Here is a 111,529-nt window from a genome sequence, read left to right as displayed (position 1 = left end):
GTTGCACATGGATACCTTGTCCGACAGAAGCTTGGCGACATCCGGCTTGGCCATCTGGTCCATCTGCCAGGCGGTCTTGAAGATCAGGGTCCGGATCATTTCGCAATCCGTATGCAGCTCCACCAGCGGGAACTGGATGGCCTGATTGGCTGCAAGCGGCTTGCCGAAGGGTTTGCGCTCCTTGGCATACCGAACGCTTTCGTTCACGCAATACTGCGCCGCGCCCACGCTGGAGGCTGCCTGCCGGATGCGGTTCTCATGCACGAAATGCTGTGCCAGTTGAAGCCCGTGGTCGATGCCGCCCAAATTTTCATCCGCCGGCACCCACACGTCTTTGAACGCAATCCGCGGATGGTCCGTCGGCATGTTGAAGGTCCACAGATATTCCTCGATCTCGACGCCCGGCGCGTCCATCGGGACGATGAAGCACGTAATGCCCACCGCCGACCCGTCATCGCCAGAGGTGCGGGCGAACACGAAGTCATGGGTCGCCACATGAACGCCCGTGTTCCACATCTTCATGCCATTGATGAGATAGCCGTCCACGCCGTCACGGGTCTCCGGCGTCGCACGTGTCTCCATCCAGGTTGCATCCGACCCATGGTCCGGCTCGGTGAGGCCGAATGCCACCCGGACGGATCCATCCAGCGTGCCGCCGAGGTATTTTTCCTTCTGCGCTTCAGTGCCGAAGTCCCGGAACATCAGCGCCGTCGGGAAATTGCCGACGATGGAGCTTTCATTCTGAAGGTCGTTGTGCAGACCCAGGCCCTTGGCTGCCAGGTGCTCGCGGATCACCGCCATGCCGAGATTGGTGCCATCCTGACCGCCATATTCCTTCGGCAGCGCATAGCGCAGGTGACCCGCCGCGTCAGCGCGCCGGCGCATTTCCCCCAGAAGCTCTTCCCACTCCTCGCGCGGCAGGCCCTGATTGTCCCAATCTGTCCGCGCATGCTCGCGGCGATGATCGAAGAACCGCTCATTGTCGTCCTGCGCCTGCAGCGGCTTGATTTCCTTGTCGATGAAGTCGTCAAGCACGGCCAGATAGTCGGTGATCTCCCTGGGGATGGTGAAATCCATTATGCGTCTCCCTGATGCCGAAGGGTCTGTGCCTTCGGCGTTTGCTGTTGTCGGTTTCACAGCAAGTCTAGACTCGGGTCTTGCGAAAGGTCACCCGCCCAAATGCCTTCACGGCCCGCGAAAACCCGTTAACGCAGGGTCACCGGTGCATGCGCACAAGGTGCAGGCCCTGGCGTCCCACGCACCCGGGAGCCGCAACATCTAGCGGTGAACGAACCGGGAATAGGCGCATGTCAGTGATTCGGACGCCCTTCGTTCACGGGTTGGTCCGTTTCGTAAATCGACTGCCCGATCTCCCTTGGAAAACAACGCAGAATTCACCTTGCCAATCAGGTGGGCGAGACCCAAGGTGCGCGCCGTCATGGCCCGCCGTTCCCAGCCCACGCGTATGATGAGTTCGACCGCCAGCCCGCGCATGGACGCGGATGCCCGCGTCTGGGCCCTGCTCGGCCCGACCAATACCGGCAAGACCCACCTGGCAATTGAGCGCATGCTGGGGCACGAAACCGGCATGATCGGCCTGCCGCTGCGGCTGCTCGCCCGGGAGGTCTATGACCGGGTGAAAGACCGTGTGGGCACGATGAACGTCGCGCTGATCACCGGCGAAGAGAAGATCATCCCGGATAATCCGCGCTACTGGGTGACGACGGTCGAAAGCATGCCTGTCGGCGTGCCGGTGGATTTCCTAGCGGTCGATGAGATCCAGCTCTGCGCAGACCCTGAGCGCGGGCATGTCTTTACCCAGCGCCTCATGCATGCCCGCGGCGAACTGGAGACGATGTTCCTGGGCGCCGACACGATCCGCGGCCGCATCAAGGACCTGGTGAAAGGATGCCGCTTTGAGCAACGGCCCCGCTTCTCCGAACTCACCTATGCCGGGTCGAAGAAGATCTCCCGCCTGCCTCGCCGCTCCGCCGTCGTCGCCTTTTCCTCCGACCAGGTCTACGCCATCGCAGAACTCATCCGCCGCAATCGCGGCGGGGCGGCTGTCGTCATGGGTGCCCTGTCGCCGCGCACGCGCAATGCCCAGGTGGCGCTCTATCAGTCGGGCGATGTTGATTTCATCGTCGCAACCGACGCCATCGGCATGGGCCTCAACATGGATGTGGACCATGTGGCCTTTGCGAGTCTGGAAAAATTCGACGGCCGCCACCACCGCGCCCTGACCTCAGCTGAAATCGCCCAGATTGCAGGCCGTGCCGGCCGCTACATGAATGACGGCACCTTCGGCGTCACCGGCCAGGCCCCGGCGCTGGACGAGGAGCAGATCGAGGACATCGAAGAGCACCGCTTCGATCCTGTTCGGATGCTGATGTGGCGCAACAGCAACCTCGATTTCGCGTCGCTCTCGCACTTGTTTGACAGCCTGGACATGCCGCCCCCCGCCAAGGGTCTGATGCGTGCGCGCCACGCGACAGACGCAGCCGCTTTGGCGCTGATGGCACGCGATCCGCGGGTCAAACCGCTGGCAACCGGGCGGGATGCCGTCGAACGCCTGTGGGAGGTCGCCCAGGTCCCGGATTTCCGCAAGGTGATGATCGACGAACATGCGAGCCTTCTGGCCAACATCTATGATCATTTGATGCGCAATGATGGCGCCAGCCCAGGACGCATCCCGGAAGACTGGTTTTCCAGCCAGACAAAACGCACCGACAGGACCGACGGGGATATTGACACGCTCGCGTCGCGTCTGGCGCATATACGCACCTGGACATATGTGGCCAACCGCGCGGACTGGCTGGAAGATCCTGTCTATTGGCAGGGCGTCACGCGCGCGATAGAGGATAGGCTGTCGGACGCATTGCACGAGCGGTTAACGCAGCAATTCATCGACCGGCGGACGAGTGTGCTGCTGAAAAGACTGCAGCAGAGAGAGGATTTGATGGCGTCAGTAAGCGCAGAAGGCGAAGTGATGGTGGAAGGCGAGTTTGTCGGCCGCCTGGCAGGGCTGGTGTTCGTGCCCGACCCGCGCGCCGAAGGCGTTGACGGCAAGGCCCTGCGCGCTGCCGCCGACAAGGTCGTGACTGGCGAGATCGAAGCCCGCGCCCGCCGCATTGCCGCAGCCGAAGACACAGCCTTCGAGTTGACCGAGCATGGCCGCATCATGTGGGAAAGCGCCGCAATCGGCCGCCTTATCGCGGGGGGCGATCGCCTCTCGCCGAAGGTGGAACTGACATGCGGCGAAGAATTGCAGGCTGCCGACCGCCTGGCCGCGACCCAGCGGCTGGAGAAGTTCGTCGAAGCCCATATCGCCAAGGTACTAGAGCCGCTGATCAAGCTGCGTGATGCCGACGACGTGACGGGCCTAGCCCGCGGCGTGGCCTTCCGCCTGGTGGAAGCGCTGGGCGCCATCCGTCGGGACGAGGCCGCCGATGACATCACAGCCCTCGCTCAGCCGGACCGCGCCATGCTGCGCAAATACGGCGTGCGCTTCGGGGCATTCTCGATTTTCCTGCCGGCATTGCTGAAGCCCGCGCCCGCGCATCTGATCCTGCTGCTGCACGCTGTCTTCGGATCCGGCAACGCCACCATCGACCTGCCGACACCGCCTGCGCCGGGTCTCACCTCGGCCCCGACAGAAGACAATGTGCCGGACTTCTTCTATCCGGCACTTGGCTTCCGCGTGTGCGGGCCTCGGGCTGTACGCCTGGACATGCTGGAACGTCTGGCCGACGCCATCCGGCCCAAGATTGCTGCACGCGCCGAACTGGGCCATGGCTACGGCGGCGCCGGCTTCGTGGCGGACGCCGACCTGATGTCGCTCGTGGGTTGCTCCGGCGAGGCCTTTGATGGCCTGCTTGCCTCGCTCGGCTTCAAGCCGCAGACGATCCGTGTAAAGAAAATGCCGGAAGCAAAGCCCGTGGAAGACGCGGCTCCGGCAGCAGATGCTCCCGCCGAAGCTGCCCCGGACGCCAGCGGAGAGGCAACCCCGCAGCCGGCGTCCGACCCAGGGGAAGCAAACCCACAGGAAGCAACCCCACAGGAAGCTACCGGGGCGCCCGCAGCCGAGGAAACCGCAACTACAGAGACAGATCCGACGGCCAAGCCAACTACGGCAGAAAACGCTGTTTCTGAAACCGAAATTGCCGCAACGGACGCTGCCGAAGACGCATCAGAGACCGCCGCCGCTGATGACGCCAACGCCGATGATGATGGCATGGAGGAGATTGTCCTCTGGCGCCCGGTGCGCAAGAACCGCGGCCCCCAGGGCCCGAGGAGCCGGGCCGCGGATGGCGAACCCAACGCGCGGACCGGTGGGGGCGGCAAACCCGGCGGCCCGACCCGCGGCAAAGGCCCGCGCAAGGGCGGCAAGAAAGGCGGCCCAAATGCCGGCGGCAAGGGAGGCAACAAGGGTCCCCGCCAGATGTCTGCCCGGCCGCCTCGCTCGGACAAGCCCGTGGATCCGGACAGCCCGTTTGCTGTTCTCAGCCAGCTCAAGAACAAGAGCTGACCACCCTTGGCCGCGCAAAAGCGCTCTCTGCCCCTTCCCGAAGCCGTGCCTGAGGCCGGTGGCGAGAAGCAACGCATTGACCGCTGGATGTGGTGTGCGCGCTTCTTCAAGACCCGGTCCCTGGCCGCGAAATTCGTTGCAACAGGCAAGGCACGGGTGAACGGCACCCGCGTGGCAAAAGCGGCCTTTCTGGTGAAAGCGGGGGACATGATCACCTTCCCTCTGGGGGACCGTATTCGCGTTGTGGAAGTAACCGGCTTCGTGGAGAAACGCGGGTCGGCGACCATCGCGGCGACCCTCTATGCGGATCACAGCCCGCCACCGTCACCTAAAGAAGGTAAGGCGTCCGCGGCCCACAATCCGCGCCCTGATGCCGCACCCGATAGCCGCGACCGTGCCCGACTCCGGCGCTTGAAATCACAAGGCTGACGTCTGATATCCGCGCCAAGGACCGCAGGGTGAGGCAGGCAGCACATTGCCCAAAACCCATACGGGAACTGTGAAAACCTGCCTTCTCCACAAGGGGTTGCGAGGCGGGCCAACCTGTTCGTATAAGCGCACGCAATTCTCGACCCGGGCTGTCGCGGGCGGTTTGAGGGGGATCCGCCCTCGTCCGCGTCGGCCAACTGGAGCTCCGCCGAATGACCTATATCGTCAACGACCTCTGCATTAAGTGCAAATACACCGATTGCGTGGAGGTGTGCCCGGTCGACTGCTTCTATGAGGGCGAGAACATGCTGGTCATCCACCCGGATGAATGCATCGATTGTGGCGTTTGCGAGCCGGAATGCCCGGCAGAAGCCATCAAGCCCGATACCGAAAGCGGGCTCGAGAAGTGGCTCGAGGTGAATGCCAAATATGCGGAGGTCTGGCCGAACATCACGGTCAAGAAGGACGCGATGCCCAATGCCGACGCCCTGGCGACCGAAGAAGGCAAGTTCGAGAAGTATTTCTCCGAAGCCCCCGGCGACGGTGATTGAGCTGCCCCGGATTCCCTCGGAGCGGGCTTCTGTTAACCATCTTTGTGATGGCCAGAGGCCCCAAAACGGCGTCCTGACAGCGATTTAAGCGGCTTCCGCAGGCGGAAGGTCCCCGCACTGACTTTATTTTTCCCCGTTTTTAAGGTAGGGTGTGGGACTGCCGTGGGGAAAATAACCCTGCGCGTGCGCCGGATATGCCCTCAGGCTGCCGGCTCACGGCTTAAGGCGTATCACTGTCTTCGACGCGGAATTGCCGTTTAGCAGGCGTTTCTCCGGGCCAAACCTGCTCCGCCGGGAAATCGTCGACCTGCCAGACCCCGCGTATGTGAAGCCGGTGCCCGTCCTGTTCGCACCTGACCCTGGCCCGCTGGGTCCAGACCTCGTCTGGCCCGGCAGGGGACCTTGTTGCGGCAACCTGACGTGCTCCGGACGTCGCCTGAGCCATTTGTATTGACCCCGCGACGGGGCCCGCCGGCATTACAATGCCGGTACGGCGCCGCCGCGCAGTGTGGAACGAAGCATGGCCGCTAAGAAGAAGACTGCATCCAAGAAATCGGAATTCAAGGCGAATGATTTCATCGTCTACCCCGCCCATGGCGTTGGCAAGATCACCGGCATTGAGAAGCAGGAAGTGGCCGGTCACGCGCTGGAGCTGTTCGTGATCAGCTTCGAGAAGGAAAAGATGACCCTTCGCGTGCCCATCACCAAGGTGGAATCTGTCGGCATGCGCCGCCTTGCCGCCGACGATGTGGTGGCGCAGGCGCTCAAGACCCTCAAGGGACGCGCGCGCGTGAAGCGCACCATGTGGAGCCGCCGTGCGCAGGAATACGAAGCCAAGATCAATTCCGGCGACCTGATTGCCATTGCTGAAGTGGTGCGCGACCTGTATCGCTCCGACAAGCAGCCGGAACAGTCCTATTCGGAGCGTCAGCTCTATGAACAGGCACTGGAACGCATGGCCCGTGAAGTCGCCGCCGTCGAAAAATCCACCGACGACGAAGCGATCACCAAGATCGAAGGCGTCCTTGCCAAGGCACCGAGCCGCAACAAGGCGGAGAAGGAAGACGAGGAGAAGGCTGCGTAACAGCGCCCTCCCCGTCCCAAGGAAAGACCCCGGCCTCCTCTGGAGCGCCGGGGTTTTTCTTGCCCGAACGACAAGGCTCACCAAGACACCCGGGCCTGATCCTGCAATCCGCTCGCACCTGCATTTTTCGTCTGAGTTCCTATGCAAATCCGCAACTCATTTGGCTGATTTGCGCCAAAGCAAGATTGATCCGCAACACGCCCCATCTCCGTATATGCCGCAGAGACAGTGCTATGGCCGGTGCCGGATGCCGTCCCGAAAGGGCACCCCACCTCGCCATGGCCCAAACAGTCAACGAGTGCACAGGGGCATAGACCAATGGCCACATCCGCCGTTTCGTCACAGGGGTCCGACCGCAGGTTCATCCGCACGGCTATGAAAGCGCCGCTGCTGGAGGCTGACCACGAGTTAAATCTCGCGCGGGCCTGGCACGAGCACCAGGACGAAGACGCCCTGCATGAGCTGACATCCGCCTACATGCGCCTTGTCATCGCCATGGCCGCAAAATTCCGCGTCTACGGCCTGCCCATGGGTGACCTCGTGCAGGAAGGCAATGTCGGCCTGATGCAGGCCGCACAGCGCTTCGACCCGGAACGAGGCGTGCGGTTCTCCACCTATGCCTCCTGGTGGATCCGCTCCTCGATTCAGGACTACATCCTGCGCAACTGGTCGATCGTGCGCACCGGCACGACCGCTGCCCAGAAGTCCCTTTTCTTCAACCTCCGCCGCCTGCGCGCCCTTATCAACGACGGCGGTCGCGCCAGCATGACCCCCGAGGGCCGCGACTTCATCGCGGACAAGCTACGCGTTCCGCTACGGGACGTGGAAGCCATGGAATCCCGCCTGTCAGCGTCGGACCGTTCGCTCAACGCAACGGTGCCGGGTGCGGAGGGCGGCGAAGGCGCCTCCATGGAATGGCAGGATATGCTCGCGGATGACCGTCCGGACCCGGAGGATCAGACTCGCGAAGCCCATGACGCCGAAGTGCGCCGCCGCTGGCTGGCGCGCGCGCTTGAGACATTGAATGAGCGTGAGCTCTTCATCATCAAGCGCCGTCGCCTGAGTGAGGACGGTCAAACCCTGGAGGCCCTGGGTGAGCAGCTGGGCATATCGAAGGAGCGCGTGCGCCAGGTCGAGCACCAGGCACTCAACAAGCTGCGCGCAGCCCTGCTGAAAGAAACAGACGACATGGAAAGCATGCTGGAAGACGATTAGTCCCGCTTGGGAACGTAGTTCTACTCCACCACCAGCTTCACTGTCTGGCCCGGCAAAACGCCTTCAGTGCCGCTGAGACCGTTGAGCACGCGGAACCGTTCCTCCGCGGCGGTATCGAAGGCCATTAGCGAAGCCAGGCTTCCAACCGTATCGCCCCTGCGGACTTTACGTGTTTCGACGAGGAATGGTTTGGCGGAGGCCGCCTCACTTGCTGACAACCGGCTGAAGCTCAACACCATCTCCCGGATCGCGGCTTCCATGCGTGCGGTTTCGCGCGGCGGCGTGGCGATGAGAAAGCGATAGACGCCCTCCCCATCCCCGGCGTCATAGGCAACCAGCCGCACATCCTTTCCCTTCACACGCGTCACCCCGGTGGCCGCAGGGATGCCGTTGATGGTGAGGGATTCCACGCCCTTCAATTGCGCGTCCCGTGCCCACACGCGGGTCAGGTAAACAGCCATGGTGGCCGCCCCACGCCGTGCACCGCCATCGAACTTAAGTTGCGCACCAGACGAATGCCGCGCGGACACAGCCTTCGATGAGTTCGTCATCTGAAAGCCCTCCGGCACCTCAAAGGCAAAGCGCAATTCCGGGTGGATGAACCGACGGCCGCGTACGTAACCTTCCTTTGGGTCGTCGCCATAGAGCATGCCGTCGATGGCAGCAAAATGCGCCTCTTCGCCTGTACGCCGCGAGGCGGGCGGAATGCCTGTTCCCTGTGCCTGAGCCCGCGTATCCCGCACTCGCTGACCGGTCGCCGGATGCGAAGCAAGCCAGTCCACCCGGTTGGGGTCATACCGCGCGCCCTGCAATCTGGCGTGAAGCGCGCTCTGATCGCCCAGCGACTGAAGAAATGACGGCGCCGAGTAGGGGTCATAGCCCGCACGCACGAGCATATCGAGCCCCACCTTGTCGGCCTCGTTCTCCTGGTCACGGGAATAATCCGCCAGGTAGCCGGATGCACCGATATTGAAGATCTGGTTCACCAGATCGCTGCCTACTGCAAGACCGAGCACGGCACCAAGGATTGTGGCGCCAATTGCCTGGTTCTGCCGCCCGCGTCCATGCCGCTCCGTGACATGCGCAATTTCGTGGCCGATGACGCTCGCAAGTTCAGCTTCGGAATTTGCCAGCGAAACGAGGCCCCGGGTGACATAGACATAACCGCCGGGCAGCGCGAACGCATTGACCACCGGACTATTGAGCACCGTGACCCGGAATTCCTCGTTAGGCATGTTGGATGCAGCCGCCATCCGCGCTGTGATCCGCGCCACGTAAGGGCCGACCTGCGGGTGATCATAGACGCCGCCATACTGCGCAACGATCTGCTCATGCGCGTTGGCACCCTGTTGCTTCTCGCGCTGCGACAGCTGCGCCTGGGCCGCCGGCGGCATGAGTCCCAAGACCAGGAGGGCAATCAGCCCTGCCACCATCGGCGCGAACCGTTTGGCTAGTGGCAGGGAGAAGACAGCGGCAATCATTCAAGCACCTCGATCTGCTCGGGATGCGTGACATCAATGCTGGGACCGTTGAAATTCCGCAGCCAGCCGCGCACCCGCACAATGCGGCCTCCATAGGCCACAGGGTCAATACCCGCCTCGCGAAACCGTTTCATGTCACGGGGGGCGATGGTTGCGGTGAAATCATCCCGGTAATTCGTGCCGAAATTGAGGTAGGCCCGCCCACGCACCAGCGTTGCCTCCCGTACCCGCCCCTGAACAAGCTCATAGGACCCCTCCCGGTTCCCCAGTTGCCCTTCATCTTCAGCGGCTAGGATGCGGTAGGCGGCAAGCGCCCACATGCCCTGTCCCGAGTCACGCGCTTCGGCTTCCGCCGCCAGGAGTTCATCAAGACAGGCCCTGTTGTCTGGAAAACTGTAGACACGGGCCAGCCCCAGCCGGAGCATTTCCTGCTGGAACCAAAGATGTCCGCCATCGGGCTGCAGCACATAGGTCTGGGCCAGCCGCCTTCCATGCCGGTCCATATCCGCGCCGCCCGACCAGAGGACCACGCGTTGACCATCAAGCAGCTGCACCGCCGCATCCCGTGCCTCATCTGCCAAAGGCCATTTCTCGAAGCCGCGGCGGCCAAGCGGTAGCTTGGGAGCCTGAAGCCCGACCATCCGCACTTCGCTGCGATCATCGAGCACCACCGTGTCTCCATCGACGACCTCAATCACCTCGAAGATGCGGCCGGCATCAGGAGGGGGAACAGCACAGCTTGTGGAATGGGCCTGCTCACACCCGGCAAGCACAACCAGCACACCCGCCAGAAGCACTGCAAAGCCGAGGCTGCCACTACGCTTGTGGCACATGGGCAACATTTTTGTTCCTTTCCCCAACCAGGCACAGGCCCTGACAAGCTCGTTATTTGCGCTCAGACCACGCTTGCCACTACTATTGCGCCGGGTTTGACATGGATTCCGCCCAATTGAGCGGCGGCACCAGGGGAATATCAAGTGAAACATCTTCTTACCGGGCTGGCCGTCGCGGCTGCCGCAGCATTCTCGTTCGTGGCTGGCGCCACCACTTCCGCGCAGGCCGAAGAACTGGCCGCCTCGCAGCCGGCTCATCTTTATGTCGGCGCGGGCTTCTTCGATGTCGGTGACAGCTCTGAGGAAGCCTCCGCTGTTTTCGATATCGGCTACATCCCTGACTACAACATCATCTGGGAAATCCGTCCGCTGGTCGGCGCCTTCGTCAACACGGACGGCGCGGTCTACGGTCATGTCGGCTTTTCGCGCTCCATCTTCCTCACCGACAATTTCCTGACCCGCCTGCAGGTGGGCTTCGGTGCCTATGGCGAGGGCAATTCCAAGGATCTGGGCCAGGTCTTCGAATTCCGCGAGCAGATCGAGTTCGGCTGGCAGTTCGACGACGGCAGCATGATCTCCGCCTATTTCTGGCACCTGTCCAATGCCGGCATTTCGGAAGACAATCCGGGCGTGAACGCCGCCGGCCTCCACTATTCGATGGCCTTCTAAGACGCCATTACGGCCCAACCCCACCGGGCCAGAAACGCCAAACAAAACCCGCGGGATGTGCCCAGCGCACGCCCCGCGGGTTTTTCTTTGCCTGCGATCTGATCAGAGGGCTATCACTGGTCATCACAATTGATGAGCACACGGATGATTTCTGCCCTAAACTCCGCTGCGGACTTTCGGAAATTCCTAGGAGGAAGGTCTGATGACGCAGGCGGGGGGCCTGGACAATCTGGGAGCGGTCACGTCACCGGCTGAAGGGCTGCCGGTGACCGGTATCTGGATCGCACAGCCCGACACGCGCTCCGATGCGCGCATTGTCCTCTACATCTATGGCGGCACCTTCGCGCTCAATCGCGGCCCCATGCAGGAGATCATCTCCGGTCGGATCGCCACCCACGCCCGTGCCCGCGTGCTGCTGTTCGACTACGCGCTGGCACCTGAGCAGCCGTTTCCCCTCGCGGTGGAAGACGTCGCCGCTACCTATGTGGCACTCCTGGAACAGGGTCACGATCCGGCAAAGATCGTTTTCATGGGCGACACCTCAGGCGCCGGCATTGCCCTTGCAGCCCTTCTCTCCCTGCGGGACCAGGGGCGGCCCATGCCTGCAGGCTTCGTTGCGCTCACACCGCTGGTCGACCTTACGTTTTCCGGCGGGTCCTATGTCAGCAACATTCGCTCAAACGGCTCCACATCGGATGTGGAACTGATCATGACGCTGGCGTTCGACTACCTGCAGGGGGCTGATCCGCGTCATCCGCTGGCGTCACCCGTCCTTGCTGACCTGTCCGGCATGCCGGAAATGGAAATCCATGCCGACGTCAACGACGTTCTCTATGACGACGCGATGATGCTGGCCGAAAAACTGCGCGGGGCCGGCAGTAAGGTAAATCTGTATGAGTGGGATGGGCTGGCGGATACTTGGCAGCGCCTCGCCCCCCTGTCGCAACAAAGCACGGCATGCCTCGCACGCATCGGCCAGTTCATCCGCCGCCAGACCGGAAAACAAGCCCAGGTCGAACGGGCAACCGCGGACAAGCTGATTACGGACTACCAGGGACTGATCAAGGAATTCGTCCAGCCTCACACCCGGGAGCGGGTGGACGAGATCTTCGAATGGTCACGCGCCCACGGCCCGGAATGGGTCTGGCCATTCATCCAGCGCCGACTGAAGCACGGGGCCCTGGTGACGCAGGATCAGGTGGAGCGCGACTGGCTGACCATGCTCTTCACGGAAGCCTCCGACGCCATGCTGCTGATAAGTTCGAGCCGGCACATTCTGATGGCAAACCGCCGCGCCCGCGCCATGGCCGAAGCCACTTCGCCAATCCTGTTCCGGAACGGCCGTCTGGCCGCCAACGGCGAGGAGAATGAAACCGCGCTATCCGGTGCGCTGGACGACCTGTTCAGCCCGAAGCCTACGAACAATCATCGCGCCATCCGCCTCGCCATGCCCGGCAGCGACACGCCGCGCCTCATGCGCGGTGAGCGCCTCAACCGGGAGAGCGAAGGGCGCGGTGTGCCACCTGTCGTGCTGCTACGGATACTGCCTTCCGCCGAAGACATCTCGATTGACGAGAATGCCCTCATCACGTGGCACGGACTGACCGTAAAGGAAGCAGCCCTTGCCGCAGCCTTTGCCGGAGGCACAGCACTCGCCGACTATGCCGAAGCGAATGGCATCGCCATCACCACCGTGCGCACCCAGTTTGCAGCCATCAAGGCCAAGCTCGGCGCGGGCGACCAGGCGGCTGTGGTGCGCATGGTCCTTCAGGCGGCAGCCCAGGCAGCCTTTCCCTGACGGCACGGCGGCAGCAAGGCCCCCTTTCCAGGTGCTCTCATTTAGGGCAGCCCGCAAGGATGATTTGAAAAACAATGCCTGCTAAAAGACCGCCCATGGCCCCGTAGCTCAGCAGGATAGAGCAACGGATTCCTAATCCGTAGGTCACAGGTTCGAATCCTGTCGGGGTCACCATTCCCGTCTAGTCATTGGTCAAGGCGTCACCGCCAAAGAGCTCCGTTGCCTCTACCGTTAGGTGCGCCCGGAACACCTGCTGCGGCACGGTGAAGGAGAATGTGCCCATGGCGTAGGGGCCCAGCTCATACGGCGCGAAGTGAAAAGCGAGGCCACCGGCCTTGCCGGACTCGGTGGAGGGGACGAGCGTGACCACCGATGCCATGTCGGAGGGCGCAGGTTGAGCGAGTGTTTTTTGCGCGTCCACGTGCCAGCCTTGTCCGCTGACCGTCACGGACTCGCCGGTCCGGGCCTCCCATTCACGCTCCCAGGCGTCATAGAGAAAGGTGGACAGGAGCGGCCAGATCTCCGCGTCAGCAGAGGCACCATTCCGGAAGAAAGACGCCACGTCCACTTCACGGCCCATCCTGCCTGCCTGCGGTTTCTCCCAGATGACACTGGAGAAACCGCTATTGCCATGAGCGCCGCCGGTGAAGAGCCAGCGGGTCCCCAGCGCACTCAGATAGGTCTTGGTCTCATGGGTGACGCGCCAGTCCTCATTGCTCATATAGGTTCGGAAAAACTCCGGTGCATCCGCGGCATCCTGCACCGCACTCGCTTCCAATGCCTTGGCGCCCTCGACGCTGCCGGACACAAGACGTGCACCCAGCACGGGTTCTTCAAGCAGTCGCGTATCGATCGAGACAGATGTCTCGGCGGTCTCGGAGCTGGTTTCCCTCAGGAACTGATCCGCCGCCGGAGGTGTTTTCTCAGCAGACGGCGTTTCAGCGTGCGCCACGTGAAGATGCGCACCTGCCGACACAGCCAACACTACGAATACTCCGGCCATTGCCTTACCGGCAATCGGAAGGAAGGAAACTCTGCCCATGATTTCTGCGCCTTTCGCCATTACCTACTCTGCGGTAGCTTGACAGGCCCGGTCCCGCGGCGCGGCTGGCCTGCGCTTCCCCCATCCTATGCCATGAGAGGCAAGACCCGTGATCCCATTTTCGAAGATCCTGGCCGGCATGGCCGCAGGCGCTGTCATGGCCGTGACCGGCACCGCCCTTGCGCAGATCAATAGCCCGTCTGAGCAACCTCCGGCCGTCAAGGATTGCCCCGAGACCGGGCTGTCGGTCACCAGCCGGGTCAGCGGGGATATTCCTCTCGGCGGACCTATCTCTCTGGGCACGCGCCATGAGCTGGACCGCGACATCGACATGGAAGCCAACATCACCGAGCGGCTCGCCGTCCTCGGTTACGAGGTCGATGACAATGCCTTCTGGCAACTGACCTACGAGACGGATTCGTCGCGACCGGATGATGACCCTCGCTTTACCATCCAGTCGCAGGTTCAAGGCGGCAAGGAACCCGAGGCAATCGGCCGTTATCGCTTCGACCGCACGCCGGATGGGTGCGGCCCGCTATCCACCTATTCGGTGACCTTCGAGATACTGGACCCAGGCGCACGGGTGGTGTGGCGCGGCTTTGCAACCAACGTGACGAGTACCAAGTCTCCCGTGGTCGAAAAGGACCGCATGGTGGAGCGGCTGGTGAATGCCCTGCGCAGTGACCTGCGTGAGGTGCATAACCTTTCCGGCCGCTAGGCATACGGGCCGGGCTGATGGGGGTTGCGCTCTACGCATTCACCTGCGGGCACCTGACAATGCCCACGAAATCCTTCCTCGCCGGAGAGGAGGGCACCCTCACTGTGCCGGTGCCCGCCTATCTCATTGTCCACGAGAAAGGATCGGTCTTGTTTGACACGGGGATGAACCCTGCTGCCGCCCACGACCATGGCCGTTACACGGACCAGATACACAAGTCCAACCAGCTGCACGTGACACCTGATGAGTTGCTGGACGCCCGTTTCATGCAGGCGGGGTTTGATTTGTCGCGGGTGACGCATCTGGTGAACTCGCATCTCCATTACGACCATGCCGGCGGCAACAGCCTGGCCCCGGATGTGCCGGTGATTGTGCAATCACGTGAGCTGGACCACGCCCGGCGGGCGGGCTTGCCATTTGGATACGTGGCGGAAGACTTCGAGACCGGCCAGAGTTTCACCACCGTTGATGGAGAGCATGACTTGTTCGGTGACGGCTCGGTCGTCTGCATACCAACATTCGGTCACACGCCCGGCCATCAGTCCCTGAAGGTAAAGACCGGCAATGGGACATTCGTTCTGGCGGGAGACGCCTGTTATCTGCGCCGGACGCTGGACAAGCTGCACCTGCCTCGATTCCGCGCCGATGAGGATGCGATGATTGCCTCGCTGATGGCCTTGCGGGAATTGCAGACGCGCGGTGCCCGGATCATGTACGGCCATGATCCCGAGTTCTGGCAGGATATCCCCCAGGCTCCGGCCCGGCTGGGTTGACCGCACCGCTTCCGCTACCGGTCACCGTGTCTGACCGGCCCCGCCACAGAAAAAATACTGAGCGCCACCAGGGAGCCGCAGGCGATCGCCAGATAGGCTGCGCCATAGCCTCCGGCAAAATCGTAGACAAGCCCCACTAGAGAAGGGCCCGCCGCAACACCGAATGTGCCGCATAGCTGGCTCAGGGCGAAGATGCGGCCATAATCACGCAGGCCGAATGCCTCCCCCAGCAGCAGCGGTTGCAGCATCAGGATGTTGCCGACCGTGATGCCGAACAGAACGGATGCACCCAGCAGCGCAACCGGTCCTTCCGCCTGAGAGAATGCGGCAAGCCCCAAGGCCTGCAACCCCATGAAGGACAGGGTGAAAGTGCGGATGGGCAACCGGGAGAGCGCAAAGCCGCCGATAAGACGCCCCACGATGCTTGATGCGGCAAGCACGGAGACCGCCAGGGCAGCCATCGCGGCGTCTTCCCGCTCACTGACAAGCCGGAACTGATGCGACAGCGCACCGACTTGCGCCATCATCGCAAAGACATAGGCGACGGTAACGCCGATGAAGAAACGTGACCGCACAGCCTCCGCATAGGGCACACCATCAGGCGGTCCCTCTTCTTCGCCGTCCGCAAGCGGGGGGTCGCCATCAATGCGCAAGCCCATGGACTGCGGGCTAGGCCGCAGCACCAGCAGAGCTGCAGGCACCACGCCAATGAAGAGAATGAGCGCCAGCCAGTACCCGGCAGTCGCAAGACCCTGCGTCTGAATGATCCAGGCCGACAGAGGCGAGACGACAATACCGCCGATCGACAAGCCGGTTGAGGCTATGGAGAGCGCCACAGCGCGGCGGCGGGCAAACCAGCGGGCAACCAGCGTGGTGCCCGGCACGAGCGCGCAACCTGAATAGAGCACCCCGAACACTGCATAAAAGAGATAGAGCTGCCAGACCTCGGTGATCGCACCGACGAACAGGAAGACAAGTGCCCCAAGAAGCCCGCTCAGCGCCATGACATAGCGGATGTTGAAGCGCTCGATCAGCCGCCCGAACACCATGCCGCCGAAACCCGACGCGAGGAAATAGAGCGACGTGGCGCCGGAGACTTCCGCCACGTCAAACCGCGTTTCGGTGAATGCGCCAAGCAGAACCGACAGGTTGTAGAACCCGACACCGGACGTCGTCGTCATGGTGACGAAAATGGCCGCCACCACCCACCAGCCGTAATAGGTCTCGCGCAGCTGCGTTGCGAGACGGGCAAGGACGGGCTGGGTCTGGGTCATGGAACTATGTCGCGGTGGGTCCGCGCTCTTTTTTCAACTGGCGTTGCCGGGCCAGGCGGCGCGCCCGGCGATGCGCCAGTGCGGCGGCAAATCCCAACGCACTGGCCGGCGCAATATACACGGCCCCGAACGCAGCCCAATCCGCCCTGTCGAGCACCGTGAGCGCCACCAGCGTGGACAGCCCCACATTGCGGGTGCCGGTCTCGATGGCGACGGTGAAGGCCTGGGCCTGCGGCAGCACGAGGCTGGAAAAGAAATAACCCGCCCCGGCACTCAACAGGAACATCGCCGCGGCAAGCGGCAGTGATGCTTCAATGCCGGTGCTGAACGGCTCCCAATCCTGAACGGCGAGCAGGACAACAATGCCATAGAGCAAAATCTGCGCAGCCTGCTGCACCCGGTCAATATTGCGCTGGACCCAGGCTGGATGCGTGGCACGCGCCCACATCCCGATCGCCACAGGCAGCAATACCACCAGGAACAGCTGCCCCAGGGTCGGCCCAAGCGGCACGGAAACCGGCCCCCCCATATCAGCGGCGACATCAGCGACCGACAGAGCAAAGGACAGGAGCAGCGGTAGCGTTGCAACAGCGGCCAGGCTGGACATGGTGGTCAGCGAGATGGACAGCGCAAGGTCGCCACGCCCCAGCAATGTCAGCACATTGGAAAACCCCCCGCTCGGGCAGGCCGCAACGATGGCGAGCCCCACGGCCGTTGCCGCAGGCAGCGGCACAAGCCACAACACGAGGATCGCAATCGCCGGAAAGGTAATCAGCTGGATGACGCTACCGGCAACAAAGCCCTTCGGCGCCGCTGCCAGGTCGCGAAAATCCTTCCGCGTCAGCTCCATGCCGACCGTCACCATGACCGCGAACAGGGCCGCAGGCAGCACAAGCTCCTGCACAATGTCGAACGAACCGGTCACGGGATGAACCGCTGCCTTTCAAATTGGATCCGGACAGGGAGGGCCCTTGGGGGATCTGGAGACCGGAGACGGGGCCAGACAGGACGCCTCGCCACTTCTTCTGCCTCGCGCGGATGGCGCAATGAGGGCAGGACAACCGGAGGCCGGACATTATCGGCCACCGCCCGGTCAGGGAAGCCCTCGACCAACATTCGCCCCTCGCCAGTGAATGGCAGGTAAATGGGGACGGTGCGGGCCCGGTCAGCCCCTGTCGCCGGTCACTCTTCAACACAACAGAGTCACGGGCTTGTCACTTGCCTGCGACATTGCCCATCCACAAGTCTGTCAGCACAGCCCTGACTGCTTCGCCCCCGTGCATGTCCGTCCACCCGCCGAGAGTATGGCGGTGTCACGGCGCCCTGGCACCGGTGCGGCCGGCAATAGAAGTGAGTTCGAAGGCACATGCTCGAGTGTTCGCGCGGATTGCAGATCGCAACGGATGTTCCGCAGGCGGTGGCTGCAATCGATGGCTTCACCCATGCCCTTATCGCCCATACGGATACAGCGCTTGTAGTTCTGGATGCACCGGAAGCTGATCCTGAATGTGTCGAAGCCAACGCCGCCGCAGCGGCCCTCATGATGTTCGGAGAAACCCGCCATTCAGCCAGCGAGGCACGCCCCTTCATCGACGAAGCCTTCACCCATATCGGCAAGGCCACGCCCCGCGAGGACATGTTCGCCCGCGCCGTCGGTGCCTGGGTGTCCGGCGATATTCCCCTGGCCCTGCGCTACCATGCAGCGATCCTTGAGCAGTGGCCTGCGGATATCCTCAACATCAAGATTGCCCAGCATCACTGCTTCAATCGAGGCGATGCAACCGGCATCCGCTGGTTTGGCGAAACAGGCCACAGGCATGATCCGGACTGCGCCTATCTTGAGGGCATGTACGCATTTGGTCTCGAACAGACAGGTGATCTTGATGGAGCAGAGCGTGCCGCGCGCGCGGCATGTGAGCGCTTGCCACGCAACCCGTGGGCGCACCACGCGCTCGCCCATGTCCTCTTCACCCGCCAGCAACACCTCCAGGCACTCGCTTTCCTACATCGCGAAAGCCATCACTGGGATGATTGCTCAAGCTTCATGTACACCCACAATTGGTGGCACACAGCACTCGCGGCGCTCGGAACAGGCTGCGCGGAGGACGCGCTGGAGCTCTACGACGCCCATGTCTGGACGCGCGACATCAACCAGATCCAGCCGCAGGTAAATGCCGCGAGCCTGCTTGCACGGCTCGAACTGCAAGGCGTGGATGTCGGTACGCGATGGGAGCCTGTCGCGCGCAAGGCCCGGACACACATCCATGACCATGTGAATGGATATCTCGATCTGCATTTCCTGATGGCACTCGCAGGCGCCGGCCAGGACGCGCGGGCGCTTTCCATGCTGGCAAGCCTCGAAGACCATGCTGCCCGCCGCCTCAATGAGGGCGACCTCACCTGGCAATATGTAATCCTGCCGGCCGCAAGAGGCATCCTGGCCCATCGCCACGGTGACATGCAGACCGCGGCCATCAACCTGGAAACCGCCCTCCCCGGCCTGCATCTTGCCGGCGGCAGCCATGCCCAGCGCGCCCTGTTCGCTGACATGTTGACCCATGCGCGCGAGCACGCCCGCACCCAGGCGGCCTGACCCCGACCACTCACAGGCGTCCTGACGCAACGTCAACAAGGACATGGGAAGTCCGCTCGGAATGAGCTGTGACCTGCCCTTGAGGACGGCCACGCAAGGGCGCAAACTCCCGGCAATCAGCCCCTGCGCGATTGGGAGCACCCGCCAGATGCCTTCAACCTTCCATGACCCAACCGGTGAACGCCGCCTGCACCACCGCGCCATTGGTGACGTGCTGCCGCACATCGACCTCGGTTTCGGTCCTGTGGAGATTCTTGATTGGTCACTGGGTGGCGCACGCATCAAGGGCACGGCGCTCACCCTGGGCATCGGCGATTTTGTCACCGGTACAATCACGGTGGATGACGCGTCGGGCCCACTCATCGCCGATATCGTGCGGGTGATGCCGCCCTACTACGACCCTCGTCAGTCTCCTGACGAAATAAGCCTGCGCTGGCTCGAACTGCCACCCGACGTGCTCGACCGCATGATCGCCGCCAGGCGCTGACCCGATTTCAAGAACCAAGCAACAAGACAATTGGAGGACACGCCATGACGGCATACACGACGCTCGACATCCGCAAGGAAGGCGGAGTGGATTGGGTCACACTGAACCGGCCGGAAGCCCTCAACTCACTTGACCCGGTGATGATCGACGAGCTGCTGGATTACTTCGCGTCGCTCTACATGAACAACGAAGTGCGCGTGGTAGTGCTGAAAGGCGCGGGCCGCGCTTTCTGTGCCGGGCTGGATTTGAAGGATACGTCCAACCGGTCCGATACCTCGGCCATCCAGACAGGACCGGCAGCAGGCCTCATTTCCCAGCGGCGCATTTCCGAAATCGTGATGCGCATGCGGAAATGCCAGCAGCCGATCATTTCCTTGGTGCACGGGCCAGCCTGCGGCGGCGGCTTCGCCCTTGCTCTGGCCTCCGACATCCGCATCGCAGGCGAAAGCGCACGCATGAACGCGGCGTTCATCCGCATTGGCCTGTCAGCCTGCGACATCGGTGTATCCTACTTCCTGCCGCGGCTTGTTGGCGTGTCGGTGGCAAGTGAGCTGATGCTCACAGGCCGTTTCATCAAGGCTGACCGGGCGTTGGCAACCGGCCTCGTCTCCGAAGTTGTGCCGGACGACAAGCTGGAAGAGGCCGTCCGCCCCTACCTGGACGAGATGCTGACGACAGCACCCCTGGGCCTGAGGCTGACCAAGGAATGCCTCAACATGGCTGTAGATGCCGGCAGTCTTGAAGCCGCCATCGCCATGGAAGATCGCAACCAGATTCTCTGCGCCCAGACAGATGACTTTGCCGAGGGCGTGAAGGCCTTCGTTGAGAAACGGGCACCCCAGTATCAGGATCGTTAACTGCCTGAACCCGCTGCGGAATTCAGCGCAAAACGCGTAAAACGCTTCCGCATTTTTGCAATGCAAAACGGCTCGACATTGGCGTGCCGCCCGGTACACTGCGCGCCAAATTCTACAGTTTTGTCAGTAAGCAAGGGATGGTTTCAATGCCGACCTACAAAGCGCCTGTCGAAGACTTCATGTTCCTGTTCCACGATCTTCTGAAGATCCAGGACCGTGATGACCTGCCGGGCTTCACCGATCTCACCGAAGACATGACCCGCGCCATCCTCGAAGGCGGCGCCAAGTTCTGCGAAGAGGTGCTTCAGCCCCTCAACCAGTCTGGCGACGAAGAGGGTGCCGTGTTCGAAAACGGCGTCGTGCGCGTGCCGAAGGGCTTCAAGGAAGCATACGACGCCTATTGCGAGAACGGCTGGAACCGGCTGGGTGCCCCGGAAGAACTCGGCGGCGCCAACATGCCGGCGGTTGTCAACTTCGCCTTCGCTGAAATGGGCAACGCCGCCAACCAGGCCTTTGCCATGTATCCGGGCCTCACCAGCGCTGCCTACAGCGCCCTGGCGGCAACCGGCGACGACTGGATGAAAGAGCATGTCGTGCCGAAGATGGTATCCGGCGAATGGTGCGGCACCATGTGCCTGACCGAGCCCCATTGCGGCACGGATCTGAAGCTGATGAAAACCAAGGCCGTCGAACAGGAAGACGGCACCTACAAGCTGAGCGGCACCAAGATCTTCATTTCCGGCGGCGACCACGACATGACGGACAACATCGTCCACATGGTCATTGCCAAGATCCCCGACGAGGATGGCAAGCTCGCCAACGACCTCTCGACCGTGAACTTCTTCATGGTTCCGAAGGTGATGGTCGACAAGGAAACCGGCGAACTCGGCGCCCGCAACGGCGTCTCCGTCGGCTCCATCGAGAAGAAGATGGGGATCAAGGCGCAGGCCACCTGCGTGCTCAACTTCGATGAGGCCACTGCCTACCGCCTCGGCCCGAAGCCGCAGCCGAAGTCAGCCGATGCCGGCGACAAGCCGAAGTCCAAGTCCCAGGGCATGGCCGGCATGTTCGGCATGATGAACGCCGCCCGCATGGGCGTTGGCATCCAGGGTATCGCCATCGGCGATGTGGCCTACCAGAATGGTGCCATCTACGCCAATGAGCGCACCGCCGGCCGCGCGCTCTCCGGTGCCAAGAACCCGGAAGACAGTGCTGATCCCATCATCGTGCACCCGGATGTGCGCCGCATGCTGCTGGCCTCCCGCTCCTTCGTGGAAGGCGCCCGCGCGCTGGCCATGTGGGTGTCGGTGATGTTCACCGAGGCGCGCGCCGCCAAGGACGAGAAGCAGCGCGAATTCGCAGCCGACATGGGCCAGCTGATGACGCCAATCATCAAGGGCTACTTCACCGACAAGGGCTTTGAGGCAGCCAACCAGTCCATGCAGGTGTTCGGTGGCCACGGCTACGTGAAGGACCACGGCATGGAGCAGTTCGTCCGTGATGCCCGCATCAACCAGGTCTATGAAGGCGCCAATGGCGTGCAGGCTCTCGACCTTGTCGGCCGCAAGATGACCGCCAAGGGCGGGCGCGCACCGATGGCGTTCTTCGCCCATGTGCAGGCCTTCATCGATGCCAACAAGGACGACGCCAACCTCAAGCCGCAGCTTGATGCGCTTCAGGCCGGTCTCAAGGACCTGCAGGATGCCGCCATCTGGCTGGCCGAGAACGCCCCGAAGGACTTCGAGAACGCCGGTGCGGCCTCTTATGACGTGATGACCATGTTCGGCATCGTGGCACTGGGCTTCATGTGGGCGCAGATGGCCAAGACGGCGCAGGCCAAGCTGGATGCCGGCGAAGGTGATCCGGAGTTCCTCAAGCGCAAGCTGGTGCTGGCCCGTTACTGGGCCGAGCGCGAGCTGCCCATGACGGCATCGCTCAAGGTCCGCGCCTCGGCCGGGGCCTCCACCCTGATGGAGCTGGATGCTGCCAACTTCTAAGGCATCGCGCTTTTCAAATACGTAGCGTCGGCGGCGGCAAAGGGGACTCCTCTTTGCCGCCGCTTTGCGTTATGGCCTTGGATGAACCGATCAATTCGATCTCACATCGCGAGGACATCAACGCAATGAAGAACCTCTTCGATATCTCCGGCAAGGTTGCCGTCATCACCGGCGGCAGCCGCGGCATTGGCGAGATGATCGCCCAGGGCTTCGTGGAAAACGGCGCCAAGGTCTACATCACCGCCCGTAAGGCCGAAGCGTGCAACGCCACCGCCGACCGCCTGTCGGAACTCGGCACCTGCATTTCCCTGCCCTACGACCTGTCCACCGTCGAAGGGGTGGAAGGCTTCGCGAAGGAAATCGCCGAGCGCGAAGAGAAGCTCGACATCCTGGTCAACAATGCAGGCGCTGCCTGGGGCGAGCCGATTGATGACTACTCTGAGGACGGCTGGGACAAGGTCTTCAACATCAACCTGAAGGGCCCGTTCTTCCTGACCCAGAAGCTGCTGCCGCTGCTGCGCAAGGCCGCTACCTATGAAGAACCGGCCCGCATCATCAACACAGCCTCCATCAACGGCATTGAGCCGCCGATCCTCGAGACCTACGCGTACTCCTCCTCGAAGGCCGGCATGATCATGCTGACCCGCCATCTGGCCGGCCGCCTGGCAGCGGACAACATCCTGGTCAATGCCATCGCGCCGGGGCCTTTCCCCTCCAACATGATGGCCGCAACGCTTGCCACCATGGGCGACGCCATCAAAGCCGACAATCCGCGCAAGCGCATCGGCGAGCCGGAAGACATTGCAGGCGTTGCCATCTTCCTGGCATCCCGCGCCTCAGCCTACACGACAGGCGCCTGCGTGCCGTGTGACGGCGGCGCAAGCCAGGTCTGACAACCGTAGTCAGTCAGCTTCAGAACAAAAAAAGCCCCCGGGTGCATAAGCGCCCGGGGGCTTTTCATTGGACCCGGCTCCTGCCTATTCGGCAGCTGCAGCCTTGCTGCCTGCCGCCGAGCAATGGGCCGCAATCTCGTCGACCAACTGCGGCACCAGTTGAACCGGAAGGTCATGCCCCCACCCCTCGATCTCGACCAGACGCGCACCCGGAATGTTGGCTGCCGTGTCACGGCCACCCTCGACACGGACCAGCGGATCGCCGACGCCATGAAGAACCAGCACCGGGCAGGAAATCGACTTGATGCGCTCGCGGCGATCGCCATCGGCAATGATGGCAGCGTATTGGCGCGTGGTACCCTCCGGGTAGTACGACCGGTCAAAGGTTTCCTCTGCCCGGCGGCGTGCTTCGTCTTCCGGCGTCGGATAGCCAGGTGAGCCGATGACCTTGCGCACCTTCATCTGGTGAGCCACCACCGTGTCCCGCTCCTCATTCTCGGGCCGGGAAAGAAGCGCCGCCAGCGCTTCATCCGTCGACGGAGGAAGTTCCTGGTTACCGGTGGTCGAGAAGACCGAGGTCATGGAATGGAACCGCTCAGGCCAGCCGGCCGCAGCCAGTTGCACAATCATGCCGCCCATCGACCCGCCGACGATATGCGCCTTGTCGATACCCAGCGCATCCAGCACGCCGACAGCGTCCGCGGCCATATCCGTGAGGGTGTAGGGCACGTCAGGCGTTTCACCCGCCACCATCTTGGCCATCACATCCCCCGCATTGGGCTGGCCAAGCTCCGGAAATTTCTGCGACAGCCCCACGTCGCGATTGTCAAACCGCACCACATGAAAGCCCCGATCAACCAGGCCTTCCATCATTTCCACCGGCCAGCCCGTGAGCTGCGCGCCGAACCCCATCACGAAAATGATCGTCGGATTGGCCTTGTCACCGAAGGTTTCCACCTCGATATCAATCCCGTTTGCCTTGACCTGCATGTTTCGCCTCCCAGCGATTTTTGTCCGGTTTATTCAGCAGCCGCGCGGCCGCTTTCGACTTGGCTCACAAACCCGCCGATCTTGTCGAGATAGACAGGCACCAGCGCCTGGGTGAAATCATGCGCCATGCCGTCGATGATCTCGAGGCGGGCGCCGGGTATCGCATCGGCGGTGTCCTTGCCACCCTCCACCGGCACCAGCGGATCATCCGCACCGTGCAGCACCATGGCGGGCACCGACAGCTTGGCCAGCGCCTCGTTGCGCGCAGGCGCTGAGAGAATGGCCAGCACCTGGCGGCCGAAGCCTTCCGGGCAGATTGAGCGGTCCACATTGCGCGCAGCCAGCGTCGTCAGTTCTTCTTCCGTGGCCGGATATTTCGGGCTGCCAATCACCTTCCACATAGTCACGCCCTGGGCGATCAGGCTCTCGCGGCTTGTATCCGCCGGCGGGGTCAAGAGCGCGCCCATCGCTTCGTCCTTGGCCGCCGGGAGATCCGGATTGCCGGTGGTGGACATGATCGAGGTGAGGCTCTTGGTGATTTCCGGATGCCGGATCGCCACAAGCTGGGCGATCATCCCGCCCATGGACGCGCCGACGATATGCGCCCGGTCGATGCCGAGCGTCTTGAGCAGCGCGGCGGCATCATCGGCCATGTCATCCAGCGAATAAGGCGCCTTGACCGGTTCGCCCGACAGCTGCGCCGTCAGCGCCGCCATGATGTCCGGCGCGCCCGCATCATCCATCTTGGTGGTCAGGCCGATGTCCCGGTTGTCATAGCGGATCACGAAGAAACCCCTGTCCGCCAGACCCTGGCAGAGATCCTCGGGCCACATGATGAGTTGGCAGCCCACCCCCATGATAAGCAGCAGCGCCGGATTGGCCCGGTCGCCAAAGGTTTCATATTCGATGGACAGCCCATTGGCCTCGGCCTGTGGCATGACGCGTCTCCCGTTAGGTAGGCACCTGCCGCGTGTGGGCGGTGCGCTGTGGTTCGTTGATCCGCCGGTTCAGCAGATGTGATCTTTTGTCAGTTGCAAGCCTAGCAACTCGGCCCGAGGGTGGGAAGCAATGCGCAGCGCTGCCCCCCCGATTGCCCGATCAAATGCTTGGGAAAGCTGCCGGAACGCGCTAGCGTGGCCAAAGTTAATGACTGTTTCGAGGAGCCGCCTGATGTCTGACCTCTCCTTCGACCTCTTCTGGTCCTTCCGCTCACCCTATTCCTATCTCGCAACGCCGCGGCTGAGGAAGATCGGCGAGGAGTATGATGTCACCATCAATGTGCGGCAGGTCTATCCGATTGCGGTGCGCATTCCCGGCTTCTTCAAGACCGTGAACCCCATGTGGCCGCCCTATCTGCTGACCGACACCGCCCGGATCGCCGAGTTCGAAAACATCCCTTACGGTTGGCCCAATCCGGACCCGATTGTCATGGACCTGGCTTCCGGCGAAGTGCCGAAGGACCAGCCCTACATCCACCGCCTCACGCGGCTGGGCGTGGCAGCTACACAGGCCGGCAAGGGCATTGAATTCCTCAGCGAGGTTAGCCGGATCATATTCGGCGGCGACACTCCGCAGTGGAACGAAGGCAGCCACCTGGCCGACGCCACAGCCCGCGCAGGCCTCGACCTGGCCGAGCTTGATGCCAAGATCGAAGCGGACCCGGATGCCTATGAAAAGATCATCGAAGAAAATGAGGCCGCACAGAGAGCAGCGGGTCACTGGGGCGTGCCACTTATGGTATTTGAAGGGGAGCCCTTCTTCGGCCAGGACCGGATCGATCTTCTGGTATGGCGGATGAAGCAGAAAGGCCTGGCCGCCAGGAAATAGTCCGGACTGCACCTGACCTGCCGTGCACCACCTCCGGATCGCAAAGGAGCTGACTGCATGGAGCGCAATCTGGAGCGCATGGCCGCCACCCGGCATGACGTGCTGATCATCGGCGGCGGCATCACCGGTGCCTGCATCGCCCGGGACGCGGCCCTGCGCGGATTGTCCGTGGCACTGGTTGAGAAGAAGGACTTCTCCTCCGCCACAAGCTCCGGCTCCTCCAAGCTGGTGCATGGGGGCTTGCGCTATCTTGCCAATTTCGAACTGGGCCTGGTGCGCGAAAGCCTGCGCGAACGCCGCATCTGGGAACGCATCGCCCCCCATATGGTGACGCCCGTCCCCTTCCTCATCCCGCTTTATGGGTCGGCATCTGCGCTGAAACTGAAGATCGGCCTCACGCTCTACGACCTCCTGTCCTACGACCGGAACCGGCTGGAAGATCCGGACAAGCACATGCCGGCCCACCGCCGCCTGACACCGGAGGAGGCGCTGGCATGTGCCCCCTTCCTCGACCCCAACGGTCTCAAGGGCGCGATGGTCTATTACGATTGCCAGATGTATTCGCCTGAACGTATCGGCGTCGAATGCATTGGCGATGCAGCGGACAACGGCGCACATGTTGCGAATTACGCCCAGGTCGACGAGATACTGACCGCCGGTGATGGCAATGCCCGCAAGGTGACCGGCGCGCGGGTGACCGATTTGTTGGACGGCTCGTCACACGAAATCAGAGCAGACCTGACGATCAATGCCACAGGGCCTTGGGGCGACATGGTGATGGCACTGGCCGAGCAGGACGGTGCCCCGGCGCGCGGCCTGATCCGCTCAAAGGGCATACATCTCATCACCCGCAAGCTGACCGACGACATGGCCCTGGCCGTCATGCCATCCGGCGGCGGGCATTTCTTCGTCATTCCCTGGCGCGGCCACACCATCATCGGCACCACGGATACCGTGTTCAAAGGCAAGCCGGATGAGCTGGGGGTGACCGAAACGGACATCACCGCTTTTCTTCAGGTGATCAATCAAGGTCTGCCAGGGTTGAATCTGGCGCGCGATGATGTGGAGCATTTTTATGCCGGCCTGCGCCCGCTGGTGGACACCAACCCCAACGATGACGAGAAGGACAGCTACGGGGCGTCACGCGCCGCTGAGGTCTTCGATCACGCCTCCGAGGGTGTGGAAGGCCTCCTATCGGCCCTTGGCGGCAAATGGACAACGTCCCGCCACCTCGCCGAACAAGTGGTGGATATGGCCCTCGAGAAGCTGGACCACACCGGCAGCAAATGCGTGACAGCAACAACCCCCGTCCAGGGGGGCGAGATCACCCGCTATGCCGAGTTCGAAGCGGCCGCCCTCAAACGCCTGCCGCAGCTTGCCCCGGAGATCGTTCGAAACCTCGCCCGCAATCACGGCAGCCGTATGGACGACGTGGTTGCGCTCGCTGAAAGCCTGGGACAACCGGAGTTGCTGACCCCTCTGTCCAACGAAACCCATACCGTCGGTGCGCAGGTGGTCTATGCCATCCGAACCGAGATGGCGCGCAGCCTTGACGACATCCTCCAACGCCGCACGGGTCTTGGCACGCTTGGCCATCCCGGCCACGATACAATCAGGCGAATCGCGGAAATTTGCCGCCAGGAACTGGGATGGGATGACGATGAGACTACGCGTCAGATCACGCAGGCTGAAAAACGCTTCGTTACCATTGACGATGCGGCCTGATCCCACGTCCCGCACCTGGATGCAGCCCTTGGCAACAGGCTACCGGGAGATTGCATGAGGAGCATGGACACGCCTCCCGTGACAGCCGCCGCAACGCCAAAGCCCCATGCACTGGCAGAGGGCTCGAAGGTACATGTGGTCGCCAACCCGCGCTCAGCGGGCGGCGCAACAAGTCGCCGCTGGGATGAGCTTCTTGCCGCGCTCAATCGCGCCATCACACCGGTAACCGGCAGCCCGGTAGACGTTTCATTGACATCAGCTCCATGGGACGCCGCGCGCCTGACAGCTCAGGCCCTGAAGGACGGTGCCGATCAGGTCATCGCAGTGGGGGGTGACGGCACCATCCATGAATGCATCAACGGCTTCTTCGAAAACGGCCGCCTCATCAACGAGGACGCCGTGCTGGCGATCTTGCCTGCAGGCACCGGCGGGGACTATCGCCGCACCTTCGGCCTGCCGACCGACATTGAGCAGGCCGCAGACATATGTGCCCGCGGTGACGCGCGCAGCGTGGATCTCGGGCGCATTTCCTATGTAGCCGACGATGGCAGCAAGGAAACGCGCTACTTCAACAACATTGCCAGCTTCGGTCTTTCCGGCGTGGTGGACCGGGCCGTCAATCGTGCCAGCTGGCCGAAACTTCTCGGCGGCAAATTCACTTTCGCCTGGTGCACGTTCTGGGCCGCACTGCGTTACGCGCCACCGCCCATACGCATCAAGATGGATGAGCGCTACGACGAAGTCTTCAACGTCGGCACGGGCGCTGTTGCCATTGGCCAGTATTTTGGCGGCGGCATGCATATGGCGCCCATGTCCGAACCTGATGACGGGGTATTCGACGTCATCATCATGACTGACACCACCTTGAAGGATCTGGTGGGTGGCGACGGCGACATCTACAAGGGCACGCATATTCAAAGCCCGAAGGTAATCGCCACGCGCACCCGAAGCCTGCTGGCCCTGCCGGTGGATGAAAAAGCAGAGATACTGCTCGACATCGACGGCGAATCTCCCGGACGCCTGCCTGCAAGCTTTGAAATCATCCCGAAGGCGATCAGACTGCGGACATGACCCGCAACAGCACGACCGCCTGACGACAAGAGCCCGCAAAAGAGGCACCATACATGACCATCGACCGCACGAGCCTTCGCTGGAATGGCTGGGGACCGGCCGCGCAGCCAGACGCCCTTCCCAAGGAGTCGCCGGCCTGGCAGTGGATAGCCGATGCGCTCGGCATCAACACTCCCTTGCCCGAAACACCGGCGACCCCGCTTGAGAAATGCACCTTGCCCGCGTCTGGCCTCGACGGTGAAACGCGGCTGGAGCTTGAGCGCATTGTCGGCGCCAACCAGGTGCATACAGGCGACTATGAGCGCGCCTTCCACGCGCGCGGCAAGAGCTATCACGACCTGCTCCATGTCCGCGCGGGCAACCTTTCAAATGCGCCGGACGCTGTGGTCTACCCCCGTAGCGAGGATGAGACGCAACGGCTTGTGGAATTTGCAGCCGCCCGCGACATTGTGCTGGTACCGTTCGGCGGCGGCTCCAGCGTGGTCGGTGGCGTCACCGGCCGGGAGCAGGGCGAAAAACGCCTGTGCATCACCGTGGACACCACGTTGATGACATCCCTCTTGTCCATCGACGAGACGGCCATGACGGCAACTGCTCAGGCCGGCATCTACGGGCCCGCGCTGGACAAGGCACTGGCGAGCCAGGGCGTCCGGCTCGGGCACTATCCGCAGAGCTTCGAATACTCGACGCTTGGCGGGTGGGTCGCTGCCCGCGGTGCTGGCCAGAACTCGATCCGCTACGGTCGTGCCGACAAATGGCTCGTCTCGGCCCATGTCGCCACACCATCCGGCCTGTGGCGCACTGAAGCGACGCCCGGTTCAGCGGCCGCCCCGAATCTTAACCAGATGGTAGCGGGCTCCGAAGGAACGCTGGGGATCATCACTGAAGCGACCTTCAAGGTTCATAGTCTTCCGGATGCGGAGGATTACAGAGGCTATCTGTTCCGCAGCTTCGCCGAGGGCGCGGACGCGATCCGCCGTATCGTGCAGTCCGAAATCCCAACGGCGATGCTACGTCTGTCAGACGCAGACGAGACTTTTTTCTTCCGCACACTTGGCGGCATCGGCAAGGAACACGGCCTCAAGGACAACCTGGCAGAAGCCTATCTGAGGCTCCGCGGCTATGCGGACCGGCCCTGTGCCCTGATCGTGGGATTGGAAGGCAGTGCCGCCAATGTATCGCATGCCCGCGACCGGGTCGCACGGATCATGTCCGCGTGCGGCGGACTGCACGTAGGCCGCTCTCCCGGGACGAGTTGGAAGGCCGGTCGCTTCCACGGCCCCATGGTGCGTGACCCGATGATGGACCACGGGCTCGGCGTGGACACGCTGGAAACATCGACGTTCTGGTCCAACATCCAGACCCTGCACAGCGCTGTCCGCGAGGCAATCGACACATCGATCCGTGAGACGCTGGACGACCCGTCAGCTCGCGGCATCGTCATGGCGCACATAAGCCATGCCTATCCGGACGGTGCCAGCCTCTATTTCACTTTCGTGTTCCCGCGCCGTCTGGATAGGGGCCTCGAAGGCGAGGTAGCCCAGTGGCTTACCATCAAGCGGGCGGCCTCTGACGCCATCGCAGCCCACAACGGCACCATCTCCCATCATCACGGCGTCGGCACGGACCATGCCCCGTGGCTGGGGCAGGAAAAAGGCCCCGTCGGCATGCAGATGCTCGGTGCCGTCAAGCAGTCCCTTGACCCGAAGGGCGTGATGAACCCGGGCAAGGTATTGGGCGACGGGATCGGAAACTGAGGGTCACGATCCAAAGCTCTTGAAAAAGGGGCCGGGTGCTGCAATGGCACCCGGCCCCTTTTCTTATTGAGACTGGCAGATCCGGGTCTCAGCCCGCCAGCGCATCCCGAAGCTTGCGGGCCGCGGTCTTCACGGCCTCACGGGAAACGTCGAGCACGCCCTGCATGTTGAAGAAGCCATGGATCATGCCTGGATAATCGATGTATTCGACATCGTTTCCGGCAGCCTTCAATGCATCGGCAAAAGCCTTGCCCTCATCACGCAGCGGGTCGAAACCGGCCGTGACGACATAGGCAGGGGGGAGGTTGGCAAGGTTCGGTGCCAGCAGCGGAGAGCCCGTGGCTTCCGAACGGCCGGCAGTATTCTCGCCGAAATAATTGGCCTCGAACCACGCCATGGTTTCCTTCTCGAGGAAATACCCCTCGGCAAATTCATTGCGCGATGCCCATTTCTCCGAACCCGTCATGTCCGTGACCGGATACATGAGAAGCTGGAAGGAAATCTGCGGCCCCTTGTTGTCGCGTGCCATCAAGCTGACGACGGCGGCCAGATTGCCGCCGGCACTGTCACCGGCCACGGCAATAGCATTGGGGTCGATATTGAGAGTATCGGGGTTCTGCTCCACCCATTTGGTAGCGGCATAACAGTCTTCCGCAGCTGCGGGGTACCGGTGTTCAGGGGCAAGGCGGTAATCCACCGCGACCACACAAACACCTGCTTCATTGGCCAATGTGCGGCACAACACGTCGTGCGTGTCGAGATCACCAATGACGAAACCGCCCCCATGGAAGAAGACAAGGCACGGCAGGGCCGCACCGCCGCCGGCCACCGGCCGGTAGATGCGCGCAGGAATGTCACCTGCGGGACCCGGGATCGAGATGTCTTCGGTCTTGCCGATCGGCACATCAGGCATCTCGAGCACTGACGCCATGGCCAGATAGGTAGCCCGGGCATCGGCCGGAGACAGGTCCTGGATCTTAGGGGCCGGATTTTCGGCAAGCTGCGCCAGCAGCGCCTCGATCTGGGGGTCAAGACTCATGCGTGTTTCCTCATATGTCTTCTTTTGCGGTCCCGCTTGGGCGGAAAGGCTGTTGAACGAAGTTTAGCGCAAAATACCTCGGCGCCACGACACCCCTTTTTCGGCAAAGCCGTATGTCGGGATATGGCCTAGTCCGCGAAGATCACCGGGTCACCAACACGGATGATGCCGGCACTGCGGACCGAGCAGCAGGCCCCGCCACGCCAGTCAGGCTTGAGGGCCGCTTTCAGACCGCTTTCAAACTCATCCATCAGGAAGCAGGGCTGCATCTGCATCGCCACCGTGAAGTCGACACTGCCGATGCGCAATTGACGATGCTTGGAATAAGCGAGGTCGATTCCTTCGACCAGGACATTGGCGCGGCGCGTCGTCCAGTCGAGAGGCTTGCCGAGATCCGTACACGCCGCCTCCCAGGCTTCCCGCGCCAGCAGCGTGACCTGGCGGCCCTTCTTGTGACCACGCGGATCCCCGGCCACGCCCTTGTCCACACTGATGGACGCCTCATTGAGCAGTTCCATCGGCCCACGTTTCACCTGGCAGCGGGCAAGTGCCACAACACGGCCTGTCATTGATTGCCTCTCTTGATGCTAGAACAAAGGCAAACCTGACTCACACGGGGACATCAAGACAAATGGACAGCCTGTTACCCCTCGCCCGCGCCGCGGCGGAGCGCCTGAAGGCCCGCGGCGAAACGATAGCCATCGGCGAGAGCGCTGGCGGCGGCCTCGTTTCCGCGGCACTGATCGCCCAACCCGGGGCATCCGCCTTCTTCATTGGCGGCACGGTGATCTACACACCACAGGCTGGCCGGGCCCTGCGTGACCGCACCACACTGAGCCTGAAGGGCCTGGACCCGCTCACACCTCCCTTTGCACAGGAACTGGCCGACGGCTACCGGACGCAAATGGGTTGCGACTGGACAACCAGCGAAATGGGGGCGGCGGGCCCCGCCGGCTCTCCCTATGGTCCCAAGCCGGGCACGGCCGTGGTGGCGATATCCGGGCCTGTCTGCAAGGCACGCATGGTAGAAACCGGAACCGATGACCGCATTGCCAATATGCGGGCATTCGGACGCGCACAGCTGGAGCTGCTGCTGGAGTGCCTGGACGCAGCGGACGCTAGATGACGATTACACTATCGTCCGGATCATCCGCATACAGCTTGTCGACCAGATGTGCGCGGCGCTCCAGTGTAGCGCGCTGGTTGATATAGCCCTTGTCGGTGATCTCATGGCCATCGATTGACGGTGGTTCGGCCATCAGATGCACACGCTTGATACGGTTGGATGACCCGCCCGCATCGGCATTATGCGCAGCGATCTTCGCCCGCACCGCCTCAATGACGGCAGGATGTGCCACCATCTCTTCAGGCGTGGCGACACCCTTTGCCAGCTCGGCAATGGCCGCCATGTTGGGCCACGCCAGAAGCGCCACATAGGGCTTGTCGAGCCCGCAGACGACGGCATCCTGCAGAAGCGGCGAGGCCGAGGCCACGACATCCGCCCGCAGCGTGCCGACCGAAACCCAGGTACCGCTCGAGAGTTTGAAGTCTTCCGTCACCCGGCCATCAAAGATGAGGCCCTGAGCCGGGTCCTCCGGATCAACGAACTTGCCTGCGTCTCCCAGCTTGTAGAAGCCATCTTCGTCGAATGCCTCAGACGTCTTGTCCGGGTCATTGAGATAGCCCGGCGTCACCGTCGCGCCTTTAACCCGCACTTCCATCTTGGTGCCGTTGGGCACGAGCTTGAGGGTGAGGCCCGGCAGCGGCAGGCCGATCAGCCCGACACGCTCGGTGATCCAGTGCACCACCGTGATGCCCTGGGTTTCCGTTGCGCCATACATCGTGGTGAAAGGCATGCGCATGCCTGTCTCTTCAATCGCCAAAGCCTGCATGCGCTCATACAGATCGTTCGACAGAGTGGCGCCGCCATAGGCCATGTATTTCAGCTTGGCGAAGAAGCTGCGCCGCAACTCGCTGTCGCGCTCCAAGGCATCGGCCAGCATGGCAAAGGCGATGGGGGCGGACCCGAATACCTGGGGCGATACCTCGCGCAGATTGGCAATCGTTTGATCAAACATGCCGGGGATCGGCTTGCCCGCATCAAGATAGAGCGTGCCGGCATTGTGGAGCACGTTGTTGAAGCTGATATTGCCCGCGGAGATGTGGTTCCACGGCATCCATTCCAGCGTCTCCGGCACCTCGTCCGGGTCGACCTCCTCATCCCGCAACGCTTCCTGCCCCGCCACCACGGCACACATCATACCGTGCGTCTGCAACACACCTTTCGGCATGCCGGTGGACCCGGAGGTGAAGAGATATTTTCCAACGGTCTCATGCGTGATCTGCTCCATATTGGCAATCACGGCGTCCCGGTCGACCGGCGTGAGACACAGAGTCTCGTAAGTTACAGCGTCCGCCGCCACCTTGTCCGGCCCGCCTGACTTGGCCTCACACACCACAAGCGTGATGCCGGTCATGTCGATATCAGCGATGGCGCCGGCATACAGCTCCGCATTGTCCACGAAGATCATGGCAGGCTTCGCCACCTTGACCACATGCTTGAGCTTTTCATGCCCTGGGCTCATCAGCGAGTACGGCACTGATATGGGCGCCACAGGCACCCGCGCCTTCATGGCCCCAAGCATCAGGACCGCGTGCTCGATGGAATTGCCCGACAACACCATCAGGGGTGTGTCCGGCCCCATGCCGCGGGCGATGAAGGCGGACGCGACCGCGTCAGACCGGGCGGCGGCTTCCCCATAGGTGATGAACTGCCAGGCGCCGGTGATGTCACGCTCGCCGATGAAGTTGCGTGAGGGATGGTCCGCCGCCGCATCCTCGAGCATGTGAACCACGCTGCGCGGCATGTTCTCCAACGGATAGTCCGACCGGATTGTCACCACGCCGCCGTTGAGGTGCTCGACAGTTACTTTCGGCGGTTTCTGCGGCAGCGGCTTGAAAGGTGGCAGCGTATCGGTCTGCTTGGCGGCTTCGCTCATGGTGAGGATGTCCCTACGTCAACCTTGTGTGTCCAAATGACAGGGGGCGCTCTCCGCTTGCCGGAGCGCGCCCCCTGTTGGTGTTTCATGATCCGTATCCGGATCAGCCGACCATCCGGTCGCGCCCTTCCCAATATGGCGCCCGCAGCTCACGGCGCAGGATCTTGCCCGACGGGTTGCGCGGCAAGGCGTCGATGAAATCCACGCTCTTCGGCACCTTGTAGCCGGCGATCTGTGTCTTGGCCCAGGCGATGATCTCTTGCGGATCCGGGTTGGTATCCTTCTCAGCCACGACGATCGCCTTCACGGCCTCGCCCCACCGGTCATCCGGCACACCGACAACCGCCACATCGGCAATCTGCGGATGCTTGAACAAGGCGTTCTCGACCTCTGCCGGATAGACGTTCTCGCCGCCGGACACGATCATGTCCTTCACCCGGTCGTGGATGTAGATGAAGCCTTCATCATCGGCATAGCCCGCGTCGCCCGTATAGAACCAGCCATCCTTGATGGCTTCCTGGGTCGCCTCGTCGCGGTTCCAATAACCCTTCATCACGCAATCGGACTTGATCGTGATCTCACCAACTTCGCCGGTGGGCACTTCGTTGCCGTCACCGTCAACGATGCGGATTTCCACGCCCGGGCTCGGCTGACCACAGGAGCGCAGCTTGCCGAGCTTGGGATCATGATGCTCCGGCTTCAGCACGGTGGCACCGCCTGCCGTCTCCGTCAGCCCATAGACCTGGATGAAGTTGCAGCCGAACAGATCCTGCGCCTGCAGCAGCAGGTCTTCCTGGATCGGTGACGCGCCATAGAGAATGTATTTCAGCGACGAGTAGTCCACGTCCTTCACATTGGGCATCATCGTGAGGAACAGAATGACCGCCGGCACCATGAAGGCGATGGAGAGCTTGTGCTCTTCAATAGCCGTCAGAATCGCCGCAGGGTCCACGTCCTTCATGATGATGTTGGTGCAGCCATGAGCATGGCCGATGACACCGACATTCACCCCGGCCACATGGAAAAGCGGCATGACGACGAGGTTCTTGTCCTCCGGCTCCCAGTCCGCCCAGCCGGCCCGCTCTGCCTGATCAAGGATCGACAGGTAGTTGGCATTGGTCAGTTGCACACCCTTGGGATAGCCCGTGGTGCCTGACGTATAGAGCTGGATGATGTCGTCATGCGGCTCCATCTGCGTGTGCGGATCATTCGGCTCGAAGCTGTCACGCCAGCTTTCAAATGACGGCCAGGTATCATGTCCGCCGTCCAGCGCAATCACCTTGCGCACGGTCGGGCACTTGTCGAGCACAGACGCCACCGTCTCGTAGAAATCAGCACTGACGAATACGATTTCACTGTGGCTGTCATTGAGGATGTACTCGACCTCCGGCCCTGCCAGGCGCCAGTTGACACCCACCACCACGGCACCTGCCTTGAAGGCGCCGTTGAGCATCTCGAAGTAATGGTCCGAGCCCTTGCCCATGAAGGCAATGCGGGCGTCCTTCTTGATACCCTCGGCGATGAGGCCCTGCGCCACCTGACAGGCACGCCGGTCGAGCTCACCATAGCTCGTCTCGCGCCCCTCAAAGATTTGCGCAATGTGGTCAGGCCGCGTCCGCGCCTGATGGCGCGTGATATCGGCCACAACAGAAATGTTGTCGAAATCGATCATGTCTCGCTCCCCGATAAGCCCACTTCTTTTGGGGCCTTTATCGCTATTCTTGTTGGACCCAAGTCTAGCGCCATCCCGCCCGCTGGCAACGGCAAGACGCAATTCGTGCTGCTTTTTTGCAGGCAATTTCGCGTCATCACCCTCGCGGCGGGCACGAAAGCGAGGCTATGCTTTGAAGAAAGCTGCTTACTGACAGCAGAGTCAGGCAAGACGGCATCAAGAAAAGCAACTCTAGGGAGATATCATGGCCCGCATCGACTACGCCGACCCGGCACAGCTGGACGGCCTGGCCGCCAAGGCGTTCGAGAACGCCCCGCCCATCAACATCTTTCGCATGCTCGCCCATGCAGGCCCGCTCTTCGGACGCTTCATGCAATTCGGTCAGGGCATTCTGGCGGAAACAGAGCTGGACCCGCAGCTGCGTGAATTGGCGATCCTGCGCGTGGGGCATCTTTCCGGGGCCGCCTACGAAGTACAGCAGCACGAGACCATTTCCCGCCAGATGAAGATGCGCGAAGAGCTGATCAGCGCCGCCCGCACAGGCGATACGGGCGGTTTGTCCGACGTTGAAGCGGAAGTGCTGGCCTATACGGATGACGTGGTGAAGAACGTGAAAGCATCAGACGCCACCTTCCAGCCGCTGATCGGGCGCCTCGGCCCGCGCCAGGTACAGGAACTGACCATCACCATCGGTTTCTACATGCTTGTGTCGCGCTTCCTCGAAACCTTCGAGGTTGACCTCGAGGACGGCGAAGTCCCCGACCTTGCCAACATGACGCGCACGAGCTGACCGGAGAGACAATCCAATGTCGAACGCCATGACGGGACTGGGCAACCCGAAATACACCTACACCAAAGGCCTGCACGAACTGGGCAACGGCGCCTATGCGTGGTTGCAGCCCGATGGGGGGTGGGGCTGGTCCAATTCCGGCATGGTGGTGGACGGTGACCAGTCCCTGATCATCGACACCCTGTTTGATGTGCCCCTGACGCGAGACATGCTCTCCGCCTATCGCAAGGCGGAACCTAGAGCGGCCGAGACCATCGGCACACTGATCAACACCCACCACAATGGCGATCATTGCTACGGGAACGAGTGTTGCGAGGGGGCTGAGATCATTGCCCACAAGCTGGCAGCAGAAGCCATGGCCCATGAACCGCCGAGCATGCTGGCAGGATTTCTTGAGGCAGCCCCGCAACTGGGCGACATGGGCGCCTATCTCACCAAGTGCTTCGGCGCTTTTGACTTCAAGGGCGTGACCCCCACCCTGCCGACAACTACCTTTGAAGGCGCGCTGACGCGCAAGGTAGGCGACAAGGAGGTGCATATGCTGAGCGTCGGCCCGGCCCATACGCCCGGCGACATCATTGTGCATGTGCCCGCCAACCGCACGGTCTATACGGGCGACATCTTGTTCATCGAAGGGCACCCGATCCTGTGGGAAGGCCCTGTTGAAAACTGGATCCGCGCCTGCGACGCCATCTGCGACATGGATGTGGAAACCATCGTGCCTGGCCATGGTCCGATCACCGACAAGAACGGTGTCCGCGCCCTGCAGACCTATCTCGTCTATATCCGCGACGAAGCCCGCAAGCGGTATGACGCCGGGCTCTCCTGTTTCGAGGCGGCGCAGGACATCGACATGAGCGACTATGACGCTTGGGGCGATGGCGAACGGATCGCCGTCAACGTGGCAACGCTCTATCACGAATTTTCCGGAGACCCCCGCGCCGATACGCCGACCCTGTTCGGCTGGATGGCGGAGCTCGACAAGCGTCGACACGCATAGACACTCAAGAGGGGCGCCATTCACATGGTCGAGATAGCAGGTTGCCGGGACGGCAGCCCGCGGCCATGCTGCGGGCGAAATTCATTGCCTGCAGGACACATCATGCCGCGCATTCCCTATCCCGAGACGACCGACATCACGCCGGAGAACGCGGCCCTTCTGGCAGACCTGCCGGACCTCAACGTGTTCCGCATGATGGCCCGCGCCGGGGCAGCCTTCGGGCCGTTCATGGCGCTGGTGAACAGCTATCTCAACAACGGCACGCTGGACCCGCAGCTTCGGGAACTCGTGATCCTGCGTGTCGGCCATACCGCCGGCGCAGCATATGAAATCTGGCACCATGAGCGGGTAAGCCGCGAACTCGGCATGAGCGAGGAACGGATTGCCGCAACGAAGGGACCGCTGCCCTGTTCCCTTTTCTCTGATGCCGAGAACGCAGCACTTGAGCTCACTGACGACATCGTTGCCAACACGCGCGCAGGGGATCAGACCTTTGCAGCGGCCCACACCCATTTGGGTGACAATCAGACCACGGAGCTTGTGGTGATTGTGGGTGTCTACCAGATGGTCTGCACCTTCCTGGAGACGATGGGCATCGAGATCGAGGACGGGCCAGTACCTGAAGGCAGGCTCGAAAAGATCGCCTCAGGCGTGACCCGCCACGGCCGGTAGCCGACCGTCTCTTGCCTTACACCTCAGAGTAACGGCAGAACAAAATCCAATCGCAATCCCAGAAACCACCCTTCGGAGACCTGCATGTCCGACGAGATCATTTTTCACCACTACGGTGTATCACCCTTCTCGGAGAAGGTGCGTGTTGTCATGGGTATCAAGGGGCTGCGCTGGCATGCGGTCGAGCAGCCCGTGATCATGCCGAAGCCGGACCTTGTGTGCCTCACCGGCGGATACCGGAAAATTCCCGTGCTGCAGATCGGTGCCGACATCTACTGCGACAGCCAGATGATCATCCGCGAGCTGGACCGCCGCTTCCCCGACAGCGCCTTGCCGGATGGCGAGCTGCCGGGCGCAACAGGGCTTGGCTACCCCCTGGGCTTCTGGACCGACCGTGAAGTCTTCCAGGCAGCCGTTGCCATCATCTTCGGCGGCATCGGCGACCACGTGGACGAAAGCTTCAAGAAAGACCGGGAAGCACTGACGGGCCGCCCGTTTGACACGGAGCAGATGAAGCAGGCCGTGCCCCTGATGACCGAGCAGATGCGGGCGCATATGGGCATGCTGGACGCACAGCTTGCTGACGGCCGCGCCTTCCTTGGCGGTGACCGCCCGGGCCTCGCCGATGCCTCTGCCTATTACAACATCTGGTTCGTGCGCACGGTGAACCCGGCGGGCGGTAGTGTATTTGACGGCTTTACCCACCTGACCGCGTGGGAAGCCCGCGTGAAGGCACTGGGCCACGGCACCCGCGCGGAGATGAGCACCGACGACGCGATCGCTATCGCAAAGGCCGCTGCCAGCACGACCCCTGAACAGGCTGACCCCAACGAACCCAATGGTCTCAAACCTGGCATGGCTGTGCAGGTCATGGCCGATGACTATGGACGTGACCCGATTGCAGGCACGCTTGTCATGTCATCGCCAACCGAGATCGCCATCCGCCGGCAGGATGACCGTGTGGGAGAAGTCGTCGTGCATTTCCCGCGTGCGGGCTTCTGGGTGTTGCCCGGCTAGAGCGCGGGGCAAACGGCTGGGGTTGGGGTCACCCGAGCTTTGCCCCATTGGGGACGGGGCTGTCAGGCGCAATCAGCACGACCGCGCCGTCATCCCGGTAGAGGCCTGTCACCAGCGCTTCGGACTTGAAGCCGGCGATACGCTTGGGCGGGAAATTGACGACGCACATGACCTGTCTGCCGACAAGATCTTCAGGCGCATAGAGCGCCGTCAACTGGGCACTGGAGTGGCGGATGCCTATCTCGGCCCCCACATCCAGCGTCAGCTTGTAGGCCGGTCTGCGTGCCCCTTCGAGGGGTTCCGCAGCTGTGATCGTGGCAACGCGCAGATCCACGCGCTCGAACTCGTCCCAGGTGAGGTCTGACATGGGTTACTGATAGCGGGCAGCGGTGATGAATTCGCTGAAGCTTTCGCACCAGACAATGACGGTGGTGTAGTCCTCGACATCCACCCCCTCCGGCACATCGACGATGAACCCGTCGAAGGTCTTGATGTCACCGATCCGGCGCGCATCAGCCTTGATACGGAAGAAACCTTCCTCGTCCTCGACGAACTCTTGCGCAAGGTAGAGCTTGTAGTCGGGGCCTGGCGCCAGCGCGCCCTCATGCACCACCTGGGTCGATGTCACGCTGATCGTCCCGTCACCCCAGTGAAGGAAGTCACTGCCCTTGAGGTCCCGTGTCAGTGTTGCCTTGAAGAGCGCGTCTTCAGCCGACTGCGCCAGCACATCCTCACCCGGACCTTCGGGTGCAGTGAGGATCGGCAGAAGATAAATGCCCAGCATGAAGCCCACCACCAATGCGGCAGCATGAGAGCCAGACAGGATAAGCCAGCGTGGCATGGGTCCACCCCCGGGAGATAAAGCCAGCATGAAAAGACCGGCCCCATGCTTGCGGCATGGGCCCGGCCTGGCAAGTCAACTTTTCAACGCGCCTATTCCGGCTTCAGCATCACCTTGCACTGGGTGCTGGGAGTACGCAGGGCCTCGAACGCACCCGGGAAGGCGTCAAAGCCCACCCGGTCGGTCACCAGATGATCAACCCTGAGCCGGTCGGATGCGATGAAGCTCAGAACCGTGTCCCAGTCCCGCGGCTCATAACCGAGCACGAATTGCAGCCCGACCTCCTTCATGATCGCCACCATGGGCATCATCTGGTCCTGCTGCTGACACACGCCCACCACAACGACGCGGCCCCTTGGCTTCACAAAGTCAACGGCCTGCTGAACCATGCCGGGAACGCCCACGGCCTCGATCACCACGTCCGGCATCAGCGCACCGGTCTTTTCGGCAAACTGCTCAAGCACATTGCCGCGCGCATCAATGGTGGCGGTCGCACCGACACTCTCAGCCAGGGCACGGCGCTGGTCGGTCATCTCACTGACAACCACATTAGCAGCACCCATGCGCAGCGCGAAGGCAGTCGACGCCAGACCGATAGGTCCGGCTCCCAGCACCAGCACGTTGTCTCCCGACCGCATCTCCGCGCGGTTGACCGCATGCAGGCCAACAGTCAGCGGCTCCACCAACGCGCCCTGCTCGAAGCTCACATTCTCCGGCAGGCGCCTGGTTTGCGTGACGCCGACACGCACATATTCCGCATAGGCACCTGGGATCTGTCCGAGGCCGATAGGCTGCATGTCCGGCCGCATCCAGGGTTCAGCATCTTCGAGGCCGACCGGCGGAATGGGCGGGATAATGACAGGCAATGCTGTCACCCGCTCTCCTTCAGCAAAGCGGCCCTGAACCCCGGTCCCCAGACCTACCACTTCGCCGGAGAACTCGTGGCCCATCACCGACCCTTCCGGCAAGGTGAAGGGACCATGCTCCGTACAATGAAGATCCGACCCGCAGATACCGCAGGCCTTGACCTTGAGGATGAGCTCGTGGGGTCCCGGGTCCGGCGACGGAATGTCGCCTATGGTCAGCGGCTTGCCCGCCCCTTCGAAAATTGCAGCCTTCATGAGAGGCCTCCCAAGTGGTGTTTTTGTTGTTTGGTTTGCTCGGTTGCAACTTTGACTCAAAGCCCCGGCGAAAACTAGACTGGAGTCCAGACAACGAAGTGACCTTGGGGACCACGCCATTTCCACTGCTGCCACCACGACGCGCCGGACCGAAAAACCGGCGACACCGGACAAGCGCAGCCTGCGCAAGGCCCGGACCCGCCGACATGTCTATGAGGCGGCGATGGCCCTGTTTGCCGCCCGCGGCTATGACGATGTGCGCATCGAGGAAATCTGCGACGCAGCCGGCATCGCCAAGGCGACGTTCTTTCTGCATTTCGCCAGCAAGGCGGCCCTCATCGAGGAATTCAACTCCCAGCTCGTTGACCGCCTGGCCCGGGACCTGGAAGACGAGAGCGCGCCGGCGGAAGCACGCCTGCGCCGCTATGTGGATGCGCTGGTCGAGGAATGGGAAGGGAATGCGGAAGTCGTGCGGCAGATGTCGCGTGAATTCCTGAACCAGCCCGCCCTGATGCCTGCCGCCGAAGCCGCCAACCGCACCATCGTGACACTTGTGGAGGGTATCATCGCAGACGGGCAGGAGCGCGGCGAGTTCATCAACACCGCCGACGCGTCCCTCGCTGCAACCGCACTCGTTTCCACGTGGGGGGCTTTCGCAGCGCGCTGGTCCGACAGCCTCAATGAAAAGGGCCGTCCCGCCGATGTCAGACAGCTCCACCACGACCTGCTGGATCTGATCCTTGGCGGACTGACGCCCCGCGACCACTAGATACCGACAGAAACACCAAACCAAGAAACGCGCGCCAAAACCAGACCGCGCACCGAGGAGGACCCCATGGCTGCCACCCAGAGCCGCAAGAAGCGCAACGGCATTTTCCTTGCTCCCTTCCACCCGCTAGATGAGGACCCGACGCTGGCGATCCAGCGAGACATGGAACTGATCGAGCATCTGGACCGCATCGGATATGACGAAGCCTGGGTCGGTGAGCACCATTCGGCGGGCTACGAAATCATTGCCTCGCCAGAAGTGTTCCTGGCCGCCGTCGCCGAACGGACCAACCGCATCAAGCTGGGCACGGGCGTTGTCTCCCTGCCCTATCACCACCCGCTGACCACCGCGAACCGCATCATCCAGCTCGACCACCAGACCAAGGGCCGGATCATGTTCGGCGCGGGCCCCGGCCTGCTGCCGTCGGACGCCATGATGCTGGGGATCGAGGTCGCCAAGCAGCGCCCGCGCATGGTGGAGGCGCTGGACGTGATCCTGCGGCTGTTCAACGGCGAAACGGTGACCGAGGAAACCGAGTGGTACAAGCTCACCAATGCGCGCCTGCAGCTGACACCCTATTCAAACCCGCACCCGGAAGTGGCCGTGGCCAGCTCCGTGACACCGTCCGGCGGCAAGCTGGCCGGCAAATATGGGCTGGGCATGCTGTGCGTCGCCGCCACCAATGCATCCGGTTATGACGCGCTCGCCATCAACTGGGAGGTGGCCCAGCAGGTGGCCAAGGAGCATGGCCGCACAATGGACCCGGATTGCCTGCGCCTCGTCGGCCCCATCCACATCGCCGAGACCAGGGAACAGGCGATGGAGAACGTGAAATACGGCTTCTACAAATGGTCGGACTATTTCAACTCCATCAACCCCATGGCCGCGCCCAACGCCGACAAGTCCAAGGATCCGCTCGACGCGATGATCGAAAGCGGCCAGGGCATTGTCGGCACACCGGACGACGCGATCGCGCAGATCAGGCGCCTTGAGGAGAAGATGCCCGGCTTCGGCTGCTTCCTGCAGCTGGCCCACAACTGGGCGGACTTCGACACTACGAAGAAATCCTACGAGCTGTGGATGCGCCACGTGATGCCGGAGATCAACAAGATGAACGACGCGCGCCGGGCAAGCTTCGGCTGGGCGACCGACAATGCGGAGGAGTTCATCGGCCAGGCCATGTCCGCCGCGATGACGACCATCCAGCAGCACTACGAAGACGAGGAAAAAAAGAAGGGTCAGTCTGCAGCGGAGTAACTGCCCGACGCTCTTTCACGGGCTGCTGCACCTCACCGGCGGGCAGTTCCCGCAGTGCCCCTGACCCCGCGGCTGAGCCGCGGGGTCCGGGTAACGCTTACAGCTTCAGACTGCCGGTCTGGATGTCGTTGTAGAGATCCTTGGTGAGCCGGATGAACTGCTTTTCACGCGGGTCGAAGAAGAAGATGGGATCAGAGATTGCCTCCGGATCGAACCCTTCCTTCACCAGTTCCACCTTGCGGTGCTTGAAGGTGCCGGTGATTTCCACCTCTTCCTGAAGGCGCACGAAGACAGGCTGCGCATAGGCCGGCAAATTGTCGTCCAGATGCGCCTTGAACCTGGTCCAGTCCGGTTCTTCCGCGACCACCATGGAGACCATGCCGGCGCGGCCATCCATGCCATTGATGGCAACGCCATAGACATTGGCTTCCTTGATGCCCGGATAGATAGAGATCGCTTCCGCCACTTCAGACGTCGCCACGTTCTCCCCCTTCCAGCGGAACGTGTCGCCGATGCGATCCATGAAATAGAAATAGCCGCGCTCGTCTTGCTTCAGAAGGTCACCGGAGCGGAACCACATGTCGCCTTTCTCGAAGACGTCGCGCAGGATTTTCTTCTCGGTTGCCTTGGCATCCGCATAGCCGTCGAACTTGCCGGTGGCGCTTTCAGGATCGATCTTGCCGAGCGCCTCACCGACCTCGCCTGGTGCGCATTTGATACACAGCCCGTCGGCACCGCGAATGGGCTCCTCGGCGTCCACGTCGAACTTCACGATTTCAACGTTGAAGGTCTTCTTGGCATAACCGGGCACGCGGCCGACAGCACCAACCGTGCCGTCATAATTCATCAGCGCGATATTGCCTTCAGTCGCCCCATAGAACTCAACGATGCGCGGGATCTTGAAGCGCTGCTGGAACGGCTCCCAGATTTCAGGCCGCAGGCCGTTGCCCACGGCAAGGCGTACCTTGTGCCTGTTCTCACCGGGCTTCTGATCCGTGTTCAGAAGATACCGGCACAGCTCGCCGATATACTGGAACAGGGTCGCTTCATGCTTGGCGCAGTCTTCCCAGAACTCCCGGGCGGAGAACTTGCGCTTGACGATAACCGAGCCGCCGACCGTCAGGACTGCACCCACGGCGCAGACACCGCCGGCCGAGTGATAGAGCGGAAGCACCACATACATACGGTCCTTCTCCGTTGCCGCAGTTGCGGCTGAGAAGGCCCCGGCCATGGTCTGCAGCCGGTAATGGGTGATCTTGGCAGCCTTGGGCAGACCTGTGGTGCCGGACGTATAGATATAGAGCGCGTTGTCGGTCTGCTGCAGATCCTTGCGCGTATCGGCCGGAAGGGGTTCCGCGGAATAAAGACCCAGACTATCGGACAGGTTTTCTGCTCCTTGCACCGGTTCGCCGTGAATCCAAGGCTTGATGTCGCGGTCGAACTTGTCGGCAGCACCGAAGAAATTGTCTGCGAGGCTGTCATCGACGATGGCGTGGTTGGCGCCGGAAATATTGAGGCAATGGGCAAGCCCCATGCCGGTGAGGTTTGTGTTGATCAGCGCTGCGACGCCACCCATCTTCACGATGCCGAGCCACGCCACGATGTATTCGGGCTTGTTCTCCATCAGCAACGCAATGGCGTCACCCTTGCGCGCGCCCGAGGCCAAAGCCCAGCGCGCATACCGGTTAGCGCGCTCGTTCAGCTGTGCGTAGGTGAGGGTCGAGCCATCTTCACCCGTGATGGCCAGATTGTCGGGCTTGGTAGCTGCCAGCCCCTCAATGATGTCCGCCCAGGTCCGGTCCGGATTCTTCTGGATGTCCTTCAGCCGGCCAAGCGTGCGCACGGCACTGCGCAGATAGGTGATCTCTTTGCCAATTCGGTTTAACACAACGGCGTCCTCCCAAGACGTTTCCGCCGATATAGAAGTGTCATTGAAAATTGGTCAAGCGGAACCGGGGCTGAAACGGGGTCGTCATGAAGCCTAAAGACGCAGAGACTGTAAGGACTTATGCCGGGCAGCAGGTAGATGCGATCGGCCTGCAATGCCCGCTGCCGGTCCTCAAGCTGCAAAAGGCGTTGCGTCGATGCGCAATCGGCGAGCGCGTGACGCTGCTCGCAACAGACCCCGCCTCACAGATCGACGTGCCCCATTTCTGCAATGAGACGGGCCATACCCTGCTGACCAATCGTCGCGAGGCAGACACCTTCATCTATGAAGTGGAATGCAAGGCCCTGCCGTCAGCCGTCTGACGCCTGCCATTCATCCGCAAGCAGCGCATAGATCAGGACATCATGCCAGCGGTCATCAAGGCGTTCGGCCTTGAGCAGAGTACCCTCGTGGCGCATGCCCATGCGCTCCAGGACCCGGCGTGACGCCTTGTTGTCCGAGACGCAACGTGCCCACAGCCGGTTGAGCGGCCATTGTGAGAAAGCCGCTTCTGCCACCAGCCGCACCGCCTCGCTGACGAAGCCGCCGCCCCAGTAATCCGAATGCAGCACATAGCCGATCTCGGCATTGCCAAGACGCAGATCATCCAGATGCAGGGAAACACCGCCGATGGCCTTACCGCCCGGCAGGGCAAGCGCAAGATCATACCGCAGGCGCGGCGAGACCTGCTGCTGATTGAGAAACTCGGCAAGTGTGGCGCGGGACTGTTCGACCGTATTGGGCCCCCAGAGAAGATGCTTTGTGACCTCCCGGCGTTCTGCATAGGCATGCAGCGCCCCCAGATCTCCCGAGGTGAAATCCCGCACCACCAGCCGCCGGCTGCGCAGCGGCAGCACCAGGGGCGGATAATCGGCATGCCGGGGCTCGGCTGGCACCTGCGGCGCGGAGAGGGCGGCGGTCTGTCTCATGAAGGTCTGTCGGGTCCCCAGAAAGCGATAAACGGCGACGCTACTCCTTCGGCCCCGGCCTTGCCAATGATCGCAATGCCGTGGCTGGCCTTGCCATTGGCCACCAAGGGCGGGCATAACCCCGTTTCACACGTGAAATGACCAAAGCGCGGCCTGAAAACCATGCCGCCGCAGGCAGTTAGAGAAAAAGTCCCGCGCCCATGTCAGCGTCCACCGACGAAAAGACGGCTCCCGCTCCGGCCCCGGAAGGCGAGACAAAGGCCGCTCCCCGGACCCGCCGGGTGCGCCGCACGGGCGAGGAAGCACGCCGGCTGATTCTGGATGCTGCCGAACAGCGCCTTGCCTCAAGCGGGCCGGAAGGTATCCGGCTGCAGGACATTGCAAAGGACGTGGGTATTTCGCACCCGGCAATCCTGCATCATTTCCAGAGCAGAGAAGGCCTCGTGGGGGCGTTGGTGGAACGCACCATGACCCATCTGCGGGATGCTCTGCTGGGCGTCATCACCCGCGGACAGAGCGGTGCTCTGGACACCGATGCGATGATGGACGAGGTATTCGCAACCCTCTCCGACCGGGGCCATGCCCGCCTGCTGGCCTGGCTGACCCTGACCGGCCGCGTGGAGCCGGAGTCGGGCCTCACTGACAGTGACGACGAGAAAAGCAAGGCTGAGGGAAGCCGCGGCCGCCAGATGCTGGGTGAACTGACAGACCTGGTGCATGAAGCCGCAGCACGGCAGGCGCGGGATGCCGGCAAGATCGAACCCAGCAAGGAAGACACCCGCTTCTTCATTCTGCTGGCCGCCATGTCGGCCTTCGGCGAGGCAATTGTGGGCCGCCAGATGTATGAGGCGGCAGGTCTTGGCGGCGACCCTGAAGCCGCCGCCAAGTTCAGAACCCGTCTCAAGGCGCTACTGCACCCGGTCAAGTAAACCGGAGCCGTCGCCCAAGACTGTTGTCAGGCGCCGCGGCGGGCATCCAGTGACAGCGTGTCCTCGTCACGGAAGGCCAGCATCACCAGCGTGGCGAAGAACACCGTGAGCGACGGGAAGAACAGGATCTGTACATTGTCCTGACCGAAGATCACGCCCAGCGGATCGACGATGGACTGCCAGATTGGCAGGATGCCAATGCCGATGAGAGCCGCCATGGCCGGATAGGTGACACGGCGGAACAGCCCGACGATCACCGCAACGGCAAGGACCGCCTGCAGGGCACCAAGTACGATCTGCAGCGTCGGATCACTCAGGATGCCGCCGTAATAGGTGTCGGAGACGCCGATGGCGGCTTCGGTGGCGGCCAGCTTGATGATGGCCCAGATGAGAATGAGCAGGCCGATGCCGACCCGCAGCAACATGAGGCTGACGGATTTCATTTTTGATCCCCTTCCAAATTAGCGCGGAGTGCGCTGATGAGACGCCTTCCGCCACAGGAGCCGCCGGCTGTCACGATGACGAACCGGACCGGTCCGCAACCAGATGGGCGCTTGGAGGCCACACGCCCAAATCACGCTTTGGCGACCAGGCGTGAGAGCGCCGCAACCATATGATCGACAAGCGCTTTTAATCTGCCACGCGATCCCTATAGTGCGCCGCACCAATGCTGGCGCGGTCCCGCAGCCGGCAGCAACCATACCGGACCTGGCAGATTCCATGGCGATTGACCGCACAGCGGACAACACCTCGACCTTCACGAAGCGGATGCGCACCTATCTCGACATGATGTTTGTCGATCACGGGATTTTCCGGCTGTTCATCAATCTCGCAACGCCCGTGACCCCGCGCGCCTGGCGCTCAGGCCAGCTCTGGCCGCGCCACGTGAAACTGGCGAAGGAGCGGGGCGTCAAGACGATCATCAACCTGCGCGGTGCGCGTGATTGCGGGGCCTATGTGCTCGAGCGCGAGGCGTGCGAGAAATATGGCGTCACGATGATCGACATGCCGCTGGAAAGCCGCTCCGCCCCCCAGGTGGACAGGCTCAACCGTGCCAACGAGGTGTTCAACTCGGTCGAGTATCCCATCCTGCTGCATTGCAAGTCCGGAGCGGACCGGGTGGGCATCGGCACGGCGCTCTACATGATGCTGAAGGAAGGCCGCCCGGTCTCGGAAGCCAAGGAGCAGCTGTCCCTGCGCTTCGGCCATGTGCGCCAGGCCAAGACCGGCGTGCTCGATGCCTTTCTCGAGGAATACGAAGCTCGGAACGCGCGCGAACCCATCGATTTCATGACATGGGTGAACACGGAATATGACCGCGAAGGCCTCAACGCCCGCTTCCAGAACATGAAAGCCGGTGACGTCATCATCGACTTCATCCTGCAGCGCGAGTAGGAGGCTCGCCAAAGGGTGTGCCGCCCTACTGGGCAGCCTCTACCTTGTCTTCAGCGAAATACTGCATCTTGCACAGGCGGGCATAAAGGCCGTCGGCTGCCACAAGGTCATCATGGCTGCCGAGCTCGACCACCCTGCCCTGATCCATCACACAGATCATGTCCGCTTCACGCACCGTCGCAAGGCGATGGGCGATGACAATGGTGGTGCGCCCATGGCGCAGGGTCTCAAGCGCGTCCTGCACCTTCCGCTCGCTTTCCGCGTCAAGCGCGCTGGTTGCTTCATCAAGCAGCAGGATCGGGGCATCGCGCAAAATGGCCCGGGCCAGGGCGATGCGCTGGCGCTGCCCGCCGGAAAGCTTGAGCCCCCTGTCGCCGACAACCGTCTCATAGCCTTCCGGCATGGCGGTGATGAACTCTTCAGCCGCCGCCGCCCTGGCCGCGGCACGGATCTCGTCATCCGTTGCATCAAGCTTGCCGAAGGCAATATTGGCGCGGACCGTGTCGTTGAAGAGGGTCACATCCTGACTGACGATCGCCATTTCGCGGCGCAGGGACGCAAGCGTCACGTCCTTCACATCCTGTCCATCGATGGTGACGGCCCCGGACGTGGCGTCATAAAGCCGCGGAATGAGATTGATGACCGTGGACTTGCCCGCCCCGGACGGCCCTACAAGCGCGACCGTGGACCCCGCGGCCACGTCGAGCGAAAAGGCACTCAATGCCGGAGCACCCGGCTCGTACTCGAACCCGACATCCGCAAAGCGCACATGGCCTTTTTCAAGGTCGAGCGGCCTTGCATCCGCCCGGTCCCGGATCGCCGGCACTTCGTCCACGAGATCGAACACCCGCTGGACGGCCGCCATCCCCTCCTGGAACACCACGTGGAGCGTCCCGAGCGCCCGCGCCGGGGCGGCCCCCAGCAGCAGGGCAGACAGGAAACCCATCAGACTGCCGACGGAGCCGACGCCGGCAAACACACTCCAGATTCCGTAGGCAACGACGCCGGCAACAGCGACACCGCCCAAAATCTCCATGCCCGGATCGACCAGGGAGCGGCCGCGCACGAGCTTCATGTTCCAGCGGTAGAACCCCTCGAAGAAGCTGTTGGCCCGCTTGTTCTCATAGTCTTCGAGGCCGAATGTCTTGACCATGCGGGCACCGGACAGGCTCTCGTTCAGAAGCGCTGTCATGTCACCCACATAGCTTTGCGTGTCGGCCGAAACCCGGCGCATGCGCTTGCCGAGTGCATTGATGGGAACGATGGCGAGCGGGTAGATCGCAAGGATGCCAAGCGTCAGCCGCCAATCCATGTAGATCATGGTGCCGACCAGAAACACCAGTGTCAGGAGATCACGCACACCATTGGTCATCACACGCGTCAGCGCTTCGCGGACCACATTGAGGTCGTTGGTGAATCGCGACAGGTACCGGCCGGTGGCTTCCCGGTTGAGCCGAGCAAGATCGATGGTCAGCAGACGCCCGAACATGGCCGACTGCATCCCCTTCAGCACACGGAACACAACGGAACTCGTGACCACGGTTTGCAGGTAGAGCGTCACCGACTTGGCGATCACCAGTGCCACGATGATCAGCGGCACCTCGACGATCTTATCCATGTTGCCCGCCTCGATCGCATCGATCGCGTACTCAATGAGCAACGGATAGATGCCGGTGGTAGAGGCCACCAATGCAAGCAGCAGCATGGCGAGCAGCACGCGGGGCAACTGCGGCAACATCCATTCACGCCATACGCGCGCCGCATAGACCCAGGTCAGGGCCCTGGGTTCGGCCGGGACGATGTCGCTGCCTTGCTTGTCCTGATGCGGGTCAGTATCCGCCAAAGGGCCCTCCCGCCCGGATTGAAACGCTGTCGGCCACGGATGATAGCCCGGAATGTGGCGGTGATGGGTCAAGGGTGGCCCGCGCTTCGTGGTGCCCCTGGCCGGACTCGAACCAGCACGGAGTTACCCCCAGCAGATTTTGAGTCTGAGATGCTTGGTGCGGAAGGCGGGACTCGAACCCGCAAGCCTTTGAAGGGCAGCGGATTTTGAGTCCGCCGTGTCTGCCAATTCCACCACTTCCGCGTCACCAGCTACGGGTCACGTCACCAGTGGCGTCACTACCTACGCGACTTCGCGGGGCTGCTCAAGGGCGTCCACAAGCGAGGCCAGGTGCTTGGGCGCAAGGTGAGCGTAGCGCATGGTTGTCTGGGTAGTCTTGTGGCCCATCCATTCCTTGACCCGTACCAGATCAACGCCCCGCTGGATAAGGCGGGAACAGCAAGTATGCCGCAAGGCATACGGTACGAACTGCGGGTCATCTGACAGACCCAACTCGGCGCGGACCCGATCCCATCCGTACAGGAACCACCGGCCCATCTCCTCCGTGGAGAGGCCGAAGTCAAAGGGACCATGCCGCCCGCCATCGGTGCGGCGGAGCAGGACCTCCTTGACCCGGCCTGTCATGTGGATCGACCGGGGCCAGTTGGTCTTGTTCTCCCAGAGGGTAATCATCCCGAGGCCGAAGTTGATGTCGCGGGCTTCGAGCGTCCACAACTCGGACGGACGGAAGCCGGTGTCTATCAGGCACACAAAGGCGTCCAGTCGGTCTTGGTCGCCCCACAGGCCGAAGTAGTGATGGAATGCCTGCTCCTCGGCGTCACTCAACCAGCGTATGCGGCCTTGGTTCTCCTTCGCCCGTTCGATCTTGGGCAGGACCGTCAAGTGGCCACGGGTCTGAGCCAGATTGAGCGCCTTGGACAGGCAGGACAGCTTGCGGTTGATCGTGCTCCCGCTATTGCCCTTCTCGATGCAGGCAGCAACGAATGCCTCGATCTCCTCGGTCCCGATCTCAGTCACCGGCAGGTGCGGCCCAAAGAACTCCTCAATCTGCCGGATGTTGTGGGTCTGCTTCCGCCCGTGAGCGGTGCCCTTCCAGTATTTGGTATGTGTCTCCCGGAATGCCTGCTCCAGCGTCCACGGCCCGCCGACCCGCCGGGGCTTCTTGCCCCCACGGATCGGTGCATCGTCGGGGACCGGGATAGGCTTCCCGAGGATCGCGGCGGCACGGGCTTCCATTTCCCATGCCTTGGCCTCCTCCTCGGTGTTGAAGGAGTAGCGGGGGAGGCGCTGGCCTTTGACGGTCACGTCCGCCTGCCACTTCGTCCCCTTTCGTCTTACTGCCATATCAATCTGCTCCTTGTGACAAGAGGTTCTCCAGGAACCGACGCCCCTTCGGCGTCAGGTAAACCTGCTTGGCCTTGCGATCCTCGGGGTCCTCCCGCGCTTCGATCAGGCCGAAGCCGGGAACGCCCTTCCGGTATCCGGTGGATGACAGGATGCCCACGTTGCGGCTCATGGTGGAGCGGGCAACGCCTAGGTGATCCTGCATCTCTCTCATGCCGACGCCTTCTTTCCGGGCCGCCATGAGGAATGTCATGATGGTCTGGGCCTGAATGTCGGGTTCCAATACGCGGAACGCCTCAATCGTATTTATCAAGCGGCCAATCGTTCGCTTGCTGGCTCGCTGAGGGGTTTGAGATGCCATTTTTTCCTCTATCTCTCTGCACTGACTTGCAAATTTCGAGCTTCATCTGGCCGATCCAGATGTGCAGCTCGCCTGCGTCACGGGCGGTCTCAAAGAACTTCCTGTGACCATTACCGTCCCCGCGTGTGAACTCTACATACAGTTCCCACGAAGGAGCAATGCGGACATACCAAAAACGCAGTAACTTCACGTAAATACCCTCTATTTTACATAGGTTTCGGGGGGAACCGGGAGGCGACTCGCCGTTTCCGATATTTTCGGATCGACACCGCCGCTGGGCAACTCCCGGCGAGACATAAGGGTGTTTCGAGACCCGCCAGAGACGGGGTGGTCCTGCGTTATGGGGCTTTAGCGGGGCGCTTTCCGGCCAGCCTCCTATAGGTTTTGCGACAGAACGCCGCACAGTTCTCCGCGATTGTGGTGAGAACACTCATGGTTGCAACGCCCACGACCATCGCACTCACCGCGAGCGCCATGCAGGCGGCTGTCATCAGCAATGTTTCCATCACGCTACTCCTCCGATAGTCAGCATGAAGATGATTACAAGGGTGAAGGCGGAGCCTGCGAAGATGACCCCGCCCAAGGCGTCGAGGATTAGGCGCTTCAAATCCAATCCTCCCCGGCGTTCGGGTCAACGGTCCCGCCCAGCGTCACCGCGTACATAGGGACCCGAGCGGGGGCCGTGACCTGCCTCAACTCAACGTCCTCGCCGCACTCCGGGCATCTGGAGTAGGCGCCATCTAGGTCCTCCGCGATGGACGCCGGGACGGCGCGGGCGTCATAGGAGACCAAGCAGCACTCCCCGGCCTTGGACTGCCATTCGATTTTCCCACCGCACTCCGGGCAGCGGGCGGTTACGGTGTCAAACATTCCCACGGTCGTGAGCCTCCATTGAGCGAGAGGGGGGTGTCGCAATTCTTTAGGCGGCGGAAGCGGTCCTTTCTCATGCCCGCCCCCGTGTCGGCCAGTTGCTGATCTTCCGGGCGGCTTCCAAAAAGGCGTCCTGCCCGGTCAGCTTCTCGTATTCCTCATGGGACCAATCGACACCGGAGGCGGTGAGCATGTCCCCGATCTCCCGGCATTCCCGCTTGGTCCGCCGGTCAGGCCCGCACCGCATACCCGTTGGGATATGGGTCAGGGTCCACCACGACTTGGCCAAGAGGCTTCGGTGGATCGCAAAGAAATCACCATGCTCGTAAGCGTCCACGGTGGCTTCCCCGCCGATGGTGCGTAGGGTGAGTTTTATGGTCATGGGATTGTTCCTTTCTCGGATCAGTCAGGACGCACTAAGGGCGGCATTCAGCGAGGTCAGGCCACTCGCCGGTCATCTCGTGGATGATCTCGCGGGCACATTCCTCTGGCGTCAGGCCGGAACCTTCGGCCCAGTCGGCCAGTCCTTGGTTGAGGCGGGCCACGGTGTGCGCTTGGATATGGTCGGGCAGGTCATCGAAATTACAGGCCGTCTCAGCGGCCGGATCGACGCCCCCGCCGCACCACATAGAGACCCCTAGGGGATGCGTCGGGGCATCGCTCATACCCAGACAGTCCCCGTCAAAGAATGCCACCGTGTAGCGGTCAGCGGTCGCCCCGCCGTTGTCATCGCAGCCGGAGATGATCCAGCCAATGTTGTTCAGGCTAAACACCTGCATTGCAATTACTCCCTTAGAGGGTCAGTTAGAACAAATAGACGTTGCCGTCATCGCCCACGTATGGATCGAGGGGCGGGTATTCAGTGCCGTACCCGCAAAGGTCCGCCAAAACGTCCCCTAGGGGGCCAAGGCCGCGGTCCCAGTAGCCCACACCGTGACCGTTGCGCGTGAACCAAAGGTCAATCCCGGCCTGCTCGGCGGTATAGGTGAAGCCCTTGGCCTCGGCCCACCGCTCCGCCATGACCAACAGGTTCCCATGGTCGGCAACAAAGCGTGTGCAGTCAGTGCGGATCAGTGCCGCCGTTTCTGGCGCGAAGTCGTCCACCGTGGCCCCTGCCGGAAGGGCGTCGTCTTCCTCGCCCGTGTTGGTGAAAAAGAGGGCGTCAAGGTAGCCCTTAATGAACGCCTCCAGATCATAGTCCCCAGCGGCGTCCACCGCCTCCTGCGGAAGCGTTAGGACCCTCCCGCCGGTCTCATATTCGGTTTGCATGGTGATTTCCTTAGAGGGTGGTGATTGCTGCCGCCCGGACCTGCCAGTCATCGCGCAGACGGATCGTGTCGGCATCCATAAGGACGCACTTGGCGAAAAACTCGGGGCACCAGTCCCAATCGAAGGGGCCGTCATAGCGCCCGGCGTTCATCGCCTCCGCAAAGGCCTTGTGACAGGCAGTGGCCAAGGCTGGATCAATGACCGCCGCCCGTGTGGTGGCATAGCCGTGCGCCTCAACAAAATCGGTGTAAGGCCCGCCGCCGCGCTCATGTTCCTCCCGCAACGTCTCTAGGTACGTTTCCCAAATGCAGGCGGCGGCTTCGATCAGGTCAAAGGTGGTTGGTTCTGGATTAATCATCCGTATGCCTCCCATTAAAGGCGTTCTTTGGTGGTCGATTGGTTGATGATGTCGTCAAGGTCGCCTGCTAAGGCGTAGAGGTCGGCGGTGTCCGGCTCGGTCAGACCGGCAAGGCTGACCAGATCGTCACGCGCTTCCGCTATTGGAGCGATGATCGCGTTTAGGACGTTGAGCGCCGCGTCGAAATCCGCGAAGTCGCCAATGGCCGTGGCCTGCCCATCTGTATCCCGGCCATAGAGCGTCCAGAACACACCGGTCCCGCGCTCCTCCGCCACAGCGGCGGCTTCTTCATACGCCCCCTCATGGGTGTACACCATGTCCCCGATTTCGGGGTTATAGGACGTGTTCCCTAGGAAGCTGCGCGTTTCCCCATCGACCTCAACGCATGGCCGGATTTCGTAATAGACGAATTTCATCACGCGGCCTCCCGGACGTGGATGTCCTTAAGGCTCCGCAGCGCCTCCCGCGCCTCCCGCACCGCCTCGCGGACCATATCGCCGAAGTAGCCGCCAACGTCCCGGAAGTCCGCCGGGTCCGCATAGATCGACTGGCCCAAGTAGTCCGCGCCGATCATCTGACCGTCCAGATACACCGCAACGCGACTGTCAAAGGCCACGTAATGGCCGCTTTCCAGACCCTCCCGGACTTCCCCGGTATCGTCCCATGACAGGTCCAGATAATCGCAAGGCGTTATGTCCCAAGCGACTAGGAAGCGCTCGGTCTCAAATGTCCACATGCGTTCATAATGTCCCATTGTGACTACTCCCTTAGCGGATCAATGGTTCCAAAAGATGTGCAACTCGCCGCCGATATTGACGGACGTAATGTCGCCGCCGATTTCCATGTCCCGGCCCATCTTGTCCCAGTCAATGTAGTATTGGAGATGGTCCGGGATTTCGGACGTATCCTCGGTCAGTTCCTCCGCGAACTCCGCAAGGCTGTCATAAGTGCCCCGGTAGTTCTCCGCGATGTTCTGGGCCACATTGCAGATGTCGCCTCCGATCTCGTCTAGGTACGCGGCCACCAGCCGGGTTGCATCGCTCATGCCCATGTCCCGCTCAACTTCGGCCACCGCCTCGGCATATTCCGCCAGACCATCAAGTGACGGGTTTTCGCTGCTGCGGATTTCCAAGGGGAAAGCCCCATCGTAATCATGAATGGCCCATTCATCGCCGCGCCCGTTCTCCGCCAACATGGCGTCAATGTCATCGTTAAGGCCCTCGGCATCCCCGGCATAGTCCGCCAGATCAAACCAGCGTCCTAATAACCGGCCCTCGTTATATGCAGCCAAATCAGCCACATAGACCCGCAAATCACTCATGATCTCTGTCCCCTTAAGTGGATCGTGTTTCGCCCCTGCCTTGGGGCATCATCAGGCGACCGGCATTAGGCCGCGACACGTGCCCCTAGCGTTTCCCCTAGAGGCTCACCCTCGCTCCCGCCTACGCACCCAAGGTCTTCTGCTTCCGCTCTGGATACTGGTTCGGTCACTCCGCACTGGTTCCTGCCAGCCACGCGCCGCGCTTTGGTTTATCCCGTGGCGGTTGCGGTTCCGCCGTGGTCATCGGAGCGGTGCGCCCCGTTGACGTTGAGAAAGATATGTTCCCTTGTCGGAACAGTCAACACCCTTTTTGAAATTTTTTTAGACCAATGAAAACAACAGGTTAGACGGATATGGTGACGAAAAGCGTCACTAGACGGATTGTCAGAGGGGCGGGTTATGTCCCCTTATCGGTTCAATTCGTGTCCGGAGCGTGTCCCCCAAGGGCTGGCCCCTGCGGTGGTGGTGGTGGTGGTGGTGGTCATGCCCCGTGGCCCTAGGAGGCTCATAAAGAGTCCTAGAGTGCCCCTTAGGCTGGCCAGTGGTGATGTACCGGGCAGGGTCTAAACGCTTATCAGCGGGCAACCTTGCGAGTCCTAGAGGGTCTGTAAGTGTCCCCTAGGGCTGTGGTCCTGTCAGCAAAACCATATATGCCTCGCGGACGCCCGAAACGACCGGCCCGCAGGACACTCGCCGGGCACCTATTGGCCCCGATAGGTACCGGAGTGATCCACGATCTCACCCGGACCCAATGAAATCAATGGGTTAGCCTGAATGGTGACGGTAGATGGTGACGCAAAGCCCCCTGCACGATCCCCTAGGGGCCAGCGGACCCCCCTATGGGGGAAACTCCAGCCAGCCTATCCGATGATACCCGCTCAAATTTTTGCGGCAAAATCACCGGGTCCGGAGCATGTGGGGGTCCTCACGGTTCTCGCGGCGCTGCTTGCGGTCCACGTAGTCGATCCAGAGGTCGAACAGCTTTATCGGGAGGCCCATGAGGGTCAGGACGACCAGGAGACCAATGGTGTGCGTGAAGATGTCCCAGAGGGAGTTGAGAATATCCATGGCGGTGGGGGAGGACCCCCTCCCCTCGGGACTCTTACCGAGACCTTTGGGGAGGGTTCTTCGTACATCAATCAGGTGTCTTTAGGTGTCTTTAGGTGTCTGTAGGTATCCCTATGTATATCTTACAGGGAACCCTTTCCACCCTCCCTATAGGGGAACCTAATTATCACACACGGACCCATGAGGGGTTCCTGGGGCCTTTCCCACCGGCTGCCTGAATGAACTTCTGGAGTTCCTGGGCGAGGAGGGCCTCACGGTGCTCCTGCTGCCTCTTGGCGGCGTCCTGGGCCATCTTGTCGGTCCAGAAGGCGACAGCCATGGCGAGGGCGTCGAGGCGGTCGTCCTGCCCCAGGGCACCCTTATCGCGGGTGATCCGGGTCATCTGGTGGAACAGGCTATAGTGGTGGGCACGTTCCCCTGGGTACTCCTGGATGGACTGGTAGTCCTTCCGGATGACCTCCGGGTCCACGATGAGGCGGTGGGCGTTCATGACCGGCTCCAGGGTGTCGCAGATGCGCTTCTCCTTCTGGACCGAGTGCTTCACGCCGTCCTCGATCCGGCACGGGTAGATGCGCTGGAGGACCGGCTTGAACAACTGGGTGAACATGCCGTCTCCCCAGTTCTCCTCGATCACGATGGAGTTGACCTTGTTCCGCTTGGCAGCCTGGGCCAACTCGACCAGGACATCCTCCTCGTAACCGCCACGGAAGCCCATCACGTCAGGGACGTACAGGGACCCGTTGAGCATCTTGGTCACGGCGTAGGTCGTCTCGTCCTTACCACGCCCCGAGGGGTCGATCGCCATGACCGAGCCGGTGTACGGGGCCAGTTCCGGGTATCCTTCTGGGGACCGCGAGATGGCCATGGGGCGGTGGAAGCGGTCGCCCGCCAGGCCCACGTTGGGGAGGTCGTCAATCACCAGGTCGGGATCACCGGCCCACACGACGCGGGTGGGGGCCAGGTCGATGTCAACCGAGCGGACGATGAGGTCTCTCAGGCGGAGCGGGTAGCGGTCGGCGTCCGACAGGCTGGTGTCCAGCATGAACTGGAGGGAGTAGCCGGAGCGTCCATAGGACAGCTTACGTTTCTCCAGGTCCTCCTCATCGAAGCGCTTGGGGTCCACCGGCATACCGGCCTGGGCGGTCCCCAGGTCGAGCGCCTCGGCTACCATGGGGGCCAAGCGATCCCCGTAGGCCAGTCGGACCTTCTCGTCGGGATACTGAGCGGGCCACACGCGGATTTCGTAACCACGCTGGGGGAGGACGTTGTAGAGGGACTGCTCGCACTGGGGAGTACCCAGATACGTCACCTTACCGATGTCCGGTTTGATGATGGCGTCGAACTCCTTCACACGCTCGGCCAGCTTGTCTCGCATAACCTGGGTCTCGGAGTTCTTGGGGACCTCCACGTCATCCGCAACGATCTCGTCGGCACGGGAGCCGGTAAGCTGCCCGAAGATGCCGACCGATTTCACGGACGGGGAGTGCGAGGCGCGGGCCGGGCCAACGTCGAACATGATGTTGGAGTCTCGGCAACCTGGCCGGGGCCGGAGATGGGCCAGGACCGGCATCTCAGCGATCAGCCGCTTGGCGAAGGTGGAGAACTGGTCAGAGCGTTCCTTGGAGGCCGATACGACCAGGATGTTCACATGGGGGTCCAGGTAGAGCCGCCAGACCACGTAGGCGGCGGTGATCCACGACTTGCCGACGCCCCGGAACGCTTCGATGATTTTTCGGTCGGGGCCGTGCTGGAGGTATGCGGCAATGTCGTACTGGACTGGCGTTGGGTCGGGGAGACACAGGTGCTTCCATACGAGGTAGAGGAAGTTCCTGAAATCCCGGAGTTGGTCTAAGATCATTGCTCCCTTATGGGTACAGAAGGGCCAGGGAGGCCCGCTGAGTGGGGTCTGGGGGATGTCCGGTGTGATTGCCTTCGGAGACCCAAACGCCCACCAGCGGACTCCTGAGAGGCTTCTAGGACTGCTCGCCCGTTATGGACTGCGGGAAGGGAAGGATGTCTGCCAGCTTCTGCGTGGCGGAGTCCGCATTACTGGACCCGATATCGGCCTCGATGCCGTTGTCCTTGAGGAACTTGACGGCTGCCGAGATGTCGGCGGGCTTGGCCTCACCAGACTGAATGCGTCGGGTAAGCTCCTCCGCTACGGCGGTGTGGAGACGCTCAAGGGCCTCCTCGGATGCTTTAGAAGACAATGAAGCCTCCAGTGAACAAGAAGGTGAGTATGGAGGACACGAACCCGATACCGGCGGCTGCGCCGACTACCCAGGTCTGGGATCGCTCAAGCCGGTCTGTCCGGTCTTCGAGGTCCTCGATTTGCTTTTCCTGACGGGCTGACTGGGCCAGGAACCCGTCGATCTTCCCCTCGACCCGTCCGAGCATCAGGTAGATGTCGCTATGGGTGGGGGTGCGGTTTTCGTTCATGTGTCAGTGCGGATGCGGTTGATTATCCAGGTGGCCGGGCCGTCCTGGGAGACATCCGTGGCGTTCCGGTGATGGGCGGCGTGGTTGTGCTCGCCCATAGTCAGGATGGCATTCAGCCAGCCACGTGTCGCAGGACCGTCCAGGCCGTGGTTGAAGACGCTGAGGATCAATCCGAAGTGGGTCAACGCGATCGGAAGGGCGAACCCGTAGATGATCCCAGGAAGCCCGAAGACAGCGCATAACGCCAGGTGGAGTAGTGCTACTGAGGGACCATGCCGGTGGAAGAACTCCACAGGCCGCTGGCGGAGAAGCCGTCCCAGGAACATACGGGGCACCGGAGCATCTGCGCCGTGGAAGGCGTAGAGCGCTGCCCGCCAGCCAAGAAGGGCTGGAGAGTGCGGATCGCCTGGCTGGTCCACGTATCGGTGGTGGTTGAAGTGCTGGGCTGCCCACTCCACGGGACTCATATGGGACCCGAGGAAGCCCGCGCCGGTCCCTACCCACTCCCAGAAAGGGGAGGTCCTGAACGCCCGGTGGGCCAGGCGACGGTGGTAGGTGACGGACATCCCTACACCCCCGAACAGGACGAACAGGGCGAGGGAGACCGCGAGACCGGCGGGAGAGAAGGCCAACACCAGTCCGCCCACCGCGACCGCCGTGGAGACGATCTGGAGGGCGGTCAGGTAGAGGAGCTTCTGGTTCACACCGATAGCTCCTCAAGGGTCGTGGGGAACTCGTCACGCTTCCAGAAAGTGACCCCGAGGGTCTTGGAGAGGGCTTCGATCTCCACGTCCTCGTCATCCGGAAGCGCGATCAGGTCATTGGGGTCGATCTCCCCGCCGTCCAGGAGCGCCTCGCCTTTCCCGAGATAGAGGAAGGTATCAGCGCCACGGGCGGGAAGCGTCAGGACTTCGCCTGCCCCGATCATCACGATCTCCCGGTCGAACCATTCAGGCTCGCGGGGTTGGATGCAAACGTAGCCATTCCCACGGGGGTCTTCGGTTGTGATGACGTAGCCCCGCTTACCACGGACCTTGAAGGCCCCGTCGCCCTGCGTGAACACATGCCCGCCATTCGGGAGGTCAGGACAGGAGAACCGCCAGGCCCCGCGAGTGACCAGGAGAATCTCCGGATGCGGAGTATAGCCGGGCTTGTTGGGGAACTCAGGGAGTCCGGAAGACGCCAGGTGGTGCTCCTGACCGGCAGCGACATCGAACATGCGCCAGATGTTGAACCGGGGCGTCCGGGCCATCTGGTACTGCGTATCGCCGCCGGGAGCGAAGGGGTTGGGCTTCCAGTTGAGTTTCGTCATGCTGCAATCGTGATTGTGGTTGAGGGGAAGGACGTAAATCCGGAACTGATATTCCACCGCCAGTAGCGGCCATTGGTGCCGTTAATGCTGCCCCCTCCGGCCACGGCGGCGGAGCCCGCTGAGAATGTGCCGAGACCGGGAATGGTCAGGGTGCTCCAGGAAGGGGTCGGCACGGCGTTGTTGAGGACCAATTCGAGCAGGTACTCATTGGGGGTCCCGTTGGTGTAGATCATCCTGGTTATGTACAAGCCGGAGAGGGAGGCCCCGACGCCGAGAATGGGCGTCTTCGGACTCGCGCTTCCGATGGCGCTGGCCGGGCTACGCAGGGAGAGAGTCGCCCGGTCTGAGTACCCCGAGGTATATTGCGTCCCTATCTGGGTGCCGGACTTCGCGTCGTTAATGGGCCATGAGCCGAATCCGGACGAGATAGCCGCCTGGAACCCAGCCGACTTTCCATAGAAGTCCGAGAACTTGATGACCCCCGAGCCGGGGACGCCAGGAGCCGCCCCGTAATACTCAGAGAGGCTGTGAGGAGCGGCCCCGCCGAACTCCCCCGCGATCTGGCTGAGGGAGATCGGGCCGGAAGACTGGAGGGCCATTAGCGACCCTCCAATGCTGCCACGCGGTTCTCCAGGGCCTTGACGGCCTCGACCAGGAGGCCGACGAGGTTCCCGTAGGCGACCGACAGGAAGCCGTCCTCGTTCTCCAGGACTGCCTCGGGAGCGACCGCCGCAACGTCCTGAGCGATCAGGCCGGTGCCGCGCTTGCCGTTATCCGTGCGCCGGAAGGTCACGCCCTCCAACTGCCGCAGCTTCTCAAGCGGGTACGGGATGGTCTCCACGTCCTTCTTGAGGCGTCGATCGGAGTACGCCGTGATATCCCCGGCAGCCGTGAAAGCGCCCGTCACATACCCGTTGCCGGAGCCATAGAGCGCGTAGCTGCCATAGCCGAGGAAGCCGGTAGCCGAGGCGTCATGGTTGACGCCCGCCACCCCACCATGGCTCGACTGCATCGCCCTGCCGTAGATGGCGTGGTTGCCATCAGCCTGGCCATAGACTGCATAGTGGCCATACTCATTGAGGCCGTAGAGGGCCGGTGCCGTTCCATCCGGAGCGTTCGCCCGGAGGGTCACGCTCCAGACCTGCGCGGCGGTCATGGCGTTGTTCACGTCGAGCTTCATCACGGTACTCAGGCCGAGGTTCGACAGGGCGGCGGCGGTGTTGTCCAGGTCTGCGAGGTTCTGGCCGGTCTGGAGGTAATCACTCGGATCGACGGACGAAGCGGACGCGGCGGCGTCAGCGGCGCTTTGGGCTGCGGCGTCAGCATACCCACTGGCGTCGTTGGAGAAGCCCTGGGCAGCATCCTTCTCGGCTTCGGCCTTCTTCATCCAGTGATAGGCGGAATAACCGGCGGGGTTCTCACCATCATTGACGGCGGCGTCCTCGCCAGCCATGGACCAGAGACGGGCCTTCGCCACGTAGTGACGCGCCGAGTGTCCTGCGGGATTCACGCCATCGTTGACCGAAGTGCCTTCGTCCGCGCCTGCCCAGTCCTTGGCCTTCTCGGCCCAGTGGTAGGCAGAGTATCCCGCCGGGTTGTCGCCATCATTGACCAGAGTGTCCGCAACGGTCGTAGCCCAGGCGTGAGCCTCGTCGCGGTACTCCTCGGTCTCGGCCTTGTCGGAGGCGATGGCGTCACGCGCCTCAGCCCCCAGGTTGTCGTATGCCTCCTGCACCACGTGGATGATCTGGATGGCGGACTTGTCGAGGTCCGTCTCCCGGAGGATCGAGCCATCCTTGAAGTCCACGAGGCGAGTATCGCGCGGCGTCTCGCGCTGCACCTTAACGGTCACGCCGTTGGCAGGGGCGGTGTCCATCCGAACCGTGCCGGAGTCCAGGAACGAGAAGGCCGTGGTGGCCTCATCATCCAGAGAGACCTTCACGAAGTCGGAGGAGAGGTAGTCGAATGGGATGGGGAAGTCAGTGTTAGACCCATCGCCTGTGTATTCGATAAACGTCTGTGCCATTTAGGTTCCCAAAAAGAGAAAGGCCCCAGGGATCACCCCCAGGGCCTTGTGGCTGTCTTGAAGTTTTCGGTCGGAGCTACTTGGAGGACTCAGGGAGGTCCAAGGCATCCCCGAGCATCTGGAGACCGTTCTGGACGCCGTTGGCGTTCTGGAGGATCAGCGCCCGCGTGAGGGCGTTGTAGTCCTTCTCCGAGAACTGGTAGTCCGGATTGAGGGCCGACGCTGTTGCGCCCCGCGTTGCCTTGAGGGCCTGATTGAGCAGATCGACACTCGGGTTGCCGAAGAACGCCCCAGCGGACATGCCGGTCGTCCTGGCGTGGGCGAAGATGGGATCGCTCCCGTAAAGCTCCGCCCCCGTATCAATCCCGACAGGCAGGATAGAAGCCCATCCGGCTCGGTAGAATGCCGCCGACCCCAGGGCCGTGGGGTTGAGACGCTCGCGGAGGTAATCCTGGGCATCATCCCGGCCCGCAGCGCTTGCGGCGGCCATCAAAGCGTAGCCAATCCCGCCGAACACGAGGGAGCCGAGGAAGGACGCATAGGTCTCGAAGTCGGCCATACGCACACCGTGGATGGTCTGCTTGGCCCACGACACCATCATGAAGCTGCGGAACTGGAAGATGATCTTGCCGACATCCGTAGTCATGAACTGGGCGAGGTCGCCTATGTCGTTCTTCTGGATCGCCCGCCTCATCCAGCGCTGGATACCGAACACGAAGGCATCGCGGGCCACCGGGTCATCCCATTCATCCAGGTTGAGGGTCTTCACCCGCTTCCCGGTGAGGGGACCTTCCGTGTACCCCACATGCTTCCTCATCTGTGCGAATACCCGCTCGGCAGTCTCGTCGTTGAGTCCGAGGGACAGGAGCCGCTTCTTGGAGAGTTTACGGCCCTTCCCGGTCGCCATGTCAGCGAAGCGCTGTACGGCGGCGCGGGCACCCATACGCTCCAGGGCGATATTGATGGGGTGCATGAAGGAGATGTCGGCCACCGTCCGAGTAGCGAGATGGAGGCCCTTGTCCACCTTGTTGGCGGTACGCAACTCCGGGATGTCCATGTCGTCGAAACGGCCCAACGGGTTCTGCAAGATTCGATCGGTGCCGGGGGCAACCATGGCCTCCAACTCACGTGCAAGCTGGTCGTCCAACTCGCCCGTCTCGATCCTCTTGAAGACCTTGCGGAGTGCCGGGACGTGCCGGAGCGTGGCCCGCATACCGAACTGACCGAGTACGTTCCCGATCTCGGCAATCTGCGCGAAGCCTACCTTGCCCATCACACGGGCGAAGTTGTAGTCCCGGAGCATCCTCCCGGCCCTGCGCATGGAAGCGAAGCGGTTGAGGTCAGCGAGCGGCTGCCCGAGGACGCCCTTCTTGAGGGTCTCCAGGACGGCCAGCTCCTCCTCCATCTTCTGCTTCGAGTAGCCGGGGACCTTTGACGCCGATTTCCGGATGTCGTTCACCCAGTTGTCGAAGTCGTTCTGGCCCTTGAAGCCCTGCCGGGCCATGCCGATGATCCCGGACATCTGACGGACGTAGGACTGCATGATGACCTCGGCATGGTCCTCAAAGAGGTCCTGGACGCTCAGGGTCTCCTGCTGGCCGGTCTGCGGATCACGGACACGCATTGAGTAGGTCTCATCCAAACCAAGACGGCGCTTGGCGCGGGAGGACTTCCCCATGTTGTCCCGCTGCGTGATGTAGAGCATATCTTCGATCTGCTCGTCGCTGATCGACTGCCCGGCTTCCTTAAGCTCCTTCGTGAGGAGTTCACGGAGCCACTCGCGCTGATCGTTCGAGAACATGGTTGAGGACCCCTGGTCCACGCCCCACCCTGCCCGATCCACTGTGCGGCGGTAGGCAGCGGCGATTGCGCTGGCCGCTTCCTCGTCCAGGTCAGCGGACCCCCGCATGATCGCGCGGGTCAGGAGCAGGTCGATTGTGGCGTCACCGAACCGCTCCCGGAGGCTGGACCAGCGCTCCAGCGAGTGGACACGCATGAGGTAGGAGGAGTTCTCGGGGACCTCATCGAAGCCCCGGACGCCTGCCTTCTTGGCCATCTCCAGGAGATTGCGGTTAGTCTCACGGATAGCGTCAGCGGCCTGCTTCACGTACTTGTCGGTGGAGAAGTTCGGATCGCGGACGGTGCGGCCCACGGCCTTGGCGAAGTCGTCGCGCTGCTTTATCTGCTGCACCCAGTTGACCCCGTTCTCCTTCGCCCATCCTTTGAAGGCTTGGTTGAAGGAGCGGTTCACGCGGGTCATCTCAGTGTTGAAGATGTTGACGCTGGACTCCCACGCGGTGGCCGCTTGGGGCCTGCCGGTGGTCCGGATTCCCGAGGGGTTCGGCGTGAGGAGGTCCGCAGCGAACGCAACCATCGGGTGCTTCGAGCGGGCCATCTGGGAATACATATCCCACTGGGCCGTCACGTCGCCCGCCACGGGGCGGTACTCCTCGGCCAGGGCAAACTTGTCCTGCACCTGCTTGGACGTGAAGTCCTCCACATACGGGTTGAAGGCGGCGGACACGTTACCGCCGAAGGACTTGCCGGTTTCGCCGGCGGTCTCCTGAGTGACGATCTCGCCCTCGTCGGTGACGGTCGTGACCACCTGCTTAGGAGTGGCTCCTGTGAGGCCCTGTTCGATCCCCTCCTCGATCGTGATGTCGTCAATGAGGCGGTGAGCGTTCTCGGCCAGGGCGCGGTCCATCTCGACCTGAGCGGCGGACTTGCCGAGAGTCCCGCCCACGGCACCGCCGAGTACAAGGCCGGTCGCTCCGGCTATGACGACATCGTTGAGGTCTCGGTACGGATCGAACTGAGCGATTGCCCCCTCAACACCTGCGTTGATCGTGCCTGCTAGAGCGCCCGTGCGGATGGCCCGCTGGAGGCGCGAGAGGCGCGTCCCCCAGATGGCTGGAGCCGCCACGCCTTCGGTGGCCACGGTAGCCCCAATGGCGACCGGATCGAGAATGGCGGCAGTGACGCGGGCCGCTGTGCCTGTGAGGCCCTGATCCTGGAGGCGCTGCTGCACTGTCCGGATGTCTTCGAGTTGCCCTCGGATGGCCTGCGCGTGGGCGAAGCTGGTGGCCTCGGACAGGCGATCGGAGAACATTTCGACCTCCTCGGGACTGAGACCGCCGAAGATTTCCTCACGCTGTTTTTCGTCAAGGGCGTCGTAAGAGAACTCCGGGTCCGGATCAAACTCCGGCATGTTCATTGAGCGGAGCGCCCAGGCCCCAAGCCATTCGGAGTCGATGGCGTCCTTTACGATCTGGAGGGTACCAACGTCCTCGACCTCGGCCTGCCGGGCCTTCTCGGCCTCGTACCGCATTTCGTCGGTGAACTGGCGGGCCGGGAGGAACTGATCCTCCGGATTTGCCTCCGGGGCCTCCACGGTGAACTCAGGCAAAGGCTCGCGGCTCTTGGAAATGCGAGGCCGAATTACGGCCCCGCTAAGGTAACGATCAGGCATTATCCTCCTCTGCGGGCAATCTCTTGGTCAACGATGTCCTTGATCTCGCCCTGATACAATGCGGACTTTCTGAGGTTCTCCAGGGCCTCTATGGGAAGTCCCCGGACCTGCTCGCGGGCAGCCCCCATATCGGTGAGGTCGAACACGCGAGTTTCCTCGACGTTCTCGATGGCCTGCTGCTTACGAGCGCTTTCCAGGTAATCAAGCTGCTTCTGTGTGAACGACCCGGCCAAGAGGGGCACTTCCTCGCCGCCCTCCACCACAGCCCCGAGAGGCCGCGAAACGGTGGGCACGGGCATGAGGGTCTCCTTGTTGACCAAGACCCAGGCAGTCTGCTGCCCCTGGTGCCGGGGGATCAGTACGAGGTCGTCCGGGTCTTCGACCCCGAAGGCGTCACCGAGGCCACTATCCACGAAACGCCTGGCGGCGAATGCGGACAGGTCCTCGATATTGCTCGGCACACGGACGTTGGTTTTATTGATGGCCACGCCGTTCACCACCTGGTGAGTATCGGCCACGACATCCACGGCCCGCTCGTAAGCCATCTCCTTGTCCCAGCCTTCGAGCAGGTAGCCGCGAGCCGTCTTCTGCACGAGACGCTCCAGATAGACGCTGTTCTTCGGCTCCTCGTCCCAGAACCACCCCGTCATCTTCGACTTGAGACTGTTCACGTAGTCATTCATCTCGGAGCGGGACGGGTTGTCGAGCTGGGTGTCGGTCAGGGTTGCGCTGTTCATGCGGGCCTGGGCTGCCAGGGCGATGGCCTGGGTCCGGTCCCCAACGGCCACCGTCTGCTCATTGAGCATCACCGTGTCGTAGAAGCGCTGCGTCTTCTCGTCGAGATACTGGGAGGCCAAGGCGCGGGCACCGTTGGCGTCCATCATCTCGTACCAAGATACGGCGTCGGCCAGGACGGACGGGACATTGCCCTCTGCCAGGTTCTTCATGCCGAAGGTGTTCGGGGCCACGCGCATGACGGATTTCAAACGCTGATCGACATACCCTGACTGCTGGAGGAACTGCGTATATCGCGCAGCGACCTCCGGGTTCTCGGTGGGGCTGAACCCCTCGGTGATCCCGAGGCTCCGGCGGACACCATCCAGGACCATCTCGACGGTCTCGTTCTTCGTGAGGGAGGCCGTCTTCCCGTTGGGGAGCGGCACTTCAACGGCCCCGACAGAATGGATCGAGGAGGGATCAGCAAGGACCTGAGAGGTCAGGGCTGTCACTTCCAGGGTCAGGCTGTTGCGGGCGTGTTGCTCCGCGGCGGCCTCTGCGGCTGCTTTGGCGATTGCCTCCCGCTTGGCCTGCGCGGTTCCAATAAGACCCGCGACCTGCTTGGGCGAAAGGAGGTCTTCAACAAGGCCCTGGTTGGCCTCGATGACCCCCTCCACGTCCAGACCCTCCGCCGCGTTTCGGTAGAGGTCAACGATGAAGCCAAAGTTCTCCTCGGCCATACGCTCGTTGCGGCGGGCCTCGGCGGTCTTGAGGATGGTATCCACACGGTCGGCGTGGCTGCGCACCTTGGAAAGGGCTGGAACGGATTCACCGTTCTTCCCTGTGCGTGGGGAGTTGAGGAGCGCGTCCACGACCCCATCGTGCCCCTGGTCTGCGGCCCAAGCCGCCATGTCCAGGACCAACTCGTCCATCCGCCGGTTGCTCATGTTGAGGTCGGTGCCGGGTCCGAACTCCCCATACATGGCCCGGACCGCCTCGTTCACGGAAGCCGGATCGGAGCCGAACTCAACTCCCTGCTCGATCAGGTCAACGCCAATCTGGAAGAAGTTCTGATCGGCCTCGTTACGGAGGCGCTGGGCACGGTACTCTTGCTCCGCCACCTGCATCTGCGGGACGATCTCGGCCATGACGGACCTATATCCGTCAGCAAACCACTCAGAGGGCGAAGAACTCAGCGATGCCTGCATCTGTTGGTTGATGAGGTCCTGGAGGCTCGTCGTCTCCAGGTCGATGTTCCCCGCCTTGAGGTCCGCCGCGAGCGCGTTGTACTCCCGATAAGCCTTCCGGAGGCCGTACTGGCGGTCCAGCGCGGCGATGTAGCGATCGCCTATAGTCTCCCGCTGCTCCTTGTAGAATGCCTCGGCCTGCGCGGCGTCCATCGTGGCGAACTTGTTGTAGAGGTCCTTGCCAACTTCCCGCTGACGGCGCTGGTAGTAGTCGTCCACGAACCCCTGGAGCTTCGGGTTGAGCTCAAGGAGACTCTCCGCAAGCTGGTACGTTTTTCGATGCTCAAGGGGCGTGGGCGGTGCCGGGAGCGTCGGAGCCTCCGGCATGTCCGGGCGGGCAGGGGCCACCGGGCCGGGGTTCCGCTGGAAGACGCGGGGCTTTGCCACGGTAGATACTGGAGAAGCGACAGGGCGGAAGCCCTGCTTCTGGATCGGCATTCGGTTTAGCTCCTATTCCACCCGCCGGTTGACGGGGTGCTGTTCTTGGTGAGGCTCCGGTATCCACTGATACCTGCGCCGAGGACATCACCGATCAACTGACCCCGGCTGGGCTGGGGCACCGGAGCGGTTGGCATGACCGGCGAGGTCGGAGCCGCCCTCGTCGGCGGCGCGATCGGCTGGAAGGTCTGCAAGGGAAGCTGGTTGATGGCGGAGTCCGCGCGGGCTTTCAGGCCCAGAGCTTCGAGGGACAACTGGCGGCTGATAGCCTGGCGGTTTCGGTCGATGCTGGTGAGGGCTTCGCCTACCTGACGATCCGTATCGTTCACCAACATACGGGCGGTGATCCCAGCGATCCCGCGCTCGGCTGCGGCCACCTGTGCAGTAGCGGCCTCGGAGCGGCCCTGGCGGATGGCCTCCTCGCCGTAGAGTTGCGCTGCAATCGCTTCCTCGGTAGCGCGGAGGAGCAGAGTCCCTAGCTGGTTCACGTAGTCCTTCTTTATGAGACCTACGGACTCATCGAACCACTCGGCCTGGCGCTGGAACTCGTCTCTCTGGTACGCGAGAATATCATTCGCATACTGAATGTCCTGCGCATAGACCTCGTTGTTGTACTCCTCGATGCGTCGGCGGTGCCGGTCAGCTAGGTACGCCTGTGCCTGGCGGTAGGTCTCCGCTTCGGCGGCATACTCCGCCTGCTCGCTCCATGAGGAGGCGGCGGAGAACATACTGGCACCAGTAATGGCGAGCGTTGGGCTACACATTGTGGAACTTGTAGATTTCCTGAAAGGGGCGTCCTTCGACGCCGAAGTTTTCGTGGACGGCTCCGAACTCCCACCCACACCAACGAAGCCATTTCATGTGGACCTCGTTCCGGATGTCGATGAAGTTGAAAAGCCAGTCGTAGTGGTCGTCCACCAGCTTCTCCATCCAATAGGTGTTCCGAAGGAACCATATGGAGTGGTCCTCCAAAGACGTGCTGGCCATCATCCACGCAAGACCGCAGGTCGGGTCGTGGGGAGACGGGGAGGCCCCGAAGATCGTCAGGACCTCCCCCTCATGCTCAATGACGTACCGCTGGGCGGAGACCTTGAAACTCTCCACTAGACCTTCAAGAGGCTCGTAACCCGCAAAGGCCCTCAACTCCGCTGCATCAGCGGGGCGGAGGTTTGGGGCGAGGTTGTGGCAGTCCTCAAGGACCGCCGAACGGACTGTTGGCATTATCCCATCCTCTGAGACCGGACGATGTACTGCGCCTCCCAGTCCGCGTTGAGGAAGCGGCTGGGGAACGGGCTATCGTTCACGATCTCAATATCGACGTTGAAGTTGTTGGCCATGATCGGGAACCGGAACTTGCCGGTCTCAATACCCCCCTGCCCCAGAGGGCTGCGGGCGGAGCCGACCACTCGGCCAGAGAAGACGTACTCGTAAGGGGAGCGTCGGAAGGGCGTCACCTGGACCCGGAAGTAGCCGCTATCCGCGAAATTCAGGGTCATGCGGCGAAGCTGGAGGCGTCCGTCCGTGTTGGCGATTACGCCGCCGCCCGGTGCCTCCTCGCGGAGAACCAGGGGCGAGAACTTGTATCGCTTGACGTACTTACGGCCCACAAAGAACCCGCCGCCGGTCACGTCCCCCATGGTCTTGATCGTGGTCGGGGAGACTACCTCATGGCTCTTGATGAACCCGCCGGGAAGCTCCTCGACAGTGCCACGGCCAACGATCTGGAGTTCGTTCTCCTCCGCATACGGAAGGGTGATCGTCGTCCGGTCGGTGATCGGATCGTACACCATCTGACAGTCGGCATCCGTTATGCGCCGATCCAGGTGGACCCGGAACCCAAGGTCCTCGTCGGTTTTACCCGGCTCGATGTCCATGCGCTCCAGGTAGAGACCGTCAGACCTCTGCACGACAATCCAGAGGGTAGATACGACGAAGTCCGCGTTGAGGATTTTCTCCCCATCGGCCCACGTCCACTCGTGCCAGGCCGACTGGACCTTCTCACCGCCGTCAGCGAAGTACCACTGATAGACGTAGATGCGATCGGCCTTGTCTTCGGTGAGCGCGATCATGACGCTTTCGTTGGCCGAAGCTGCCAGCTTGAATACGTCGCCGGGGATCAGCTTGGGCACATGCGCCGTGATGTCGGTCGCGTCGTTCTGCTTCGTATCGCCATCCGTGTAGTATTCCCGGACGGTCGAGTAGGACCCTTTAGGTGCAACGAAATAGACGAAGCGCCCTGCCCCAACGGGACGCGAGCGAAGGTTCGTCTCGAACTCCGTGGTCTGGTTGATGGCTGCGGTGCGGGGCGTCAGGTACTCGTTAGCACCCACGACAAACTGGGTCTGATCGGAGAACAGGAGCAGACTCTCGTTGAACGGCACCGCGTGACGGAGGATGCTCACCTTCACGTGCGACACGGCAACGTCGATCGGATCGGTGTCCAGGATGGACGTGACCGTCTCCCGCCAGAAGTGGAAGAAGTCCCCCGACCGCGAGAAGACCACATTCTCGTCCGAGATGAAGCCTAGCCGGTTGCGGTAGAAGAAGATGTCGTTGATCCGGAAGCCGACGAAGCTCGGCTCAGGTGCCGTCTCCTCGTCACCGGCCACGCAGTCATTCCATTCGTTGGCCTTGAAGGTGAACGTCCCGTCAGACTCGCGGACCAGGGAATGTGGCATCGTGGCGGCGTCGAAGCGGATGTCACGTCCCGGCTTGGGGATTTCGATCCACACACCGACCTGCCGGGCACCGTTACCGTCATCGTATTCGACATAGTAGTTGTCGAAGCCGTTGACCGGCGACCCCACGATCTCCACCTGGAAGCCGTGCTTGGCTCGGGGCGGGAGTTCATCGAAGGTCTGGACCTCATCCTTGATGCTTTGAAGCGCGAGGTCCGCGAAGGAATCCTCGGTGGACAGATTGAAGTCCGCACCGTCCGCTCGGGAGATGTGGAGGGACGAGCCGAAGCGCTCGCAGGAGTAACCGTTCACCCCGTCAATGGCCGTGCAAAGCTGCTCCGCAATGTGATCCGTCTGGATCAAGGAGCCGTCATTGTCCGGGGTGGTGTAGGCCGCTGTTACGTCAGCGGGGCCGGACAACTCCACCTTATAGTCAGTGGAATAGTTGCCCTGGCGAACCCATACGAGGGCCGCAGGGTCCTGCTGGGTGGCTTGGACGGAGGCGTCCATGGCGACCGTCTTGGTCTTGTTCACAATGAACGTATAGTCCGCGATGGTGACTGCGGAGAAGCTCGTGGCGGGGGACGCAGCGCCCAGATACGCAACGCCGTCCGGGGTGTTCACCGTCTTCTCATTCCCATCGAAGTCGAAGACGCGGATCGACTGGTCGCCCAGGATCGCAATGTACCGCTCGGTGGAGTCGCGGTTAATCATGTGGACGTAGGCGCTGGAGTGATCTCCATCGGCCAGCTTTGCCACGTGTTCCGTAGGCGGACGCTTCGTCAGCCCCTCCACAATGGACGAATAGCAATTCTCCTGGAGTTCCGCCTGGGAGGCCAGCCGGAGCGCAAAGGGCTGCTGGGAGACGCCGTTGATAAGGTTCGGGATGGGGGCGGAGATGATAGCCATCGTTAGAAGCCCCCGTGAGCGCGGCGGCTGAGGACGCTCCGCACCGGCACACTGACCCGCATATTGTAGTCGGCATTGGCCGCTTCGTGGTTCTGGAGGATAACCCAGGCCCGCTGTTCGTCGGCCTTGTTGAAGCCGGAGAGGACCTCGGAGCCGACCACGCGGTCCTGGAACTTACGGCCCGAGCGGACGGCGATGTAGGCGCGGGCGGTCTCGGGGATTTCCTCGAAGTCGAGCAGGCGCACGATGTCCACCAGGACGGCTCTGCCGATGTCGTAGGTGTGGTTCACGCGGTCCCAGAGACGGTTCCCCCGCTGCACCACGTCCAGGGTGGTGTCCACGGCATCGACCCGGAGCGTGTTGCTGGGGAGCAGGACCTCACCATCGTTGGTGGCAGCCAGGGAGTAACCGCGATCGGTGTTCCAATGCCAGCCATGCGACTGGACTTCTCGGTTTGTCTCATCGAACACCTGCTTTGCGAGGGCAGCATCCACGATGCCGGTGTCGTCCACCGAGTTCACCGGGGCTTCCCCGATGATCGACAGCATCAGGTTGATGGCGTCGAGTTTCGTAGTGAGAGTCGTCAAGGGCATTCCCCTGAAAAAATAGGGAGACCCCCGAAGGAGCCTCCCTATTAGTTGATCCTCAAGCTGAACTAATCCCTTAGCGGAACGATTAGTCCAGAATGACGCTGGCGGTGATGGACTGGTTGGCCACGAGGTTCGCCTTCGTGTCGTTGGCGATCTCGACCAGACCTTCCGGACGCAGGCCATCGTGGCCCACGGCGTACTTGGCGACCATGAAGGTGGCCTGGTGACGCACGGAGTATTCCATCTCCATGGCGAGGTCCATGAGCTTCAAGGTGCCCACGGCGCTCGGGTGCATGACAAGGGCCGAAGTCTTGGTGAAGTCACCGGCATACTTCGGGCCGTTGCCCTGATCCGGACCAGCGGCGGTGCCGGTCGTGATGTTGGTCTTCGGCAGGTTGTTGGTCATCACCACACGCATACCGGCAATCACCGGCAGGTCGGCGTCGGCGTAGGAGCCGCGACCACCCCAGTCCTTGTTGAGCAGGTCCTTGTTCTGGACAAGGCGGTAGAACTCAGCGGGGCGCACGAAGATGAAGCATTCCTCGACCGGGATGTCCTTCTCGGCCAGCTTCTCAGCGGCGACGTAGAAGGCTTCGGTAAGGTGGGAGCCGTTCGTGGCAAAGTCGGCGGAAGACGGAGCGCCCGCGTAGTCAGTCGGGATGACCAGACCGTCACCGTGGCCCTCGGCACCGGCGATGTTTGCGGTGTCGCGGGCGGTGCGCACAGCAACCTGGGCGATGTGCTGATCCATCTGACGGGCCAGCGCCGCGCCCATCTCGTAAGAATACTTCTCACGGACATCGTAGTGGTTCATCGCCTCGTCGATGTTGGCGATGGACTTCTGGGCCACGAGCAGGTCGTCAATGGTGATGACCCGTTCGGTGTGCTTGATGGTGCCGCCAGTCAGTTCGACGCCAGGCGTGTGGTAAGCCGCCGAGGTCTTACCCATCACGGGGAACTGAGCGGACTTGCCATGCGTGATGGTGCGGACGTAGTGCTTGTCCAGGAAGACATTCGTTTCCGCGAAGGACGTGAGGACTTCACCAGAGAAGACCTTGAGAAAGAGCTTGGTATCCTTGGCGTAGGTGCCAGTATCGCCCTGGTCAGCACCAAGGCGGGATACGATAAAGTTCGCCATTCGTTGAACCTCTGTGAGTGTTTCGGAAGTTGGTGGCTCCCGCTGAACGCTCACGCTCACGCAAGGTTGTCCGCCTCGGCGGGCCAGGGTTACGTGTAGTGTTCTGTTGGGTAGCTCGGAGCGCCCGCCTAAAGAGGCGCGACGGCATGTTCCGTACACAGAGGGTATTGGCAGTAGAAAAGGGGCGGGTTTTGGGTTAGCGGAGGATTGCCCGCAGTCCTCCGGGCGCGGGAGCTACCCGCGTAGTAAGCGGTGGCTCAGAAAGAACCACTATCGCTTGGATCGGTTGTGCAGAAGTGCTCCCACTTTGCGTTGTGGGCGGCGATCTCCCTTACGGTGCCGCTGGTGTCACTTCTGGAATAGCTGATCGGCCTAAAGATCGCGCACTCGTCAGTCGCGGCGATACTTAAGCAGCCACTCAGGGGGATCATTAGGGTCAAGGCGACGAAGAACTTCTTCATGGATCGCATTGGCCTCCTCTCGATCGTCCCTAGATTCCTCATCCAGCACTGCCTGGACCTCCTTGGCGAAGGTCCGCTTGATGGACCACTCGCGGTAGAGGGCCAGGAGGCTGGTGAGCAATGACAGAAGGCGTCCTATGAACGCCATCTAGGAGAGCTTGGACTCGCCCGGAAGCTGCTTGGTCTTGCGCGACACACCGGCCAGCGCTTCCAGGAACTTGTACACCTTGCCGACGACCTTATCGTCCTCGGGGGTGTCGGTCATGGCGGTCACAGCGACGGCCACGCCGTGGACTGCGAACAGGACGGCCAGGACGGCTTCCCAGTTCGCTGCGATGAATGCGAAGATTTCCATATTGATCCTCGTTTAGAAGAAGGTAGCGGCGGCGATTTTCCGCTCGACCTCAGCGCGGTAGGCCGGGTCCTTGCGATAACGCGGGTCGGACATGGCCTCTTGCATCTGAGCTTGCGACTGGAAGCCTTCCGAAGCCGTCGATGCCTGACCGGCCAACAGGGTCGGCTCGGAGCCGGACGCGCCCGTGAAGCGGGCATACAGACCGGATACGGCCATCCGGGCCTGGGCCATGTCGCCACTCTCGACGGCGGTGTTGAATGCCTCGATCTCCTCATCCGGGAGATTCTGCGCGGCCCACTGGACCATCTTGGTGTAGCTGTCTTTCCCGCCAACGGTCTCGTAGATGGCGTTCTCGGCCTGCGCGATGAGGGCTTTCTGAGCCTCGATCCAGTTGTCCACGAACGGACGGTTGAAGCCCGCCTCCTGGAGCGTCGCATAGTCGTCGGGGGTGAGTTCCCCGGTCTCCATATAACGAGCCTGGAGTTCACCGAAGTCGATGCCGTGACCCTTGAGGGTGTTGGAGACCTCGGCCTGGTTCGACGCGAAGTTCGGGGCCTGTCCGCTGTCCTGCTGCGGCTGATCCTGGGGGTCCGGGGACGGCTGATCCTCCGGAGTATCTGCGGCTGCCTGCGTACCCAGCTTGGCCTCCAGGGCCTTGTAGGCATCAGCAAGAGCCTGCGGGTTCTCGAACTTCTCCGGCAGCCACTCTGGGCGGGTGTTGGAGTCGGGGGCCGGGGTGGCCGGTTCAGTCTGGGAGGGGACGGGAGCGTCCGGGCCGGTTTCGTTCACCGGCATGACGACGCTGACTGTTTCTGACATTCAGTTCCTTACTGACTTGGTACGCCTCCGCCCTGACCCATCTGCTTGACGAGTTCGGGGCCGAGGTTCTGGATAAGGGCCTGCATCTGCGAGTTCTGCTGATCGGCCTGGAGTTCCTCGCGGGACTTCACGAGACCGTCCATGTCGATCCCAAGGTTCGTCCCCACGCGCTTGATGAAGTCTTCGGCGCGGATGGCTGCCGTGAACGCTTCGGGGCCGAGGGAGTCGGAGATGACGCGGCCAAACATCATGAGGCGGTTGAGATCATGGCCACGGCCAAGCGCTTCAACGCCCGTGATGATCGTCGGTCGGACCATATCCTCGGGAAGCTGCGGGAGGCGGTTATCCTCCTGCATCCGATACATGACGCGGCGGACCAGCGGGTGCTGGAACTCCTGCGACAGGATCGAGTACACACCGCCCAGCGCGTCATCCAACTCTGACGACACGCGGCGGACTTCCTCGGCGGTGACACGCTCGGCGTCCCGCTGGACGGACTCCATGAGCAGGAAAGCCTGGGCCAGCCGGGCGGTAATCATCTCGATTGTCTGGAGGGCCACCCGGAAGTCGCCCAGCTTGTCCACTTGGAGGACGGTCACGTCATCGGCGTTGCCGGTGCGTACATCCAGGTTCTTGGACTCGGCAATGACCGACGCCTGCGTGGTGCTGTTCGGGTCCACAAGGAATAGGACCTTGGCGGCGGCGGCGCTGCCTTCAACGATGGCCTCAGTGAGACCCTCAAGGGAGCGGAGGTCGCCTATGTATTCCTCGACGTGACCCCTGCCGTAATCCTCGCCGTCGATCTTAGCCCAGCGGAGGGCGATCCAGGGCGACTTGTCCACCGGAACCGATCCCTTGGTGCCGGGGACGATCTCGCCCTCGACCTCTTGGTGCATCAGCATCTTGTCGCCTTCGCGGCGGACGTAGGTGAACAGCTTGACCGTCTTCTGGTCATTGACGCCCTTGGACTTGATGCGGTCCTTGAGCTTCTTGCGGAGTTCCTCGGGCAGCGCTGCCGGAGAGACCTCCTCTTTGACGACGATCTCCAGGATGTTGCCCATGGGATCGCGCTTGACCACGTAGCGATCGAGCCGGAACACCTTCATACCCCCGGTAGGCGGTAGGTAGAGGAGGACGTTACCGGCATTGAGAAGCTGTTTGAGCGCCTCGAAGGCGGACACGCGGATTGCGGTCGCCTCGATCTCGGTCATGACAGTGCGTTCGATGTCTCCCAGGGTCTTTTCGACCTCGGAGCGGGCCTCGGGACGATCGCCGGCGATTTCAGCCAGCGCGAAGTCGTCTATGGAAAGGCGGAAGAAGGGTGCCGAAGGCGGTAAGAGCGCCAGCAACAGCTTCGCTGCTAGATTGTTCACGCCCCGCGCCCCCATCCCCTGGTACGGGGTGGGCAGGTCTGACGACCCCGAAGTGCCCTCCTCGGGCATCAGGCTCGGGATCGTCAGCTTTGCGCATTCACGGGCGCGGGTCAGGTAGGGCGTTCGTGAGCCTTCGAGCTGCGCGTAGCGCTCGGCTGCTGTCAACGGGTCTAACCTCGCGGGATGTTAAGCCCCGTACCGGACGCGCCAACATTCGCGGAGAGGGGGATGCGCAGGGAACTGCGGCCTTTCCGGCGGCTGGAGATTGAACGCTCAGTCTCCGACGCGGTGGCGGCGGTGGCCTGCTTCTTCTCCACAACAGGAGCAACAATCGGCTGCGTTGAGGCCTGCCGGGCTTCCTGTAGCCACTTACGCTGGTCTTCGTTGAACTGCTTCTGCATCTGCATGAACTCGTCACGCTGCTTGTTCAACTGCTCCTGCTGCTGGCGAATCTGCTCCATCGTCTGCGGATCAGGGCCGCTATCTTGAACGACGACCTGCGGAGACTGGGGCTTCGGGGGGCTGAAGATGTTCTTAACGACTTTGAGGGGGTTGCCACACATGGGCCTATTTCCCGATCAAGATGTTGTCGTTCTGCTGGGTGTTCTGCTGCTTGAGAAAGTCCACGACCTTCCGCGCTCCTACGGCCATCCAAATCTTCCGGTCACTCCAATCGGGGTGCGGGCAGCGATCTGGAAAGCGGCCATCGAGCGCCTTAATGAGGTCGTCGGGGACAATAGGAAACGGATCGTTCAATGCCGTGTATCCTTATAGGGGAACCTTTTTGCTGACTGGGGACCTCCCCCAAGGCCGCTCACGAGTCGCCTCCCCGATCGGGAGGTACGCTCGCGGCGGTGTCTTGGTGGAGGATCGGCGGGACGGGCAGGCGGGAGGGTTCCGGATACTTCCTCTCTTCCCTGCGCTCATTCCCCGCCAGCGCTCAAAGCGCTACCCAGACGGGACAACACGCGCGAACCCAAAGAGTCCGGAGGGCGGCGCGTGGTTATACGAAGTGCTCCTCGCCCAGATACTTTCGGGTCGGGCGGTCTCCGAGAAGCTGACGCTCGGCGCGGACCTTGAGAACGTCGAGCGAGCTATCGTTGATGATCGTCTCGTCAAACCTGTAGCTGCCGAGCAGGCCATCGCTGACGTGGAGGACGGGCGGCCCTCCCATTCCTGGACGGAACACGTAGGCCATCACGCCTCCTAGCTCCTTGACCACGGCGGCTTCGTTCGGGAACCGGATGTCATCGACTACCACCTTGGTCCGGGATTCGAGGGCGTCACGGATGCGGGCTTCCGCCACCTTGATCCATAGGTCTTCGTGGATCAGGTCCCGGCCCCACTCGGTACCGATGCTCTGCATCATCCACCGTCCCGTCACACCGTCCAGGCCGGGGATGGTCTCGTCCTTGAGGTCGCCCTCCAGATACCGGAGGAGTTCCTCCTCGGACCCCGTGGGGAATAGGTGACGGAGCAAGACCATCAGCATGGTCTTAAGGACCGAGGCACACTTGATGCGGACGAACCCGTGCTCATCACACAGGAAGTCCGCGATTTCTGATTTACCACACTGAGGGATGTCGGAATACAGACCGATCAGGCGTGGTGATACTAGGTTAAAAATTGTCTTCTCCAGTTTAACTAGAGCTATAGGGGAACCTATTTGTCCGGACTCCACATAATCGGGGTCTTGGACTTGAAGTCGTAGTCGGAGGCCCGGAGGATGCGGGCAACGCGGGCCTGCTGGAGGGCGGCTTCCTCGTTCAATCCAGCCGCCTCATAGTGACTGACCACGGCTTTCCACTTGTCCGAGGTAGGCTCGGCGCGGTAGCGGACCTCAACCTCCCCGATGCGTTTGCCTCGGGTGATGGTGTGCTTGTACGGGACGAGGATTGTCGGCTCCGCGATGATCTTGGAGGCCCGGTCCATGCCGATTCCGGGGCACCCCTTGTAGCCATCGGTCTGATCGCCAGCGAGGGTTTGGATAAGGTGCCAGTCGTCGGCGTCCTCCTGCGTGACCTCGACGATGCCGGTCTCAAGGTCCCGGCAATACAGACAAGGGACTGTCTTCATGTCCTTGTCGATCGACACGATGACCGGCTCCCCGTGCTTCTTACGGAACTTGGGCCAGGTAGCGAGAATGCCGAGGATGTCGTCACCTTCGAGGGTGGGTCGGACCATCGCCCCCATCTCGTCGGCCATCCATTCCTTGATGGCCTTGAGGACAAGCGGGCGCTTGCTCTTTCGGTTGCCCTTGTAGGAGTCGAGGATGTCCTTCCGGAAGTTGTGGGCGTCGTCGGTGAGGCAGAGGGTGTAGCCGTCCGCGTCCAGGGCTTCCATGTAACGGTCGATCTCCGCGACACAGATGTCACGGGCCTCCATCTCGTCAGAGAACCAGGTCCAGTATCCCGGCTCCCATTCGATTGCCGTCTCGGCCACGGCAGCGGCCTTGAAGGCCAGAACGTCACCGTCAATCAGAAGGTGGCGTCGATAGCTCATTCAGTACCTCCCAGGGTGCTGTTTGAAGAACGTGAAGCGCCCTCCCCTCCGACACCTGGAACCACTCACCGCTTACGTGGTGGTCGCGGAGTTCATGGAGGACGGCGCTTTCGGCTGCCAGCCGGTCAGAGAACGGGAGCGCCCCTATGACCTCATAGGCCCGGTAGGGGTCGCCCGTCTGATACTTGCGGCAGCGCTGCTCGTAGTCGGCGGCGGACCCGACCTTCACCATGCCCGGCCACGCCGGGTTCTTGACGAGGTACACGTAGCCCGCCGCCGGGTTGTCAGTGGGTCTCAGCCCAGTTGCGTCCGATGTCATATGCTCCATCGAGCGGGCAGCGGAAATTGAACGCCTCGCCCGCGAGTTGAATAGCCCGCCGGGCGGTCTGTCCGACCATCTCGGCGTGTTGCGGTGAGACCTCCATCTGCCATTCGTCATGCACGTTGGCGACGAACTCGTAGTCCTCGCCGGGCACGAGACCAGCGTCCTGGAGAAGGCCGTCGAGGATGACGAGGCCCTTCTTCATGATGATCGCACCGGCAGACTGGAGGAGAGTGTTGAGGGCAGCGTGTTGGGAGCGGATTGAAAGCCTGCGACCGTCAAGCCCCCGGATGAAGCCCTGCTTCTTGGCTTTGGCCTTGACCTTCTCGGTCAGCTTCCCGAGTGCCGGGAGGTTCTTGAGGAAGGTGGCGCGGGACTTCTTACCGGCCTTGATGATCTCCGCCTCGTCTCCCCGGACTCCCACCGTAGCGCCCAGCTTCCAGTCCCCCGCCCCGTAGATGAAGGCGTAGAACCAGGTCTTGGCGATGTCGCGGCCAGTCTCCTGCTTCCCGTCAATCGGGATGATTTTCTTGGGATCGAGGCCGAGCGCCCGGCAATTCACCGAGTGGTTATCGGTGCCGTCCTCCTTCTTACCCTTGAGGACAACTTCGATGTAGGACCCATTGTCGTACTTAGCCATGTACCCGGCCAGACACCGAAGCTCCAGGGCGTCAGCATCGCAGCCGACTTGCACCTTATCGGGGGGAACCGTGAAGCATTCACGGCACTCATGACCATATGGAGCCTTGCCGCTGGGCACCTGACCGACGTTCGGGAGCATATGGGTCATCCGACCCGTCACCGCTCCGTTGGTGTTCACGCTGCCGTGGATTCGGCCATCCAGACCCACACACTTGAGCCACGCTTGATCCCCCTCGGACAACTGACCAAGGCGCTTGTCGATCATGAAGGTCTCAGCAAGGACCTTGGCCTCCGGGAACGGCAATTGGTTGAGGATGGTTTCATCCACCTTGGGGTGGCCATCGTTCGTAAACTCAATCGGTCGCCACCCCCGCATGACCTTGAGCCATTCTGAGACGTGGATACGACTACCGGGATTGAACGGGGTAAGCTCAACCTTGGTCAGAGGACATCCAGCGACGTAGCCCATCCGGGCGTTGTCACGCTTGGGGACAAACGGCCCCTTCCCCTTGGGACGCCATCGGGGCGGAAATGCCTTCTGGAGTTCGTCCCCCAGTTCCGCGCGGCGGGTCAGGAGCCTGGCGAGCAGGGCCTCTGCTTTCTCGGTATCGAAGCAGAAGCCGTACCGCTCCTGCCGTGCGACGATTGCAGCAACCCGGTGCTCCAGGTCGATCGCTTCCAGCGGGAAGGCAGGCTTGCCGTCAGCCAAAATCTTGCCAGACCTCTCGGTCAGGCGTCTATAGAGGGCCTCAGTGACCTCCACGTCCTGCTCGCAGTAGTCCTGCATCTCAGGGTTCCACGAGGACCAGGCGTCCTCGTTGTCCTGAGCATAGGTGCCCTTGAGGATGCCGAGGCGGAACCCCCAGGTCTCAAGCTTCTGCCCGCCCATCTCCTTCCCGTCGATCCGGGGCAGGCCCTTACGCTCACGCTTGCGGTTGAGGCTGGCGTCCTTCGTCCGGAGGTCGTCGCGGGGATACACGAGACGCGCCCAGACCATGGTGTCCGTGACCTTCCCTTGCGGCGAGAAGCCGGGATACACCTTGGCCAGGGCGGGGATGTCGAACTTGATGATGTTGTGGCCGATGATCTCGTCGGCCCTGGCGAGGAGTTTCACGCCGTCTTCGATGCCAAACCCGTTCTTGATGTAGTGAGGCTGGTCGGCGCAGGAGATCACATGCCCAGTATCGGCGTCCTTGAGGACCAGTGAATGAATGCGGTCGAGTTCGTCAAGGAAGCCGTTGGTCTCACAGTCGAAGAAGTACCGGCTCAAAGCTGGAACGCCTCGACGAAGGGGACCCTGGAGCGGAAGGCGTGGAGGGCTTCCTCATTTCGAGCCGCCTGCTCTAGATCGCGTAGGCCCCACTGAGCAGCGATCAAGTCACGCGCCTGTTCCTGAAAAACATCGGGGTCTTCGTCGGCTAAATACACGCGGCCCCGGACCTTGCCACGGGCCACGGACTGCTGCCTGGAACGGGCCAGGGCTGCACGTTCTCGGTGAGGGAATCTCATGTTCTTGCTCATTTCGCGTCCTCTCGCTGGAGGGACTGTTCCGATATCGGAGCGGATCGGTTAAAGGAAACGCCCGACGATCTTGTCGATCACTTCCGGGTCGGTGGGGTCCATCACGTGGTAGCTGGCCTGGCGGTCGGCACGGGACACGATGGCCCGCACTTTGCGGTCGATCTCGGCGGTCTCGCCCTCGTCCTGGACACGTCCCTCCGGGTCATAAGGAACCCGGCGCTGGAGAATGAAGTTCTCGTTACGGAACGTGCCGTGGAGGTCCTCGACCAGCTTGTGGAAGCTGGGCGGGATGTCGTGTGGCGCGTAAACCGACCCGAGGAGGAGGGGACTATCGGTCACAACCAGGTCCACCCGGCCCACCAAACTCCAAAGGCGGTGGAACTGGAGGCCGGTGACATAGACCTGATTCAGGAGGGCGCGTTTGCGCTCCTCCCAAACCATTTCCTTGGCGACTTCCGTGACCATCTCGACGCTCTTTCCGGCCACCTTGAGGCGGTGGAAGATGGCTGCGGCCAGCGTGGACTTGCCCACGCCGGGGCCACCAAACAAGTTGATAACGGTAGTCATTCGTTCCTCTATCGGATCAATCTGGTTAGAAGGGATCGTCCTCGTCGTCATCATCCGGACCGTTGTCGTCGAAGGCCGTGGTGGTCTCACGGAGTCGGCCCGTATCCGGCTCATAGCCGAGCAGGCAGGCCGGGCCTGTGACGCCGCTGAAACGGTTCTTGAGAACGCGGAGGAGTGTGATGTTGGGGTTGTCGCCCTGCTGGTTGCGCTCCGCCCCGATCACCATGTCGGAGAGCTGGGCGATAGCGTGAGAACCGCGTAGCTGGGATAGGCTGGTCTGTGCGCCGTCCTCGTGGCCCTTCTTCTCGGGACGTTTGAGATGACTGACGACGATCAGGCCGACGCCGGTCTCCTCGACCAAGGTGCGGAGGGCGGTCATCGCGTTGTCGATCATGCGCCGCTCATCCCCGTCACCCATGCCGGATACGACAATGGAAAGGTGATCGAGGATGATCCACCCGCAGCCGCAGGCGCGGGCCAGGTAGCGGACCCGAGACAGAAGGTTGTCCACTTCCGTTGATCCAAAGTGGTCATAGAGGAAACAGCGGCCTGACCCTACGGTGGCCTGGAAGGCTTCCCGGTAGTCAGCCTGAGTGGTCTCCGGCAGTTCCGCGAAGGGCGTGAGGTCAAGGTGCAGGGGCTTGTTCATGTGGATACCCATGAGGCCCTTGGCCGTGCGCTTCTTGGACTCCTCCAGCATGAGGAAGCCGACCGTCTCTCCCTGCTGAATGAGGGAATAGCCGATCTCGCGGACGATGGCAGACTTGCCGATGCCCGAGCCTGCCGTGACCGTAATCAACTCGCGGCGGCGGAGGCCCAACGTCTTCTCGTTGAGACCCTCCCAGGGATACGGGACGGTCTCAACGAACTCGTCGGAGGTAATGTCATCCCAGACATCCCGCCCATCCACGATACCGTCCGGGCGAAATGCCTTGGCACCCCATACGGCGTCCATGACCTTGTGGCCCTGCCCGGCCAACAAGGCTTCGTTGGCATCCTTGAAGTCAGGCATCCGGGCGTAGAACGCCTTACCGGGGGGCAAGATGGAGGCGGCAATCTCGGTCGCCTTACGGCCCGGCTCATCGTTATCGAAGAACAAGACAACCTTCTCGAAGCCGTCCAGCCAGTCGATGGCTCCCTCAACGGCCTTCTTGGCGGAGTCGGCCCCGTTCTTGAGAGACACGACCGGGTACTTGTTTTTCTGGAGTTGGCTCACCGTGAGGGCGTCGATCTCTCCCTCGGTGATGATGACCATGCGGCCACTATCCCGCCAGACGTGCTGACCAAACAGCCCGGCCTTCTTCATCTTCCCGATTGTCAGGAAGTCCTTGTTCTTGAAGCGGAGCTTCTGTGCCACGACCTCTTGGCCGCTCGGATCGTAGTAGTCAGCAACCTGGACCGTTTGGTCCTTGAAGGTGCCGACGCGGTATCCAAAGAGGCGGCACGTGTCCTCGTGGATACCTCGCTTGGCCAGGGGGCGATAATCCCCATGGATGAAGTCTGCGCTCATTCGTCTCCGGGATTTGGAAGGTTCTTCTGACGACCCATCACCACGCTCGTAGTAGTCGCAGCCGGTCGTAAAGCAATACGCATGGCCGTCCGAGTAGCGGGCCAGGTTGTCCCTGGACCCGCACTCAGGGCACGGTTCTTTACCGACGAACTCAGAGTCCACGGTCACACCTTGAGGTGACGGAACTCAGCCTCGTCTTCGTCCTCACCGGGGAAGCGGAAGCAATCGACTTCCCGGAGGTCCTCCATCGTGGCACTCGTCCGCACACTGACGGGGCATACCCATGAGGCACCCTCGGGAGCCGAGAAGTGCTTACAAAACTCAACGATCCGAATACGCATAGCCGGGTCGTAGGTGGACATGCCGATATGCGGGATCGGGTCGCGGAGGTAATTGTACGGCGGCACTTGAGGCCGCAGGGCGAACTTGAGTGTCCGGTGGGTGGTCTCCGGGGGGTTCACCAGGTAGCCCAGCAAACGCTGCGGGTTCTTCTCGTCATAGATAGGGACACGGATGTCCTGCTTGCAGGCGCAGGCTTTCTCACAACACTCCGTCATGGTCACGCCGCCTTCTGGGCCATGGCCTTGGTGTCGATCGAGTAGCGGGTGTAGCGCTGCTTGTTGATCGGGTGGACCGTCCGGACGCGGCGGATGATGTATCCGGTTTCCTCGATGTCGCAGATGCGGCGGGACAGGCTGGCCGATGTGATGCCGTAGTCGAGCATGGCATCGCGGGCCGTGATGTAACCGCGCCGCGTCATGTGGCGGACGATCTTGTTGCAGAGGGGGGACAAACGCGGGTTCGTCATGAGCGTTATCCTTTCCAAGTTGTCTGGTGGATATGCGTGGAACGAAAAAACCCCCGGCCCTCCGGGTGGAGGATCGGGGGCTGCTTCGGGGGAGAGATGTCAGACCTCTAGTAGGTCTAAAGGGGAACCTAAACGGTTACGGTGAGGACCTGGCCGATGCGGATGGTGTCATCCTTGAGGCCGTTGAGGTCCATCAGGTCCTCGACGGACAGGCCGTAAGTGTTGGCCAGTGCCCACAGGGTGTCTCCGTGGACCACAGTGTGCCGCTGAGGCGTTTCTTCCGGTTCCGGAGTGTCTTCCTGCGGCTCGTCTTCCTGAGCCTCCACGGGCTTCGTGGAGCCGCAGGTGTACCACTCGCGGACATCGAAACACGGGCACTCCTTCGGCCCGCCCTTGCCCGCCTTGGCGATGAGGTCTCGGTGGCCCATCACGTTGGCCAGAGGGATGTCGAAATCCTCCATGAGCGCGTCAATCAGCATCCGGAGGGTTTCGAGTTGAGCTTCGGTGGCGTTGTTCTCGGGATTGCCGTCTTCATCAACGCCGCCCACCAGCACAACGCCGATGGACCGCTTGTTCCAGCCCCGGCCCGAGCTTCCCACATGCGCCCCCGGCTCGGAGAACGTGCGGACGCGGGCACCGTCAATCATGCGGGCCTGGAGTTCGTCGGGGCCAAACTTTACGTGGACCTCCGCCTTGCCGTCACGAAGCACGACAATGTGATAGCCGTTCTTCTTGTAGCCTTTCTTGCGGTGGTCGGCGTCGATCCGACCTGCGTTGAAGTCAACGCTCGGGGGCGTGGCCGTCACGTGAACGATGAGATGGTCGAAAGGCAGCATCGCTACTTCTTCTCGTCTGGCTCGTCACGCAGACCGGCCCAGACCATGACCCAGGCATACCAGGGGAGGCCGGTCGAGGCGGGGGCCTGAGAGGACACTGGATGCGTCGGTCGGATGGCCGGGGCAACAGACTTGGGGGCCTGCTTCTTAGGCGATGCCGTAGCTCCGGACAGGAACCGGGCAGCTTTCTCCGGCGCAGTGGGTTTCGGTGCTGTCACCTTCGGCGGCGCGATGCGCGGTGCTTTGTAGATGCGCACGGGCGAGGGCCGGAAGGTTGAGAACGACCGGAAAGACGCAGCCGATGTTGGGAACGATGCGGTCACGACCAGGAAGGCCATGAAGACCGCCATGATTTTCTTGGTCATGCGCGTTTCCTTCGGGTTTTCAGTCGGTGAATGAGAAAGAGGATCGGACCTTCCGCGAGGTACCAAGCGACGACGAGCGGCCAAACAGCCAGGACGAACCAGTCGGTGAGGCCGAGCGTCTCATCGTAAAGCTGTTCCACGATGGTCAGTACGAGGACGGCACCCATCGCGTAGGTAAGCAGGAAGGTCAGGACGTAGAGAATGGTCATGCTCTGGAAGCCCTGATTTGGTTGGGAATGAGGACGCCGCGCTCCGGAATGAGCGGCTCATTCAGCCACTCCTCGGGGATCAGCTTGTCCGCGTAGAGGAAGCCGTTCTTCTCGCACCACATTGCGTAAGTCGTCTTCGACTGCTTGCTGATACGGGTACGGCTGTTCGAGAACACGAACCGAATATCGAGGTCCGGGTGTTCCTTCTGGATCAGTAGGTGCTTCTGACGGTCGGCGGTGAGGAAGCGCCCCTTCGACTCAATGATGATCCCGTTGGGGAGGAGGAAGTCAGGGGTGTACTTCGACTTGCGGGCGGGCTTTTCGTACTCGATCTTGGCTGCCTCGAATTGCACGGGGACGCCCGCGTCTTCGAGCTGCTTCCCGATCTTGCTTTCAAGCCCGCTCCGCCAGCCTTGAGCTACTGCCCGATCAGAAGTCGTCGTCGTCGTCGTCTTCTTCGCCGCCATCAGAGTCCTGATCGGCTTCTTCGTCTTCGTCCTCGAACGTCTCGTCTTCGGAAGCGACGTAGCCTTCCTCGTCCTCGAAGCCGGTATCGAAGGACCCGCCGTCATTGTTCTTGGTGATGAGCTGGACGCCGTTCAGCCAGAGGGCGACACGCTTCACACCGGAGACGACGCACGGGTTCAGCGTCACGCTCACTTTGACCTCATCACCTGCGCGGATTTTGGACTTCGGGATAGCCCCGCGCTTCGCGTCAACGGTCTGGAACGTCTTCTTGGAGGTCTTCGCGGTAATCAGGTACTTGCCCGCGAACTCCTCCTTCGGGTTGCCGTCCTTGTCAGTGCGATCATCGCCATCGGCCAGTGGGAGAACGACCTTCTCCGGCTTCGCCTTCGGCCACTCACGCTTCGCGGCTTCGAGACACTTGGCCTTGAACTTCTCAACGAAGGGGGCGTCCTGATCCACGACCAGGGTGATCTTGTGCTTGTTGTCAGCGTACTTACCCTGAGTGTCGGGCTTTGCAATGTAGGTGTACGCCGCGATGCCCGGACCGATCACCGTGGTAATCAGTTCGCGCTTCTTGTCTGCCATGTTGGCTCCTGCGGTCAGTTAAAACGGATGGATGCGACGGGGGCCGAAGTCCCCGCCGCGTTTCGTGAGAGAGAGAGAAGGGAATTAGTGGAGGGTGACGCCCTCAGGCGCTCCGATGGAGTCCCCGTTGACGGTCATCCAGTCGTCATGGTTCATGATGGCCGGGCCGGAGACCGCGCCCATGGAGACCTCATCACCGGCCTGGAACAGGAATCCGAGGGTAGCCTCGATGGTGTTCTTGAGTTCCTCATCACCGGCCACGACGATCTTGATCTCCATGACCATGTCGTCGCCCAGCGACTGCTGCATGTTGATGCGCTGCATGAAGAAGTGGATCAGGGACCGGATGAACCCCTCCGCACGGAGACCAGCGTCGGTCCCAGCGTCAGGGGCCATCTCATAGAAGCGACGCATGGCGGTCAGATCACCATCAGCGCCAATGCGGACGGAAATCTGGGCATCTGCCAGCGGGGCCTCTGCTTCGTCGGTGATGATGGTGTCGATGCCCGAACCGGAGAGAGTCGTGTTTTCGCTGTTCATTGGGATAGTTCCTTTCGAGGATCAGTGTGTGTAAAAGCGTTCGAGGGTGGGTACGTCATACCCGCGCTCCACCAGTTCGGCGTACAGTGTCAGCGGAATCCTCCGCCCCTGCCGCCACAGGTGGATTGCTCGTGAGAGCGGAGAGCGTTCGTCAGTCATGTTGCTGCTCGTCTTCACTGTCTAAAGGGGAACCTAATTGGACCGGCGAGGCTTGCGCCGCCGACGCCGCCTCGGTTTCCGAGACGTGTCCTTGATGCGCCCGGCCTTGACCAGAGTGTCCCGCACCATCGCCGCCATGTGGCCTCGTTCGGTGCGGGTGAGCTTCGAGCGGTCGAAGCGGTGGCCGTCGATGACAACCTCGTCATAGAGGGCACCGACGCGGATCGTTACCTGCATGAGTGAGAACTCCTTTCGTCTTCACTGTCTAAAGGGGAACCTAATGTTTGCTCCGCTGGGGGAACAATCAGGCGAAAAAGAAGTCGGACTCCTCCACCAGTGCGATGTCGAGGTCGCCCTTGGCTGGGACCGGCGGGAGTTCCCTCCGATCCTCCTGTGACAACATCGCCGCGATCTCCTGCTGGAACTCAGCGAGGACATCGTGCTCCTCGTACATATCCACGAAGGCCCGCCGGAGGCAGACACTCATGAGCTGCACGTCAGTCGCCACGGTTCCGTAGGAGTCGTGGACCAAAGCGAAGTGGCGGAGGCCATTGTCCCGTGCCAGCACAACGAACTGACGCAGGGCGGTGGCGTCCATTGAGTGGACCCAGTTGGGAGCGATGGCCGACGACATCTTGCGCCGGTCGATATCCGGGAGTTCCTCCTGGAGGGAGAGCTTGACGGTCTCCCCGTCAATGATGGTCTTGACCCGGTTCTCCTTCATCTGGGCGTAGCGCTGCTCGACATAGAAGCCGTCAGGCGTGGTCCACGAAATGGGGAGACCCTCCTTGGCACCGTACCGTGCGGTCTTCTGGAGCCACTCCATGGCATCGGAAGCGCCCCGCACGGTGTCCTCGATGGCCCCCCATACAATCGGGGTCAGGAAGCTGGCGGCTTCCCACCACCCCTCTGCCTCGATCTCCCGATCATGGACGACCTTGGAGTGAGCGAAGGGAGATTGCCCCGGCTCCGCGATGGAGCGGAGACCCTCCTCGATGTAGTCCCGTGCGGAATACTGGGTCAGCCCGTAGGGCAGGCACATGACGGCCTTCTTCGTGACCTTCCGGTTGATCCCGAAGTCGAGGAGCTTGCGGGCCATCCACTCCGGGGACCCCGGCTCGCCTTCTGCTCCGTTGTGGGAACAAAGAAGACGCAATTCGGCCTTGGCCTTCTCCGCGACCAGCCCATAGATGTCCTGCGGGACCTCCGATGGGATCAGGTTCACGGCAGCGCCCCCCTCCGGATCACGTAGGGCAGCCGAGTAGTGCTGGAGACCGTTGCACGAGCCGTCCAGATTGACCGGTAGGGACGAGACGAACGACGCGCCTTCCCGCAGATACCCGGCCCACTCAAAGCAGAAGGCCAGGAACTGCCAGGGCTTGTCGGCCTCCCCCCAGAAGGCAATGGACTCTGGTGCCCAAGGGTCCTCGTCCACAGCCATGATCTGCGCGGAGCGATCCTCGATCCACGTGATCCGCTCCTCAAGGGATACCTTGTCCTCGCCATAGACGTTGGCCCCGTGGATGGCCAGCCAGCCAGCGCCGGGACCGTCTCCAATGGGCTTGCCATGGGCGAAGGTGAGCAGAGCCTTGGCATAGTCCGGACCCTGCGGGTTGAGGAACAGGGGGACAGCGTAGGCGCGGCCCCGGAAGTCAAGCTGATACGGGAAGAACACTTCCGGATACTCCGCAAACTGCTCGGCAAGACGGGCCGTGCGACGGACCTGCATCCGCTTCGACCGGATGCGCAGGTTCTCCCCATAGACACGGGACGCCCGCTTCTTCCACTCCTTCTTGGCGTCGTCGTTGGTGTCGATGTCCTCCGGGACCGGTGGGAGGTCAAGGTCCTCGACCGGAGGCAGGCTGCCGATCTCCAGGTTGGTCTCAAGGGCCTCCTTGAGGACCGACAGGACCCGTCCGTTCACCTTCCACGGGGTCTCCTGCATCGCATTGATGGCGTCATAGACCTCGGGCATGTCGATCTCGGCCAGTTCCTCCAGATAGTGCCGGTTGTGACTCTTGACGAGGGGGATGCGGCGGAGGAACCCGCTCCAATAACCCCCATTCCACGGGTTGGACCAACGCTTCGGCGGGCAGACCATGGGCCAATACTTTGGGGCCATGAGTTCGAGGTTCGCGTTGGCCCGGTCGATCCACTCGATCGCCTGCGGCGTCGGCTGGATGACGTACTGGGTCTCCTTGATCCCCACGGTCATCCGCTTGACCTCGATGAAGCCGGTCACGTTGCGGACCATCTCGATCAGGAGGGTCCCCAGATGCAGCTTGTCCCGCTTGGGCCAGTTGTCCCATGAGACGTTGTTGCGGTTGGCCATGAGCCGGAGGAGCGTCTTCTTGCGCTCACGGTTCTGGGCACGGGCGGCGCTGAGGCGCTTCTGGGAGGCGTCGAAATCGGCTCGTGCCTCCTCCCGGAACTTCCGGAAACGAAGCTCATCCTCGATGGACGTGGCGATGGCCAAGGCCGTCTTGGTGAAGACCGCCCCGGCCCCGGTGAACTTGTCGAGGATTTCCTTGAGGGCCAGGTACGCGGCCACGTCAGCCTCGATCTGGGTGAGGTACTTCACGGCCAGGTGCTTACGCCCCGGACGACCCGACTGAGCCTTCTCCAGCCATTCGGTGATCGCTTCGGCCACCGGCAGGACTGAGTGCTTGAGGATGTGGCGGCCATACCCGGTCTCCGCCTCGCGTCCCTCCGCACGGGCAGCCTCGATCTCCTTATAGAAGGCGTCGCGGGTGGCCACGGCCATGGCCTCCTCAAGTTCAAGCTGCGTGTCCTTCATGGGGTGGATGTATTCGGCCATAGCTTCTCTCTCCTCTGCTTTAGGCACGACTTCGGGTCTCCTTAAGGGGTCTTAAGGGGCACCTTTAGTTCTCTTAATGATCTCTAAGAGGGGATCGGACAGGGGGGGACTAGGCCTATAGGGGAACCTAATTCCCGATGGCATCGTCCGCGTACTGCGCAATCCATATAGGGGAACCTAATGTCACCAGTGACCGGCACCGGCTGTTCCGTCACCACAATCTGTTCCCTTAGAGGAACAAAGGGTGGAAAGAAAAACCCCAGGCAGAAAGCCTAGGGTTTCCCTCAGTTCTCGTGATTGTTCCCCGAAGGGAAATGGAGCATGTCAGATTTTGAGTCTGCCGCGTCTACCAATTCCGCCACAGGGGCTAGTGCGTGACACCATCTGTCATAAAGACGATGGATCACATTGACGCCACGAAGGGAGCGGCATCATAGGGACGTGGGAAACGGCGTCAATCAGCCATTAGGTCCGCCAATGCGTCACCATGCGGCATTCGACGCAGGGCGGAAGCGCTGTTAGCCTCCCTCCCGCGCAATCATCCGCATACCGGACATGGGCCGTGATGACCGAAACTGGCGAGCCGAAACAGACATCCCAATTGCTCGACGAAGCCATTGCGGCCTTCGAGGGCGACAGCGTGCCCCTTGGTGCGCTGCTGGATGCGCTTGCCGAGCGGGCATTCGGCATGGTGCTGCTGGTGCTGGCCCTGCCCTGCGCAATCCCTTTCCTCTACGGCGTGCCGCAGATCATGTCGCTGCCGATGGTCTTCGTGGCCGTCCAGCTGGCGGCGGGACGTCATACGCTCTGGCTGCCGGAGAGCCTGCGCCGCCGCACCATCGGCAAGGCGAACCTGACCGACATGATGGACAAGGCGCGCCCCTGGCTGCGCCGCTTCGAGCGCATCAGCCGACCCCGGCTGGGCTTTCTCACCAAGAGCCCGATGGAACAGGTGGTGGGCCTGCTTTTCGTGCTTTTCTCTCTCACCATCATGATCCCCCTGCCGGCAACCAACACGGTGCCGGGCATCGCCATCGCGATTGCCTCCCTCGGCTTCATCGAGCGAGACGGGGTGCTGGTGGTGCTGGGATCCCTCCTCGGTATCGCCTGGACGCTGTTCCTGGTGAGCGTGGCCGGCGGCGCCGTGGCGCTGATCTCGGACGCTGTGAACGCGATCGGAGCCTGACCCCCATGATGAAGCGTCTTCTGGCCATGATCCCGCCCCGCCGCGCCCCGCTCGTGACGCTGACCATTGTGCTGGCCACCATTGCGGGCTTTCTGGTTTTCGAGCACCTGCTGGGATATGTGCCCTGCGCCCTGTGCCTCGAACAGCGGTGGCCCTACTACATTGCCCTTCCGATTATCCTGGCGGCCTGGTTCGTATCCCGCGAAGCCAATCTCGGGCGCTGGCCGACCTGGCTGATGGCACTGGTAGGCGTCATTTTCGTTGTCAGCGCCATTCTGGGCCTGCGCCATGCGGGCGTTGAATGGGGCTGGTGGGAAGGTCCGGCTGATTGCGGCGGCGGCGCCGGGGCGATGTCCGGCTCGATCGCCGATCTCAATGCCGCCCTCTCCGGCAACACAACCATTGTGCCGTGCGACAAAGCTGCCTGGCGCTTTCTTGGCATTTCACTGGCGGGATATAACTTTCTTATCTCACTGGCACTGGCGGCAGTGAGCTTCATTCCCGCCTATGCGGCCTGGAAGGAAAGGCACGAAACATGACCGCATCTGCGTCAAAAACCGCGACAGCGAAGACGATGTCGAGCGCTGACCTCGCTGGCAATGCGGTCATCAAGCGCCGACTGCACGAGATGATCCGTGTGGACCATGCAGGGGAGTCCGGTGCCGTCCGCATTTATGAGGGCCAGCTTGCCGTGTTCCGTGCCGCCAAGCCACGCGCCAAGATCGTGCAGGATCTGGAGCACATGGCGGAAGACGAGGAAATCCACCTCGACGCCTTCAATAAGGTGGTGACCGAAGAAGGCGTGCGGCCGACGCTGATGAACCCTATCTGGGGCGCCGCCGGCTTCGCCATGGGCGCTGTGACAGCACTGATGGGGGAAAAAGCAGCCCATGCCTGCACGGCGGCCGTGGAAGAAGTGATCGACGAACACTACCAGGCCCAAATCCGTGAACTGGACCAGGAAGGCGCAGAACCGGAGCTGCGCGACATGGTGGAGAAGTTCCGTCTCGAGGAGATCGAGCACAAGGAAAAGGCCATCGCGGAAGGGGCAGAAGAAACGCCCGGCTACCCGGTCCTCTCCGGAGCCATCAAGGCCGCTTGCCGCCTGGCCATCCGCGTATCTGAAAAGATCTGACCCGGCCTACGGCTCGAGTTCGCTATCCCAGTAAAGATAATCCTGCCAGCTCTCATGCAGGTAGTTGGGCGGGAAGGCGCGCCCATTGTGGTGCAGCTCGTGAACTGTCGGGCGGATCGGCGACTCGTAGGGGATCATACCGATCTCGGTGGGCAGCTTGTTGGCCTTACGCAGATTGCAGGGGCTGCAGGCAGCAACCACATTGTCCCAGGTGGTAAGACCGCCGCGCGAGCGCGGGATGACATGATCGAAGGTCAGTTCGCTGCGGGCACCGCAATACTGACAGGAGAACTTGTCGCGCAGGAACACGTTGAAGCGTGTGAACGCCGGGTAGCGCGCGGGCTTCACATAGGTCTTGAGCGACACCACGCTGGGCAGCTGCATCTCGAAGGAGGGGCTGCTGACAGCACGGTCGTAGTGATCAAGGATGTTTACCCGGTCGAGGAAGACAGCCTTGATGGTGTCCTGCCAGGACCAGAGGGAGAGAGGGTAGTAGCTGAGCGGCCGATAGTCCGCATTCAGCACAAGGGCCGGGCAACTCTCAGGCGATACCTGGCCTGATCGCACCATTTGGGTATGCACCGCAACTGGCCTCCTGACCCTTCAAGTCAATCTGCAGAACCAGACTAGCGTGATTCTCGCCTCGTCCAATTCGCGCTGGACCATACAATATCTTGTATGACGCCCTTATGACTCTATACCGATCGTGGCCGGAGGGAAGCCCCTTGCGACTGTCAGGCAAAACAGTCGGCAATGAAGCGGCCGCCGAGCTCCAGCCCTTCCGGGTCGATGCCGTGGCCGACACCGCGCGCCACATGCCAGCGCACCGCAAAATCCGCGTCGCCCAGCGCACCGGCAGCAGCATGCATGGCCTGGACCGGCAGCATGTCATCCGCGTCACCATGAATGAGCATGACCGGCGGCCGGGAGGGCACATCAGCCAGCTTTTCGGGCGCCACCAGCGCACCTGAATATCCGAGAATGCCGACCGGTCCCGGCACCCGCCGCGTCCCCACATGCAGGGACATCATGGTGCCTTGCGAAAAGCCGACCAGCGCCAGCCGGGAACCATCCAGCCCATTGGCCTCAAGTTCCTGATCGATAAAGGCATCAAGCAGCGGCGCCGCACTTTCAACGCCCTTGAGCAGTTCCACAGGATCAAGGCGGGTGATGGGAAACCACTGATAGCCCATCGGGTTGCCGTCGCAGCGCTGCGGACCGTTGGGGGCCACGAATGCCGCCGACGGCATCAATGTGCGCCAGTGATTACCAAGCGCGATCAGGTCGTTGCCGTCCGCGCCATAGCCATGCACGAGCACCACCAGCCGGTCGGCGGGTCCGCCATTGGCGGGAGCAAGACGGGGACCATCCAGTTCGGAGGACATGTGAGGCTTCCTTGCAGGTCTAAACGGGCGGCACGGAGTAATAGGCCCACAGGACGCGGGCGGCTACCCCACGATGGGGCTGCCAGCGGCGCGCGATCTTGAGGAGCCCTTCCGCATCCGGACGGGTGCGCTTGTTCAAAAGGCGTTGAGCGGCAGCCTGCAGGGCAAGATCACCGGCAGGAAACACATCCGGCCTGCCAAGGCCCATCAGCAGATAGATGTCCGCAGTCCACGGACCAATGCCCTTGACCGCGACAAGCTGCTCATGCGCTTCCCGGTCATCCATGCGGGACAGGCGCTTGAGATCGAGCGAGCCCTCCGCCACAGCTTCAGCCGTGGCGCGAAGATAGCGTTGCTTGGGGCGTGAAAGGCCCATTGCGCGCAAGTCTTCATCGGTATGGGCGATCACCGCATCCGCCGTTACCTCGCCCAGCCCCTGCTCAACCCGGGACCAGATGGCCGCCGCACTGGCGACAGACAATTGCTGCCCGACCAGGATGCGCGCCAGGGTCTCAAACCCAGCGGGACGGCGGCGTAAAGGCGGCGGGCCGCCGCAGACATCCAATGCCTCAGCCATATGCGCGCATTGGTCGGCCAATGCCTCACACGCGGCAGCAACGTCCTTGTTTGTCCGTATGGTGCTCATGAATGCTATTAGTGGCCCATGACGATACGCCTGGCTACCCGCTTCGCACCCAGCCCGAACGGACACCTGCATCCCGGCCACGCCTTCTCGGCGCTGACCGCATGGGATTGGGCGTGCGCCCATGATGCACGGTTCATCCTCCGCATCGAAGATACGGACCGGACCCGCAGCCGACGTGAATTTGAAACATCCCAGATCGAAGACCTGCGCTGGCTTGGACTTGACTGGGAAGAGCCTGTCCGCCGCCAGTCAGACCATCTGCCCGACTATGAGAGAGGTCTTGATAGGCTGCGTGACCTCGGCCTTGTCTATCCCTGCTTCTGCACCCGCAAGGACATCAGCGCTTCCGCCCTTGCCCCGCACGGGCCGGACGGCGTGATCTATCCCGGCACCTGCAGGGGGCTGCCGAAGGATGTGCGGGACACAAAACAGGCTGAGGGGATGGCTTTCGCGCTGCGCCTCGATGTGGCGCGGGCAGTGGAGGTGGCCGAGAGGCTTTCCGGCAATCGCCTGACCTTCACCGAGGAAGGCGCTGGCCCGGACGGCGAGACAGGCAGACTGCCGGTTGACCCCCGCCCCATGGGCGACGCGGTGCTGGCACGCAAGGATGGTGTCATCGCCTATCACCTCGCCGTGGTGATGGACGATGCAGCGCAGGGCATTACCCATGTCATCCGCGGACAGGACCTGTTTTTCGCGACCCCCCTGCACAGGGTCCTGCAGGTGCTGCTGGACCTGCCCGAACCGCGTTACCGGCATCACGGATTGATCCTGGACGAGACGGGCGAGCGGATGGCCAAGCGGCGCGGGTCCAAATCCCTGGCGGACCTGAGAGCGGAAGGCAAGACGCCGGATGACATACGCCGCATGGTGGGGCTGGCCTGATCGTCAGAAAGTCAGCGCCCAGGTCAGCACCGCCGACAGCGTGATCAGCGACAGGCCTGTGGTGAGCACCACCGCGCTTGAGGCAGCCCCCGGCGCCGCCTGATAGCGGTTGGCCATGATGAATGTGTAAACCCCCGACGGCACCGCCGCCATGACAGTGGCGACCTTGAGCCACATCACTGGCAGCGCGAATACATAGCTCCCGAGCGCAAAGACGATCAGCGGGTGCAGACCGAGCTTGATCACCGCAATTTGCGACGCCGCCCCGACCGAGCGGCGGATTTCGTAGCGCGACAGGGTGGCGCCCATGGCAAACAGTGCACAGGGGATGCCGGCCTGTCCCAGCTTCTCAAGCACCCCGTCCACCGGCCCCGGCAGGGTGAGCCCGGTCTGCCCGAAGATGACGCCGGAGCCGAGCGCCCAGATCAGCGGATTGCGGGCCATGCCCTTGAGACTGTCGAGCAGGATGCGCTTCGGGTCGGGCCGCGCGGTGCCGTCATGGCGCTCCGCCGCCTGCGCCATTTCAAGCAGGAAAGTGCAGATGGTGAACACCGTGAGCCCGTGAAAGGCGAGGATCAGAAAAAGTGGTACCGACGCCTCATCCCCGAATGCGACGAGAATGATTGGTATGCCGAGCATCACCGTGTTGGAGAAGCCGCCGCCGAAGCCGATGATGATCGCATCCTTGAAGGGCCGCCTCAGCAAGGCCATGGCCACGGCGATACCAATGGCCCAGACGATCAGGATGCCGCCGTAATAGCTGCCCCACAGCCCCCAGGGCAGCGTATCGGGAATGTCCGTATTCGCCAGCGCTCGGAACAGGAGCGCCGGAATGGCAAAGGTGAAAACGAACTTGTCCAGCCCGTCCGTCGCGCTGTCGGAAAACCAGCCGAACCGGGCCGCCACATAACCGACCACCACCACGCCGAAGACGGGCAGCACGAGGGAATAGGCAACATCGAGCATGGGCATGGGAGGCTTCCTTGGGCAGCGCGCTGCATTTCCGGCGCAGGAACACGCAAACGGCCCCGCGGGTCAAGCCGCCGAGCCGCGCGAATGGTGAGCGCCCTAGCCCGCGGCAAAGGCACCGAAGCTGCGGGTCTCATGCCGGGTGAGCCGCTGGGTTTCCTCGACCAGCACCGCGTCAACGCTGAGACTGCCCCGCAAGGACGAGGCAATGCTCTCGGCCGCCTTGCGGCTGGGCAACTCGGCTTCGACCCAGATGCTCATCCAGCCGGGCTCAAGGCCGGCCCTCGATGAAAACCGCTTAGGCACGAGGCCGCGCTTGGAGAACGGCGTCAATAGGCGCGGCAGGGTTTCCGCTTCGGCAATGGCCCGGATGGTGAAGGCGAAGAGACGCGGCGCATTGGGCCGCGCAGGCAGCGCCGGATCCTCGGACACCGGGTCCGGGGCCAGTGGCAGGGAATGGTCCGTAGACGGCGCAGCAGCGCCGGGCGCCCGCAGGCGAATAAAGGGAGACATGAGTTCAAGAAACCGAAAATGACGTCGACAGAAAGGGAATGGCTTAACGGGCGCCGGTGGTGCCCATGTCCCGGCTGCACATCACAGCCGGGCCGGTAAGGCCGGTAAGCCACATGCCGGTGGAGCGGCAGGCGCCATGGGCGTCCGCATGCGGCGCGCATACGCCAATGCGCATGGTCCCGTCCGCAAGGACGGCCAGTGCGCGCACACTCCTGGTCGGTTTCTTGGTCATAACGGCGCGCAGCCTAAACCCGCAGCGTCCGCCCCGCCAAGGGGCAATTCTGCATGGCACCTGCGCGTGTGGCCCGAACGTGGTTTTCGCGCATCACCTGACGGGGCCTCATCCGGGCCGGCAGGACTACCAGTCGTAAAGGCCGGTGAAGCTGCCAAAGCCCGCCTGGCCCGCCCACGCAGCCCAGGTCGCCCGCAGGCGTTCCGTCGTCTTGGGGCTGTTGAGCCCCTGGCCGAGGCCGAGGATCTGCAATTCGGCGCAGCCTGCGAACCGGCCATGCCCCGGCGCGGGCAAGGTGGCGCGCGCATTTTTGAGCCGCGCATATTCGCTGTCTTCCACCCCGTCGGTCAGCAGCACGAAGCGTACGGGGCCCGCGGAACAATCGACCACCTGAGACATGGTCTCGAGGAAGGGCAGGATGTTGGTCTTGTTCTGGGCGGTGAGCTTGCCGTCGCGAACGAGCTTGGGCACCCCGGAAATGAGCGTCTTCAGCCCGCGCGCAAAGTCATCCGGCTTCGCACGCGCCGTGAGCACCTGGTCGATCCGCAGGGTGTTGGAGGTGGCATCATAGGAGCCGAAGCTGCGCACCATCACCCGCCCGCGCAGGGGCACCTCTTCCACCATGGGCGCAACCCTGTCCGCCACCCGGCGGGCATAGGCATCATTGCTGACCATCGGATTGGATTTCGACAGATCAAGCCCGATGACCAGCACCGGCGCTGCTTCCCCAGCCGGCACGACAGGCTGGTCCGTACTCTGCGCCCCGGCGGGCGAGAGACCGATGACAAGTCCCAGAAGGGCGGCAGGCAGAAAGCTGAGACGGCGGGCCATCAGGCAACGCTCCTTGCAACGGAAAGGCGACGGGCCAAGCCCGTGAGTCGGAGTTTGGGTCAGGCCGACAGCGGCGGCAGGGCCTGCTGGGCCGGGCGATGCGGCAGCGACGGCACCGCCACATCCGCCCCCTGCGCCAGCGCCGTCTGGCTGCGGCTGGCCCACCAGGTGTCGAAGATTTCCTCATAGGCCTCGACCGACATGGACTGTTCGTTGCGCTCGAGCCGCGCGCGCAGGCTGTCGCGGTCATCCGTGTCCGCCGTATCGCCGATGGGCTGCATGGCGGCACCATTGCCCATGCCAAAGAAACCACGGCGGCCCGGGGCAGCACGCGACGGGCGCGACAGCCCCGCCTTGGCTTCGTTCATGCCGTCGAGATGCGCCTGCACCTCGCGCATGAGCCCCGCCCACAGGATCGCCCGGCGCGCCTGCGGCTGCCGCAGCTGCTCGATCTCGCGGGCCAGCTGCACATATTCGTGCTCCCGGCGCGTCAGATCCGCAGCCTGGGCCGCACGCTGCCGGTATTCGCCGACGGCCACCAGATGCGTGAAGCCTCGGACGGCGCTGTGCAGGGCAATGGCCGCAACACCGGTGACCACCAGGAAGATGACCCCGAGGGACGCCAGCCAGGTAACGGCGTGAACGTCCCGCGACAGAGCCTCCTCTGCGATGCCGGGCGCCACCGGTGCGGCAGGCACGGCTGCGCCTTCGCCCCCGAGGCCAAGGCCAGCCAGCGCTTCATCAAGCGACGTCGTACCGCCGAAGGTGTCGGCGGACCCGGCAGGCAGCGACATGGTGGCAAGCAGGAAGCCGAGACCGGCGAGCATGAGAAGGGCAAAGACAAAGACAATGCGGGTAAAGGTCTTCTGACCGACGGGACCAAGGGACGCGAACACGAAATGCGCTGCGATCGCCGCGAACAGCACCTGCAGCGACTTGAACCCGACCGAGTCCGCCAGCGACCCCGGCAGTTCCAGGAATTCATTCGCCAGCGCACGCGTCCAGAACTCGCTGACGATCGTGTAATCCACAAACAGCGCACCGGCGAAGATCAAAAGCCCCACGAGAATCGCCATCACATGCATCGGCATCTGCCGTGCATTCTGGGCGCTGGCCTGAAGGTAATAGTCGATGCGCGTCCGCACCGAATGGGGAATGAGGCCTGAGGAGTCACCGTCGGTGCCCAACTCGGGCGAGTTATCCGAACCGAGCTTGCGTCCGAACAGGCCGCGGCGGCCTTCCACATATTCGTCCGCCCCGGCAAAGGGCGCCTGCGACAGCCGCCGGGCCGTGCTTTCGATCTGCGGCTTCAAGGCCTCGGCGCGCGCGCTGTCGTTGATGTAGCGCTGCGACAGATCCTGATCGAGTTCCGACAGGCGCGAGACGAGATGCAGTTTGGACAGAGGCTCCGCGTTGCGACCGCAATTGCGGGCGGCGGTGCTGCCTTCGCGCGGCGCCAGGGACGCCGGGTCGAAATGCTGACTGGTTTGTGCTGCGGACATCTAGCTTCACACGCCTCCCACGAGGCGGTCCCGGATGGTTGATCCCTCGAATTCAGGCTCCCGGACCTGCGGATGATCGCCCGCGCCGGAAGTTACGCAGATAACTGGGTCATGCCCCGAACCCTGCGGGCGGTCGGATGAACGCACCCTGAACAGGTTAACGCTGTCCCTGCCTCCGGCGCTGGTCCCGCCGCCGGGCCGACCTTCCCAATCAGGTTGAACGTCGCGGAAACAACGGTTTCTGCTTCCCGGAGGGGCAAGCATGACTTGTGCCAGAATAGGACGAAATACGGCCATCCAATGGCGTTGCGTTAACGGATGCGACCGCTGCCGAGTGAGGCACAAGGTTCCCACCCTTTCCCTCCAGCGCCTTTGCCCCACCCTTTTGTGAAACCAACTGCTGCGCTGTAGGATCGCGCGCAAAATCACGCACCGAGGAACGTCCCCTTCATGAGCCTGGCCGAACACCACACCTCTTCCGCCTCCGCCCCGTCCGGCATCACGGCCCGCGCGGCAACTGCCGCAGAGGCTGCCCGCGCCTATCTGGCCGCGGCACGGGAGGTGGTGTCTGCCCGCGTGGCCCCCGGCGGCAAGGTTGATGCAGCTTTGCTTGAGCGCGAGCAGGTCGCCGCGCACGGCCTGGCCTGGACGGCCACCTATGTGGAAACGCTGACCCAGCTGGCGGACTATCTGGCCCGCATGGAAAGCCAGGGCACGCTGACGGCGATGGAAGAGGCGCTGGCCGGACTCGCCATCGGCGAATATGTGGCCGAACTGACCGGCGGCCTGCCCATGAGCCAGGGCGAAATCCTGCGCCCCGCGGATATGGGTGTGGCGCAGGATGCGGTTGATGCGCTGACTGACGCCACAGCCGGGCTGTTCACAGAGGCCGCCTCCGCTGAAGCGCGGGTTGCCCTGGCACGAATGATCGAGGCGGATAGCTCGGGCTTTTACGGCAATGCCGGGCTGGATGAGACCCTGGACCTCGTACGCAGCCAGTTCCGCCGCTTTGCCGATGACAAAGTCACGCCCTTCGCCCATCAATGGCACCTCAAGGACGACCTCATTCCCCTTGAGGTCATCCGCGAAATGTCCGAGCTGGGTGTCTTCGGCCTGACAATCCCTGAAAATGCAGGCGGGCTGGGCATGGGCAAGATCGCCATGTGCGTCGTGTCCGAGGAACTGAGCCGCGGCTATATTGGCGTCGGCTCCCTCGGCACCCGCTCGGAGATTGCCGCCGAACTCATCATGGCGGGTGGCACCGAAGAGCAAAAGGCGCGCCTGCTGCCGAAGATCGCCTCCGGCGAAATCCTGCCCACTGCCGTTTTCACCGAACCCAATACGGGCTCGGACCTCGCAAGCCTGCGGACGCGCGCCATGAAGTCCGGCGACAGCTATGTCATCACCGGCAACAAGACGTGGATTACCCACGCAGCCCGCGCCGACATGATGACCCTGCTGGCCCGCTCCAACCCGGATGCGCCGGGCTATAAGGGCCTGTCCATGTTCCTCGTGGAAAAACCGCGTGGCACCGACGCCGAGCCATTCCCCCTTGAGGGCATGAGCGGCGGGGAAATCGGCGTGCTCGGCTATCGCGGCATGAAGGAATATGAGATCGGTTTTGATGGCGTCGAGGTGCCCGCGTCCGCCCTGCTCGGCGGCGAGGAAGGCCGCGGCTTCAAGCAGCTTATGGCAACATTCGAAAGCGCCCGCATTCAGACAGCGGCCCGCGCCGTGGGCGTGGCGCAGGCAGCGCTTGATTTGGGTCTGGCCTACGCCACCGAAAGGCAGCAATTCGGCAAGGCGCTGATCAACTTCCCCCGCGTTGCCGGCAAACTCGCCATGATGGCGGCTGAAATCCTCGCCGCCCGTCAGCTCACTTACTTCGCTGCCCGTGAAAAGGACCAGGGACATCGCTGCGACCTTGAGGCAGGCATGGCCAAGCTGCTGGGCGCACGCGTGGCCTGGGCTGCTGCCGACAATGCGCTGCAGATCCATGGCGGCAACGGCTTCGCCCTCGAATATCCAGTCAGCCGTGTCCTCTGCGATGCCCGCATTCTCAACATTTTCGAAGGGGCTGCCGAAATCCAGGCGCAGGTAATTGCCCGCCGGTTGCTCGAGAGCTGACGGGCAGCAGCCCGCTTTGCCCGATCGCTGCCTCAGCGCTGTCACGGTTCACCATTGCACGCCGTCTTGAATTGCATGGCGGACGCCGGGCTGGAATAGTCGGCGCGCCAGGGAGATGGGGGATCAGTGATGGCCGGGATGACGGCGGATAATCGGCTGTGGAAACGCATTGGGCTTGGGGCAGCGCTGGCCGTTCCTCTTGTGGTGCTGGTGCTCGTGGTTGGCGTTTTGCCGACACTTCTGATGGCGGCACAGCGTGAGGCCCTCGAAGATACCCCGGCGGACCATGGCATAGCTTACGAGGATGTGAGCCTCACCACCGCAGACGGCGTGGCCATTAATGGCTGGTGGATGCCCGATGCAACGCCCGCAGGCATCGATGAGTTCACCGGCGAGCCCATCGAGACACGCGGGGTGATCATCTTCATCCATGGCGCCAACTCGAACCGCGCTGACCCCTATGTGAATGCCTTTGGCCTCTACAAGCTGCTGACCCGCATGCAGCACCATGTGCTTGCAATCGACATGCGCAATTCCGGCACGTCACAAGCCTGGGGCGGCGGACAGCTGGACTGGGGGCGCGCCGAAGCCAGGGACGTGCTGGCCGCTGTCGACTATGCCCAGATACGCGGCGGTGGGGAGCCGATCATCCCCTTCGGCGTCTCCATGGGCGGTGCGGCAGCCCTGACAGCGGCAGCGCAGGACAGCCGCATTCGCGGGCTTATCCTCCTCGACCCGATGCTTGATACCTATGACACCATGGCCCGCGGCACCGTCGCGGCAGCCGGGTTTCCCCTGGCCCTGGCCCATGTGACCACGACAGCAGCCGGGCTGCTGCACGGGGCGCCGGCATTCGAGACGACCCTCAAGGACCAGGGTATGACCTATGCCCGGCCGACCCTGCTGATCCAGGACGAACGTGATCCTGTGAACCGCCGCATCCATGCCGAAGAGATTGTGGCCGCCAACCGCAACATCGACCTGTGGGTGGCCCCGCATCCGGCGGACGACCACCCGCTCCTGGCCGCAGCTGGCGGCTGGGGCACGCATGTGGCGGCCTTCCAGCTCTACCCGGATGAGGTGGCGGCTCTTCTCGATGCCTATCTCACCATGGTCCATGCCATCTGCGATGCTGAGGATCTCGAAGCTGCGGCATCCATGCCCCTTGCCGGGGCACGCTGAAACACTAAGGTTCTGCCCATGGACATTTTCGACATCCTGATCCCGGTTTCACTCGCTGCCGTGGCATTCGTGCTCGCGGCCGGCATCATCAATATGTGGCGCGGCGGCGGTGAGGCGGCAGCCTCCCGCTCGCAGATGCTGATGCGCTGGCGCGTGATGCTGCAATTCGTGGCGATCGTCATCATCGTCATCGCCTTCTGGGTGCAGGGCTTCCGCCCCTTCTGACCAGCCGGCTCCGCCCCCAATTTACCCTCACATGCATCAGGGCCTTTTCAGGGCCGCTGATCCTTCCGATATGATGCATCTGGGAACCGGCAGATCTCGATGGGAGGAGCAGCCTATGAACGACGCGGTGAACCAGGCGGAGGAACCCGACACCGGCCTGCTGAAGGCCGGACCCGACAGGCGGGAAGACCGCTGGGCGCTGGTCTGGGATGTGCTGGTCTTTCAGGCAAAGCTCGGCCTTGATGCCTTGCGTGACTTCGTACTCAGCCCGTTTTCCTTCGGGGCGCTTCTGCTGGGGCTGGTCGCCGGAGGTGACAGACCCTATCGCTATTTCGAAGGACTGCTCCGGTTCGGTCGCCAGACCGAACGGATCATCAACCTCTTTGGCACGGCACGCGTGCCCTACGACCCCTATGAGGGCACCAGCGACCACCTTGCCGTGGACAAGCTGTTCTCCAACGTGGAAGAGCTGCTGCGCCGCAATGTGGATGGCAGCCAGAAGGCATCCGCGGCAAAGCACAAGGTCGATGAGACCATCGACGAGCTGGAAGCCCGGCTGGAACGCCTGCGCGCAAAAGCCAAGCAGCGTTTCGATGGACAGGCCGAAGCCTGAGCTGCCTTGAAATACAGGTCATCCCCGCTGGTCCGTCTGTGAACCACAAGGTCGCAAAACTGTGTGTGGGCTTGCCGGGTCTGGCGCACTAGGGTGTAGGTGCAAAAACAGAACTCACGTCCGGGAGCGCCTGATGACCGAGATTTCCACCGCTGAACACCCCAAGAAGACAGTCACCGTCAAAGGCAAGACCATGTCCTACGTGGAGATGGGTGAGGGTGACCCCATTGTCTTCCTGCATGGCAATCCGACCTCCTCCTATCTGTGGCGGAACATCATGCCGCATCTGAAGGGCCTGGGCCGCTGCATCGCCCCCGACCTGATCGGCATGGGAGACTCCGACAAACTCGATAATCCGGGTCCGGACAGTTACACCTTTGCACAGCACCGCGAGTATCTGGATGGTGTGCTGGACGCCCTCGGTGTGACCGGAAACGTCGTGCTGGTCATCCACGACTGGGGGTCCGCCCTGGGCTTTGATTGGGCCAGCCGCCACCGCGACGCAGTGCAGGGCATCGTCTATATGGAAGGCATCGTGAAGCCGATGACCTGGGATGAATGGCCGGATGCCGCGACCGCCGTGTTCCAGGGCTTCCGCAGCCCCGCCGGCGAAGAGATGGTGCTGGAGAAGAATGTCTTCGTCGAGACGGTGCTGCCAGGCTCAATCATCCGTGGACTGACGGAAGATGAGATGGCCGTCTATCGGCGTCCCTTTGCCGAGAAGGGCGAAGACCGCCGCCCCACCCTTACCTGGCCGCGGCAGATCCCGATCGAGGGCGACCCGGCGGATGTTGTGAAAATCGTCGAGGACTACGGCAATTGGCTGTCGCAGGCGGACCTGCCGAAGCTCTTCGTCAATGCCGAGCCGGGCGCGATCCTGACGGGAGCCATGCGGGATTTCTGCCGCAGCTGGCCCAACCAGACGGAAGTGACCGTGAAGGGCAGCCATTTCATCCAGGAAGATAGCCCGCACGAGATCGGCACGGCGACCGCGGACTTCGTCGGAAAGCTGCGAAACTAGCTGCACTACGGCGATTAATTATTGCAATACAATAAAAATACATCATAAAACGGCATGGTCATCGACCTTCAAAGGACCTGGCCATGCCGCTTTCCGACATCCGCCTTGCCCGCATTCAACGCGCCAGCGCCTGGCTGCATCTCGTTCTGACAGCCCTGCTGCCGGGGATCCCGCTCCTGCTGGCCCTCGGCTGGGCGCTGATCCCCGATGCGCAGCTGGGCGACAGCCTCGGCCTCAAGATGATGCCCGGTGCGCAGCCCGGCCCGCTGACATTGCTGGACCGCACAATGGGTTTCGGCGCCTCCCTGCTGCTGCCGACGGGCGTCATCCTCTATGGCGTGTGGCATTTGCGGGCGCTGTTCGGCCTGTACGCCCGGGGCATTATTCTCGGGCCCGACAACGCAGAGCGCCTGCGGGCCCTGGCCATGACCCTCATCCTATGGGTGCCGGCGCAAATGCTGGGCGATATCGTGGTGTCTCTCGCCATGAGCCTCGACAATGCGGTCGGCGAGCGCTTCGTGGCGATCTCGCTGTCGAGCAACGATGTCGCCATCGCGCTGGTCGGGGCCGTGGCGCTGGTGATCTCGTGGGTGATGGTGGAAGCTGCCCGCGCCGCCGAAGACAGCGCCAGCATCGTCTAGAGGGGCATCCATGCCGATTATCGTCACCCTCGATGTCATGCTTGCCCGCCGCAAGATGAAAGGCCGCGACCTTGCCCGGGCGGTCGGCATCACCGAAGCCAACCTGTCATTGCTCAAATCCGGCAAGGTCAAGGGCATCCGCTTCGCGACGCTTGAAGCCATCTGCCGGGAGCTGGACTGCGCCCCCGGCGATATCCTCGCCTATGAGCCGGAGCCCACCGAACAGGGAGATCCTTCATGACGGGAAGGCCCTCATGAAAAGAACGATGCCCGCAGGTGCGCTGCTGCTGGCCTGCCTCCTGACACCGGCCTTGGCAGCCTGCACCCAGGAGAGCAGGACGCGCAGCATGGAGCGGTGGTGCGACAGCAGCAGCCGGTGCGACCGGCCGCAGAGCACGCGGGACTACTGCACCGGCAATCCTCACTGCACGGCCGATCGAAGCAGGCTGTTTTAAAGTGTCCCCTTGCCGTAAGCTTGCGGCAAGCGCCCCCGGCAATGCGGCCAATGCGGGGGCACGCCAGTTCCCGGGTAGCCCTCGATGTTCATTCCCATCCACGACGACAACCCCCTCAAGGTCATCTCCTTCCAGCGGGTGACCGTGGGGCTGATCATTGCCAATGTGCTGACCTTCCTCTGGCAGACCTCCCTCGCTCCCGGCGAGATGATTGCCGCCGACCAGGCCTTCGGCGTTGTGCCGGCCGCGCTTGTGGGCGGGCTGCCGGATTTCGGTGCCTTCCCAGAGGAACTGGCGCTGCTCACTTACATGTTCCTGCACGCCGACGTCTGGCACTTAGCTGGCAACATGCTGTTCCTGTGGGTGCTCGGCGACAATGTGGAGGATGACCTCGGCCATCTGCGCTACCTGGCCTTCTATCTGCTCTGCGGCGTGGCGGCAGCGCTCCTCTTTTCGGTCCTCAAACCGGACTCCACCGTGCCGCTGATCGGTGCCAGCGGCGCCACCTCGGGCCTTGTCGCCGCCTATCTGATGCTCCACCCCCGGGTCCGCATGTGGGCGGTCTTCGTGATGCGCATCCCGCTCTACGTCCCCGCCTGGGGCGTGCTGGGCGGCTGGGTCGCCTTTCAGGTAGTGATGGTGGTTGCCGATCCCGGCAGTCCGACCGCCTGGTGGGGCCATATCGGCGGCTTTCTGGCAGGCCTCGTGCTCACGCCGCTCCTGAAGCGGCCCGGCGTGCCCCTGTTCGGTCGCGCCCCGATCCGCCGCATGCAGGACCCGGCCCCGCGCTGACATCGGCAGATATATATGTCGCACTGCGACATATATGCGCTTGGCACGGAATATATACGCAATATTTCTTCGCCAGGGAGCAGGCCTGCCTGCGCGTTGACTCGCCTACGGGGGCCAAGTAGGTTCCCGCACCGCAACAATACTCGGGGTCTTGCACACTCCGGGTTTGCTTGGTTTTTCCCTCCAGTGTCAGCACTTCTTGCAAGGTCTGACGGCCTGATGGGCAAAAGCGCAAGCTCCATCAAGATTCGCAAGTTCGGAGACTGCCTCCATGAAAGTGCTCGTGCCGATCAAGCGCGTGGTCGATTACAACGTGAAGGTCCGCGTGAAAGCGGACCAGTCCGGCGTTGAACTGGCCAACGTCAAGATGTCGATGAACCCGTTCGACGAAATCGCCGTTGAAGAAGCCGTCCGCCTGAAGGAAGCCGGCACCGCCACCGAAGTGGTGGTCGTGTCCATCGGCCCGCAGCAGGCCCAGGAAACCCTGCGCACCGCGCTGGCCATGGGCGCTGATCGCGGCATCCTGGTAAAGACCGACGACACGGTCGAGCCGCTCAACGTCGCCAAGATCCTCAAGGGTGTGGTCGACGCCGAAGGCCCGGAACTCGTCATCCTCGGCAAGCAGGCCATTGACGACGATTCCAACCAGACCGGTCAGATGCTCGCAGCCCTCCTCGGCTGGGCCCAGGGCACCTTCGCCGCCAAGATCGAAAAGCAGGACGGCAAGCTCAACGTCGTCCGCGAAATCGACGGCGGCACACAGACCGTGTCCCTCACCCTGCCGGCCATCGTGACCGCCGACCTGCGCCTCAACGAGCCGCGCTACGCGTCGCTGCCGAACATCATGAAGGCCAAGAAGAAGCCGATCGACGAGAAGGCTCCGGCCGATTTCGGCGGTGAGACCACCCCGCGCCTGAAGGTGCTGAAGGTGACCGAGCCGGCCGAACGCCAGGCAGGCGTCAAGGTCGAGACCGTTGCTGAACTCGTCAGCAAGCTGAAGAACGAAGCCGGAGTTATCTAATGACCACGCTCCTTATCGCAGAACACACGGGCGCCGCCCTCAACGACGCCACCGCCAAGGCGCTGACCGCCGCCACCCAGATCGGTGGTGATGTGCACATTCTGGTGGCCGGTGAGAATTGCGGCGCTGCCGCCGAAGCCGCGTCCAAGCTGGAAGGTGCCGCCAAGGTGCTGGTTGCCGACGACGCCCAGTACGCCAAGCAGGTTGCCGAGCCGATGGCCGCCCTCATCGTGAGCCTCGCAGGCTCCTATGACGCGATCCTCACCCCGGCCACCACCAACGGCAAGAACTACATGCCGCGCGTGGCAGCCCTGCTGGACGTGGCGCAGATCTCGGAGATCATGTCGGTTGAAAGCGCCGATACGTTCACCCGCCCGATCTATGCCGGTAACGCCATCGAGCACGTCCAGTCCACCGACGCCAAGAAGGTCATCACGGTCCGCACCGCGTCCTTCAACGCTGCCGGCGACGGCGGTTCGGCTGCTGTCGAGAACGTTGCTGCCGCCGACAATCCCGGCCTGTCCGAATTCGTCGGCGAAGAGCTGACCAAGTCCGACCGTCCGGAGCTGACCGCTGCCAAGATCATCGTCTCCGGTGGCCGTGGCATGCAGTCCGGCGACAACTTCGCCATGCTCGACAAGGTGGCCGACAAGCTCGGCGCCGCCGTCGGTGCCTCGCGCGCCGCTGTGGACGCGGGCTTCGTGCCCAACGATTACCAGGTCGGCCAGACCGGCAAGATCGTGGCCCCTGAGCTCTACATCGCCGTCGGCATTTCCGGTGCCATCCAGCACCTGGCCGGCATGAAGGACTCCAAGGTCATCGTCGCCATCAACAAGGATGAGGAAGCTCCGATCTTCCAGGTTGCCGATTACGGCCTGGTCGCGGACCTCTTCACGGCGGTGCCGGAGCTTGAAGCCGAGCTCGACAAGGTTCTCTAAGCCTTCCCAAAAGGCTTGAATACGCTACGCTTCCCCGGGGCCTTGGTGCATACTACCAGCCCCGGGCAAGCCCCTCCCCTGAAGTGAGCGGTGCGCCCGCAATGCGATGTGCCGGCCCGACGGCCCGGCCCCAGGCAGGCAGCAGACCGCGGACAGGACAGTAATTCTCATGAATATCGGTACGGTCGGTGTGATCGGTGCAGGGCAGATGGGCAACGGTATCGCCCATGTGTGCGCCCTGTCGGGTCTGGACGTCATCCTGCATGATGTGGACGAAGGCGCGATTGAGCGCGGCCTTGCCACCATCAACGGCAACCTCGCCCGCCAGGTTGCCAAAGGCGCCATCGACGATGCTACCCGTGATACCACGCTGAAGCGCATCCGCCCCTCCGGCGGCCTGGACGCGCTCGCGGCTTGCGACCTCGTGATCGAGAGCGCCACGGAAGAAGAACAGATCAAACGCAAGATTTTCGCCGATGTCTGCCCGGTCCTGCCGGAGCACACCATTCTGGCGACCAATACCTCGTCGATCTCCATCACCCGCCTGGCCGCCTCGACAGACCGTCCGGAGCGCTTCATGGGCATTCATTTCATGAATCCCGTGCCGGTCATGGAACTGGTCGAACTCGTGCGCGGCATCGCCACCGACGAAAAGACCTTCGAGGCCTCGAGGAATTTCGTGGCCCATATCGGCAAGAAGGCGACCGTGGCGGAAGATTTTCCGGCCTTCATCGTCAATCGCATCCTGCTGCCGATGATCAACGAAGCAATCTACACCCTCTATGAGGGCGTCGGCAGTGTCGAAGCCATCGACACCGCCATGAAGCTGGGCGCCAACCACCCGATGGGCCCGCTCGAACTGGCTGATTTCATCGGTCTCGACACCTGCCTGTCGATCATGCAGGTGCTCTATGAGGGCTTGGCGGACTCCAAGTACCGCCCCTGCCCGCTGCTGGTGAAATATGTCGAAGCCGGATGGCTGGGTCGCAAGACCAGTCGCGGTTTCTACGATTACCGCGGTGATTCTCCGGTTCCCACCCGGTAACCCCCTCAGCACCGCCTCACATCACAGAGGCATCGCCGGGCGGTTTCAACAGAAACGCCCGGTTTTCTGCTGTTTTTCACGTTCCCGTTAACCATAACCACCATTAAGGCGCCAACACGCTTTGGTTGCTGACGTTTTGTCGGTACACCTTATGAAGGTGGTTAATTCTGACTAAGAAGTGTGTGTTTAGTGTCTAGTTCCGACCTTCCGGCTGCACCTGATGCCGGGTTCACTTTTGTCGCCGCTCCGAGCCACCCTGGCGCGGAGCGATTGTTTGCTTATTGGTCAGAAAAATGCGCAGGCAAAGCCATGCCAGACCGCGCGGACATCAATCTGGCTGACCTGTCCGACATCGCGCCGAACCTGGCGATCACCGAACCCCTCGAGGACGGTGATTTCCGAATTCGCCTGTTTGGCTCCGCCCTCACCCAGATGACCGGTGAGGAACGCACGGGGATGAAAGTATCCGAGATCGGCCGATCGTCCCCGGAGAACGCCATCAGCCGCCGCTGGTCTGCAATCCAGAAGGCCGCAATCTCACGCGGCGCCCCGGTATTCGCAGTCACCAAGGCATCAAGCGCTGAACGGGATCACCTGATCTATCACGCGGTCTGCCTGCCGTTGACCCATGGCGGCAGCGAGGTGGGACAGATCCTGGGTGCCCTCTTCACCACGTATCGGCAGACCGGCGAAGCTTCCTGATTCACACGGTTCAGGATGCCGGACCGCCCGTCTCATCCGCGTCAATCGCGGCCCGGATGAGGGCTATGGCAGTGCCGGTATCCCAGTGCGCAGGCCCGACAAGCCGCCCAAGGCTCCGCCCCTGCCTGTCAATCAGCAGTGTCGTCGGCAGCCCGAAAGCACCGAGCGGCACATTCATCCGGCCCGTTTCGTCATGGTAGAGCGCCAGATTGCTGACGCCGATCTCCGCCAGAAAGTCGCGCGGCTTGTCGATACCGCCCCGGTCGAGGCTGAGCGC

The 111,529-nt window shown here is 62.3% G+C and carries 118 protein-coding genes, 2 tRNA genes and 1 pseudogene (2 of these 121 only partly in view); 45 read left to right on the top strand and 76 right to left on the bottom strand.

All coding sequences use genetic code 11. The features are described from left to right. On the bottom strand, positions 1 to 1,077 hold the 5' portion of the coding sequence (locus tag HG718_RS00880; RefSeq protein ID WP_160586649.1) for an acyl-CoA dehydrogenase family protein. Its footprint begins 192 nt before the window's first position; 1,077 of the gene's 1,269 nt are visible here — the first part of the coding sequence; its start codon is at positions 1,075 to 1,077; the stop codon falls past the left edge of the window. 388 nt (positions 1,078 to 1,465) lie between these two features. Between HG718_RS00880 and HG718_RS00875 the strand changes: the two genes are divergently transcribed. The 5 genes from HG718_RS00875 (at position 1,466) to HG718_RS00855 (ending at position 7,807) form a co-directional block, all read left to right on the top strand. Further along, complete coding sequence (locus tag HG718_RS00875; RefSeq protein ID WP_246240065.1) at positions 1,466 to 4,528, top strand: helicase-related protein; 3,063 nt, start codon at positions 1,466 to 1,468, stop codon at positions 4,526 to 4,528. A 6-nt stretch (positions 4,529 to 4,534) separates the two neighbouring features. Further along, entirely contained in the window at positions 4,535 to 4,957 is a 423-nt protein-coding gene (locus HG718_RS00870) for an RNA-binding S4 domain-containing protein (protein ID WP_205345618.1), read from the top strand. 212 nt (positions 4,958 to 5,169) lie between these two features. After that, positions 5,170 to 5,508: a ferredoxin FdxA gene (fdxA, locus tag HG718_RS00865; RefSeq protein WP_027839397.1), complete on the top strand. Its 339-nt coding sequence runs from the start codon at positions 5,170 to 5,172 to the stop codon at positions 5,506 to 5,508. Between the two features lie 520 nt (positions 5,509 to 6,028). Next, entirely contained in the window at positions 6,029 to 6,592 is a 564-nt protein-coding gene (locus HG718_RS00860; protein WP_027839398.1) for a CarD family transcriptional regulator, read from the top strand. Between the two features lie 318 nt (positions 6,593 to 6,910). Further along, on the top strand, positions 6,911 to 7,807 hold the full coding sequence (locus HG718_RS00855; protein ID WP_160586648.1) for an RNA polymerase factor sigma-32: 897 nt from the start codon (positions 6,911 to 6,913) through the stop codon (positions 7,805 to 7,807). 20 nt (positions 7,808 to 7,827) lie between these two features. On the opposite strand, the gene HG718_RS00850 is transcribed toward HG718_RS00855, so the two are convergent. Next, positions 7,828 to 9,288, bottom strand: a complete 1,461-nt coding sequence (locus tag HG718_RS00850) for a M48 family metalloprotease (protein WP_160586647.1) — start codon at positions 9,286 to 9,288, stop codon at positions 7,828 to 7,830. Next, a complete protein-coding gene (locus tag HG718_RS00845) occupies positions 9,285 to 10,121 on the bottom strand; it encodes a thermonuclease family protein (RefSeq protein WP_160586646.1) in 837 nt (278 codons plus the stop codon). The genes HG718_RS00850 and HG718_RS00845 overlap by 4 nt, the downstream gene beginning before the upstream one ends. A gap of 144 nt (positions 10,122 to 10,265) precedes the next feature. On the opposite strand from HG718_RS00845, the gene HG718_RS00840 reads away from it, so the two are divergent. The 3 genes from HG718_RS00840 (at position 10,266) to HG718_RS00830 (ending at position 12,762) form a co-directional block, all read left to right on the top strand. After that, positions 10,266 to 10,790: an acyloxyacyl hydrolase gene (locus HG718_RS00840; RefSeq protein ID WP_160586645.1), complete on the top strand. Its 525-nt coding sequence runs from the start codon at positions 10,266 to 10,268 to the stop codon at positions 10,788 to 10,790. A gap of 202 nt (positions 10,791 to 10,992) precedes the next feature. Beyond that, positions 10,993 to 12,588, top strand: coding sequence for an alpha/beta hydrolase (locus HG718_RS00835; protein ID WP_160586644.1), 1,596 nt, complete (start codon positions 10,993 to 10,995; stop codon positions 12,586 to 12,588). Between the two features lie 97 nt (positions 12,589 to 12,685). Further along, positions 12,686 to 12,762, top strand: a tRNA-Arg gene (locus tag HG718_RS00830). A 7-nt stretch (positions 12,763 to 12,769) separates the two neighbouring features. Here HG718_RS00830 and HG718_RS00825 read toward each other — a convergent pair. Further along, a complete protein-coding gene (locus HG718_RS00825; RefSeq protein WP_160586643.1) occupies positions 12,770 to 13,651 on the bottom strand; it encodes a DUF3298 and DUF4163 domain-containing protein in 882 nt (293 codons plus the stop codon). 88 nt (positions 13,652 to 13,739) lie between these two features. On the opposite strand from HG718_RS00825, the gene HG718_RS00820 reads away from it, so the two are divergent. Continuing rightward, positions 13,740 to 14,348, top strand: coding sequence for a hypothetical protein (locus HG718_RS00820; protein WP_160586642.1), 609 nt, complete (start codon positions 13,740 to 13,742; stop codon positions 14,346 to 14,348). A 59-nt stretch (positions 14,349 to 14,407) separates the two neighbouring features. Next, the gene (locus HG718_RS00815; protein ID WP_160586641.1) at positions 14,408 to 15,121 is read left to right on the top strand and encodes an N-acyl homoserine lactonase family protein; all 714 of its coding nucleotides are present in this window, start codon (positions 14,408 to 14,410) and stop codon (positions 15,119 to 15,121) included. 14 nt (positions 15,122 to 15,135) lie between these two features. Here HG718_RS00815 and HG718_RS00810 read toward each other — a convergent pair whose 3' ends face one another. Together HG718_RS00810 and HG718_RS00805 are read right to left on the bottom strand one after the other, a co-directional pair. Further along, entirely contained in the window at positions 15,136 to 16,395 is a 1,260-nt protein-coding gene (locus tag HG718_RS00810) for an MFS transporter (protein ID WP_160586640.1), read from the bottom strand. Between the two features lie 4 nt (positions 16,396 to 16,399). Beyond that, a pseudogene (locus HG718_RS00805) lies at positions 16,400 to 17,323 on the bottom strand (bile acid:sodium symporter family protein); the annotation flags it as partial. A gap of 438 nt (positions 17,324 to 17,761) precedes the next feature. Here HG718_RS00805 and HG718_RS00800 point away from each other — a divergent pair. The 5 genes from HG718_RS00800 (at position 17,762) to HG718_RS00780 (ending at position 23,222) form a co-directional block, all read left to right on the top strand. Then, positions 17,762 to 18,988 (top strand): tetratricopeptide repeat protein, encoded by a 1,227-nt coding sequence (locus HG718_RS00800; RefSeq protein ID WP_160586639.1) that lies wholly within the window; start codon positions 17,762 to 17,764, stop codon positions 18,986 to 18,988. A 148-nt stretch (positions 18,989 to 19,136) separates the two neighbouring features. Then, positions 19,137 to 19,475 (top strand): PilZ domain-containing protein, encoded by a 339-nt coding sequence (locus tag HG718_RS00795; RefSeq protein ID WP_160586638.1) that lies wholly within the window; start codon positions 19,137 to 19,139, stop codon positions 19,473 to 19,475. A gap of 44 nt (positions 19,476 to 19,519) precedes the next feature. Further along, entirely contained in the window at positions 19,520 to 20,332 is an 813-nt protein-coding gene (locus HG718_RS00790) for an enoyl-CoA hydratase/isomerase family protein (protein WP_160586637.1), read from the top strand. A 146-nt stretch (positions 20,333 to 20,478) separates the two neighbouring features. Continuing rightward, positions 20,479 to 22,329 carry an acyl-CoA dehydrogenase C-terminal domain-containing protein gene (locus HG718_RS00785; RefSeq protein WP_160586636.1) on the top strand — a complete coding sequence of 617 codons (1,851 nt, stop codon included), beginning with the start codon at positions 20,479 to 20,481 and terminating at the stop codon, positions 22,327 to 22,329. Between the two features lie 125 nt (positions 22,330 to 22,454). Further along, complete coding sequence (locus HG718_RS00780; protein ID WP_160586635.1) at positions 22,455 to 23,222, top strand: SDR family oxidoreductase; 768 nt, start codon at positions 22,455 to 22,457, stop codon at positions 23,220 to 23,222. Between the two features lie 84 nt (positions 23,223 to 23,306). On the opposite strand, the gene HG718_RS00775 is transcribed toward HG718_RS00780, so the two are convergent. Further along, complete coding sequence (locus HG718_RS00775) at positions 23,307 to 24,212, bottom strand: alpha/beta fold hydrolase (protein WP_160586634.1); 906 nt, start codon at positions 24,210 to 24,212, stop codon at positions 23,307 to 23,309. A gap of 29 nt (positions 24,213 to 24,241) precedes the next feature. Next, positions 24,242 to 25,150, bottom strand: a complete 909-nt coding sequence (locus HG718_RS00770) for an alpha/beta fold hydrolase (RefSeq protein ID WP_160586633.1) — start codon at positions 25,148 to 25,150, stop codon at positions 24,242 to 24,244. A gap of 232 nt (positions 25,151 to 25,382) precedes the next feature. On the opposite strand from HG718_RS00770, the gene HG718_RS00765 reads away from it, so the two are divergent. The 4 genes from HG718_RS00765 (at position 25,383) to HG718_RS00750 (ending at position 30,592) form a co-directional block, all read left to right on the top strand. Further along, complete coding sequence (locus tag HG718_RS00765) at positions 25,383 to 26,039, top strand: 2-hydroxychromene-2-carboxylate isomerase (RefSeq protein WP_160586632.1); 657 nt, start codon at positions 25,383 to 25,385, stop codon at positions 26,037 to 26,039. A gap of 57 nt (positions 26,040 to 26,096) precedes the next feature. Further along, positions 26,097 to 27,764, top strand: a complete 1,668-nt coding sequence (locus tag HG718_RS00760; RefSeq protein ID WP_160586631.1) for a glycerol-3-phosphate dehydrogenase/oxidase — start codon at positions 26,097 to 26,099, stop codon at positions 27,762 to 27,764. Positions 27,765 to 27,827: 63 nt separating this feature from the next. Further along, positions 27,828 to 28,835 carry a diacylglycerol/lipid kinase family protein gene (locus HG718_RS00755; RefSeq protein ID WP_160586630.1) on the top strand — a complete coding sequence of 336 codons (1,008 nt, stop codon included), beginning with the start codon at positions 27,828 to 27,830 and terminating at the stop codon, positions 28,833 to 28,835. A gap of 53 nt (positions 28,836 to 28,888) precedes the next feature. After that, entirely contained in the window at positions 28,889 to 30,592 is a 1,704-nt protein-coding gene (locus HG718_RS00750) for an FAD-binding oxidoreductase (protein ID WP_160586629.1), read from the top strand. A gap of 88 nt (positions 30,593 to 30,680) precedes the next feature. On the opposite strand, the gene HG718_RS00745 is transcribed toward HG718_RS00750, so the two are convergent. Then, entirely contained in the window at positions 30,681 to 31,631 is a 951-nt protein-coding gene (locus HG718_RS00745) for an alpha/beta hydrolase (RefSeq protein WP_160586628.1), read from the bottom strand. Positions 31,632 to 31,759: 128 nt separating this feature from the next. After that, complete coding sequence (locus HG718_RS00740) at positions 31,760 to 32,200, bottom strand: MOSC domain-containing protein (RefSeq protein ID WP_160586627.1); 441 nt, start codon at positions 32,198 to 32,200, stop codon at positions 31,760 to 31,762. Between the two features lie 62 nt (positions 32,201 to 32,262). Here HG718_RS00740 and HG718_RS00735 point away from each other — a divergent pair, with 62 nt between their 5' ends. Continuing rightward, complete coding sequence (locus HG718_RS00735) at positions 32,263 to 32,757, top strand: CinA family protein (protein ID WP_160586626.1); 495 nt, start codon at positions 32,263 to 32,265, stop codon at positions 32,755 to 32,757. Here the strand turns inward: HG718_RS00735 and HG718_RS00730 are convergent. Beyond that, entirely contained in the window at positions 32,750 to 34,630 is a 1,881-nt protein-coding gene (locus tag HG718_RS00730) for an AMP-binding protein (protein ID WP_160586625.1), read from the bottom strand. The two genes, HG718_RS00735 and HG718_RS00730, sit on opposite strands and share 8 nt — an antisense overlap. A 103-nt stretch (positions 34,631 to 34,733) precedes the next feature. Continuing rightward, complete coding sequence (locus HG718_RS00725; RefSeq protein WP_160586624.1) at positions 34,734 to 36,302, bottom strand: fatty acid--CoA ligase; 1,569 nt, start codon at positions 36,300 to 36,302, stop codon at positions 34,734 to 34,736. A 244-nt stretch (positions 36,303 to 36,546) separates the two neighbouring features. Here HG718_RS00725 and HG718_RS00720 point away from each other — a divergent pair, with 244 nt between their 5' ends. The 4 genes from HG718_RS00720 to HG718_RS00705 all read left to right on the top strand — a co-directional run bounded on the left by HG718_RS00720 (position 36,547) and on the right by HG718_RS00705 (position 39,781). Continuing rightward, complete coding sequence (locus HG718_RS00720; protein ID WP_160586623.1) at positions 36,547 to 37,092, top strand: carboxymuconolactone decarboxylase family protein; 546 nt, start codon at positions 36,547 to 36,549, stop codon at positions 37,090 to 37,092. Positions 37,093 to 37,108: 16 nt separating this feature from the next. Beyond that, complete coding sequence (locus HG718_RS00715; RefSeq protein WP_244617576.1) at positions 37,109 to 38,092, top strand: MBL fold metallo-hydrolase; 984 nt, start codon at positions 37,109 to 37,111, stop codon at positions 38,090 to 38,092. Between the two features lie 102 nt (positions 38,093 to 38,194). Next, a complete protein-coding gene (locus HG718_RS00710) occupies positions 38,195 to 38,764 on the top strand; it encodes a carboxymuconolactone decarboxylase family protein (RefSeq protein WP_160586622.1) in 570 nt (189 codons plus the stop codon). A gap of 84 nt (positions 38,765 to 38,848) precedes the next feature. Further along, the gene (locus HG718_RS00705; RefSeq protein ID WP_160586621.1) at positions 38,849 to 39,781 is read left to right on the top strand and encodes a glutathione S-transferase family protein; all 933 of its coding nucleotides are present in this window, start codon (positions 38,849 to 38,851) and stop codon (positions 39,779 to 39,781) included. 28 nt (positions 39,782 to 39,809) lie between these two features. Here the strand turns inward: HG718_RS00705 and HG718_RS00700 are convergent, their stop codons facing one another. The 3 genes from HG718_RS00700 to HG718_RS00690 all read right to left on the bottom strand — a co-directional run bounded on the left by HG718_RS00700 (position 39,810) and on the right by HG718_RS00690 (position 41,743). Then, positions 39,810 to 40,148 carry a tRNA-binding protein gene (locus tag HG718_RS00700; protein WP_160586620.1) on the bottom strand — a complete coding sequence of 113 codons (339 nt, stop codon included), beginning with the start codon at positions 40,146 to 40,148 and terminating at the stop codon, positions 39,810 to 39,812. A 3-nt stretch (positions 40,149 to 40,151) separates the two neighbouring features. Further along, positions 40,152 to 40,622, bottom strand: a complete 471-nt coding sequence (locus HG718_RS00695) for a DM13 domain-containing protein (RefSeq protein ID WP_160586619.1) — start codon at positions 40,620 to 40,622, stop codon at positions 40,152 to 40,154. Between the two features lie 92 nt (positions 40,623 to 40,714). Further along, positions 40,715 to 41,743: a zinc-binding dehydrogenase gene (locus HG718_RS00690; RefSeq protein ID WP_160586618.1), complete on the bottom strand. Its 1,029-nt coding sequence runs from the start codon at positions 41,741 to 41,743 to the stop codon at positions 40,715 to 40,717. 223 nt (positions 41,744 to 41,966) lie between these two features. Between HG718_RS00690 and HG718_RS00685 the strand changes: the two genes are divergently transcribed. Together HG718_RS00685 and HG718_RS00680 are read left to right on the top strand one after the other, a co-directional pair. Beyond that, positions 41,967 to 42,512, top strand: coding sequence for a TetR/AcrR family transcriptional regulator (locus HG718_RS00685; RefSeq protein WP_160586617.1), 546 nt, complete (start codon positions 41,967 to 41,969; stop codon positions 42,510 to 42,512). 66 nt (positions 42,513 to 42,578) lie between these two features. Beyond that, the gene (locus HG718_RS00680) at positions 42,579 to 43,769 is read left to right on the top strand and encodes an LLM class flavin-dependent oxidoreductase (RefSeq protein ID WP_160586616.1); all 1,191 of its coding nucleotides are present in this window, start codon (positions 42,579 to 42,581) and stop codon (positions 43,767 to 43,769) included. 97 nt (positions 43,770 to 43,866) lie between these two features. On the opposite strand, the gene HG718_RS00675 is transcribed toward HG718_RS00680, so the two are convergent. Beyond that, positions 43,867 to 45,657, bottom strand: a complete 1,791-nt coding sequence (locus HG718_RS00675) for a long-chain-acyl-CoA synthetase (RefSeq protein ID WP_160586615.1) — start codon at positions 45,655 to 45,657, stop codon at positions 43,867 to 43,869. Between the two features lie 86 nt (positions 45,658 to 45,743). Between HG718_RS00675 and HG718_RS00670 the strand changes: the two genes are divergently transcribed. Further along, the gene (locus HG718_RS00670; RefSeq protein ID WP_160586614.1) at positions 45,744 to 46,019 is read left to right on the top strand and encodes a sulfurtransferase TusA family protein; all 276 of its coding nucleotides are present in this window, start codon (positions 45,744 to 45,746) and stop codon (positions 46,017 to 46,019) included. On the opposite strand, the gene HG718_RS00665 is transcribed toward HG718_RS00670, so the two are convergent. Then, positions 46,008 to 46,625: a GNAT family N-acetyltransferase gene (locus HG718_RS00665; protein ID WP_160586613.1), complete on the bottom strand. Its 618-nt coding sequence runs from the start codon at positions 46,623 to 46,625 to the stop codon at positions 46,008 to 46,010. The genes HG718_RS00670 and HG718_RS00665 overlap by 12 nt on opposite strands. 200 nt (positions 46,626 to 46,825) lie before the next feature. Here HG718_RS00665 and HG718_RS00660 point away from each other — a divergent pair, with 200 nt between their 5' ends. Beyond that, the gene (locus tag HG718_RS00660) at positions 46,826 to 47,554 is read left to right on the top strand and encodes a TetR/AcrR family transcriptional regulator (protein WP_160586612.1); all 729 of its coding nucleotides are present in this window, start codon (positions 46,826 to 46,828) and stop codon (positions 47,552 to 47,554) included. Positions 47,555 to 47,580: 26 nt separating this feature from the next. Here HG718_RS00660 and HG718_RS00655 read toward each other — a convergent pair whose 3' ends face one another. Further along, positions 47,581 to 47,997 (bottom strand): hypothetical protein, encoded by a 417-nt coding sequence (locus tag HG718_RS00655; protein ID WP_160586611.1) that lies wholly within the window; start codon positions 47,995 to 47,997, stop codon positions 47,581 to 47,583. Between the two features lie 277 nt (positions 47,998 to 48,274). Here HG718_RS00655 and HG718_RS00650 point away from each other — a divergent pair, with 277 nt between their 5' ends. Beyond that, positions 48,275 to 48,949 (top strand): fused DSP-PTPase phosphatase/NAD kinase-like protein, encoded by a 675-nt coding sequence (locus HG718_RS00650; protein ID WP_160586610.1) that lies wholly within the window; start codon positions 48,275 to 48,277, stop codon positions 48,947 to 48,949. Positions 48,950 to 48,974: 25 nt separating this feature from the next. Here the strand turns inward: HG718_RS00650 and HG718_RS00645 are convergent, their stop codons facing one another. The 49 genes from HG718_RS00645 to HG718_RS00405 form a co-directional block, all read right to left on the bottom strand. Continuing rightward, on the bottom strand, positions 48,975 to 50,792 hold the full coding sequence (locus HG718_RS00645) for an ABC transporter ATP-binding protein (RefSeq protein ID WP_308936409.1): 1,818 nt from the start codon (positions 50,790 to 50,792) through the stop codon (positions 48,975 to 48,977). Between the two features lie 155 nt (positions 50,793 to 50,947). Further along, positions 50,948 to 51,035: transfer RNA gene (locus HG718_RS00640), tRNA-Leu, on the bottom strand. A gap of 39 nt (positions 51,036 to 51,074) precedes the next feature. Next, a complete protein-coding gene (locus HG718_RS00635; RefSeq protein WP_160586609.1) occupies positions 51,075 to 52,136 on the bottom strand; it encodes a tyrosine-type recombinase/integrase in 1,062 nt (353 codons plus the stop codon). A gap of 1 nt (position 52,137) precedes the next feature. Further along, the gene (locus HG718_RS00630; RefSeq protein ID WP_160586608.1) at positions 52,138 to 52,497 is read right to left on the bottom strand and encodes a MarR family winged helix-turn-helix transcriptional regulator; all 360 of its coding nucleotides are present in this window, start codon (positions 52,495 to 52,497) and stop codon (positions 52,138 to 52,140) included. A gap of 943 nt (positions 52,498 to 53,440) precedes the next feature. Next, entirely contained in the window at positions 53,441 to 53,749 is a 309-nt protein-coding gene (locus tag HG718_RS00625; RefSeq protein WP_160586607.1) for a hypothetical protein, read from the bottom strand. Positions 53,750 to 53,783: 34 nt separating this feature from the next. After that, entirely contained in the window at positions 53,784 to 54,146 is a 363-nt protein-coding gene (locus tag HG718_RS00620) for a hypothetical protein (protein WP_160586606.1), read from the bottom strand. 25 nt (positions 54,147 to 54,171) lie between these two features. Then, entirely contained in the window at positions 54,172 to 54,636 is a 465-nt protein-coding gene (locus HG718_RS00615; RefSeq protein ID WP_244617575.1) for a hypothetical protein, read from the bottom strand. Between the two features lie 10 nt (positions 54,637 to 54,646). Then, positions 54,647 to 54,994, bottom strand: a complete 348-nt coding sequence (locus HG718_RS00610; protein WP_160586605.1) for a hypothetical protein — start codon at positions 54,992 to 54,994, stop codon at positions 54,647 to 54,649. A 14-nt stretch (positions 54,995 to 55,008) separates the two neighbouring features. Then, a complete protein-coding gene (locus HG718_RS00605; protein WP_160586604.1) occupies positions 55,009 to 55,410 on the bottom strand; it encodes a hypothetical protein in 402 nt (133 codons plus the stop codon). Then, positions 55,410 to 55,748, bottom strand: a complete 339-nt coding sequence (locus tag HG718_RS00600) for a hypothetical protein (RefSeq protein ID WP_160586603.1) — start codon at positions 55,746 to 55,748, stop codon at positions 55,410 to 55,412. Before HG718_RS00600 ends, HG718_RS00605 begins: the two co-directional genes overlap by 1 nt. Positions 55,749 to 55,769: 21 nt before the next feature. After that, entirely contained in the window at positions 55,770 to 56,315 is a 546-nt protein-coding gene (locus HG718_RS00595) for an antirestriction protein ArdA (RefSeq protein WP_160586602.1), read from the bottom strand. Positions 56,316 to 57,212: 897 nt separating this feature from the next. Continuing rightward, positions 57,213 to 57,383: a hypothetical protein gene (locus HG718_RS00590; RefSeq protein ID WP_160586601.1), complete on the bottom strand. Its 171-nt coding sequence runs from the start codon at positions 57,381 to 57,383 to the stop codon at positions 57,213 to 57,215. Positions 57,384 to 57,549: 166 nt separating this feature from the next. After that, on the bottom strand, positions 57,550 to 59,241 hold the full coding sequence (terL, locus tag HG718_RS00585; RefSeq protein ID WP_160586600.1) for a phage terminase large subunit: 1,692 nt from the start codon (positions 59,239 to 59,241) through the stop codon (positions 57,550 to 57,552). A gap of 115 nt (positions 59,242 to 59,356) precedes the next feature. Continuing rightward, the gene (locus tag HG718_RS00580; protein ID WP_160586599.1) at positions 59,357 to 59,593 is read right to left on the bottom strand and encodes a hypothetical protein; all 237 of its coding nucleotides are present in this window, start codon (positions 59,591 to 59,593) and stop codon (positions 59,357 to 59,359) included. Next, positions 59,583 to 59,822 (bottom strand): hypothetical protein, encoded by a 240-nt coding sequence (locus tag HG718_RS00575; RefSeq protein ID WP_160586598.1) that lies wholly within the window; start codon positions 59,820 to 59,822, stop codon positions 59,583 to 59,585. Before HG718_RS00575 ends, HG718_RS00580 begins: the two co-directional genes overlap by 11 nt. Then, positions 59,819 to 60,526, bottom strand: coding sequence for a fatty acid desaturase (locus HG718_RS00570; protein ID WP_160586597.1), 708 nt, complete (start codon positions 60,524 to 60,526; stop codon positions 59,819 to 59,821). Before HG718_RS00570 ends, HG718_RS00575 begins: the two co-directional genes overlap by 4 nt. Next, positions 60,523 to 61,134 carry a pirin family protein gene (locus HG718_RS00565; RefSeq protein WP_160586596.1) on the bottom strand — a complete coding sequence of 204 codons (612 nt, stop codon included), beginning with the start codon at positions 61,132 to 61,134 and terminating at the stop codon, positions 60,523 to 60,525. Before HG718_RS00565 ends, HG718_RS00570 begins: the two co-directional genes overlap by 4 nt. Beyond that, complete coding sequence (locus HG718_RS00560; protein ID WP_160586595.1) at positions 61,131 to 61,733, bottom strand: hypothetical protein; 603 nt, start codon at positions 61,731 to 61,733, stop codon at positions 61,131 to 61,133. Before HG718_RS00560 ends, HG718_RS00565 begins: the two co-directional genes overlap by 4 nt. Further along, entirely contained in the window at positions 61,733 to 63,160 is a 1,428-nt protein-coding gene (locus HG718_RS00555) for a phage tail fiber domain-containing protein (protein ID WP_160586594.1), read from the bottom strand. Before HG718_RS00555 ends, HG718_RS00560 begins: the two co-directional genes overlap by 1 nt. A gap of 76 nt (positions 63,161 to 63,236) precedes the next feature. Further along, positions 63,237 to 66,566 (bottom strand): hypothetical protein, encoded by a 3,330-nt coding sequence (locus tag HG718_RS00550; protein WP_160586593.1) that lies wholly within the window; start codon positions 66,564 to 66,566, stop codon positions 63,237 to 63,239. A gap of 62 nt (positions 66,567 to 66,628) precedes the next feature. Further along, on the bottom strand, positions 66,629 to 69,031 hold the full coding sequence (locus tag HG718_RS00545) for a hypothetical protein (RefSeq protein WP_170080174.1): 2,403 nt from the start codon (positions 69,029 to 69,031) through the stop codon (positions 66,629 to 66,631). 5 nt (positions 69,032 to 69,036) lie between these two features. Then, complete coding sequence (locus HG718_RS00540; RefSeq protein WP_160586591.1) at positions 69,037 to 69,759, bottom strand: virion core protein, T7 gp14 family; 723 nt, start codon at positions 69,757 to 69,759, stop codon at positions 69,037 to 69,039. Between the two features lie 28 nt (positions 69,760 to 69,787). Continuing rightward, positions 69,788 to 70,252, bottom strand: coding sequence for a hypothetical protein (locus HG718_RS00535; protein WP_160586590.1), 465 nt, complete (start codon positions 70,250 to 70,252; stop codon positions 69,788 to 69,790). Next, positions 70,252 to 72,618, bottom strand: coding sequence for a phage nozzle protein (locus HG718_RS00530; protein WP_160586589.1), 2,367 nt, complete (start codon positions 72,616 to 72,618; stop codon positions 70,252 to 70,254). Before HG718_RS00530 ends, HG718_RS00535 begins: the two co-directional genes overlap by 1 nt. Before the next feature lie 2 nt (positions 72,619 to 72,620). Further along, the gene (locus HG718_RS00525; RefSeq protein ID WP_160586588.1) at positions 72,621 to 73,205 is read right to left on the bottom strand and encodes a phage tail protein; all 585 of its coding nucleotides are present in this window, start codon (positions 73,203 to 73,205) and stop codon (positions 72,621 to 72,623) included. Positions 73,206 to 73,293: 88 nt separating this feature from the next. After that, positions 73,294 to 74,346 (bottom strand): phage capsid protein, encoded by a 1,053-nt coding sequence (locus tag HG718_RS00520; RefSeq protein ID WP_160586587.1) that lies wholly within the window; start codon positions 74,344 to 74,346, stop codon positions 73,294 to 73,296. Positions 74,347 to 74,736: 390 nt separating this feature from the next. Further along, a complete protein-coding gene (locus HG718_RS00515; RefSeq protein ID WP_160586586.1) occupies positions 74,737 to 74,928 on the bottom strand; it encodes a hypothetical protein in 192 nt (63 codons plus the stop codon). A gap of 27 nt (positions 74,929 to 74,955) precedes the next feature. Further along, positions 74,956 to 75,162 (bottom strand): hypothetical protein, encoded by a 207-nt coding sequence (locus HG718_RS00510; RefSeq protein ID WP_160586585.1) that lies wholly within the window; start codon positions 75,160 to 75,162, stop codon positions 74,956 to 74,958. A gap of 12 nt (positions 75,163 to 75,174) precedes the next feature. Further along, positions 75,175 to 75,981: a capsid assembly protein gene (locus HG718_RS00505; protein ID WP_160586584.1), complete on the bottom strand. Its 807-nt coding sequence runs from the start codon at positions 75,979 to 75,981 to the stop codon at positions 75,175 to 75,177. Positions 75,982 to 75,989: 8 nt separating this feature from the next. Then, a complete protein-coding gene (locus tag HG718_RS00500; protein ID WP_160586583.1) occupies positions 75,990 to 77,519 on the bottom strand; it encodes a portal protein in 1,530 nt (509 codons plus the stop codon). A gap of 5 nt (positions 77,520 to 77,524) precedes the next feature. Continuing rightward, entirely contained in the window at positions 77,525 to 77,917 is a 393-nt protein-coding gene (locus HG718_RS00495; RefSeq protein ID WP_160586582.1) for a hypothetical protein, read from the bottom strand. Positions 77,918 to 77,921: 4 nt separating this feature from the next. Further along, entirely contained in the window at positions 77,922 to 78,110 is a 189-nt protein-coding gene (locus HG718_RS00490) for a hypothetical protein (protein ID WP_160586581.1), read from the bottom strand. 247 nt (positions 78,111 to 78,357) lie between these two features. Continuing rightward, positions 78,358 to 78,846, bottom strand: a complete 489-nt coding sequence (locus tag HG718_RS00485; protein ID WP_160586580.1) for a deoxynucleotide monophosphate kinase family protein — start codon at positions 78,844 to 78,846, stop codon at positions 78,358 to 78,360. A 170-nt stretch (positions 78,847 to 79,016) separates the two neighbouring features. Further along, positions 79,017 to 79,856: an exonuclease gene (locus HG718_RS00480; RefSeq protein ID WP_160586579.1), complete on the bottom strand. Its 840-nt coding sequence runs from the start codon at positions 79,854 to 79,856 to the stop codon at positions 79,017 to 79,019. Then, on the bottom strand, positions 79,828 to 80,121 hold the full coding sequence (locus tag HG718_RS00475; protein ID WP_170080173.1) for a GIY-YIG nuclease family protein: 294 nt from the start codon (positions 80,119 to 80,121) through the stop codon (positions 79,828 to 79,830). Before HG718_RS00475 ends, HG718_RS00480 begins: the two co-directional genes overlap by 29 nt. Positions 80,122 to 80,140: 19 nt before the next feature. Continuing rightward, a complete protein-coding gene (locus tag HG718_RS00470) occupies positions 80,141 to 82,090 on the bottom strand; it encodes a DNA polymerase (protein WP_160586577.1) in 1,950 nt (649 codons plus the stop codon). Further along, on the bottom strand, positions 82,087 to 82,341 hold the full coding sequence (locus tag HG718_RS00465; RefSeq protein WP_160586576.1) for a hypothetical protein: 255 nt from the start codon (positions 82,339 to 82,341) through the stop codon (positions 82,087 to 82,089). The genes HG718_RS00470 and HG718_RS00465 overlap by 4 nt, the downstream gene beginning before the upstream one ends. Before the next feature lie 48 nt (positions 82,342 to 82,389). Then, positions 82,390 to 82,908 carry an AAA family ATPase gene (locus HG718_RS00460; protein ID WP_160586575.1) on the bottom strand — a complete coding sequence of 173 codons (519 nt, stop codon included), beginning with the start codon at positions 82,906 to 82,908 and terminating at the stop codon, positions 82,390 to 82,392. Positions 82,909 to 82,933: 25 nt separating this feature from the next. Beyond that, complete coding sequence (locus HG718_RS00455; protein ID WP_160586574.1) at positions 82,934 to 84,418, bottom strand: DnaB-like helicase C-terminal domain-containing protein; 1,485 nt, start codon at positions 84,416 to 84,418, stop codon at positions 82,934 to 82,936. A gap of 164 nt (positions 84,419 to 84,582) precedes the next feature. Continuing rightward, complete coding sequence (locus HG718_RS00450) at positions 84,583 to 84,975, bottom strand: hypothetical protein (protein WP_160586573.1); 393 nt, start codon at positions 84,973 to 84,975, stop codon at positions 84,583 to 84,585. Between the two features lie 2 nt (positions 84,976 to 84,977). After that, on the bottom strand, positions 84,978 to 85,226 hold the full coding sequence (locus HG718_RS00445; RefSeq protein WP_160586572.1) for a helix-turn-helix domain-containing protein: 249 nt from the start codon (positions 85,224 to 85,226) through the stop codon (positions 84,978 to 84,980). Positions 85,227 to 85,354: 128 nt separating this feature from the next. Continuing rightward, positions 85,355 to 86,062 (bottom strand): LysM peptidoglycan-binding domain-containing protein, encoded by a 708-nt coding sequence (locus tag HG718_RS00440; protein ID WP_160586571.1) that lies wholly within the window; start codon positions 86,060 to 86,062, stop codon positions 85,355 to 85,357. A 2-nt stretch (positions 86,063 to 86,064) separates the two neighbouring features. After that, a complete protein-coding gene (locus HG718_RS00435; protein ID WP_160586570.1) occupies positions 86,065 to 86,427 on the bottom strand; it encodes a hypothetical protein in 363 nt (120 codons plus the stop codon). Continuing rightward, positions 86,424 to 86,636, bottom strand: a complete 213-nt coding sequence (locus HG718_RS00430) for a hypothetical protein (protein ID WP_160586569.1) — start codon at positions 86,634 to 86,636, stop codon at positions 86,424 to 86,426. The genes HG718_RS00435 and HG718_RS00430 overlap by 4 nt, the downstream gene beginning before the upstream one ends. After that, on the bottom strand, positions 86,633 to 87,103 hold the full coding sequence (locus HG718_RS00425) for an endodeoxyribonuclease (protein WP_160586568.1): 471 nt from the start codon (positions 87,101 to 87,103) through the stop codon (positions 86,633 to 86,635). Before HG718_RS00425 ends, HG718_RS00430 begins: the two co-directional genes overlap by 4 nt. Further along, complete coding sequence (locus HG718_RS00420; protein ID WP_160586567.1) at positions 87,066 to 87,689, bottom strand: ssDNA-binding protein; 624 nt, start codon at positions 87,687 to 87,689, stop codon at positions 87,066 to 87,068. The genes HG718_RS00425 and HG718_RS00420 overlap by 38 nt, the downstream gene beginning before the upstream one ends. Before the next feature lie 84 nt (positions 87,690 to 87,773). After that, the gene (locus HG718_RS00415) at positions 87,774 to 88,229 is read right to left on the bottom strand and encodes a hypothetical protein (RefSeq protein WP_160586566.1); all 456 of its coding nucleotides are present in this window, start codon (positions 88,227 to 88,229) and stop codon (positions 87,774 to 87,776) included. Between the two features lie 192 nt (positions 88,230 to 88,421). Further along, the gene (locus HG718_RS00410) at positions 88,422 to 88,625 is read right to left on the bottom strand and encodes a hypothetical protein (RefSeq protein ID WP_160586565.1); all 204 of its coding nucleotides are present in this window, start codon (positions 88,623 to 88,625) and stop codon (positions 88,422 to 88,424) included. Between the two features lie 67 nt (positions 88,626 to 88,692). Next, a complete protein-coding gene (locus HG718_RS00405) occupies positions 88,693 to 91,206 on the bottom strand; it encodes a DNA-directed RNA polymerase (protein ID WP_160586564.1) in 2,514 nt (837 codons plus the stop codon). Between the two features lie 565 nt (positions 91,207 to 91,771). Here HG718_RS00405 and HG718_RS00400 point away from each other — a divergent pair. From HG718_RS00400 to HG718_RS00390, 3 genes are read left to right on the top strand one after another with little or no spacing between them, the layout of a single operon-like run. Then, positions 91,772 to 92,392 carry an exopolysaccharide biosynthesis protein gene (locus tag HG718_RS00400; protein WP_160586563.1) on the top strand — a complete coding sequence of 207 codons (621 nt, stop codon included), beginning with the start codon at positions 91,772 to 91,774 and terminating at the stop codon, positions 92,390 to 92,392. 5 nt (positions 92,393 to 92,397) lie between these two features. Then, positions 92,398 to 92,931: a disulfide bond formation protein B gene (locus tag HG718_RS00395; protein ID WP_244617574.1), complete on the top strand. Its 534-nt coding sequence runs from the start codon at positions 92,398 to 92,400 to the stop codon at positions 92,929 to 92,931. After that, positions 92,928 to 93,527 (top strand): demethoxyubiquinone hydroxylase family protein, encoded by a 600-nt coding sequence (locus HG718_RS00390; protein ID WP_244617573.1) that lies wholly within the window; start codon positions 92,928 to 92,930, stop codon positions 93,525 to 93,527. The genes HG718_RS00395 and HG718_RS00390 overlap by 4 nt, the downstream gene beginning before the upstream one ends. 6 nt (positions 93,528 to 93,533) lie before the next feature. On the opposite strand, the gene HG718_RS00385 is transcribed toward HG718_RS00390, so the two are convergent. From HG718_RS00385 to HG718_RS00375, 3 genes are all read right to left on the bottom strand, one after another. Further along, positions 93,534 to 94,097: an HNH endonuclease gene (locus HG718_RS00385; RefSeq protein ID WP_160586781.1), complete on the bottom strand. Its 564-nt coding sequence runs from the start codon at positions 94,095 to 94,097 to the stop codon at positions 93,534 to 93,536. Between the two features lie 164 nt (positions 94,098 to 94,261). Continuing rightward, positions 94,262 to 94,912: an alpha/beta hydrolase gene (locus tag HG718_RS00380; protein WP_027839435.1), complete on the bottom strand. Its 651-nt coding sequence runs from the start codon at positions 94,910 to 94,912 to the stop codon at positions 94,262 to 94,264. Positions 94,913 to 94,931: 19 nt separating this feature from the next. After that, positions 94,932 to 95,558, bottom strand: a complete 627-nt coding sequence (locus HG718_RS00375; RefSeq protein ID WP_160586562.1) for a DNA-3-methyladenine glycosylase family protein — start codon at positions 95,556 to 95,558, stop codon at positions 94,932 to 94,934. Between the two features lie 18 nt (positions 95,559 to 95,576). On the opposite strand from HG718_RS00375, the gene gluQRS reads away from it, so the two are divergent. Next, the gene (gluQRS, locus tag HG718_RS00370) at positions 95,577 to 96,443 is read left to right on the top strand and encodes a tRNA glutamyl-Q(34) synthetase GluQRS (protein ID WP_160586561.1); all 867 of its coding nucleotides are present in this window, start codon (positions 95,577 to 95,579) and stop codon (positions 96,441 to 96,443) included. Between the two features lie 3 nt (positions 96,444 to 96,446). On the opposite strand, the gene HG718_RS00365 is transcribed toward gluQRS, so the two are convergent. From HG718_RS00365 to HG718_RS00345, 5 genes are all read right to left on the bottom strand, one after another. Beyond that, the gene (locus HG718_RS00365) at positions 96,447 to 97,415 is read right to left on the bottom strand and encodes an AEC family transporter (RefSeq protein WP_160586560.1); all 969 of its coding nucleotides are present in this window, start codon (positions 97,413 to 97,415) and stop codon (positions 96,447 to 96,449) included. Between the two features lie 96 nt (positions 97,416 to 97,511). Then, positions 97,512 to 97,925, bottom strand: a complete 414-nt coding sequence (locus HG718_RS00360; protein ID WP_160586559.1) for a hypothetical protein — start codon at positions 97,923 to 97,925, stop codon at positions 97,512 to 97,514. A 43-nt stretch (positions 97,926 to 97,968) separates the two neighbouring features. After that, positions 97,969 to 98,157 (bottom strand): hypothetical protein, encoded by a 189-nt coding sequence (locus tag HG718_RS00355; protein WP_160586558.1) that lies wholly within the window; start codon positions 98,155 to 98,157, stop codon positions 97,969 to 97,971. 126 nt (positions 98,158 to 98,283) lie between these two features. Further along, positions 98,284 to 98,988, bottom strand: coding sequence for a hypothetical protein (locus tag HG718_RS00350; RefSeq protein ID WP_160586557.1), 705 nt, complete (start codon positions 98,986 to 98,988; stop codon positions 98,284 to 98,286). A 59-nt stretch (positions 98,989 to 99,047) separates the two neighbouring features. Further along, the gene (locus HG718_RS00345; protein WP_160586556.1) at positions 99,048 to 100,490 is read right to left on the bottom strand and encodes a hypothetical protein; all 1,443 of its coding nucleotides are present in this window, start codon (positions 100,488 to 100,490) and stop codon (positions 99,048 to 99,050) included. A gap of 450 nt (positions 100,491 to 100,940) precedes the next feature. Between HG718_RS00345 and HG718_RS00340 the strand changes: the two genes are divergently transcribed. From HG718_RS00340 to HG718_RS00285, 12 genes are all read left to right on the top strand, one after another. Then, positions 100,941 to 102,617 carry an acyl-CoA dehydrogenase family protein gene (locus tag HG718_RS00340; RefSeq protein ID WP_160586555.1) on the top strand — a complete coding sequence of 559 codons (1,677 nt, stop codon included), beginning with the start codon at positions 100,941 to 100,943 and terminating at the stop codon, positions 102,615 to 102,617. A 129-nt stretch (positions 102,618 to 102,746) separates the two neighbouring features. Then, a complete protein-coding gene (locus tag HG718_RS00335) occupies positions 102,747 to 103,799 on the top strand; it encodes an alpha/beta hydrolase (protein ID WP_160586554.1) in 1,053 nt (350 codons plus the stop codon). A gap of 18 nt (positions 103,800 to 103,817) precedes the next feature. Then, positions 103,818 to 104,024: a twin transmembrane helix small protein gene (locus HG718_RS00330; RefSeq protein ID WP_160586553.1), complete on the top strand. Its 207-nt coding sequence runs from the start codon at positions 103,818 to 103,820 to the stop codon at positions 104,022 to 104,024. Positions 104,025 to 104,139: 115 nt separating this feature from the next. Continuing rightward, the gene (locus HG718_RS00325) at positions 104,140 to 104,637 is read left to right on the top strand and encodes a hypothetical protein (protein ID WP_160586552.1); all 498 of its coding nucleotides are present in this window, start codon (positions 104,140 to 104,142) and stop codon (positions 104,635 to 104,637) included. A 133-nt stretch (positions 104,638 to 104,770) separates the two neighbouring features. After that, a complete protein-coding gene (locus HG718_RS00320; RefSeq protein ID WP_160586551.1) occupies positions 104,771 to 105,658 on the top strand; it encodes a haloalkane dehalogenase in 888 nt (295 codons plus the stop codon). Between the two features lie 83 nt (positions 105,659 to 105,741). Next, positions 105,742 to 106,299 (top strand): DUF2975 domain-containing protein, encoded by a 558-nt coding sequence (locus HG718_RS00315; RefSeq protein WP_160586550.1) that lies wholly within the window; start codon positions 105,742 to 105,744, stop codon positions 106,297 to 106,299. Between the two features lie 10 nt (positions 106,300 to 106,309). Next, entirely contained in the window at positions 106,310 to 106,540 is a 231-nt protein-coding gene (locus HG718_RS00310) for a helix-turn-helix domain-containing protein (protein WP_160586549.1), read from the top strand. A 298-nt stretch (positions 106,541 to 106,838) separates the two neighbouring features. After that, positions 106,839 to 107,546, top strand: coding sequence for a rhomboid family intramembrane serine protease (locus HG718_RS00305; RefSeq protein WP_160586548.1), 708 nt, complete (start codon positions 106,839 to 106,841; stop codon positions 107,544 to 107,546). 271 nt (positions 107,547 to 107,817) lie between these two features. Next, positions 107,818 to 108,567 (top strand): electron transfer flavoprotein subunit beta/FixA family protein, encoded by a 750-nt coding sequence (locus tag HG718_RS00300; RefSeq protein WP_027839449.1) that lies wholly within the window; start codon positions 107,818 to 107,820, stop codon positions 108,565 to 108,567. Beyond that, complete coding sequence (locus HG718_RS00295; protein WP_160586547.1) at positions 108,567 to 109,505, top strand: electron transfer flavoprotein subunit alpha/FixB family protein; 939 nt, start codon at positions 108,567 to 108,569, stop codon at positions 109,503 to 109,505. The genes HG718_RS00300 and HG718_RS00295 overlap by 1 nt, the downstream gene beginning before the upstream one ends. Before the next feature lie 169 nt (positions 109,506 to 109,674). Next, positions 109,675 to 110,550 carry a 3-hydroxybutyryl-CoA dehydrogenase gene (locus HG718_RS00290; RefSeq protein WP_027839451.1) on the top strand — a complete coding sequence of 292 codons (876 nt, stop codon included), beginning with the start codon at positions 109,675 to 109,677 and terminating at the stop codon, positions 110,548 to 110,550. Between the two features lie 180 nt (positions 110,551 to 110,730). Next, positions 110,731 to 111,252 carry a PAS domain-containing protein gene (locus HG718_RS00285; RefSeq protein WP_308936408.1) on the top strand — a complete coding sequence of 174 codons (522 nt, stop codon included), beginning with the start codon at positions 110,731 to 110,733 and terminating at the stop codon, positions 111,250 to 111,252. Positions 111,253 to 111,262: 10 nt separating this feature from the next. On the opposite strand, the gene HG718_RS00280 is transcribed toward HG718_RS00285, so the two are convergent. Beyond that, a protein-coding gene (locus HG718_RS00280) for a TlpA disulfide reductase family protein (RefSeq protein WP_160586545.1) crosses the window boundary here: on the bottom strand, positions 111,263 to 111,529 show its 3' end. 429 nt of this gene lie beyond the right edge of the window; the window shows 267 of its 696 coding nt (coding positions 430-696); its start codon lies off the right edge, out of view; it ends in the stop codon at positions 111,263 to 111,265.

The organism is Pyruvatibacter mobilis, assembly GCF_012848855.1.
Taxonomy (GTDB): domain Bacteria; phylum Pseudomonadota; class Alphaproteobacteria; order CGMCC-115125; family CGMCC-115125; genus Pyruvatibacter; species Pyruvatibacter mobilis.
The sequence above is the reverse complement of the archived record's forward strand: the minus strand, read 5'-3'. Positions and strand labels throughout refer to the sequence as shown.

Excerpts from the sequence above, each read along its gene's own strand:
- HG718_RS00425 (WP_160586568.1), bottom strand. The coding sequence starts at position 87,103 with ATGGCGGCGAAGAAGACGACGACGACGACGACTTCTGATCGGGCAGTA.
- terL (WP_160586600.1), bottom strand. The coding sequence starts at position 59,241 with ATGATCTTAGACCAACTCCGGGATTTCAGGAACTTCCTCTACCTCGTA.
- HG718_RS00345 (WP_160586556.1), bottom strand. The coding sequence starts at position 100,490 with ATGTCCGCAGCACAAACCAGTCAGCATTTCGACCCGGCGTCCCTGGCG.
- HG718_RS00715 (WP_244617576.1), top strand. The coding sequence starts at position 37,109 with ATGTCGAACGCCATGACGGGACTGGGCAACCCGAAATACACCTACACC.
- HG718_RS00615 (WP_244617575.1), bottom strand. The coding sequence starts at position 54,636 with ATGCAAACCGAATATGAGACCGGCGGGAGGGTCCTAACGCTTCCGCAG.
- HG718_RS00790 (WP_160586637.1), top strand. The coding sequence starts at position 19,520 with ATGACGGCATACACGACGCTCGACATCCGCAAGGAAGGCGGAGTGGAT.
- HG718_RS00410 (WP_160586565.1), bottom strand. The coding sequence starts at position 88,625 with ATGCAGGTAACGATCCGCGTCGGTGCCCTCTATGACGAGGTTGTCATC.
- fdxA (WP_027839397.1), top strand. The coding sequence starts at position 5,170 with ATGACCTATATCGTCAACGACCTCTGCATTAAGTGCAAATACACCGAT.
- HG718_RS00685 (WP_160586617.1), top strand. The coding sequence starts at position 41,967 with ATGGCCCTGTTTGCCGCCCGCGGCTATGACGATGTGCGCATCGAGGAA.
- HG718_RS00555 (WP_160586594.1), bottom strand. The coding sequence starts at position 63,160 with ATGGCACAGACGTTTATCGAATACACAGGCGATGGGTCTAACACTGAC.
- HG718_RS00340 (WP_160586555.1), top strand. The coding sequence starts at position 100,941 with ATGAGCCTGGCCGAACACCACACCTCTTCCGCCTCCGCCCCGTCCGGC.
- HG718_RS00800 (WP_160586639.1), top strand. The coding sequence starts at position 17,762 with ATGCTCGAGTGTTCGCGCGGATTGCAGATCGCAACGGATGTTCCGCAG.
- HG718_RS00590 (WP_160586601.1), bottom strand. The coding sequence starts at position 57,383 with ATGGATATTCTCAACTCCCTCTGGGACATCTTCACGCACACCATTGGT.
- HG718_RS00530 (WP_160586589.1), bottom strand. The coding sequence starts at position 72,618 with ATGGCTATCATCTCCGCCCCCATCCCGAACCTTATCAACGGCGTCTCC.
- HG718_RS00610 (WP_160586605.1), bottom strand. The coding sequence starts at position 54,994 with ATGATTAATCCAGAACCAACCACCTTTGACCTGATCGAAGCCGCCGCC.
- HG718_RS00435 (WP_160586570.1), bottom strand. The coding sequence starts at position 86,427 with ATGACCAAGAAAATCATGGCGGTCTTCATGGCCTTCCTGGTCGTGACC.
- HG718_RS00450 (WP_160586573.1), bottom strand. The coding sequence starts at position 84,975 with ATGACGGAGTGTTGTGAGAAAGCCTGCGCCTGCAAGCAGGACATCCGT.
- HG718_RS00850 (WP_160586647.1), bottom strand. The coding sequence starts at position 9,288 with ATGATTGCCGCTGTCTTCTCCCTGCCACTAGCCAAACGGTTCGCGCCG.
- HG718_RS00330 (WP_160586553.1), top strand. The coding sequence starts at position 103,818 with ATGGACATTTTCGACATCCTGATCCCGGTTTCACTCGCTGCCGTGGCA.
- HG718_RS00385 (WP_160586781.1), bottom strand. The coding sequence starts at position 94,097 with ATGGTGCGATCAGGCCAGGTATCGCCTGAGAGTTGCCCGGCCCTTGTG.
- HG718_RS00405 (WP_160586564.1), bottom strand. The coding sequence starts at position 91,206 with ATGGCCGAATACATCCACCCCATGAAGGACACGCAGCTTGAACTTGAG.
- HG718_RS00815 (WP_160586641.1), top strand. The coding sequence starts at position 14,408 with ATGCCCACGAAATCCTTCCTCGCCGGAGAGGAGGGCACCCTCACTGTG.
- HG718_RS00350 (WP_160586557.1), bottom strand. The coding sequence starts at position 98,988 with ATGGCCCGCCGTCTCAGCTTTCTGCCTGCCGCCCTTCTGGGACTTGTC.
- HG718_RS00335 (WP_160586554.1), top strand. The coding sequence starts at position 102,747 with ATGGCCGGGATGACGGCGGATAATCGGCTGTGGAAACGCATTGGGCTT.
- HG718_RS00635 (WP_160586609.1), bottom strand. The coding sequence starts at position 52,136 with ATGGCAGTAAGACGAAAGGGGACGAAGTGGCAGGCGGACGTGACCGTC.
- HG718_RS00695 (WP_160586619.1), bottom strand. The coding sequence starts at position 40,622 with ATGCCACGCTGGCTTATCCTGTCTGGCTCTCATGCTGCCGCATTGGTG.
- HG718_RS00600 (WP_160586603.1), bottom strand. The coding sequence starts at position 55,748 with ATGGGACATTATGAACGCATGTGGACATTTGAGACCGAGCGCTTCCTA.
- HG718_RS00305 (WP_160586548.1), top strand. The coding sequence starts at position 106,839 with ATGTTCATTCCCATCCACGACGACAACCCCCTCAAGGTCATCTCCTTC.
- HG718_RS00565 (WP_160586596.1), bottom strand. The coding sequence starts at position 61,134 with ATGACGAAACTCAACTGGAAGCCCAACCCCTTCGCTCCCGGCGGCGAT.
- HG718_RS00670 (WP_160586614.1), top strand. The coding sequence starts at position 45,744 with ATGAAGCCTAAAGACGCAGAGACTGTAAGGACTTATGCCGGGCAGCAG.
- HG718_RS00415 (WP_160586566.1), bottom strand. The coding sequence starts at position 88,229 with ATGAACAGCGAAAACACGACTCTCTCCGGTTCGGGCATCGACACCATC.
- HG718_RS00785 (WP_160586636.1), top strand. The coding sequence starts at position 20,479 with ATGCCGACCTACAAAGCGCCTGTCGAAGACTTCATGTTCCTGTTCCAC.
- HG718_RS00860 (WP_027839398.1), top strand. The coding sequence starts at position 6,029 with ATGGCCGCTAAGAAGAAGACTGCATCCAAGAAATCGGAATTCAAGGCG.
- HG718_RS00320 (WP_160586551.1), top strand. The coding sequence starts at position 104,771 with ATGACCGAGATTTCCACCGCTGAACACCCCAAGAAGACAGTCACCGTC.
- HG718_RS00485 (WP_160586580.1), bottom strand. The coding sequence starts at position 78,846 with ATGCTGATGGTCTTGCTCCGTCACCTATTCCCCACGGGGTCCGAGGAG.
- HG718_RS00300 (WP_027839449.1), top strand. The coding sequence starts at position 107,818 with ATGAAAGTGCTCGTGCCGATCAAGCGCGTGGTCGATTACAACGTGAAG.
- HG718_RS00315 (WP_160586550.1), top strand. The coding sequence starts at position 105,742 with ATGCCGCTTTCCGACATCCGCCTTGCCCGCATTCAACGCGCCAGCGCC.
- HG718_RS00360 (WP_160586559.1), bottom strand. The coding sequence starts at position 97,925 with ATGTCTCCCTTTATTCGCCTGCGGGCGCCCGGCGCTGCTGCGCCGTCT.
- HG718_RS00845 (WP_160586646.1), bottom strand. The coding sequence starts at position 10,121 with ATGTGCCACAAGCGTAGTGGCAGCCTCGGCTTTGCAGTGCTTCTGGCG.
- HG718_RS00595 (WP_160586602.1), bottom strand. The coding sequence starts at position 56,315 with ATGAGTGATTTGCGGGTCTATGTGGCTGATTTGGCTGCATATAACGAG.
- HG718_RS00650 (WP_160586610.1), top strand. The coding sequence starts at position 48,275 with ATGGCGATTGACCGCACAGCGGACAACACCTCGACCTTCACGAAGCGG.
- HG718_RS00735 (WP_160586626.1), top strand. The coding sequence starts at position 32,263 with ATGGACAGCCTGTTACCCCTCGCCCGCGCCGCGGCGGAGCGCCTGAAG.
- HG718_RS00745 (WP_160586628.1), bottom strand. The coding sequence starts at position 31,631 with ATGAGTCTTGACCCCCAGATCGAGGCGCTGCTGGCGCAGCTTGCCGAA.
- HG718_RS00535 (WP_160586590.1), bottom strand. The coding sequence starts at position 70,252 with ATGCCAACAGTCCGTTCGGCGGTCCTTGAGGACTGCCACAACCTCGCC.
- HG718_RS00630 (WP_160586608.1), bottom strand. The coding sequence starts at position 52,497 with ATGGCATCTCAAACCCCTCAGCGAGCCAGCAAGCGAACGATTGGCCGC.
- HG718_RS00445 (WP_160586572.1), bottom strand. The coding sequence starts at position 85,226 with ATGACGAACCCGCGTTTGTCCCCCCTCTGCAACAAGATCGTCCGCCAC.
- HG718_RS00765 (WP_160586632.1), top strand. The coding sequence starts at position 25,383 with ATGTCTGACCTCTCCTTCGACCTCTTCTGGTCCTTCCGCTCACCCTAT.
- HG718_RS00725 (WP_160586624.1), bottom strand. The coding sequence starts at position 36,302 with ATGATCGATTTCGACAACATTTCTGTTGTGGCCGATATCACGCGCCAT.
- HG718_RS00290 (WP_027839451.1), top strand. The coding sequence starts at position 109,675 with ATGAATATCGGTACGGTCGGTGTGATCGGTGCAGGGCAGATGGGCAAC.
- HG718_RS00390 (WP_244617573.1), top strand. The coding sequence starts at position 92,928 with ATGACCGCATCTGCGTCAAAAACCGCGACAGCGAAGACGATGTCGAGC.
- HG718_RS00365 (WP_160586560.1), bottom strand. The coding sequence starts at position 97,415 with ATGCCCATGCTCGATGTTGCCTATTCCCTCGTGCTGCCCGTCTTCGGC.
- HG718_RS00710 (WP_160586622.1), top strand. The coding sequence starts at position 38,195 with ATGCCGCGCATTCCCTATCCCGAGACGACCGACATCACGCCGGAGAAC.
- HG718_RS00855 (WP_160586648.1), top strand. The coding sequence starts at position 6,911 with ATGGCCACATCCGCCGTTTCGTCACAGGGGTCCGACCGCAGGTTCATC.
- HG718_RS00680 (WP_160586616.1), top strand. The coding sequence starts at position 42,579 with ATGGCTGCCACCCAGAGCCGCAAGAAGCGCAACGGCATTTTCCTTGCT.
- HG718_RS00755 (WP_160586630.1), top strand. The coding sequence starts at position 27,828 with ATGGACACGCCTCCCGTGACAGCCGCCGCAACGCCAAAGCCCCATGCA.
- HG718_RS00380 (WP_027839435.1), bottom strand. The coding sequence starts at position 94,912 with ATGTCCTCCGAACTGGATGGTCCCCGTCTTGCTCCCGCCAATGGCGGA.
- HG718_RS00545 (WP_170080174.1), bottom strand. The coding sequence starts at position 69,031 with ATGCCGATCCAGAAGCAGGGCTTCCGCCCTGTCGCTTCTCCAGTATCT.
- HG718_RS00575 (WP_160586598.1), bottom strand. The coding sequence starts at position 59,822 with ATGAACGAAAACCGCACCCCCACCCATAGCGACATCTACCTGATGCTC.
- HG718_RS00395 (WP_244617574.1), top strand. The coding sequence starts at position 92,398 with ATGATGAAGCGTCTTCTGGCCATGATCCCGCCCCGCCGCGCCCCGCTC.
- HG718_RS00430 (WP_160586569.1), bottom strand. The coding sequence starts at position 86,636 with ATGACCATTCTCTACGTCCTGACCTTCCTGCTTACCTACGCGATGGGT.
- HG718_RS00510 (WP_160586585.1), bottom strand. The coding sequence starts at position 75,162 with ATGGAAATCTTCGCATTCATCGCAGCGAACTGGGAAGCCGTCCTGGCC.
- HG718_RS00355 (WP_160586558.1), bottom strand. The coding sequence starts at position 98,157 with ATGACCAAGAAACCGACCAGGAGTGTGCGCGCACTGGCCGTCCTTGCG.
- HG718_RS00440 (WP_160586571.1), bottom strand. The coding sequence starts at position 86,062 with ATGCTGCCTTTCGACCATCTCATCGTTCACGTGACGGCCACGCCCCCG.
- HG718_RS00825 (WP_160586643.1), bottom strand. The coding sequence starts at position 13,651 with ATGGCGAAAGGCGCAGAAATCATGGGCAGAGTTTCCTTCCTTCCGATT.
- HG718_RS00420 (WP_160586567.1), bottom strand. The coding sequence starts at position 87,689 with ATGGCAGACAAGAAGCGCGAACTGATTACCACGGTGATCGGTCCGGGC.
- HG718_RS00660 (WP_160586612.1), top strand. The coding sequence starts at position 46,826 with ATGTCAGCGTCCACCGACGAAAAGACGGCTCCCGCTCCGGCCCCGGAA.
- HG718_RS00400 (WP_160586563.1), top strand. The coding sequence starts at position 91,772 with ATGACCGAAACTGGCGAGCCGAAACAGACATCCCAATTGCTCGACGAA.
- HG718_RS00655 (WP_160586611.1), bottom strand. The coding sequence starts at position 47,997 with ATGAAATCCGTCAGCCTCATGTTGCTGCGGGTCGGCATCGGCCTGCTC.
- HG718_RS00875 (WP_246240065.1), top strand. The coding sequence starts at position 1,466 with ATGATGAGTTCGACCGCCAGCCCGCGCATGGACGCGGATGCCCGCGTC.
- HG718_RS00760 (WP_160586631.1), top strand. The coding sequence starts at position 26,097 with ATGGAGCGCAATCTGGAGCGCATGGCCGCCACCCGGCATGACGTGCTG.
- HG718_RS00460 (WP_160586575.1), bottom strand. The coding sequence starts at position 82,908 with ATGACTACCGTTATCAACTTGTTTGGTGGCCCCGGCGTGGGCAAGTCC.
- HG718_RS00705 (WP_160586621.1), top strand. The coding sequence starts at position 38,849 with ATGTCCGACGAGATCATTTTTCACCACTACGGTGTATCACCCTTCTCG.
- HG718_RS00325 (WP_160586552.1), top strand. The coding sequence starts at position 104,140 with ATGAACGACGCGGTGAACCAGGCGGAGGAACCCGACACCGGCCTGCTG.
- HG718_RS00505 (WP_160586584.1), bottom strand. The coding sequence starts at position 75,981 with ATGTCAGAAACAGTCAGCGTCGTCATGCCGGTGAACGAAACCGGCCCG.
- HG718_RS00700 (WP_160586620.1), bottom strand. The coding sequence starts at position 40,148 with ATGTCAGACCTCACCTGGGACGAGTTCGAGCGCGTGGATCTGCGCGTT.
- gluQRS (WP_160586561.1), top strand. The coding sequence starts at position 95,577 with ATGACGATACGCCTGGCTACCCGCTTCGCACCCAGCCCGAACGGACAC.
- HG718_RS00810 (WP_160586640.1), bottom strand. The coding sequence starts at position 16,395 with ATGACCCAGACCCAGCCCGTCCTTGCCCGTCTCGCAACGCAGCTGCGC.
- HG718_RS00795 (WP_160586638.1), top strand. The coding sequence starts at position 19,137 with ATGCCTTCAACCTTCCATGACCCAACCGGTGAACGCCGCCTGCACCAC.
- HG718_RS00720 (WP_160586623.1), top strand. The coding sequence starts at position 36,547 with ATGGCCCGCATCGACTACGCCGACCCGGCACAGCTGGACGGCCTGGCC.
- HG718_RS00455 (WP_160586574.1), bottom strand. The coding sequence starts at position 84,418 with ATGAGCGCAGACTTCATCCATGGGGATTATCGCCCCCTGGCCAAGCGA.
- HG718_RS00730 (WP_160586625.1), bottom strand. The coding sequence starts at position 34,630 with ATGAGCGAAGCCGCCAAGCAGACCGATACGCTGCCACCTTTCAAGCCG.
- HG718_RS00750 (WP_160586629.1), top strand. The coding sequence starts at position 28,889 with ATGACCATCGACCGCACGAGCCTTCGCTGGAATGGCTGGGGACCGGCC.
- HG718_RS00835 (WP_160586644.1), top strand. The coding sequence starts at position 10,993 with ATGACGCAGGCGGGGGGCCTGGACAATCTGGGAGCGGTCACGTCACCG.
- HG718_RS00740 (WP_160586627.1), bottom strand. The coding sequence starts at position 32,200 with ATGACAGGCCGTGTTGTGGCACTTGCCCGCTGCCAGGTGAAACGTGGG.
- HG718_RS00770 (WP_160586633.1), bottom strand. The coding sequence starts at position 25,150 with ATGCCACAGGCCGAGGCCAATGGGCTGTCCATCGAATATGAAACCTTT.
- HG718_RS00310 (WP_160586549.1), top strand. The coding sequence starts at position 106,310 with ATGCCGATTATCGTCACCCTCGATGTCATGCTTGCCCGCCGCAAGATG.
- HG718_RS00295 (WP_160586547.1), top strand. The coding sequence starts at position 108,567 with ATGACCACGCTCCTTATCGCAGAACACACGGGCGCCGCCCTCAACGAC.
- HG718_RS00495 (WP_160586582.1), bottom strand. The coding sequence starts at position 77,917 with ATGTGTGGCAACCCCCTCAAAGTCGTTAAGAACATCTTCAGCCCCCCG.
- HG718_RS00605 (WP_160586604.1), bottom strand. The coding sequence starts at position 55,410 with ATGAAATTCGTCTATTACGAAATCCGGCCATGCGTTGAGGTCGATGGG.
- HG718_RS00775 (WP_160586634.1), bottom strand. The coding sequence starts at position 24,212 with ATGCAGGTCAAGGCAAACGGGATTGATATCGAGGTGGAAACCTTCGGT.
- HG718_RS00690 (WP_160586618.1), bottom strand. The coding sequence starts at position 41,743 with ATGAAGGCTGCAATTTTCGAAGGGGCGGGCAAGCCGCTGACCATAGGC.
- HG718_RS00520 (WP_160586587.1), bottom strand. The coding sequence starts at position 74,346 with ATGGCGAACTTTATCGTATCCCGCCTTGGTGCTGACCAGGGCGATACT.
- HG718_RS00375 (WP_160586562.1), bottom strand. The coding sequence starts at position 95,558 with ATGAGCACCATACGGACAAACAAGGACGTTGCTGCCGCGTGTGAGGCA.
- HG718_RS00620 (WP_160586606.1), bottom strand. The coding sequence starts at position 54,146 with ATGCAGGTGTTTAGCCTGAACAACATTGGCTGGATCATCTCCGGCTGC.
- HG718_RS00780 (WP_160586635.1), top strand. The coding sequence starts at position 22,455 with ATGAAGAACCTCTTCGATATCTCCGGCAAGGTTGCCGTCATCACCGGC.
- HG718_RS00540 (WP_160586591.1), bottom strand. The coding sequence starts at position 69,759 with ATGTTCTCCGCCGCCTCCTCATGGAGCGAGCAGGCGGAGTATGCCGCC.
- HG718_RS00480 (WP_160586579.1), bottom strand. The coding sequence starts at position 79,856 with ATGAGCTATCGACGCCACCTTCTGATTGACGGTGACGTTCTGGCCTTC.
- HG718_RS00560 (WP_160586595.1), bottom strand. The coding sequence starts at position 61,733 with ATGGCCCTCCAGTCTTCCGGCCCGATCTCCCTCAGCCAGATCGCGGGG.
- HG718_RS00625 (WP_160586607.1), bottom strand. The coding sequence starts at position 53,749 with ATGACCATAAAACTCACCCTACGCACCATCGGCGGGGAAGCCACCGTG.
- HG718_RS00665 (WP_160586613.1), bottom strand. The coding sequence starts at position 46,625 with ATGAGACAGACCGCCGCCCTCTCCGCGCCGCAGGTGCCAGCCGAGCCC.
- HG718_RS00465 (WP_160586576.1), bottom strand. The coding sequence starts at position 82,341 with ATGAGCAAGAACATGAGATTCCCTCACCGAGAACGTGCAGCCCTGGCC.